This is a genomic window from Burkholderia cepacia (genome assembly GCF_029962485.1).
In the GTDB taxonomy this organism is placed as follows: Bacteria; Pseudomonadota; Gammaproteobacteria; order Burkholderiales; family Burkholderiaceae; genus Burkholderia.
On record NZ_CP073637.1, the window covers coordinates 3,236,946 to 3,350,240 of the forward strand.

Below are 113,295 nucleotides of genomic sequence, written 5' to 3' on the forward strand. Positions count from 1 at the left end.
CTTCCGCGCCGAAATCGGCGAGCACCATCGCGCACCACGGGCCTGCCAGCACCCGCGAGAAATCGAGCACCTTCACGCCGGCCAGCGGCAATGCGCGCGATTCGTTCGTCATCCTTGTCTCCTCCATTCGCGTCGTTCGTCTTTACTGTTTCGACAGCGCGATATAGCGCGCGAGATGATGATCTTCATCGCCGAGCTGGTGATCGATCATCACGAGGCGCTTCGCGTAGTGCGACAGCGGCAGCTCCCACGTCATCCCGATCCCGCCGTGCAGCTGGATGCTCTCCTCGGCGACGAGCGTGCCGATCCGGCCGATGCTGTATTTCGCGGCCGCCAGCGCGCGTTCGCGCACCGCGCGCGGCGCGTCGAGCTGCGCGGCCGCGTTGATCACGGCCGAGCGCGCCTGCTCGACTTCGAGCAGCAGGTCGGCCATCCGGTGCTGCAGCGCCTGGAAGCTGCCGATCGGCAGCCCGAACTGCTTGCGCGTGCGCAGGTACTCGAGCGTGTGCTCCTTCGCGACATCCATCGCGCCGAGCGCTTCCGCCGACAGCGCAAGCAGCCCGTAGCCGATCACGCGTTCGAGCAACCCGGCGCCCGCTTCGCCGTCGTGCGCGCCGAGCGCCGCGTCGGCCGACAGCGCGACATGCTCGAAGCGCACTTCGGCCGCGCGGCCGCCGTCGATCTTCCGGTAGTCGCGCAACGACACGCCCGATGCGTCGGCCGGCACGACGAACAGGCCGATGCCGGCCGCGTCGTCATCTGCGCCCGACACGCGCGCGCTGACGACGAAGAACGCCGCCTGCGCGGCCTGGTCGACGACACCCTTCGCGCCCGTCAGCACCCAGCCGTCGCCCGAGCGTTCGGCGCGCGTGCGCACGGTCGTCAGTTCGTAGTGCGAGCCCGGCTCGTCATGCGCGAACGCGGCGCTCGCGCTGCCGTCGATCAACGCCGCGAGCTTCTCTCGATGCGTGGCGCCGCCGGCGAGCGACAACGCGCGGCCCGCGAGCAGCGCGCCGAGAAACGGCTCGACGACGAGCCCGCGCCCGAGGCACTCGAACACCACGGCGATGTCGAAGCCCGCGCCGCCGAAACCGCCGTCGGCTTCCGCGAACAGCGCGCCGACCGTACCGAGTTCGGCAAAGCGCCGCCACATCGCGCGATCGAAGCCTTCGGCCGACTGCGCGATGCGATCGCGCACGGGGAACGCGTACTGTTCAGCGATGAAGCGGTTCAATGTGTCCGCCAGCATCCGGCGGTCTTCTGTGTGCTGGAAATCCATCGTCGCGCTCCTCGTTACAGCCCGAGCATCATCTTCGCGATGATGTTCTTCTGGATCTCGTTCGAGCCGCCGAAGATCGACAGCTTCCGGTTGTTGAAATACTGCTGCGCGGCGCTCGCGGCTTCGTCCGGGCCGACCGGCTCGCCGTCGTAATCGGCATCGAGCGCCTCATCGACGAACGGCTGCGCGTACGGCCCCATCGCACGCCGCATCAGCGCCGTGATCTCCTGGCGGATCTGCGTGCCGCGGATCTTCAGCATCGAGCTTTCCGCGCCCGGTGCGCCGCCGCCCGCGACCGCGGCCAGCACGCGCAGGTTCGTCGTGCGCATGTTCTCGAGTTCGATCTCGACACGCGCGACGCGCGCCGCAAAGAACGGATCGTCCGCGAGCGGCCGGCCGTTCTTCGTGACCTTCGCGGCAACCGCGCGCAGCCGGTCGAGCGCGGCCGTCGAGAAGCCGATCCCGGCGATGTTGGTGCGCTCGTACGTGAGCAGGTATTTCGCGTAGGTCCAGCCGCGGTTCTCTTCGCCGACGAGGTTCTCCGCCGGCACGCGCACGTCGGTGAAGAACACCTCGTTCACCTCGTGTTCGCCGTCGAGCGTGATGATCGGGCGGACTTCGACGCCTGGCGTGTTCATGTCGATCAGCAGGAAGCTGATGCCTTCCTGCTTGCGCACGTCGGTCGCGGTGCGCACGAGGCAGAAGATCATGTTTGCGTAGTGGCCGAGTGTGGTCCACGTCTTCTGGCCGTTCACGATGTAGTGCTCGCCCTGCGCGTCGAGCCCGCGCACCGCGCTCGTCTTCACCGCCGCGAGATCGGAACCGGCGCCCGGCTCCGAGTAGCCCTGACACCACCAGTCGGTGCCGTCGAGGATGCGCGGCAGCCAGCGGCGCTTCTGCGCTTCGTTGCCGTACTTGATCAGCACGGGGCCGAGCATGTTCACGCCGAACGGCACGATGCGCGGCGCACCCGCGAGCGCGCACTCGTTGTCGAACAGGAATTTCTGCGCGACGCTCCAGCCGGGGCCGCCGTATTCGCTCGGCCAGTGGCTCGCGAGCCAGCCGCGCGCGTTGAGGATCGCGTGCCATTCGCGCATGTCGTCGCGCGTGAGGTGCAGGCCGCCCTTCACCTTGCGCGCGATGCGCGCGGGCAATTCGGCTTGCAGGAAGCGCTGCACTTCCGTGCGGAAAGCTTCCTCTTCAGGAGTGAAATTGAGGTCCATCTTCGGTCCGTGGCGAATGCGGTTGGCGTTCAGTCGATGCGGTTCAGGCTCGCGAAATCCGCGCCGCGCGCGACGAGATCGACGAGCAGCGGCGACGGCTTCCAGAACAGCGGATCTTCCTTCGCGAACGTGCGGATATCGGCGAGCACGTTCGCGAGGCCGAGCGTGTCCGCGTAGTGCATCGGGCCGCCGCGATAGCGCGGGAAGCCGTAGCCGTAGAGGAACACCGCGTCGACGTCGAGCGGGCGCAGCGCGATCTTCTCGTGCACGACGTTCGCGCCTTCGTTGATCATCGCGGCGAGGTAGCGGCGCATGATTTCATCGTCGGTGAACGTGCGCGGCGTGATGCCCTTCTTCGCGCGCACTTCCGCGACGATCGCGTCGACTTCCGGGTCGGGCGTGCCGACGCGCGCACCGTCCGGATACAGGTAGTAGCCGCGCGCGGTCTTCTGCCCGAACCAGCCGCGCTCGCACAGCCGGTCGGAAATCTCGACGTAGCGTGCGCGCGGGTCGCGCGTCGCCGCGCGGCGCTTGCGGGTCGCCCAGCCGATGTCGCCGCCCGCGAGGTCGACGACCTGGAACGGTCCCATCGGGAAGCCGAATTCGCGCACCGCGCGATCGATCTGGTACGGCGACGCGCCGTCTTCCATCAGGTAATCGGCCGCCGTGCGATAGACGGCGAGGATCCGGTTGCCGATGAAACCGTCGCACACGCCGGCGCGCACCGGTGTCTTCTTCAACTGCTTCGCCAGCGCAAACGCGGTCGCGACGACGTCCGCGCTCACACGCGCAGGCACGACGATCTCGAGCAGCTTCATCACGTTGGCCGGCGAGAAGAAATGCAGGCCGATCACGTCGGCCGGCCGGTCGATGCTCGCGGCCAGTTCGTCGATGTCGAGATACGACGTGTTGGTCGCCAGCACCGCGCCCGGCTTGCACACGCGTGCGAGTTCGGCGAACACGGCCTTTTTCACGGCCATGTCCTCGAACACGGCTTCGATCACGACATCGGCCTGCGCGAGCGCGTCGTACGACGTGCTGCCCTTGAAACGCGCGAGCCGCGCCGCGTGCGCGGCCGGCGTCATCCGCCCTTTCGCGACGAGGCCGTCGTACACCTTCTCGACATGCGCGCGGCCGCGCGCGAGCGACGCTTCATCGCGTTCGATCATCGTCACCGGCAGCCCGGCGTCGAGCGCCGCGACCGCGATGCCCGCGCCCATCGTGCCGCCGCCGACCACGCCGATCCGCTCGACCGGCCGCGCGCTCGCGCGTCGCGCCTCGGGCGCCTTCGCCGCTTCACGCTCCGCGAAGAACGCATGCACGAGGCCCGCGCGCTGCGGGCTGTCGATGCATTGCAGGAAGAGGCTGCGTTCGAGCTTCATCCCCGCGTCGAACGACTGCGTGAGCGCGGCCTCGACCGCGTCGACGATCTTCGCCGGCGAGAACAGTCCGCGCGATTTCTTCGGCAGCTCCGCGCGCGCCGCGTCGATCGCGGCCTGCGCGGCCGCACCGTCGGCCAGCCCCTGCGCATCGCGCGTGCGGCGCACCGGTGCGCCGAGCGACACGAGTTCCTGCGCGTAGGCGAGGCCTTCGGCGAGCGTGTCGTCGCTGTGCGCGACGCGGTCGACGAGGCCGAGCGCGAGCGCTTCCTCGGCGCTTGCATGTCGGCCCGTCAGCATCAGGTCGAGCGCGGCCTTCGCACCGATCAGGCGCGGCGCGCGCTGCGTGCCGCCCGCGCCGGGCAGCAGGCCGAGCGTGACCTCGGGCAGCCCGAGCTTCGCGCCGGGCACCGCCAGCCGGTAATGCGCGGCGAGCGCGACTTCGAGGCCGCCGCCGAGCGTCGCGCCGTGCAGCGCGACCACGACCGGCTTCGTGCCCGATTCGATCCGCTCGCACACGTCGGGCAGCGACGGCGGCACCGGCGGCTTGCCGAATTCGCGGATGTCGGCGCCCGCGATGAAGTTGCGGCCGGCGCCGACGATCAGCACCGCACGGATCGCGTCGTCGGCCTGCGCGGCGTCAAGCGCGTCGGCGAGGCCGCGCCGCACGTCGGCGGACAGTGCATTGACGGGCGGATGGTCGATCGTGACGACGAGCACCTTGTCGCGGCGTTCGCGCGTGACCGGGCCGGCTTGGGGGATGGCGGGGGAATTCATGGCGTCTCCAGTCTGTGCACCAGGCATGACTCGATTCTCGATTGATCGAGATTCATTGACAATTCCCTCTCCGTTTTACAAGCTGTCAAGTCTGACTTGACACTGGATGCTTTCCGACCGTTAAACGGGACGGATCAGGAGCGAGAACATGGACCTGAACGCGCTGACGCTGCTCGTCGAGATCCTCGACGCCGGCAATCTCAGCAAGGCCGCGCAGCGGCTCAAGATGAGCCGCGCGAACGTCAGTTACCGGCTGAACCAGCTCGAACGCTCGATCGGCCAGCAGCTCGTGCGGCGCACGACGCGGCGCATCGATCCGACCGAGATCGGGCTGAAGCTCTACGAGCACGGCCGACGCATCCGCAACGAGCTGCTCGCCGCGCAGGAATCGGTGACGACGCTCGGCCAGGACCTGCAGGGCCGCGTGCGGCTGTCGGTGCCGAGCGGCTACGGGCAGATGGTGATGTCCGACTGGCTGCTCGCGTTCAAGCGGCTGCATCCGGGCATCGTGCTCGACGTCGTGTTCGAGAACCGCGTGGAAGACCTGATGCGCGACGAGATCGACATCGCGGTGCGCGTGATGCCGGAGCCGCCGCAGAACCTCGTCGCACGCGACATGGGCGCGGTGCGCTACGTCGCGTGTGCGTCGGCCGCATTCGCGGCCGCGCACGGGATGCCGTCGAGCCTCGGCGCGCTGGCCGCCGCGCCGGTCGTCACCGCGACGGTGATGGGCCGGCAACTGCGGATCGCCGCCTATCTCGGCGACGAGCGCCACGAGGTGCTGCTCGAACCCACCTTGATTTCGGAGAACTTCCTGTTCCTGCGCCAAGCGATCCTCGCGGGAATCGGTGTCGGCATCGTGCCCGACTACGTGGTGCAGGACGACATGCGGCGCGGCACCGTCGTCACGTCGCTCGACGCGTACCGGCTCAGCATCTTCGGCACGCACATGTACATGCTGTACATGCCGAACCGGCACCACACGCGCGCGACGTCGACGTTCATAGAGTTCATCCTCGAACAGGCCGGAAAGACCGGCCGGGGCGGGCCCGGCGGGATTCGTCAGGGTTTTCTGTCGGATGACAATCCGCCGGCGGCGCGGCGACAATAGCGCGCCGGGGCCGGCAGCCGCGTTGCGCCGGCGCCATCGCCTCATTCGAATTCACTGCTGCCGAGGGTTCAATGTTCGACCGGATTCGCCCGCCTTCGCGTCCCTGGACGCTGCTTGCCGCCGTCGCGCTCGTCGCCCTCAACGCCGGCTGCACGTCCCCGTCCACGCCGTCGGGTGCCGTCGTCCCGGTCGCGGCCGCCTCGGGCGCGGCCGTCCCGCTGCCCGGCGTTCACGCGCCCGAGCTGTCGTCCGGCTGGACCGACAAGCCGGGCTGGACCTCGCAGCGCTTCATGATCGCGGCCGCGAACCCGCTCGCGACGCAGGCCGGCTACGACATGCTGAAGGCGGGCGGCACCGCGATCGACGCGGCGATCGCCACGCAGATGGTGCTCGCGCTCGTCGAACCGCAATCGTCGGGGATCGGCGGCGGTGCGTTCATGCTGTACTTCGACGGCAAGGCGACGCAGGCGTACGACGGCCGCGAAACCGCGCCGGTCGCCGCGACCGACCGGCTGTTCTACGGGCCGACCGGCCAGCCGATGAGCTTCTACGAAGGCGTCGTCGGCGGGCGCTCGGTCGGCACGCCGGGTGTGCTGCGCATGCTCGACGCCGCGCACCGCGCGCACGGCAAGCTGCCATGGCGCCGGCTGTTCCAGCCGGCGATCCGGCTCGCCGAGCACGGCTTCACGATCAGCCCGCGGCTCGCGACGCTGATCGCGAACGACCCGTACCTGAAGAACGACCCGGCCGCGCGTGCGTACTTCTACAACGCGAACGGCACGCCGAAGACGGCCGGTACGGTGCTGAAGAACCCCGCGCTCGCGACCGTGCTGCGCCAGGTCGCCGACCGCGGCGCGAACGCGTTCTACAGCGGCGCGATCGCGCGCGACATCGTCACGAAGGTGCGCAAGCATCCGACCAATCCGGGCCTGCTGTCGCTGCAGGATCTCGCGCGCTACAAGGCGAAGGTGCGCACGCCGCTATGCGCCGGCTACCGGCGCTCGGTCGTGTGCGGAATGCCGCCGCCGTCGTCGGGCGGCCTCGCGATCGCGCAGATGCTCGGCATCCTCGAGGCGATGCCCGACTGGCAGCAGATCGGCGCGCAGAAGCCGGTGCGCAACGATGTCGGCTACGAGCCGACGCCGTTCGCCGCGCACCTGTTCAGCGAAGCCGGCCGCCTCGCCTATGCCGATCGTGCGCGTTATGTCGCCGATCCCGATTTCGTGCCGCTGCCGGGCGGCAACTGGGCGAGCCTCACCGACAAGACCTATCTCGCGCAGCGCGCGCGGCTGATCGGCGACAGCAGCATGGGCGTCGCGCAGGCCGGCTCGCCGCAGGGCGCGACGCTCGCGATGGCCGACGACCGCAGCCCCGAGCTGCCGTCGACGTCCGACATCGCGATCGTCGACCGTTACGGCCAGGCGCTGTCGATGACGACGAGCGTGGAGGATGCGTTCGGCTCGCGGCTGATGGTGCGCGGCTTCATGCTGAACAACCAGCTCACCGACTTCTCGTTCGTGTCGAACGACAACGGCCGGCCGGTCGCGAACCGCGTGCAGCCGGGCAAGCGGCCGCGCTCGGCGATGTCGCCGGAACTCGTGTTCGACAAGAAGACCGGACAGGTGACGATGGTCGTCGGCTCGGCCGGCGGCCCCGCGATCATCAATCACGTCGCGAAGACGCTGGTCGGCGTGCTCGACTGGGGCATGACGATGCAGCAGGCGATCGCGCTGCCGAACTTCGGGTCGATGAACGGACCGACGCAGCTGGAACGCGGCCGCGTGTCGGACGGGCTCGCCGACGGGCTGAAGGGCCGCGGGCACGACGTGCAGGTCGTCGAGATGAACTCCGGGCTGCAGGGGATCCAGCGGTTGAACGTACAGGGGCAGACCGTGTGGTTCGGCGGTGCGGATCCGCGACGGGAAGGGATTGCGATGGGGGATTGAGCGCGGCGGTCGACGGCGGCGCGTGGTGTGTGTGCGTGTCGCCCGCGTTGCCTGCGTGACGTCAGCCCCGCCCCTTCCACGGCACGATCCGCCGCTCGACCCACCGCATTGCGAGGTCGAACAGCCATGCGATCGCGCCGATGATCAGGATCCCCATCACGACGATGTCCGTACGCAGGAAGCTCGATGCGTTGAGCACCATCTGCCCGAGCCCGGCCGTCGCGGCGACCATCTCGGCCGCGACGAGCGTCGTCCAGCCGAAGCCGATCGCGATCCGCAGGCCCGTGAGGATCTCCGGCAGCGAGGCCGGCAACACCACGTGGCGCACGATCTGCGCGAAGCTGCCGCCGAGCGAATACGCGGCGTTGATCTGCTCGACCGTCGCCGCGCGCACACCGGCGCGGGCGGCCATCGCGATCGGCGCGAAGCACGCGAGGAAGATCACGACGAGCTTCGCCGTCTCGTCGATGCCGAACCAGATCACGACGAGCGGCAGGTACGCGAGCGGCGGCAGCGGCCGGTAGAACTCCAGCAGCGGATCGAGCACGCCGCGCGCGACGCGGCTCACGCCCATCAGGATGCCGGCCGGCACGCCGATCGCGGTTGCCAGCAGGAATGCGCCGAACACGCGCGCGGCACTCCACAACAGATGTTCGGATAGCGGCAGGCCGCCCTGGATCCGGCCGTGCCATGCATCGACGAACGCCGCCCACACGGCTCCCGGTGCGGGCAGGAACAGCGGCGGCAGCCATTGCCGGTGCGTCGCGACCCACCACAGCACGGCCAGCGCCGCGACCGTCGCCGCGCTCAGTCCCGCGGTCTTCCCTTCCCCCGGCAGCCGGTAGCGGCGCGACGACGGCGCACGACGCGCCGCCTGAGGCCGCGTGCGCTCACCCTGTTCGAAACCTGCAGCCGCGCGATCGGCCGTCCACGAATCCTGCGTGCTCATGCTGTCCTGCCTGTGCAAAGTACTGTTCCGGCCGCGCCCGACGGCCACGCCGTGCCGCGCGAGAGTTCGCTCATCACGCGGGCTCCGCAACCGCCTCGTCGCGATGCAGGTACGCGATCAGCCGCTCGCGCCACGCGATGAAGTCCGGTGACGATTTCACTGCACGCGCATCGCGCGATTCGACATAGCGACGCGCGAACGGCAACTCGAACGTTTCCGCGATGCAACCGGGGCCCGGCGTCATCACGACGAGGCGTGTCGCGAGGAACAGCGCCTCCTCGACGTCGTGCGTGATGAAGAACACCGTCTTGCCGGTGCGCGCCCACACATCGAGCACGAGCGCCTGCATCGTGCCGCGCGTCATCGCATCGAGCGCGCCCATCGGCTCATCCATCAGCAGCACGCGCGGATCGCTCGCGAGCGCGCGTGCGATGCCGACCCGCTGCTGCATCCCGCCCGACAGCTCGTACACGCGTGCATGCGCCTGGTTTTCCAGCCCGACGAGCGCGAGCATCTCGCGTGCCCGTGCTTCGCGCTCGGCCTTCGACACGCGCGCGAAACGCAGCCCGAGCGCGACGTTGTCGAGCACGTCGAGCCACGGCAGCAGCGCGTATTTCTGGAACACGACACCGCGATCGGCGCCGGGGCCCGTGACCGGCACGCCGTCGACGCGCACGTCGCCCGTCGTCGGCGCGACGAATCCGGCCATGCAGTTCAGGAGCGTCGTCTTTCCGCAGCCGGACGCGCCGAGCGCGACGACGAACTCACCGGCATCGATGCGCAGGTCGACGCGCGCGAGCGCCTGCGTCGTCGGCCGGCCGCCCTCGCCCGGATAGTCGACCGATACCTGCCGGACTTCCAGCGTGCTCATGCTCAGGACTCCGTGATGATCGCCGCGCTCAGCGCGCGGCCTTCTGCACGAACTGCGGATCGACGCCGGCCGAATAGTCGGCGAGTACCGTCTGGATCGTGCCCTGCGATTTGAGGAACGTGGCCGTGGCCGCGAGCGACTTCGCGGCGCCCGATTGCGCGCCGCCGCCGAGCCACGTCGGCGACGCCTGCTCGGCCGCCGTCGGGAATGCGTAGAGTGCGAGGCTGGCCGGCACGTCCTGCGCGTTCGCGCCCGACACCTTCGCGACCGCCGCGACCTGCGGCGAGCCGACCTTCCACGCGGCTGCATGCGCGCGGTAATCGGCATCGGCGGACGCCAGCACCTTCACGAAGCGCGTGACGAACTCGGGGTTCTCGCGCGCGAACTTGCGGCTCACGACGAAGCCGTCGAAGGTCGCCTTGCCACATTCCTTCGCAACCTGGCCCGAGGTCGTGAGCACGGTGCCCGACTGCTTGACCTTCGCGAGCACCGGATCCCAGATATAGGTCGCGTCGATGTCGCCGCGCGCCCACGCCGCCGCGACTTCGGGCGGACGCAGGTTCACGATCTTCACGTCGTTCGGATTGACGCCCGCGGCCTGCAGCGCGACGAGCGTATGGAAGTGCGACGTCGACACGAACGGCACGCCGATCTTCTTGCCCTTCAGCGATGCGAGGTTCGTGACGCCCGAGCCGTTGCGCGCGACGAGCGCCTCGGCGTCGTTGATGTTGTCGAGTACCCAGAACAGCGAGATGTCGAGCCCTTGCGAGAGACCCGCCGCGATCGGGCTCGACCCGGCTTCGCCGAGCTGCACGGAGCCCGACGCAAGCGCGCGGATCACGTCGGCGCCGCTGTCGAGTTTGCGGAACGTGACCTTGTAGCCGGTCGCCTTTTCGACTTCACCGCTCGCCTGCGCATAACGCCACGGCACGACCATGTCCTGGTACGCGATCACGACTTCGCGCGATTCGGCGTGCGCCGCGCCGAGCGCGGCAAAGGCGGTCAGCGCGACGACGGCGCGGCGGATGAAGCTGAAACGGGACATGCGGCTCTCCTTCGGAATGCGGGCAATGCTGCGGGAGAGCCGACTATAGGAGCTTTGCGCGCGGCGGGAGCGAACTTATCCTGCGAAGCTATCGATGCCGTTTCAGCTTTGCTTTCCACGTTCGACCTGATCGCGTGTCCGGTCGGGTGGCGATTGCCGTGCGGCAGCAGGGATGGCGGCCGCAGCAACAAAAAAGCCCGCATCGCTGCGGGCTTTTTCGACTGCGTGAGACAGCAGCGGGATCGCGACGCTCAGACCACGCCGGCCCCGTGCGCCTGCAGATCGGCGTGATAGCTCGAACGCACCATCGCGCCGACGGCCGCGTGCGTGAAGCCCATCTTGTACGCCTCTTCCTCGTACATCTTGAACGTATCCGGATGCACATACGCACGCACCGGCAGGTGGTGCTCGGACGGCTGCAGGTACTGGCCGATCGTCAGCATGTCGACATCGTGCGCGCGCAGGTCGCGCATCACCTGCAGGATTTCCTCTTCCGTCTCGCCGAGGCCAACCATCAGGCCCGACTTCGTCGCGACGTTCGGATGCAGCGCCTTGAAGTCCTTCAGCAGCTTCAGCGAGTGCGCGTAGTCCGAACCCGGGCGCGCTTCCTTGTACAGGCGCGGCACCGTTTCGAGGTTGTGGTTCATCACGTCCGGCGGTGCCGCGTTCAGGATCGAGATCGCGCGGTCGAGACGGCCGCGGAAATCCGGCGTCAGGATCTCGATGCGCGTGTCCGGCGACTGCGCGCGCGTTTCGCGGATGCACTCGACGAAGTGGGCGGCGCCGCCGTCGCGCAGGTCGTCGCGGTCGACGCTCGTGATCACCACGTACTTGAGCTTCAGCGCGGCGATCGTGCGCGCGAGGTTCTTCGGTTCATCCGCGTCGAGCGGATCGGGACGGCCGTGGCCGACGTCGCAAAACGGGCAGCGGCGCGTGCACTTGTCGCCCATGATCATGAACGTCGCGGTGCCCTTGCCGAAGCATTCGCCGATGTTCGGGCAGCTCGCTTCCTCGCACACCGTATGCAGGTTGTGCTCGCGCAGGATCGTCTTGATCTCGTTGAAGCGCGAGCTGCCGGTGGCCGCTTTCACGCGGATCCACTCGGGCTTCTTCAGCTTCTCGATCGGAATGACCTTGATCGGGATGCGCGCCGTCTTCGCCTGCGCCTTCTGCTTGGCGGTCGGATCGTACGCAGCGGTGGCGGCCGAATCGGCCGGTGCGGGAGAAGCGGTAACGTCAGTCATTCGATTGTTCCAGTGCCTGCGGCTTGTCGGCGGCCGCGGATGCGCCGTCGAGGTTGGCGATCAGACGGCGCACCAGCGTATGGGCGACGTCGTTCCAGTCGGCGGCAACCTCGAGGCTCGCCATGTCGACAGTTTCCAGTCCGGCATAGCCGCACGGGTTGATCGCAAGAAACGGGCGCAGATCCATCTTCACGTTCAGGCTCAGCCCGTGATAGCTGCAGCCGTTGCGGATCTTCAGGCCGAGGGCCGCGATTTTCGCACCCTCGTGCACGCCGGACGCCACGTAGATCCCGGGCGCGCCCGCCTTGCGGACCGAAGCGAGATTATACGCCGCGAGGGTTTCGATCACGGCCTCCTCGATCTTCGTCACGAGCGTGCGCACCATCAGCTTGCGCCGACGCAGGTCCAGCAGCAGGTAGACGACGATCTGGCCGGGGCCGTGGTAGGTGATTTGTCCGCCGCGGTCGACCTTCACGAGCGGCACGCCGCTGTCGGCCACCAGCAGGTGGGCCGGGTCGCCGGCCTGGCCGAGCGTGTAGACGGGCGGATGCTCGACCACCCAGATCTCGTCGCCGGTGTCGGCCGTGCGCGTGTCGGTGAACGCGCGCATCGCGTCGAAGCTCGTCTCGTAGGCCTCGAGGCCCCGCCAGCGCACGGTGACCGGCTGGGCCGGGGAGTCGGCGGGCGATGCGGAAACGGCGACAGGCGTGGACACGATGGAAACCGGCGAAACGGACATGGGCGGTAGTTTACCGAAAACCCATGGGTCTCGCCGGGCTTGGAAAGGGACGGATTGTCAGTATCCGTCGGACGAAATGAAGGTCAGACCGTACGCCAGCCATCGTGGATCAGCGCGGTTACGCGTTCGCGCAGGCGCGCCAGCCCGCCGAGCGCCACTTCCCTGGGCGGCCGCGACACCGAGAACGCGACGCGCGCGCCCTCCCGGCTTTCCGCGCTGAGCCACAGCCGCTCGCCGCGGCGCAGCTTCAGCGTTTCGCCATCGACCAGGAAGTAGTCGTCGACGTCGTTGCTGCGCGTGGCCCAGACCGGCCCGCATTGAACGATCAGCCGCGTGCTGCGTTGCACCTTCATCGGCACCGTTTCGCCCACCGGGATTTCGAACGTGATGCTTGAAGAAATTTCTTGCATGATCGCCTCCGCCAATAAATGCTTCGATGGCTACAATCGTAGTCACTTCAAGGCGTCTGACAAAACGACCAATTTTCACGTCGATGTGAGGAAAATTAGCAAATGGACCTCCGCCAGCTACCTGCGCTGAACGCGATTCGCGCGTTCGAAGCCGCCGCCCGTCACGAGAATTTCTCGCGCGCCGCCGACGAGCTGTACGTCACGCACGGCGCGGTCAGCCACCAGGTTCGCGCGCTCGAAGAGGAACTCGGCGTGCAGCTGTTCACGCGCAACGGCAAGCGGCTGTGCCTGACCGACGCCGGCATGCGCTACGCGCAGCAGATCCGCACCGCGCTGATGGTGATCGCCGACGCGACGCGCGACGTGCGCGCGAGCGACCGCGACCGGCGGCTCGTGGTGTCGATGCTGTCGTCGTTCGCCGCGCGCTTCATCACGCCGCGCATCGGCTCGTTCATCGAGCGGCACCCGGAAATCGACGTCGAGCTGCAGTCGACCAACTCACTCACCGATTTCGCACGCGACGACGTCGACCTCGCGATCCGCTTCGGCCACGGCAACTATCCGGGGCTGCATGTCGAGCCGATGTTCGACGAGGTGTTCTTTCCGGCGTGCTCGCCGACGCTGAACGGCGGCAAGCTGCCGCAAACGCCCGCCGATCTCGTGCACTACAACCTGCTGCGCTCGGATGACGAGCTGTGGCGGCCGTGGTTCGACGCGGCCGGGCTCAAGACGCTGACCGAGCCCAAACGGGGGATTCTGTACCAGGATTCGTCGAACCTGCTGCTGGCCGCGATCGACGGCCAGGGCATCGCGCTGGTGCGCCGCTCGCTCGCGGTACACGACCTGCTCGACGGGCGCATCGTGCGCCTGTTCGACATCGACGGGCCAAGCCCGTGGCACTATTTTTTCGTGTGTCCGCCGCCGCTCCTGAACACGCCGCGCGTGCAGGCGTTCAGAACCTGGCTGCTTCAGGAAGTCGCCGAATTCAAGCGACTGTGCGACGAGCTGGACGCGCGGCGCGCGGCGGGGAAGACCCCCGCCGAGTGCGCGCAGGAAGGAGGATGGAAAGCGCTTTCGCTCAGAGTACGACCTTGACCATCGGATGGCCGGTCAGTGCGCGATAGATGTTGTCGAGCTGTTCCTGGCTCGTCGCGCGCACGGTGATCGTGAGGCCCGTGTAATTGCCGCCGCTCGACGCGCGCTCCTCGATCTTCTCGACATCGATCTCGTTGTCGTGAACGGCCACGACCTTGAAGATCGTGTCCTTGAACTCCGGGTGCGCCTTGCCCATGATCTTGATCGGGAAATCGCACGGAAACTCCAGCAGCGACTCCTTCCGGGTATCGATCGCGCCGGTCACCTCGATGGTTTTGGTCGGTTCGCTCATCATTTTCTCCGGGTTAGGTCAAACTGTTCAAACTCGCGTGCCTTCGCACGCTGGTACGCGTCATACAACGCCGCGAACACGGGGCCCGGCTTGCCGCCCTGGACAGGCAGATCGTCGAGCGACGTGACGGGCAGCACTTCCTTCGTGGCCGACGTAATCATGATCTCGTCGGCCGCGCGCAACTCCACTTCGCTGATCTCGCGCGCGACGAACGGGATCTTGCATGCGTCGGCCAGCTCCTCGATCAGCGCGTAGCGGATCCCTTCGAGAATCTTGTTGCTGCGCGGCGGCGCGAGCAGCTCGCCGTTCTTCACGATCCACACGTTCGACGACGAACCTTCGGTCAGGTAGCCATCACGCAACTGCAGCGTCTCGAACGCATCGTGTTCCGCCGCATGCTGCGCCATCAGCACGTTGCCGAGCAGCGAGATCGACTTGATGTCGCAATGCAGCCAGCGGCGATCCTCGGCCGTCACGCAGCGCACGCCCTTCGCGCGCTCTTCTTCCGGCGGCAGGCGCAGCGGGCTCGTCATCGCGAACACCGTCGGCACCGCGTTCGCGGGGAACGCGTGGCCGCGCTTCGCGACGCCGCGCGTCACCTGCAGGTAGACGAGCGCGTTGCCGTCGCCGAGGCCTTCGGCATTGGCCTCGACCACGCGCTCGATCAGTGCGCGCCAGCCGGCCGCGTCGTGCGGATCGTCGATGCCGATCTTCTTCAGGCTGCGCGCGAGCCGTGCCAGATGCTGGTCGATCCGGAACGGCACGTGCGCGCCGTCATGCGCATAAACGGGGACGACTTCATACACGCCATCGCCGAAGATGAACCCGCGGTCGAGCACCGGGACACGGGCTTCCGACAGCGGCACCATTTCCTCCTGCGCCGAGACGCTGAGGTAGACGATCGGTTCGAATTCGGCTTGGCTCATAGTGATGACAGATGGGGATGAAGTCGTAAAAACAAAGGCCCGTCGTGCTTACTTCTTCTTGCTGAACATCAGCAGGATCGAGTCCCAGATACGCCCGAAGATACCCGCTTCCGGCACCGCCTGCAGCGCGACGACCGGGAATTCGGACAGCGTCTTGCCGTCGGCGACGATCTTCACGGTGCCGACCTGCTGGCCTTCCGCGAGCGGCGCGATCAGCGGCGCGTTCACGTCGACTTCGGTCTTGACCTTGTCGCCGAGGCCGCGCGGCACGGTCGCCCACTGGTCGCCCTTCACGCCGACCTGCACGGTGTTTTCCTTGCCCTTGTAGATGCGCGGCGTCGACATCGCCTGGCCGCCCTTGAACAGGCGCACCGAATCGAACGCGCTGTAGCCGTAGTTCAGCATCTTCATGCTGTCCTGCGTGCGCTCGCCTTCCTTCTGCTCGCCCATCATCACCGACACCAGGCGGCGCTGGCCATCCACACCCGGAATCGCGCGCTTCGCCGACGCGATCAGGCAGTAGCCGGCCGCCTGCGTATGGCCCGTCTTCAGGCCGTCGACCGTCGGATCCAGCCACAGCAGGCGGTTGCGGTTGCCCTGGCGGATGTTGTTGTACTTGAATTCCTTCTCCGAGAAGATGCTGTAGTACTGCGGAAAATCGCGGATCAGGTGTGCGGACAGCCTCGCGAGGTCGCCGGCCGTCGTGTAGTGGTTCGGGTCGGGCATGCCGTTCACGTCGGCGAAGTGCGTCCCCTTCATGCCGAGGCGCTGCGCCTCGTCGTTCATCAGCGTGACGAACTGCCCTTCGCTGCCGCCGACGAGTTCGGCCAGCGCGATCGCGGCATCGTTGCCCGACTGGATGATCATCCCGTACACGAGGTCATGCACGGACACCGGCTTGTTCGCCTCGATGAACATGCGCGATTCGTCGCGGCCGACGCGGCGCACGGCGTCGCTCGGCGTGACGATCTGCTCCATCGAGATCTTCTTCTTGTCGAGCGCCTCGAACACGAGGTACGCCGTCATCAGCTTCGTCAGCGACGCGGGCTCGACGCGTTCGTCGGCATTGCCCGATGCGAGCACCGTGTTGCTGGTCGCGTCGACGAGCACCCACGAGCGTGCGTTCACACCGGGCGGCGGCACCGCACCCGGCATGTAGGTTGCGGGCGCGCCGGTGAACTGCTCGGCGGCCGGCGCCGCATGCGCGGCCTTGGCCTTGGCGGCCGGCTTCGCCTCGGCGACGACGATCGTCGACGCGAGCGCGACGGGCAGCATCACGCCGAGCGCGACGTTGCGCGCGGCGGTGCCGAAGGCGATGGAGGAAGCGAGGGACTTGAGGCCTTGGGGAGACAGACGCATGATCGATTCAGGCTGATGGCAGAAAGTGCGGTGCGAAACGCGCAGGGTTGAACGGCAAGGCGGCGGGCGTTCCGGGCACCCGCCCGAGATCGTCGGGCGGCGCGAAACGCGCCGGTTGGACTCGTGCGGACGCGTTCGGTTCGCGGCCGTCGCGAGCGGGCGGACAGGCGGCGAAACGAGCGCCGCATGGGCCCAGCCGGGCCGCGGGCGACGCGGAATGCGGCCATTATACGTGGCCGCGCAGGGCGTTTTCGCGAACCTGGCGCCGGACGGCCGCACACCGGCTTCGGGAGCATAGCGCGCGCATGCGGCGGGCAGGCGCGCTCGAAGCCGCGCGAAAGGCGCGTGCAGGCGGTGTGCAAGTGGGGTTGCGCCGTCGTACGGCAGGCGCCGCGCCGCGTGGTGCGGCGCGATGTCGCGCGAGGGTTCGGGGAGGGTCGCGCATCCGGCCGGGTGCCGGTGCGCGGGACGGGCCGCCGGCGCTTACGCCGACGCCCGCATGCCGACGCCGGTCAGCGCCATGCGTCGACGATGATGCGCTTCAGCACGTGCAGCTTGCGATGGAGGAAATGCTCGGCGCCGGGGATCACGACGACCGGCAGCTCCTGCGGCCGCGCCCAGTCGTATACCGACGCGATCGGCACCGTGTCGTCGGTTTCGCCATGGATCACGAGCGTGTTCTCGGGCACGTCGGCCACCTGCCAGCGGCTCGCGGCCGTGCCGACGAACACCATCCGCTCGATCGACTCGCCCGCGTCGCGCAGCCGCTTCGCGACGTGCGACAGCACGAAGGTGCCGAACGAGAAGCCCGCGAGCACGAGCGGCAGGTCCGCGTAAGCGGCCTGAGCGCGCATGTGCGCGAGCACCGCAACGAGGTCGTCGGCTTCGCCGGTGCCGTTGTCGTGCACGCCTTCGGTTGCACCGACGCCGCGGAAGTTCGACCGGTAGACGACGTAGTTCAGTTGCACGAGCGTGCGCGCGAGCGTCTGCGCGACCTTGTTGTCCATCGTGCCGCCGAACAGCGGATGCGGATGCGCGACCAGCGCGATGCCCCGCGGGGCGGCGCCGCTTTCGCGCATGGCGTCCGGCAGGTCGACCGCGATTTCGATCTGCCCGACCGGGCCCGCGATCAGCGATTTCTGCGTATGTACGTTCATTCTGCCGGCCCGCTCAGATCTTCAGGCGGTCGACGACCTTGCCGTCGCGCAGGTGCGATTCGACGATCTCGTCGATGTCGGCCTGGTCGACGTACGTGTACCACGTGCCTTCCGGATACACGACCATCACGGGCCCTTCCTCGCAGCGGTCGAGGCAGCCGGCCTTGTTGATGCGAACCTTGCCGGGCCCCGCGAGGCCGAGTTCCTTCACGCGCTTTTTCGCGTATTCCTGCATGGTCTGCGCGTCGCATTGCGCGCAGCTCGGGCGTTCGGCGCCCGGTTCGCGCTGGTTCAGGCAGAAGAAGACGTGGTGCTGGTAGTAGGAATCCATGATGGTGGCGAGCGGCCCGGCGCGAGGCCGTGCGGAAAGAGGAGCGATTGCCGTCGCGCGGGGCGACGGGCGTGTCGTGTTCGGTGCCAGGCGGCGCTTATGTGCCAGCGGATTCGTGCTCGTGGCAACGCGCAAACCGCGGCGATGCCGGGTGGCATCGCGAGGATCTGCAACGCGGCCACGGGTGCGAAGGCGCCGCACATCAGTGCCGATTGGTGCCGAACACTGCATTCATCCCGAAGATTATAGCGACCGGCGCGCACGGCTGCCCGCGATACGGCCGCCGCCGTGTGGCCCGGACCGCCGCGTCAGCGGCGCAGCGCAGCCGGCAGCCACGCGTGCTCAACGCGTTGGCCGAGCCAGATCAGCGCCGCATAGGGCCAGATCCACGCGAGCCAGCGCGCGATGCTGTTGAAGTGCACGTAACGTCCCTGCCGCCAGCCCGACAGCGTGAAGTCGAAGAACGGATTGACCGGCAGCAGGTTCACGAGCGCCACGCCGGCCAGCAGCGCGAGCGCCGTGAGCGTCGCGCGCCACGTCTGTGGCACGCGCAGCGCAACGAGCGCCGCGGCGAAGCCGAGCTCGATGCCGAGCCGCGCGCCGGGCGTCGCCCACACGACGACGAGGCCGGTGGCCGACTGCATGAACGTCGCGGCCGCCTTCAGCACCAGCGTGGCGGCCACCAGCGCGATCAGCAGCCGGATGCGCGGCGCGCGCGGCCGCATCGCGAGCGACGCGATCGCCAGCGCGGCGAACAGCATCAGCCCGCCGAGCGTGGCCTCCCACGCGGAATCGGACAGCCAGCCGTCGACCCGCTCGGGCCATTCGCTCACGCGCCAGGCAGCCGGCAGCCACGCGAGCAGCGTGTCCTGCATCGACGCGTCGGCACGCTCCCACAACGCGGCCGGCCAGTCGCCGATGCCGAACAGGAACGGCGACGGAAACAGGATCGCGAACGGCCACAGCGCGGCCAGCAGCAGCGGCGTCGCGCCGTCGGCCTCGAACCACGCGAAACGCAGCCGGCGCAGCGCACCGCGGTCGAGCAGCGCCCCCGTGGCCGGCGCGACGAGCGCCGCGCCCAGCAGCGCGCCGAGCGCGTTGGCGCCAAGATCGAGATTCGACGCGACCCGCGTCGGCAGGTAGGTCTGCAGCGCTTCCATCGAGCCCGACAGCAACACGCCGAGCCCGCCCGCGATCAGCGTCGCGGCCACGCCGCGCCAGCGCGGGTGCAGCGCGAGCACGCCGAGCGCGCCGAACGGCAGATAGCCGAGCACGTTCGTGACCACGTCGAACGCGGTCACGTAGCGCTGCATCGGCGCGAACAGGTAATCGAACGGCCCGATGCCGAGCGACACCCAGCCTTCGAACGGATACAGCGACGCGTAGACGATGAGCGCCGCGTAAGCGGCGAAGGCCTGCCGCGCGAGCGGCGATGCGCGATGCGTGCCGGCCGCGTTCATCGCGGCTGCGCGGCGCGCGTCACGGGGTGCCCGCGTACGCCTGCATGCCGACCCACGCGGCGATCTGCGACACGAGCTCGTCGCTCGCGGTCGCGAGCGCGCGTGCGCCGCCGGCCGCGTCCGGCGTGCTCGACGGGGCGCGCGCGACGAACGTGCGCTGGCCGAGCACCTTGCCGTCGAGCGTCAGCGTCGCGCGCGCGGTGACGGCGCCGTGGCTCTGCGACTGCCCGTCGAACACCTGCTCGAATTCGTTCAGGTCGACCTTGAGGGTCGGCGCGCGCACGCCGTCGGACCCTTCGAGCACCGCGCCGCGCGACGACAGCGCGCCGCGCAGCCGCTGCGTGAGCAGTTGCGCGGGCGGCGCGGTCCAGCGGCTGTCGCGATAGACGGCCACATGCTGCGCGTCCGCGTACGCGAGGCGGTACGCGAACTTGTCCGAGTCGAGCGCGTCGGGCGCGGCGACATCGAGCACCTTCAGCGCGGGGCCCGAACCGGCCGTCACGACCGATGAGGCGGGCCCGAGGTCGTAGCGGACATTCGACAGCACCGCGCTGTTGCCGGCACAGCCGGCCGCCAGCGCAAGCGTCAGCACGGCAAGCGCGGCCGCGGCGGGACGCAGCGCGCGGTCAAGGATTCGTGGCATGGCGTGTTCCTGCATGATGTTTCCGGTTTCGATGGGCGTCATGACCCGGCCGTTTCCGGCCGGACGATCGATGGGTTTGCGCTTCACTTCCCGGCCGTCGCACCGGGCCAGACGAAGCCCGCTTCGCCGGGCCCCGGCGCCGCGCCGGGCGAACCGAACAACAGACTGCGCGGGTTGCGGCCGAGTTCACCGGCCACGTCCTTCAATTGTCGCGACGCGTCGCCGACGCTGCCGGCCAGCGTATTGAAACGCGGCAGCGTGTCGTACTGCACGCGCGCGTTGAGATCGTTCAGCGCGACGCCGACCTGCTCGGCGGCCGTGCCGGCCTTGTTCAGGTTCGACACGAGCGGCCCGTTCGGCTGCAGCAGCGTGTTCGCCGACGCCATCGCGCGGTTCACCTCGTGCATCGTTTCCGGCAGCGCGGTGACTGCCGGGCCGAGCTGCTTCGTCAGCGTTGTCGCGCCGTCGGCCGCGTGCTGCAGGCTCTCGGCCGTCGCACGCAACTGCTCGCGCATCTCGGGCGACATCAGCGCATTCGCGCTCTTGGCCGCCAGTTCGAGTTGCCGCAGCAGCACGTCGCCGCGCTCCTGGATCTGGTCGAACAGGCTCGGCCGCATCGGGATCTGCGCAATCGACTTCGTCGACGACGGCAGCGGCGCCAGGTCGCGCCCCGTATCCTCGAGCTGCACGAACGCGATCCCCGTCACGCCCTGGAAGCCGAGGCTGCCGTAGGTCGACTGCGTGATCGGCGCGTCGTGATCGACGAGGATCCGGATCCGGATCTGGCCCGGATGCGTGCGATCGAAGCCGATCGACTGCACCTTGCCGACATCGAGGCCGCGAAAGCGCACGGCCGCGTCCGGGAACAGCCCCGTCACGTTGGTGCGCGCGAGCAGGTCGTACGGCACGCGCACGGTGCGGTCAACGTTGAACCAGAACACGGTGCCCGCGATCGCGAGTGTCAGCGCGATCGTGAACAGGCCGGCCCAGAACGCATGTGATTTGTTTTCCATTCGCGGATTCCTTCGTTCCTACAGCTCGACGCTCGACAGCGCCGGTTCGAGGGCCGCCTTCGGCAGCTTCGCGCGCCGTTCGGGCGGCAGCGCCTGCAATGCGCGGCGCCCGCGCAGCCCCAGGAAATATTCGTGGATGAACGGGTGGTCGACGTTCGCGGCCTCCTCGACCGGCGCGGCGACCAGCACCTTGCGGTCGGCCAGCACCGCGACACGCGTCGACAGCGCGACCATCGTGTCGAGGTCGTGCGTCACCATCACGACAGTCAGCCCGAGCGTGCGGTGCAGCGTCGCGATCAGCTCGACGAATTCGTCCGACGCCTGCGGATCGAGGCCGGCCGTCGGCTCGTCGAGGAACAGCAGCTCGGGCTCGAGCGCGATCGCGCGCGCGATGCCGACCCGCTTCACCATCCCGCCCGACAGCGCGGCCGGCATCTTCGACGCGTGCTTGCACGGCAGGCCGACCATCTCGAGCTTCAGCATCACGATGTCGTGCAGCAGGTCCGGCGGCACGCGGCCAAGCTCGCGCAGCGGCTGCGCGACGTTGTCGAACACCGTCATCGACGAGAACAGCGCCCCTTGCTGGAACAGCATCCCCGAGCGCGTGCGCATCATCCGCGCGCTCGCGTCGTCGATCGTCGCGGTATCTTCGCCGAACACCTTGATCGTGCCCGACGTCGGCCGCTCGAGGCCGAGGATCTGCCGCACGAGCGTGGTCTTGCCGGAGCCCGAGCCGCCGACGATCGCCACGATCTCGCCGCGCCGCACGTCGAAGTCGAGCTTCTGGTGAATGATGTTGCGCCCGTAGCGCTTGGTCAGGTTGCGCACCTCGATCACGAGGTCGCCGGCATCGGCCTCCGCGGCCGGCTGCGTGCCGCCGGAACCGGCGCCGACGGCCGCCGCTTGCGCGGTCGTTTCGTTCGATGCGTTCATCCGAGCCCCACGTTCTGGAACAGGATCGCGAACACCGCGTCGGCGAGGATCACGACCGTGATCGACGACACGACCGACGTGGTCGTGCCTTCGCCGAGGCTCTGCGAGTTCGCCTTGATCCGGAAGCCGAAATGGCACGCGACCAGCGCGATCAGCATGCCGAACACGACGCCCTTGCCGACGCCGATGTACAGGTTCGCGATCGGCACGACGCCCGGCAGCGAGCGCACGAAATAGTTGACGTCGATCCCGAGCACGAGCTTCGCGGCAAGGGCGCCGCCCGTCAGCGCGATGATGTTGGTCCACATCACGAGCAGCGGCATTGCAACGCCGAGCGCGAGCACGCGCGGCAGGATCAGCCGCAGCCCGTGCGGGATGCCCATCACGCGCATCGCGTCGAGCTCCTCGGTCACGCGCATCACGCCGATCTGCGCGGTGATCGCCGAGCCCGAGCGGCCCGCGACGAGGATCGCCGACAGCACGGGGCCGAGCTCGCGGATCACCGACAACCCGAGGATGTTCACGATGTAGCGGTTCGCGCCGAACATCTGCAACTGCTGCGCGGACAGGTAGCTGAGCACGATGCCGATCAGGAACGCGACGAGCGCGGTGATCGGCAGCGCCTGCGCGCCGGCGCTGTAGATGTTCGCCGAGGTTTCCTTCCACGGCATCGTCTTCGGGCGGCGCAGCACCGACAGCGCATCGAGGATCACGAGACCGAACATCGCGATGCCGCCCTGCAGGTGCTCGCCGAACGCGAAGATCGCCTGGCCGAGCCGCGTGACGGGATCGAAGCGCACGACGCGCTCCGGCGCCTCGCGCTCGCTGTCGAGCCGTTCGATGCGCTCGAAGATCGTGCGCTGCGTGGCGCTCAGCTCGACGCCGGCCGGCAGCTTGCGGCCCCACACGCGCCACAGCGCCTGGCCGCCGACGTGGTCGAGCCGCTCGATGCCGGACAGATCCCAATCGCTCACGCGCCCGGTGGCGATGCTCGCGACGCGGCGCGCCACGGCGCCGCGATTGCGCGCAAGCGCGAGCGCGGTCCACTGGCCGTACAGGCGCACCGTCTGGCCCTGACCGCCGGCGTCGACCGACAGGCCGGGAGGAGTCTCGAAGTCCAAGGGCAGGTTGTTTGCAAAAGGATGACAGCGGCCATTGTAGCGAACCGCCCGAAGCCGCGACGTGAGGATTTTCGCCGGGGCGCGCAGCCGGGGCGCCCGGCACGGAGCACGCAGCCAGGACGCCGGGGCCGCGCCGACGGGACGTTGCCTGCTTCGCGACCTTTCATTCTTCCGTCACGTTTCCTTTCGATACTCTCACGCGCCGCACATCAGGCCGTCGGCGCCCCGCGCCGCCATTCGCTGCATCCCTCGCGATTCATAAAACAGAACACCGAACAGGACAACCGATGCGTTTCCCCCCGCTTTCCCGCCGGCACGTGCCGGCCGCCGCCGCGCTCGCCAGCCTCGCCTTCACCCTCGCCGGCTGTGGCGGCGACGACGTCACCGCCACGCCGCCGTCGCAGCCGCAGGCCCAGGCGCCCGTCGGCACGACGGCCACGCTCGCGCTGCTCGAGACGACCGATCTGCACACCAACGTGCTGTCGTATGACTATTTCAAGCTCGCCGCCGACAATTCGCTCGGTTTCGAGCGCGTGTCGACGCTGATCGCCCAGGCGCGCAAGCAGTACCCGAACACGCTGCTGCTCGACAACGGCGACACGATCCAGGGCACCGCGCTGTCGGACTACCAGGCGCTCGTGAAGCCGGTCGGCTGCGACCAGACGCTCGCGATCTACAAGGTGATGAACGCCGCGAAATTCGACGGCGGCGGGATCGGCAACCACGAATTCAACTACGGGCTGCCGTACCTGTCGCAGGTGACCGGCAACACGTTCGAGGTCGACGGCCTGCCGGCGCCGGCCCAGCAGAAGAAGTGCGCGGGCCCGAACTTCCCGCAGGTGCTCGCGAACGTGATCAGCGCGAAGACCAACGCGCCGCTGTTCACGCCGTACACGATCCTGACCCGTACGGTGACGGCCACGACGCCGGACGGCAAGACGGTCAGCGCGCCCGTGAAGATCGGCATCATCGGCTTCACGCCGCCCGCGATCATGAACTGGGACAAGCGCTGGCTCGACGGCAAGGTCTACACGACCGGCCTGAAGGAAGCGGCCGAGAAGTACATTCCGGAAATGCGCGCGAAGGGTGCCGATCTCGTCGTCGCGATCTCGCACGGCGGCCTCGACAATTCCGCGTACTCGCCGACGATGGAAAACGGCAGCTGGTGGCTGTCGAAGGTGACGGGCATCGACGCGATGCTGATCGGCCACTCGCACCAGGTGTTCCCGGACGCGAACAGCACCGTGTCGCAGTTCAACCTGCCGGGCGTCGACAAGGTCAAGGGCACCGTCAACGGCGTGCCGACCGTGATGGCCAACTACTGGGGCAAGCATCTCGGCGTGATCAAGCTCGGCCTGAAGTTCGACGGCAAGACCTGGAGCGTCGACAAGTCGCAGACGACCGTCGAGGCGCGCTCGACCCAGAACGCCGACAAGAGCTACGTCGCGGCCGACCCGTCGGTCTCCGCCGCGATCGCCGCCGAACACCAGGCGACGATCGACTACGTGAAGACGCCGATCGGCTCGACCGACTACCGGATGAACTCGTACTTCGCGGATGTCGGCGATCCGGGCGCGATCCAGATCGTCAACGAAGCGCAGGCCGACTACGTGAAGACCTACGTGCAGGCGAACCTGCCGCAGTACGCGTCGCTGCCGGTGCTGTCGGTCAGCGCGCCGTTCAAGAGCGGCTTCGGCGGCGGCACCGACTATACGGACGTCGCGCCGGGCGCGCTCGCGATCAACAACGCGGCCGACCTGTACCTGTATCCGAACACCGTGTACGCGGTGAAGGTGAGCGGCGCCGACGTCAAGAACTGGCTCGAGACGGCCGCGAAGCGCTTCAACCGGATCGACCCGACCAAGGCGACCGTGCAGCCGCTCGTCAGCACCTTCCCCGGCTACAACTTCGACATGTTCACGTCGGCCGATCTCGCGTATGAAATCGACGTCACGCAGCCGCTCGGCAGCCGCATCAAGAACCTGACGTACAAGGGCGCGCCGATCGATCCGAACGCGCAGTTCATCGTCGCGACCAACAACTACCGCGCGAGCGGCGGCGGCAACTTCCCGGGCCTCGACGGCAGCAAGACGATCTTCGCGTCGCCCGATGCGAACCGCGACGTGCTGATCTCGTTCATCAAGAAACGCGGCGCGATCACGCGCACGGCGGACGGCGCGCAGCGCAGCTGGCGCTTCACGAAGCTCGCGAGCTCGGTCGCGCACGTGCAGTTCGCGTCCGCGCAGAACCGTCTGGGCGACGCAGCAGCGGCCGGCCTCACCGGCATCACGCAGGTCGCGGCCGACGACGGCTCGGGCAAGAACCTCGCCACCTACGAGATCGACCTCACGCAATGAGACACGCGATGCAACCGATCCGGACGATGCGGCCGGCCGAACCCGGCCTCGCCGCCGCCGCGCGGCGCGTGCTGCGCGCGAAACTCCCGCCGGCCGCGCTGCTCGCGGCGGCGGCCGTGACCGTCGCGGCCGTGGTCGCTGCGACCGGCCTGCGCGGCACCGGCCCCGCGCCGAGCGCCGCGCAGCTCGACGAGTGGCAGGCGATGGTCACGCAGGCCACCGAGCCGCACGCGCTGGCGCAGTTGCGCACGCTCGCGCGCCGCGGCTCGGGCGCCGCGCAGGCGGCACTCGGCATCGCGCTCGTCGACGCGCGCGAACCGGGGCTGCGCGACGAAGGGCGCGGCTGGCTGGAAACAGCCGCGACGGCCGACAGCAAGGCCGACGCGCCGGCTGCACGGCGCGCGCAGCTCGCGCTCGGCAAGGCGATGCTGCTCGGCAGCGGCGACATCCCGAAGGATTACGGGCGCGCCCGCGCGCTGCTCGGCGAAGCGGCCGGACAGGGCGACCCGGCCGCGGCGTATTACCTCGGGCTGATCTATCGCAGCGGCTACGGCATCGCCGCCGATCCGGTGCAGGCCGCGCACTGGTTCGAGGTCGCGTCGCAAGCCGACATCCCGGCCGCGGACTTCATGCTCGCCAACGCCTACCGCGACGGCAGCGGCGTGCCGCGCGACGACGCGCGCGCACTGGCGCTGTATCGCCGGGCGGCCGAGCACGAGTTGCCGGAAGCCGTGCAGACGCTCGCGATGGCCTATCGCAACGGCGAGCTCGGGCTCAAGCCCGACGCGGACGAGTTCCACGCGCAGTGGATCGAGACCGCGCATGCGCTGAAGCACCCGGTCGTCGCGCCGTGACGGCAGGTCCGCCGGGACACGCTTGACCCGACGCCCCGCGCATCGATCGTCCGGAAACGGAATCGGTCGCGGGGCGCCAGTCGAAACGCCCGCCGCAATGCCTTAACATGCAGCCTCACAATAAAACCTGAGAGAACTGCATCATGTCCGATCGCCTGTCACGGCTTCGCGCCGCCCTCGGCCTGGCCGTCATTTCCGTCGCGGCCGCCCCGCTCGCGGCACTCGCCGCACCGCCCGCCCACTACGACATCTTCAACGCCGCGCTCTGCAAGCCGCCGTTCACGTCGGACCTGATGGATTCGATCTACAACACCGCGAAGGCGGCCGATCCGAAGCCGGACCAGTCGATGCTCGGCGCCGACGTCTATCGTCTGCCGGAACCGATCAGCCGCGACGGCTTCACGACCCAGCACGTCGTGTTCTTGAGTACCGGCATCGGCGTGCTCGTCGACGGCGAAGTCGCCGGCCGGCTCGCCGAGCGCTACCAGCTCACGCTCGAGAAGGGTCACCTGCTGGGCGCATCGTCCGTCGGCTATTCGCGCCGGCTGAGCGTCCGCGGCCCCGGTGGCGCGCTGATCCTCGTGTCGGCCCGTCAGGGCCCAGCGCTGAAGGGCAAGACGCTGCTCGCGTGCGAAATGACGACCGAGGAAGACATCAAGGCGCTGGAGCGGATGGAACAGCACTGAGCCGCGCGGCGGCGCGCGCCGCCCCGCTGGTTGCGCGCGGCGTCCGGCGCCTGCCAGCGCCCCCTGTCGCTACAATAGGCGCCATGAACGCCCCCACATCCTCCGACACGCCCGAATCCGGCGACGCGCACATCGCGCGCAACCGGCTCGAGGCCCATCTGGACGCCGCGCCGCGCGCGTGGCCGCTCGACATCGTCGCCGCCACCGGCTCAACCAACGCCGACGTCGCGACGCGGCTCAAGGCGCTGCCGCGCAACGCAAAGGCACTGCCCGCGCCGCTCGTGCGCGTCGCGTTCGAGCAGACGGCCGGCCGCGGCCGACAGGGCCGCCCATGGTTCGCGCAACCCGGCAATGCGTTGCTGTGCTCGGTCGGCTGCATCGTGCCGCGCCCCGTCGACGCGCTCGGCGGCCTCAGCATCGCGATCGGCGTCGCGCTCGCCGAAGGGCTGGCCGCGCTGCCGCTCGACGCCCGCTCGCGCGTCGCGCTCAAATGGCCGAACGACCTGCTGCTGACGGCCACCGACGACGGCGCGCCGCGCATCGTCGGCAAGCTCGCCGGGATCCTGATCGAAACCGTCTGGACCACCGCCGACGCCACCGCCGTCGTGATCGGCTTCGGCATCAACGTGCGCGGCGCGGAAGCCGTCGCGGCGCAGGTCGACGCGCTGCGTGCGCGCGAAGCGACGCTCGCGAGCGGGCTGCCGCCGGCCGCGCTGTCGATCGCGTGCGCGTCGGCCAACCTCACCGATACGCTCGCCGCATCGCTGAACGCACTCACGCCCGCGCTCGCGCAGTTCGGCACCGACGGCCTCGCGCCGTTCCTGCCGCGCTGGCACGCGCTGCACGCATACGCCGGCCGCGAAGTCGTGCTGCTCGAACAGGGCGTCGAACGCGCGCGCGGCATCGCGACGGGCATCGATGCGACCGGGCAGCTGCTGCTCGACACGCCGAACGGCGTGCAGACGATCGCGGCCGGCGACGTGTCGCTGCGCGAAGCGCAATGAGCGAGCCGCACCTGCTGATCGACGCCGGCAACAGCCGGATCAAGTGGGCGCTCGCCGACGCGCGGCGCACGCTCGTCGACACGGGCGCGTTCGGCCACACGCGCGACGGCGGCGCCGATCCCGACTGGTCGCATCTGCCGCAGCCGCGCGGCGCCTGGATCTCGAACGTCGCGGGCGCCGACGTCGCCGCGCGGATCGACGCGCTGCTCGATGCGCGCTGGCCGGGGCTGCCACGTACGACGATCCGCTCGCGGCCCACGCAATGCGGCGTGACGAACGGCTATACGACGCCCGAGCAGCTCGGCAGCGATCGCTGGGCCGGCCTGATCGGCGCACATGCGGCATTTCCGGGCGAGCATCTGCTGATCGCGACGTTCGGCACCGCGACGACGCTCGAGGCGCTGCGCGCGGACGGCCGCTTCACGGGCGGACTGATCGCGCCGGGCTGGGCGCTGATGATGCGCGCGCTCGGCACGCACACCGCGCAGTTGCCGACGCTGACCACCGACATCGCGAGCGGCCTGCTCGCGGGCGCGCAGGCCGAGCCGTTCCAGGTCGATACGCCGCGCTCGCTGTCGGCCGGCTGCCTGTATGCGCAGGCCGGGCTGATCGAACGCGCCTGGCGCGACCTTGCCGAAGCGTGGCAGGCTCCCGTGCGGCTCGTGCTGGCCGGCGGCGCGGCGGACGACGTCGCGCGCGCGCTGACGGTCCCGCATACGCGGCACGATGCACTGATCCTGTCCGGGCTCGCGTTGATCGCGGCCGAAGCCGCGCAGGATTGACGGAACAGGCGCCGGCATCGCGCCGGTACGTGGCGACGCGGGTCCGAACGGACATGCGGCACGCCGACGAAGCGGGATGCGCGGGGCGGCTGCAACAGCCCGCGCTATCGACCGGCGGAAGCCATGAAAAAGCCGGCCACGCGGCCGGCTCGACTGAATGACGTGAACGACGTCGATGACGACAAGGAGTTTCGACGATGCTGCGCTGGCTGATCGCTGTTCTCTTTCTCGCCAACATGCTCGCGTTCGTGGTGGCGCGCGGCGTGTTCGGGCCGCTGCCGTCGGCCGGCCCGCGCGAACCCGGCGTGTTGTCGCGGCAGGTCCGGCCCGATGCGCTGCGCGTGACGCCGCTCGCGCAGGCGACCGACCAACCCGTCGTCGGTGGCCCGATCGCGCCGCCAGCCGTCACGACCGCACCGCTCGCGGCATCCGCGCCCTGACGGCGCCGGGCCGCGCTCAGGACTGCTGCGCGCGCACCTTCTTCAACAACGCGGTGGTCGAGCGGTCATGCTCGAACGGAATCGCCAGCACACGGCCGCCCCAGCCACGCACGAGCGCCGATTCCGGCAGCGCATCCATGTCGTAGTCGCCGCCCTTCACGAGGATGTCCGGACGGACGGCCTCGATCAGCGACACCGGCGTCTGTTCCCCGAACGTCACGACCCAGTCGACGCTTTCCAGCGCCGCGAGCAGTGCCGCGCGGTCTTCTTCGCGGTTGATCGGCCGGTCGTCGCCCTTGCCGAGCATGCGCACCGACGCATCGCTGTTCACGCCGACGATCAGGCACGCGCCGAGCGCTTTCGCATCGGCGAGATACGTGACGTGGCCGCGGTGCAGGATGTCGAAGACGCCGTTGGTGAACACGACAGGCGACGGCAGCGACGCGCGCAGCGCGACGAGGGCATCACGGGTGATCAGCTTGCGTTCGAAGGTAGCGGACATGGTGGAGGTCGGACGGAATGGGCAACGGCGCACGCGACGGCGGCGCCAGATAAAAAGCCCGCCGGGCTGGCCAGGCGGGCTTCATGCAACGGACACGGCACTGCGGCGGCACCCGGCCGGCGTGATTCACGCCGGCGGCGGGGCCTGCCGGCCTCAGGCCGGCTGGGCGGCCGACGACGGGCCGCTTTCGGCCTGCAGGCGGCCGGTGACTTCCTTGCGGTAGCGGTTCAGTTCCTGCGCGGTCGCGAACGTGCGCTCGAACAGGATCGACAGGTTGTGCAGGATGCGCTCCACGACCTTCTTTTCCCACTCGCCGTCGAAACGGATCTGCTCGTCGAGCCAGCGCTCGAGCCATTCCGGATCGGGCAGGCGCGACTGCACGGTGTCGCGCGGGAACAGCGCCTGGTTCACGTGCAGGTTGGTCGGGTGCAGCGGCTTCTCGGTGCGGCGCGCCGACGCCATCAGCACGCCGATCTTCGCGAACGCGGCACGGGCGACGTCGCCGCAGTTGTTCAGCGCCTTCTTCATGTAGCGCAGGTACGCGCCGCCATGACGTGCCTCATCGCGCGAAATCGTTTCGTAGATCTGCTTGATGACGGGCTCGGTGTGCCAGTCGGCCGCGCAACGGTACCAGTGGTTCAGGCGGATTTCGCCGCAGAAGTGCAGCATCAGCGTCTCGAGCGGCGGCGCCGGGTCGAACTGGAAGCGCACCGCGTGCAGCTCCTCTTCGGTCGGCACCATTTCCGGCTTGAAGCGGCGCAGGTATTCCATCAGCACGAGCGAATGCTTCTGCTCTTCGAAGAACCACACGCTCATGAACGCGGAAAAGTCGCTGTCGTGCTGGTTGTCGCGCAGGAACATTTCCGTCGCGGGCAACGCCGACCATTCGGTGATCGCGTTCATCTTGATCGTCTTCGCCTGCTCGTCGGTGAGCAGCGAAGCGTCGAACTTGTCCCACGGAATGTCCTTCTCCATGTCCCAGCGGACGGCTTCGAGCGACCTGTAAAGTTCCGGATAAAGCATCGTGTTCATGATGGTCCCACCCCTGTTCTGCGCAATGCGACTTCTCTAAACGTGACTGTTGCCGCGCAAGCGCGCCACGCGCGCTTTTTGCAGCCAAGACTCTAATTTTACGCGGGAAACCGACCCGCCGGACGCTGATTCCTCGTCCGGCAGCCGGGCGGCCGCGACGCCGCCGTTGGACATGCCGCAGCCACGCTCCGTTCGGACGGAGCCGGCCACGCTTGCCTGAGTTGGGGACCGGCGCCGGCCGGCTCGTTGGCGCGCCCGTCCCCTGCCCCAGGCGGGTTCCCCGGAGGGTCCCGTGCGGATGCCGGATCGGCGGGCTGCTCGATATGGTGTATACGGCGGCGGCCATGATAGCACGCGTGAATGACGGTTCCGAGACGGCTGCCCGGTCGCGCGCCGCCATCCGCGGTGCGGCGATCGGTCGCGGGCAACCGTCGCGAAAACGCAACCTTACATTCTCCTGCGCGTGTCAGACCCGTATTTTGCCGGCGGCAAGACCGTCTTCCGGCGGCCTGCCGGCCGCCGGCGCGCTGCCGCCGTCCGCCTGCGCGATCCAGCCGGCCAGCGCGTCTCGTTGCGCGCGCCCGTCGACGTAGCCGAGTTCGATCAGCTCGCGCGTGAACGCCTCCTCGAACAGCAGGTAGCTCGCGAACGACGCGCCGGCCGGCTGGCTGCCGCCGATCGCGCCGAGCAGCCCGCGCATGGTCGCAGGCATCTGCTTCAGGTGCTTCGCGGCGATCAGCTCGATGCGCTCGGACGGCGCGATCGCGAGCACGTCGACGTGCCGCCAGCCGCTGTCGACCTCGACCTGGTGCGGCAGGTGCTCGATCATCCGGTTGATGTGCTCGATGCGTTCGATGTCCGAGCCGATCGAGTCGAGGAACACGCTCGCGAGCACCTGCTGGCCGATCTGCGCGAGCGTCGGGTAGCCGCGCACCAGCCCGGCGCCGTTCGCGGCCGGGATCTCGGGCCGCGGGTCGGCCGCGCCGACGACGACGATCCGGTCCGCGCCGAAGTGGATCGCCGGCGACAGCGGCGCGATCTGCCGGATCGACCCGTCGCCGAAGTATTCGATCTGCCCGTCGAGCACGAGCGGCACGGCCGGGAACACGAACGGGATGGCCGACGACGCGAGCAGGTGCGACGCCGACAGGTCGACGAGCCGCGCGGTGCGCTGCGCGCGCCGCCACGCCTGGATCGGCTGCGCCGCCTGGTAGAACGTCAGGTGCCGGCCGCTCGAATAGCTGAGCGCGGTGATCGAAAGCGCATGCAGCAGGCGCGCCTCGAGCATCTGCTCGATCCGGTGGAAGCTCAGCTCGCGCTGCAGCAAGTGGGCGAGCGGCGTGTTGTCGAGCAGCCCGCGCGGCGAGCGGCGGGCCGCCCAGCCGAAGGTCATCGCCGCGAGCCAGCGCGCGCCGGCGGCCGCGATGCCGAGCCAGTCGCTGCGATACACGTAATCGGCGCGCAACGGCTCCCAGAACTCGAGCAGGCGCCGCACGCCGTGAGAGAAATCGTCCGCGTGGCTCGCGAGCGACGTCGCGTTGATCGCGCCGGCCGACGAGCCGCATACGACCGCGAACGGCAGCGTGTGCCGCTGCGGATCGGCTTCGCGCGCGATCTCGGCCAGCGCCTTCAGCACGCCGACCTGGTAGGCGGCACGCGCACCGCCTCCCATCAGAACGAGCGCGAGCCGCATGATCGACCTGCTACCTGCGCCGCGTCACGTCGAGCGCTTCGGCGGACGCGTTTCGGGCGACGAAGCGGCGGCTGCGCGCGCCGCGGCCGAACCGGACGGCTTCGCGCGCTTCGCGGCGGGCTTGCGCGGCGCGGCGGCGGCCGGCGCCGGCTTCGCGGCCGGCTCCGGTGCGGCGGCCGCTTCCGGCTGCGCATCGCCCGGCGCCGCGGGCTGCATGCCCGGCTGCGCCATCGCGAGGCTCGCGAGCTGGTTGAACTGCGACTGCAGCAGGTTCCACCAGCCGGCCGGGTCGAACGCCTGCTGCGCGGCGTCGCCCGCGGGCGCATCGGCGGCATCCGGCGCCGGCGACGCGTCGCCGGACGGCGCGGCCTTCGCCGCCTGCGCGGCGGCAACGGCCGCTTCCTCGGCCGCCGACATCGAGCTTTGCGCGAACGCGCCGAACGCACGCAGCGTCGCGAGCGTCGCACGCTGCACCTCGAGCGCCTGGATCGCGGACTGCAGCATCCCGAGGTTGAGCTTCAGCCACTGCTCGACCGCGCGCAGATCGGTGATCCGCTTGTCGAGCTCCTCGACGTTCGTGAGCGGCGACATCATGTCGGACATGCTCGACAGCGACGGTGGCAGCCCTTGCGTGGCGCCCGGGAACGGCGTCATCCCGCCGAACGGCGACATCCGGACCATGTCCCACATGCGGTCCATCATGTCGGCGGGCTTGAAGCCGGCAAAGCCGGCGAAAGGGTTGGCGCCGGAGGCATCGGTCGTCATACGGGCATCCTGGTTGACTGGGGGAGCGAGGCGGCCGCCATGCGTCGCGCAGCCGCGCGTGGTTCGATCATAGCGCGCGTCAGAACGGCGCGTCGCCGGGGAACGCGGGCGGGCGCCGCTCGCGCAGCGAACGGATGCCTTCCTGCACGTCGGGCCCCGCGAAGCCCATGAATTCGAGCGCGAGCGACGTATCGAAGGTCGGCCCGGCCGAGCGCAGCCAGTTGTTCAGCGCGTACTTGGTCCAGCGGATCGCCGACTGCGAACCGTGCGCGAGCCGCTCGGCCACCTCGTACGCCTTCGGCAGCAGGTCGGCCGGCTCGACCGCAAGCGAGACCAGCCCGATCCGTTCGGCCTCCGCGCCGCTCACGGGCTCGCACAGCAGCAGGTAGTACTTCGCCTTCGCCATCCCGCACAGCAGCGGCCACACGATCGCGGCGTGGTCGCCGGCCGCGACGCCGAGCCGCGTATGGCCGTCGATGATGCGCGCATCCTTCGCGGCGATCGAGATGTCGGCGAGCAACCCGGCGACGAGCCCCGCGCCGACGGCCGGGCCATGCATCGCCGACACGATCGGCTTGCTGCAGTTGATCACGTTGTAAACGAGGTCGCGCGCCTCGCGCCACACGCGGGCGCGCACGTCGAAGTCGTTCGCCATGTCCTCGACGAGCGCGAGATCGCCGCCCGCCGAAAAGCCCTTGCCTTCGCCGCGGATCACCGCGACGCGCGTGTCGGGATCGCGATCGACGTCGCGCCAGATATCGGCGAGCTCACGATGCATGCGCGCGTTCGCGGTCGCGAGGCCGCTGCGGTTCGCGCCCTCGCCGCTCATCACGATGTCGAGCACGCCGTGGTCGCGGCGCGTCACCTTCAATGCTTCGTAACCGCCGTACGCGGCGAGATCGGCCATGTGCCGCTCCTTGTTCGAGGCTCTCGAGTCGAGTGTAGCCAAGCCCGCGCGGTCAAACATCAGGCGAAACCCGGCGCGCGGGCCGAAGCCGGGTTTCGCGGTACGTCGCGTGCGCCGCGCGGCTTACGCCGTGCCGTCGGGCGGGGCGACCGACTGCTCGATCGCGCCGAAGATCGACTTGCCGGCCGCGTCGAACATCTCGATGCGCACGGTGTCGCCGTAGCGCATGAATTCGGTCTGCGGCGCGCCGTGCTCGATCGTCTCGAGGCAGCGCTTCTCGGCGATGCAGCAGTAGCCGCGCTTCGCGTCCTTGTTCGACACCGTGCCCGAGCCGACGATCGAGCCGGCACGCAGGTTGCGCGTCTTCGCCGCGTGCGCGACCAGCTGGCCGAAGTGGAACACCATGTCGGTGCCCGCATCGGGCTGGCCGACTTTCTTGCCGTTCCAGTGGACGATCATCGGCCGGTGTACGCGGCCTTCGCGCCATTCGTCGCCGAGCTCGTCGGGCGTCACGGCGACCGGTGCGAATGCGGTGGCCGGCTTGCTCTGGAAGAAGCCGAAGCCCTTCGCGAGTTCGGCCGGAATCAGGTTGCGCAGCGACACGTCGTTCACGAGCGTGACGAGGCGTACGGCCTTCAGCGCGGCGTCGGGCGAGGTGCTCATCGGCACGTCGCCGGTGATCACCGCGACTTCCGCCTCGAAATCGATGCCCCATTCCTCCGACGGGCACACGACGTCGTCGCGCGGCCCGAGGAAATCGTCGCTGCCGCCCTGGTACATCAGCGGGTCGGTCCAGAACTCGGGCGGCATCTCCGCGCCGCGCGCACGGCGCACGAGCTCGACGTGGTTCACGTAGGCGGAGCCGTCGGCCCACTGGAACGCGCGCGGCAGCGGCGCCATGCAGTTGGCCGGATCGAACGCGAATGCATTGCGCGCGCGGCCGTGGTTCAGCGCGTCGTACAGTTCGCGCAGCTGCGGCGCGTAGAACGCCCAGTCGTCGAGGACGCGCTGCAGCGTCGGCGCGATCGCATCGGCGATCGCCGCGGTGTGCTGGTCGCGCGACACGACGATCAGCTGGCCGTCGCGCGTGCCGTCCTTCAGCGAAGCAAGTTTCATAGGGGGACTCTGGCGTTGTAGTGACGATGGAGGGAATCTATTTTACGATGGTGAATCCATGCGGCGCGCGACGATCGCGCCTGCCGTTTTCACCCCGATTCCTGCCGCATTCTCGCGCACCCGTTGCCCATGCCCGCCAACCCGCTTCCCGACGACGATCTCGCCGACTCCGACACCGACGACGCCACCTCCGGCGAGAACGGCGAGAAGGTCCGTTCCGGCATTCAGTCGATCGAGGTCGGCTTTCGCCTGCTCGACGTGCTGACGAGCGAGCCGCGCGCGATGATGCTGCGCGATCTCGCGCAGCGCGCGGGCATGAGTCCCGCGAAGGCGCACCGCTACCTCGTCAGCTTCTCGCGGCTCGGTGTCGTGTCGCAAGACCCCGTCTCCGGGCGCTACGAGCTCGGCGGCTTCGCCTTGCAGATGGGGCTCGCGCGGCTCGCACGCGTCGACGGCGTGAAGCTCGCGCGGATCGCGCTGACCGAATTCCGCGACCGCCTCGACCAGACGGTCGGCATCGCGGTGTGGGGCAACCAGGGGCCGACGATCGTGCACTGGATGGAGTCGAGCCACCCGGCGAAGGCGTCGCTGAAGCTCGGCGACGTGATGCCGCTGCTCGGCTCCGCAACCGGCCTGCTGTTCGCCGCGTACCTGCCGCGCAGCAAGACCGCCGCGATGCTCGAGCGCGAACTCGCCGACACGCGCCGCTCGCCGCACCACGGCGGCCCGCGCACGCTCGACGAGGTCGACGCGGTGCTTGCCGACGTGCGCAAGCACGAGGCCGCGCGCGTCGAAGGGATGCTGCTGCCGACGATCCACGCGTTCTGCATGCCCGTGTTCGACGCGGTCGGCGAACTCGCGCTCGCGATCGTCGCGCTCGGCCAGGAAGGCTCGTTCGACATCGCGTGGGGCGGAGAGATCGACACCGCGCTGCGCGCGTGCGCGCAAAAACTGTCTTACGAACTCGGCTATAGTCCCGACGCACGCGACGCCTGACGCACCGGATTCGCCCCACCGACTCGCCCCACGTCACGCGGCGCGAACGCGCGGCGCATCCGGCAGTCCGATTCCTGTGGCGCGCCGTGCGCCCGACGTCACGCGACCGCCCCGATCCTGTTCCGATGCCCATGCCGCCTGCCGACATCCGCCCGAGTCACGCCCTGCCCCGCCGCTGGCTGCGCGTGGCCGTCGCGCTCGTCGTCGTGCTGGTGCTGCACGCACTTGCCGCGTTCTGGCTGATGCGCAACCGCGATGCGTTCACGCCGCCGCCGGCCGAGATCCCCGTCCAGATCGAACTGCTGAAAGCGCAACCGATCGAGCGCCAGCCCGCGCCGCCTGCTCCCAAGCCGGTCGAGCATCCGGCCGCGCCTGCGCCGGCCGCCCCCAAGGCCGCCGCGCCAAAGCCCGAACCGAAGCCCGAGCCGGTCCTCACGTCGACGCAGACGGCCGAGCACGGCGAACCGCCGGCTGCCGCATCCGCCGCAAGCGGCGTATCGGGCGCATCCGGCGCATCGGGTGCGCACGCCGCGTCGGCCGCCGGCGCCAGCAGCGCCGCCACGCCCGGCCCCGCGACGAGCGGCGTGAAATTCGCCGCGCCGCCGTCCGGCGACCTGCAGTACGACACGTTCTACAACGGCATGCAGAACACGATCGGCACGATCCGCTGGCGCACGGACGGGCATACGTACGACCTGTCGGTGTCGATGCCCGTGCCGTTCGTCGGCCCGTTCACCTATCGCAGCGAAGGCCGCATCGACGCGTTCGGCGTCGCGCCCGACCGTTACGTCGAGAAGCGCGGCAAGCGGCCGGAAGACATCGCGATCTTCAACCGCGAGATCCGGCAGGTCGTGTTCACGCGCACGCCGAACAACGCGCCGCTGCCTGACGGCGTGCAGGACCGCTTCAGCATGCTGATGCAGCTGTCGGGGCTCGTGCGCGGCAATCCGTCCGCGTACAAGCCGGGCGTCACGCAGCAGTTCTTCGTGATCGACAACAACAGCGGCGAGACCTGGCCGATCGCGGTGATCGGCGACGAGCAGGTGCAGACGCAGGCCGGCATCATCGACGCACGGCACTTCATGCGCCTGCCGCGCCGCGACGGCGACACGCGCCGCATCGACATGTGGCTCGCGCCCTCGCTCGGCTGGCTGCCCGCGCGACTCATGCAGACCGAGCCGAGCGGCGCGCAGATCGAACTGGTGTGGCATGGCCGCCTGGCGGCGCCGAACGTGCCTGCCGACGTCGCGCCTGCAGGCGGCGCAACGAACGCGCCCGCCGGCGCACCGGCGGCCGATGCGTCGGCCGCACCGGCCGCGGAACCGGCACAACCCGCGCCGCCGGCCGCCGTGCAACCGCCCGCACAACCAACTGCACAACCGGCTGCACCGCCGGCATCTTCGACTGTCACACAGTGAACTCGCGCGTGAACGCGCACGATTCGGCAATTTCGACCGACTACAGATTTCCTTGAAATGGCCGATGACACTCTTTAACAACTATTTCCGTCCACCGGCAGACAATGAGAAACGTTTCATAGACATCGGCTTCTAACCGATACACCCCACGCAAACGGGAACGGGGTGTGCAGCGCAAGCCCCTTGAAACCGGCAAGGCTCGCCCCACCTAGGGGACAACAAGGCCAGATGCCACTGCGAAGAGGAGTGCCGCCATGCAAATGATCTACAACAGCCCCAACTACTGCGTCGTCGAATTTGCGCCGCAGGCCGGTCATCACCTGATGAATGCCGGCGGATACGAAATCGTCGACAAGAACGCGCAGCGCGAGATCTTCATCGACGGCGAACTTGCCGAACGATTCCGCGCACACGTGAAACAGCTGATCGAGGATGAGCCGTCGCTCGACGAAGTCGACGAATTCCTCGGACAATTCGACAGCCTGATGATGATGCCCGTCGTGCTGCACTGACGACCCGTTGCCCGGCGCCTCGTGCGGCCGGGCCTTTCGCCGCGCATCGACGCGGCGCCGCGAGCACTCCGATCACACCCCCGCCCGGTCCGCCGGCGGGGGTTTTCATTTGGCGGGCGGGCCGCCGCCGCGCAAGGCCGGGCGGCACCCAGGCGCACCGGCTACAATGGCGGTTTTCCCGTCTTCGCCGGTCTTTCGCCCATGTCTGCGACTCCTCTCGCCGCTTCCGCCCCGCTCGACGCGCCCTACACGCGCGGCGCCGCCCTGCCCGCGCTGCTGAAATCGCGCATCCTGATCCTCGACGGCGCGATGGGCACGATGATCCAGCGCTACAAGCTCGACGAAGCCGCGTATCGCGGCGAGCGCTTCAAGGATTTCCCGCGCGACATCAAGGGCAACAACGAACTGCTGTCGATCACGCAGCCGCAGATCATCCGCGAGATCCACGACCAGTACTTCGCGGCCGGCGCCGACATCGTCGAGACCAACACGTTCGGCGCGACGACCGTCGCGCAGGCCGACTACGGGATGGAAGATCTCGTCGTCGAGATGAACGTCGAATCGGCGAAGCTTGCGCGCGAATCGGCCGCGAAATACGCGACGCCGGACAAGCCGCGCTTCGTCGCGGGCGCGATCGGGCCGACGCCGAAGACGGCCAGCATCTCGCCGGACGTCAACGATCCGGGCGCGCGCAACGTCACGTTCGACGAGCTGCGCACGTCGTACTACCAGCAGGCGAAGGCGCTGCTCGACGGCGGCGTCGACCTGTTCCTCGTCGAGACGATCTTCGACACGCTGAACGCGAAGGCCGCGCTGTTCGCGCTCGACGAGCTGTTCGAGGACACCGGCGAGCGCCTGCCGATCATGATCTCGGGCACCGTCACCGACGCATCGGGCCGGATCCTGTCGGGCCAGACGGTCGAGGCGTTCTGGAATTCGCTGCGCCATGCGAAGCCGCTCACGTTCGGCCTGAACTGCGCACTCGGCGCGGCGCTGATGCGCCCGTACATCGCCGAGCTCGCGAAACTGTGCGACACCTACGTGTCGTGCTACCCGAACGCGGGCCTGCCGAACCCGATGAGCGACACGGGCTTCGACGAAACGCCGGACGTCACGTCGGGCCTGCTGAAGGAATTCGCGCAGGCCGGGCTCGTGAACCTCGCGGGCGGCTGCTGCGGCACGACCCCCGAACACATCGCCGAAATCGCGAAGGCGCTCGCCGACGTGAAGCCGCGCCGCTGGCCGAACCAGTACAGCGACAACGCCTGACCCGACCGCCCCACGTCCTTCATCAAAAGAATTCGCACCGCCATGACCGATCACATGATGCGCCTTGCCGGCCTCGAGCCGTTCAACGTCACGTCCGGGACGCTCTTCATCAACGTCGGTGAACGCACCAACGTCACCGGCTCGAAGGCGTTCGCACGGATGATCCTCAACGGCCAGTTCGACGAGGCGCTCGCCGTCGCGCGCCAGCAGGTCGAGAACGGCGCGCAGGTGATCGACATCAACATGGACGAGGCGATGCTCGATTCGAAGGCGGCGATGGTGCGCTTCCTGAACCTGATCGCATCGGAGCCGGACATCGCGCGTGTGCCGATCATGATCGACTCGTCGAAATGGGACGTGATCGAGGCCGGCCTCAAGTGCGTGCAGGGCAAGGCGATCGTGAACTCGATCTCGCTGAAGGAAGGCGAGGAAGCGTTCCGTCACCACGCGAACCTGATCCGCCGCTACGGCGCGGCCGCCGTCGTGATGGCATTCGACGAGACCGGCCAGGCCGATACCTACGAACGCAAGACCGAAATCTGCAAGCGCTCGTACGACTTCCTCGTGAACGAAGTCGGCTTCCCGCCGGAAGACATCATCTTCGACCCGAACATCTTCGCGGTCGCGACGGGCATCGAGGAGCACAACAACTACGCGGTCGACTTCATCGAGGCGACCCGCTGGATCAAGCAGAACCTGCCGTACGCGAAGGTGAGCGGCGGCGTGTCGAACGTGTCGTTCTCGTTCCGCGGCAACGACCCGGTGCGCGAGGCGATCCACACCGTGTTCCTGTATCACGCGATCCAGGCCGGGATGGACATGGGCATCGTGAACGCGGGCCAGCTCGGCGTGTACGCCGATCTCGACGCCGAGCTGCGCGAGCGCGTCGAGGACGTGATCCTGAATCGTCGCGACGATTCCACCGACCGCCTGCTCGAGATCGCCGACAAGTTCAAGGCGGGCGGCGCGAAGAAGGAAGAGAACCTCGAGTGGCGCAACCAGCCGGTCGAGAAGCGGCTCTCGCATGCGCTGGTGCACGGCATCACGACCTTCATCGTCGAGGACACCGAAGAAGTGCGCGCGAAGATCGACGCGGCCGGCGGCCGTCCGATCAACGTGATCGAAGGCCCGCTGATGGACGGGATGAACATCGTCGGCGACCTGTTCGGCCAGGGCAAGATGTTCCTGCCGCAGGTGGTGAAATCGGCGCGCGTGATGAAGCAGGCCGTCGCGCACCTGATTCCGTTCATCGAGGAAGAAAAGCGCCTGCTCGCGGAAGCGGGCGGCGACGTGCGCGCTAAGGGCAAGATCGTCATCGCGACCGTGAAGGGCGACGTGCACGACATCGGCAAGAACATCGTGTCGGTCGTGCTCCAGTGCAACAACTTCGAAGTCGTCAACATGGGCGTGATGGTCCCGTGCAACGAGATCCTCGCGAAAGCAAAGGTCGAGGGCGCGGACATCATCGGGCTGTCGGGCCTCATCACGCCGAGCCTCGAGGAAATGGCGTACGTCGCATCCGAAATGCAGCGCGACGACTACTTCCGCGTGAAGAAGATTCCGCTGCTGATCGGCGGCGCGACGACGTCGCGCGTGCACACGGCCGTGAAGATCGCGCCGCACTACGAAGGCCCGGTCGTCTACGTGCCCGACGCGTCGCGCTCGGTGTCGGTCGCGTCGAACCTGCTGTCCGACGAAGGCGCGGCGAAGTACCTCGACGAGCTGAAATCCGACTACGAACGCATCCGCGACCAGCACGCGAACCGCAAGGCGCAGCCGATGGTCACGCTCGAGCAGGCGCGCGCGAACAAGACGAAGGTCGACTGGGCAGGCTACCGGCCCGTGAAGCCGAAATTCATCGGCCGCCGCGTGTTCAAGAACTATGACCTGAACGAACTCGCGAACTACATCGACTGGGGCCCGTTCTTCCAGACCTGGGATCTCGCGGGCCCGTACCCGGCGATCCTGAACGACGAGATCGTCGGCGAATCGGCGCGACGCGTGTTCTCCGACGCGAAGTCGATGCTCGCGCGCCTGATCCAGGGCCGCTGGCTGACCGCGAACGGCGTGATCTCGCTGCTGCCGGCGAACACCGTCAACGACGACGACATCGAGATCTACAGCGACGAATCGCGCTCGGAAGTGCTGATGACGTGGCGCAACCTGCGCCAGCAGAGCGTGCGCCCGGTGGTCGACGGCGTGATGCGGCCGAACCGCTCGCTCGCCGACTTCATCGCGCCGAAGGAATCGGGCGTCGCCGACTACATCGGGATGTTCGCGGTGACGGCCGGCCTGGGTGTCGACGTGAAGGAAAAGCAGTTCGAAGCCGACCACGACGACTACAGCGCGATCATGCTGAAGGCGCTCGCCGACCGCTTCGCGGAAGCGTTCGCCGAAGCGATGCACGCGCGTGTGCGCCGCGAGCTGTGGGGCTACGCGAGCGGCGAGACGCTCGACAACGACGCGCTGATCGCGGAAAAATACGCGGGCGTCCGCCCGGCACCCGGCTACCCGGCCTGCCCCGACCACCTCGTAAAGCGCGACATGTTCGACGTGCTGCACGCGGACGAGATCGGCATGAGCGTGACCGACTCGCTGGCGATGCTGCCGGCCGCAAGCGTGTCGGGCTTCTACCTCGCGCATCCGGACAGCACGTACTTCTCGGTCGGCAAAATCGGACAGGATCAGCTCGAGGACTATGCGCAGCGCATGGCGCTGTCGCTCGACGACGCGCGCCGCGCGCTCGCGCCGCAGCTGTAACCGACAGAACCGCGGCGCCTGCGCCGCACCTCGCCACAACGCGCCCCGGTCATGGGGCGTGTTGCACAACACGACAATCAATCAGGATAACTAATCTCAATAATCGGCATCGTCACCGCAGAAGCGTCGGGCGCTCTAGCACGGACGCATCGATGCTCCGTCCCCAGCCCGAACCTCGCCCCGCCATGCAGACCTTCGAGATCCGGATCACCGAAACACCAATCGACGAGACCGTTCCAATCCCGCCGATGCGCTACCGTGGCGAACGCTGGGATCTGAGCCACTTGCGTCCGTTGACCTTCACCTGCAACCTGGAAACCGGATTCGACGTGACGGTTCTTGTCCTGTTCTCCTGCCACTGCTTCACGCGCAGCTTCAAGTGGGACCCGCGTACCCGCGACGCCATTCCGGCCGACGAGATCTACGACGACGGCCGCGAAGTGCGCGTGCTCTGCGCGGATCGGTATCGGGCATCGCGGCAACTGTTGCGTGACGTGATTACCGGGCTGGCGACGCGACGGATCGTCGTTGCGAACGAACGGCAACCCAATTTCGTGACGGTGGAGGCAGTGTCGTCGGACGGTATGCCACGCGTGTACGCGGTGTTCTTCGAGGTTTCGAAGGACCGGGCCAGAAAACGCCGGCTCATCCTGCGGGTGCAGTCTGCGTACATGCTGGATGGCGACCTGACGAGACGCCAGCGGGAAGCCCGGAAGGTGACATTGCGCACGCTGCTGCGCGCGAGCCTGGAAGGCCGCAAGATCCGGGCGTAGAAAAACCAACGGCTGCCTCTCGGCAGCCGTCGCATGCGGGATTCTCTTTCCGCCTCTCGACGGAGTACCCACTCCAGGTGGGGCCCGAGAACTCGGGCGGCGCTATGTTTTCGCACCCGCTTTCACATAGTCTTGCGTTGAATTATAAGGAAATTCTGCTCTTTCCGTCAATGCAGGCGAGCTGCGGACGGCTCGTTATCGGGCCCATGATCGTTCGCCGCCACCGTTTTGTAAGACAAAAGAAAAAGCCCGCTCGGAAGCGGGCTTTTTTCTGCCTTTCGATCCTTTCGGATAGCGGGCAAGGAAGCTCAGAAGCCCCAGTGCACGTCGGCCTCGCCGGCCTTCGCTTCGCGCAGCATCGTGAGGAACGGTGCGACGCGCTGTGCCAGGCTCGGCGGCACTTCGTGGTGCGCGTGGTCGGCTTCGTCCTCGTGGAAATGGCCGGCATGCTCGGCGCGTTCCTGCTTCGCCTGTGCAACGGCGCCTTCCAGCTTGGCGATCGCGTGGTCCAGCTCGTCGTGCGTAATCACACCGCGCTCGCCCAGCTGCTTGCCGACGAGACCCAGCACATACACGGCGAAATCCTTCAGCACGTCGAGATCCTGTGCCGCCTTGCTCTTGAACGTAATCATGACAATTCCCTTTTCATCTTGTTGTGCCTGCGCGGCGCGGTTGGGGAACGCCGGCAGACCGGCGTCCGGCCTCGCGGACGCGGGCCGCCTGAGCGGCATATTAGCACCTGTTAAAATTCTGCGATCCCTGAAACGCGCGCTTAAAAAGCGCGCCGGCGGGCCGGCGTTTCCGGCCGCCACCAACGAAGCCTTCTACCAGCATGCTGCCAGCACACAAACAGACCCTCGAAGCCCTGCTCGCGGATAGCGTCAAGCAGGTCGCACACGCGCTGAAAGGCGCCGACGCGGCGTCCGTCGCCCCGACCATCACGCTGGAGCGCCCGAAAGTCGCCGCGCACGGCGACGTCGCGTGCAACGTCGCGATGCAGCTCGCCAAGCCGCTCGGCACGAACCCGCGCCAGCTCGCCGAGCAGATCGTCGCGGCGCTCACCGCCCAGCCGGGCGCGCAAGGCCTCGTCGAAGCCGCCGAGATCGCCGGCCCCGGCTTCATCAACCTGCGCCTGTCGGCCGCCGCGAAGCAGGCGGTGATCGCCGCCGTGTTCGACCAGGGCCGCGCGTTCGGCACGTCGGATCGCGAGAAAGGCAAGCAGGTGCTGCTCGAATTCGTGTCGGCGAACCCGACCGGCCCGCTGCACGTCGGCCACGGCCGCCAGGCCGCGCTCGGCGACGTGCTCGCGAACGTGATCGCGAGCCAGGGCTACGCGGTGCATCGCGAGTTCTACTACAACGACGCGGGCGTGCAGATCGGCAACCTCGCGATCTCGACGCAGGCGCGCGCACGCGGCCTGAAGCCGGGCGACGCGGGCTGGCCGGAAGCCGCGTACAACGGCGAATACATCGCCGACATCGCGCGCGACTTCCTGGCCGGCGAAACGGTCGCCGCGTCGGACGGCGAGCCGGTCAAGGGCACGGGCGACGTCGAGGATCTCGACGCGATCCGCAAGTTCGCGGTTACCTACCTGCGTCGCGAGCAGGACATGGACCTGCAAGCGTTCGGCGTGAAGTTCGACCAGTACTATCTCGAGTCGTCGCTGTACAGCGAAGGCCGTGTCGAGAAGACGGTCGACGCGCTGGTCAAGGCCGGCATGACCTACGAGCAGGACGGCGCGCTGTGGCTGCGCACGACCGACGAAGGCGACGACAAGGATCGCGTGATGCGCAAGTCGGACGGCACGTACACGTACTTCGTGCCGGACGTCGCATACCACGTGACGAAGTGGGAGCGCGGCTTCACGAAGGTGATCAATATCCAGGGCTCGGACCACCACGGCACGATCGCGCGCGTGCGCGCCGGCCTGCAGGGGCTGCACATCGGGATTCCGAAGGGCTATCCCGACTACGTGCTGCACAAGATGGTCACCGTGATGCGCGACGGCCAGGAAGTGAAGATCTCGAAGCGCGCGGGCAGCTACGTGACGGTGCGCGACCTGATCGAATGGTCGGGCGGCGCGGCGGCGGGCCAGGAAGCGGCGCCCGACCTGATCGACGAGGCGACCATCACGCGTGGCCGTGACGCGGTGCGTTTCTTCCTGATCTCGCGCAAGGCCGATACCGAGTTCGTGTTCGACATCGACCTCGCGCTGAAACAGAACGACGAAAACCCGGTCTATTACGTCCAGTACGCGCATGCGCGGATCTGCTCGGTGCTCAACGAACTGAAGTCGCGCTACAACGTCGACGTCGCGCAGCTGCCGGGCGCCGATCTGTCGCAGCTGACGAGCGCGCAGGCGACGTCGCTGATGCAGAAGCTGGCCGAGTATCCGGACATGCTCACGCACGCAGCGAACGAGCTGGCGCCGCACGCGGTCGCGTTCTACCTGCGCGACCTCGCTGGCGAATTCCACTCGTTCTACAATGCGGAGCGCGTGCTGGTCGACGACGAAGCGCCGCGCAATGCGCGCGCCGCGCTCCTCGCCGCGACCCGGCAGGTGCTCGAGAACGGTCTGGCGGTGCTCGGCGTGTCCGCGCCCGCCAAGATGTAACGATGTAAGCGGCCCGATCCGGGCAGCGAATGGCCGCGGCAGCGCCCGCCACAGGCGCGCCCGCCGCGGCCCTTTCACGATTCTTTTTGCAGGTAACTCAAGCAATGGCACAACCACGCCGAACTTCGAAGCAATCGAAACAAGCCGGAGGGACATTTCTTGGAATCGTGCTGGGCCTGATTGTCGGCCTCGCGATCGCCGTGGTGGTGGCGCTCTACATCACGCGCTCGCCGTCGCCGTTCGTGTCGAAGGTCGCACCGCCGCCGGCCGACAACGGCGCGAGCCAGCCGCAGCAGTTCGACCCGAACCGCGCGCTGCAGGGCAAGACGCCCGGCCAGCCGGTGCCGCAGGCCGCGCAGCCCGCGCCGCCGAACACCGCGCCCGGCCAGGCCGCGAACCAGACCCAGGGCGGCCTGCTGCCCGAGCCGCAGATCGTCGAAGTGCCGCCGTCGGCCAACGGGTCGAGCGGCTCGAACAACACCGGCAGCTCGAGCAACACGACCGCGTCGAACAATACGTCGTCGGGCAACGGCGTCGCCGTCGCACCGAAGCCGGCCGACACCACGCCGCCGCCGAAGAAGACGCAACAGGCGCAGCAACAGCAGCAAGGCGGCGAGGACGATCTCGCACGCTTCGCCGCGCAGAAGCAGGCGCAGCAGGCTGCCGCGCAAAAGCAGCAGCAACAGCAGCTGGCCGCGAACACGCCGAAGCCGACGTCGTCGGCTGCCGCGGCAGCAGCGAAGCCGCCGACCGCGAACGACGCGAACACCGGCTACTTCCTGCAAGTGGGCGCTTACAAGACCGAAGGCGACGCCGAGCAGCAGCGCGCGCGCCTCGGCTTCCAGGGCTTCGAGTCGAAGGTATCGAAACGCGACGTCAGCGGCGTGACCTATTTCCGCGTGCGCGTCGGCCCGTTCTCGAAGTTCGAGGAGATGAACTCGGCCCGTCAGCGCCTGTCCGATGCAGGTGTCGACACGGCGGTGATCCGCTTCACGAAGCAGTAAGCCAACCGGCCGAGCCCACGCAGAACCCGTTACGTTCCGTAACCCGAGCAACTGATTCGACGTTCACAACATGAAAAAACTGCTTAGCACGCTCCTTCTGTCCCTGGGCCTGGCTGCCGGCCTGGCCCAGGCTTCGCCCGCCGCACCGGTCGCCGGCAAGGACTTCGAGGTGATGAAGTCGCCGCAGCCGGTGTCCGCGCCGGCCGGCAAGGTCGAGGTGATCGAGTTCTTCTGGTACGGCTGCCCGCACTGCTACGAATTCGAGCCGACGATCGAGGCCTGGGTGAAGAAGCAAGGCAACAACATCGACTTCAAGCGCGTGCCGGTCGCCTTCCGCGACGATTTCGTCCCGCACTCGAAGCTGTACTACGCCGTGTCCGCGCTCGGCATCTCCGAGAAGGTCACGCCGGCAATCTTCAACGCGATCCACAAGCAGAAGAACTACCTGCTGACGCCGCAGGCGCAGGCCGACTTCCTGGCCACGCAGGGCGTCGACAAGAAGCAGTTCATGGACGCGTACAACTCGTTCAGCGTGCAGGGCGAGGTGAACCAGTCGGCCAAGCTGCTGAAGGACTACGCGATCGACGGCGTGCCGACGGTCGTCGTCAACGGCAAGTACAAGACGGGCCCCGCTTACACGAACAGCATCCCGGGCACGGCCCAGGTGCTCGACTTCCTCGTGAAGCAGGTTCAGGACAAGAAGCTCTGATCCCCGTCCGCGCACCGGCATGACTACTCCGCTGAAGGTCTTCATCACCGGTGCGTCGAGCGGCCTCGGCCTCGCGATGGCCGAGGAATACGCCCGCCAGGGCGCCACGCTCGCCCTCGTCGCGCGACGCACCGATGCACTCGATGCGTTCGCGCGGCGATTCCCCAAGCTGTCCATCTCCGTCTATTCCGCCGACGTGCGCGACGCCGACGCGCTCTCGACGGCCGCCGCGTCGTTCATCGCGACGCACGGCTGCCCCGACGTCGTGATCGCGAACGCGGGCATCAGCCAGGGCGCCGTCACGGGCCAGGGTGATCTTGCGACGTTCCGCAACGTGATGGACATCAACTACTACGGGATGGTCGCGACGTTCGAGCCGTTCGTCGGCCCGATGACGGCCGCGCGCCACGGCACGCTGGTCGGCGTCGCGAGTGTCGCCGGCGTGCGCGGCCTGCCGGGCTCCGGCGCGTACAGCGCGTCGAAATCGGCCGCGATCAAGTATCTCGAAGCGCTGCGCGTCGAGCTGCGCCCGGCCGGCGTCGGCGTCGTGACGATCGCACCCGGCTACATCCGCACGCCGATGACCGCGCACAACCCGTACCGGATGCCGTTCCTGATGGACGCCGACCGCTTCGCCGCACGCGCGGCGCGCGCGATTGCGCGGCAGCACGCGTTCCGCGTGATTCCGTGGCAGATGGGTGTCGTCGCGAAGGTGCTGCACGTGCTGCCGCGCTGGCTGTACGATCGCCTGTTCGAGAAGGCGCCGCGCAAGCCGAAAGCCGGCGCGCACTGATCGGCCAACCGGCCCGCGCGAAGCATCGCGGGCCGCTTCCCTGCTTCTCCTCACCGACGCCTGACGGCTTCGACACTGCGATTCGCGGCACGGCCGCACCGCTCCCGCGCTCTCCCCGCCGCGCCGCTGTCCGGCGTCCCCAGCGCCGACGCGCCTGCGCTCACCGCCGCCCTCCCCCCGCTCGCCGCCCGAACACCCATTCCGTCGCGAACGCAGCCGTTTTTCGGTCAATTACCCGCGTTCCGTCGCCTTTTTTCACGCGCCGCGCGCTTTGACGGTATGCTATTCGCCAGCCGCGCCGGCCCCACCCGCTTCCGGGCCGCGCCCGCATCCTGTCACCCAGCAAAAAACACAAGCCACGTGGGAGATCCTATGCAGGTCAAGCTGTTCGCCGCGGCCACGCTCGCCGCCGCCCTCGCCGCCCCCGGCCTCGCCGCCGCCAAGCCGCTCACCGTCTGCACGGAATCGAGCCCGGACGGCTTCGACGTCGTGCAGTACAACTCGCTCGTCACGACCAACGCGTCGGCCGACGTGATCTTCAACACGCTCGTGTCCTACGACGAAGCCGCGAAGAAGGTCGTACCCGCGCTCGCCGACAAATGGGAAGCGAGCGCCGACGGCCTCACGTACACGTTCCACCTGCGCCCGAACGTCGCGTTCCAGACCACCGACTATTTCAAGCCGGGCCGCACGCTGAATGCGGACGACGTCGTGTTCACGTTCACGCGGATGCTCGACGATTCGAACCCGTGGCACAAGGTGGCCGGCGCGAGCGGCTTCCCGCACGCGCAGTCGATGGGCCTCGTGAAGCTCGTCAAATCGGTCACGAAGGTCGACGACAGCACGGTGAAGTTCGTGCTGAACGAGCCGAACGCGACGTTCGTGCCGATCCTGACGATGGGCTTCGCCTCGATCTACTCGGCCGAATACGCGGACCAGCTGCTGAAGGCCGGCAAGCAGGCCGACCTGAACGCGAAGCCGGTCGGCACGGGCCCGTTCATGCTGAAGAGCTATACGAAGGACGCGCTGATCCGCTACGACGTGAACCCGGCGTACTGGGGCGCGAAGCCGAAGGTCGACCGGCTGATCTACGCGATCACGCCCGACCCGTCGGTGCGCCTGCAGAAGGTGAAGGCCGGCGAATGCCAGATCGCGTTGTCGCCGAAGCCGCAGGATGTGCTCGCCGCGAAGGGCGAAAGTGCGCTGAAGGTCGTGCAGACGCCCGCGTTCATGACCGCGTTCGTCGCGCTGAACACGCAGAAGAAGCCGCTCGACAACGACAAGGTGCGCGAGGCGCTGAACCTCGCGTTCGACCGCGCGACCTACCTGAAGGTCGTGTTCGACAACACCGCGACGGCCGCGAACAACCCGTATCCGCCGAACACGTGGAGCTACGCGAAGGACGTCTCGCCGTATGCGTACGATCCCGCGAAGGCGAAGCAGCTGCTCGCGCAGGCCGGCTTCCCGAACGGCTTCTCGACGACGATCTGGACGCGCCCGACCGGCAGCGTGCTGAACCCGAACCCGAAGGTCGGCGCGGAACTGCTGCAGGCCGACCTCGCGAAGATCGGCGTGAAGGCGGAAGTGAAAGTGATCGAATGGGGCGAACTGATCAAGCAGGCGAAGCTCGGCCAGCATGACATGCTGTTCATGGGCTGGGCCGGCGACAACGGTGATCCGGACAACTACCTGTCGCCGCTGTTCAGCTGCAACGCGGTGAAGTCGGGCATCAACTTCGCGCGCTTCTGCGATGCGCAGCTCGACAAGCTGATCGCCGACGGCAAGTCGACCGCGGACCAGGCCAAGCGCGCGAAGCTGTACGAATCGGCGCAGAAGATCATCCACGACCAGGCGCTGTGGATCCCGCTCGGCTACCCGACCGCCGCGGCACTGACGCGCACGAACGTGAGCGGCTATCACGTGAGTCCGTTCGGACGCCAGAACTTCACGACGGTCGCCGTACAGTAACCGCGCGTGGCGCGCAAGCGACGGCGTTCGCGCCGCTCGCTTGCAGCCCGCGCGTTTCGCTTGCTACACTGCGCGCCTATTCCTCATACCGGACGCCAGCCAAAGTGAACAACTAAGCCTTCCCGAAATGTTTTCGCCGCCCGTGCCACGCACGCCGCGCGCGAAGGTCTTCACGCATTTTTGGAGGTGCTTATGGCTGCAGCCACGCCCACCGGCGCGCTCGTCGCGCTTCATCACGTTTCCTTCCGCTTCGACGACGGCGTCACGCTGTTCGATTTGCTCGACCTGTCCATCGATCGCACGCCGACCGGCATCGTCGGCCGCAACGGCATCGGCAAGAGCCTGCTCGCGCAACTGATCGCGGGTCGCCGCGCACCGGGCGCGGGGACGATCGAGCGGCACACGCCCGTCGTCTACGTCGCGCAGCAGCACGACGACGACAACGCGAAGGCAAACCCGCTAACCGTCTCGCAGATCGCCGCGCTCGATGCGCCGCTCGGCGCGCTCGCGCGTCTCGCGGAAGGCCGCGCGGAACCCCACGACTTCGACCTGATCGGCGATCGCTGGGATCTCGCCGAACGGCTGCGCACGGCCCTCGACGCGGCCGGCCTGCACGACGTCCGCCCCGACACGCCCGCACGCGCACTGAGCGGCGGCCAGCTCGCGCGCGTCGCGCTGATCGGCGCGTTGCTGTCCGGTGCCGGGCTGCTCGTGCTCGACGAACCGACCAACCATCTCGATGCGCCGGGCCGTGCATGGTTGCGCGCGGCGCTCGACGGCTGGCGCGGCGGCCTCGTCATCGTGAGCCACGATCGTGCGCTGCTCGCCGGTGTGCAGCGCGTCGTCGAGCTGACGCCGCAAGGCGTGCGCTCGTATGGCGGCAACTACGCGTTCTACCGCGCGCAGCGCGACGCGGATCAGGATGCCGCGCAAGCGGCGCTCGACAACGCGCGAGCCGAACGCGGACGCGTCAGGCGCAGGCTCGAACAGGAACACGACACGATCCAGCGCCACGCGGCCGCATCGCTGCGCGATGCAAAGACGGCCAACCTGTCGTCGATGGCAAAACAGAGCCGCAAGGGCGCGGCGCGCAACATCATGGGGCAGGTCCGGCGCCACCAGAACGAATTCAAGGTAACGCTCGACGAACGCGTGCAGCAGGCGGCCGCGCGCGTCGAAGCCGATGCGCCCGTGCTGGTGTCGCTGCCGGGCACCGAGGTCAGCGCGCGCCGCCAGCTGTTCACGCTCGAACGCGCGCAACTGCCATGGCGCATCGCCGGCGCGGCCGATGCGATCACGTGGTCGGCGAGCGGCCCCGTGCGCATCGCGCTGACGGGCCCCAACGGCTGCGGGAAATCGACGCTGCTGCGGATACTCGCGGGCGAGCTCGCGCCGCACTCAGGCGCCTGCACGACGCACGTGAGCACCGCGTATCTCGACCAGCGGCTCGCACTGCTCGATCCGGAGCGCTCGATCGTCGAGCAACTGGGGCTGCTCGATACGCCGCTCGCCGAAGGCGACCTGCGCAGCCGGCTCGCGCTGCTGCAGCTCGACGCGGCGCGCGCGACGCAGCCGACGCGACAACTGAGTGGTGGCGAACGGCTGAAGGCCGCGCTCGCATGCGCGTTGTGGCGCGGCACGCCCGCGCAACTGCTGCTGCTCGACGAGCCGACCAACCATCTCGATCTCGAATCGGTGCGTGCGATCGAAGCCGCCTTGGCCGGCTTCCCCGGTGCGATCGTGATCGCATCGCACGACACCGCGTTTCTCGCGGCGCTCGACCCGACGCACACGATGCAATGGCATCGCGACGGGTGGCGCTACGAACCCGTCGCATGAGGAGAACGAAGCGGTGTCAGCCGGCGGTGCGGAACCGCAGCACGCCGTCGTCGCCCTGCTCGCGCACGAGTTCGCCCGCGAGCCACAGGAGGTTCAGGTGCGCGAGCGCCTCGCCGAGCGCGAACGTCATCTGATGGATGTCGAGCTCGCGGCGGCGGAACATGATCGGCACGACGTCCGCTGCGCTCATCGGCTTCTCCGCGCACGCGACGCGCACTTCCGCGAGCCGCGCGTCATGGTGTTCGCGCAGTTGGGCAATGCGCGTGCGCACGCCGCGGAACGGCTTGCCGTGCGACGGCAGCACGAGCGTATCGGGCGCCATCGTCTCGTAGCGGCCGAGCGACTGCAGGTACAGCGCGAGCGGGTTTCCTTCGGGCTCAAGGTCGAACACGGACACGTTCGTCGAGATGCGCGGCAGCACCATGTCGCCGGAGATCAGCACACCGTCCGCTTCGCTGTGGAGCGCGCAATGTTCAGGCGAATGGCCGAAGCCCGTGACGACGCGCCACGTACGCGCGCCGATCGTCACCGCATCGCCTTCGCGCAGGCGCCGGTAGCGCGGCGGCACGGCCGGCACGAGATCCGAGTAGTAGTTGCGGCGGTTGCGCAGCTTGTCGAGCGCGGCCGGATCGGTGAGCCCGTGGCGCGCGAAGTGATCGGCGGCTGCGGCGCCGCCCGCGTTCGAGCCGTTGCCGGCCGCCATCAGGCAGCCGAACATGTATTCGCCGAGCGTCATCCACAGCCGCACGTTCCAGCGGCCCTGGTCGCCGCCTTCGCACAGCCAGTTCGCGAGGCCGAAGTGATCGGGGTGGCAGTGCGTGACGAGCACGCGCAGCACGGGCAGGCCGTCGAGATGCGTGTCGAAGATCTTTTCCCAGTGCGTGCGGATCGCGTCCGACGAGATCCCGCAATCGACGATCGTCCAGCCGGCCTGCCCGTCGATCTCGTCGCGCAGCAGCCAGAGGTTGATGTGGTCGAGCGAGAACGGCAGCGGCATGCGCAGCCAGCGCACGCCGGGCGCGACCTCGAACGTGTCGCCCGCGGCGGGCAGCGTATCGGCGAAGGGGTAGTCGAGTTGGTGTTCCAGTGCGTTCATCGGTGGGGCGTCTCGTCGTTATCGGTGCGGATGCACGCCGGCGGCAGGCACGGCGGGCGTTGCGTCGATTCTATCGCCGTCGCGCGAAACGCGTGCCCGGCGGCGGCCGGGCGGTCAAAAAAAGTTCGTGCCAGAATCGGTTCCGTACCCGTATCTTTACGCGAAGATGCACCGAACCGCACGCAACGGCGAACAACGCGCCGATTGACGGCCGCCGGCGCGTCACCCCGAAAGTCATTGAAACGCCGACTTGGGCGCTAAAATGGCGAGTGCTTACAGCCCCTCCCGAACGAGCCTGCACGCGATGAATCACTTCCCCAAACTGCTGTCGTCGCAGATCGGTTTCGACGTCGCGCAGACGATGCTCGAATACTTCGATCGCCATTACCGGATCTTCCGCGAGGCGGCGGTCGAGGCGAAGACGCTGTACGAGCATTCCGACTGGCACGGGCTGCAGCGGCTCGCGCGCGAGCGGATCACGTCGTACGACGATCGCGTGCAGGAATGCGTCGAGGTGCTGGAAGACGAATACGACGCGGAGAACATCGACGACGAAGTGTGGCAACAGATCAAGCTGCACTACATCGGCCTGCTCACGTCGCACCGCCAGCCCGAGTGCGCGGAGACCTTCTTCAATTCGGTGTGCTGCAAGATCCTGCATCGCTCGTACTTCAGCAACGATTTCATCTTCGTGCGCCCGGCGATCTCGACCGAGTATCTGGAGAACGACGAGCCGGCCGCGAAGCCGACCTACCGCGCGTACTATCCGGGCACCGACGGGCTCGCCGCCACGCTCGAGCGCATCGTCACGAACTTCCAGCTCGAGCCGGCGTTCGAGGATCTCCCGCGCGACATCGGCTGCGTGATGCAGGCGATCGACGACGAATTCGGCCGCTTCGACGAAGCGCCGAATTTCCAGATCCACGTGCTGTCGTCGCTGTTCTTCCGCAACAAGAGCGCGTACATCATCGGCCGCATCATCAATGCCGATCGCGTGCTGCCGTTCGCGGTGCCGATCCGCCACGTGCGGCCGGGCCTGCTCGCGCTCGACACGGTGCTGCTGCGCCGCGACCTGCTGCAGATCATCTTCAGCTTCTCGCACTCGTACTTCCTCGTCGACATGGGCGTGCCGTCGGCGTACGTCGACTTCCTGTGCACGATCATGCCGGGCAAGCCGAAGGCCGAGATCTACACGTCGGTCGGCCTGCAGAAGCAGGGCAAGAACCTGTTCTATCGCGACCTGCTGCACCACCTGTCGCATTCGAGCGACCGCTTCATCATCGCGCCCGGGATCAAGGGCCTCGTGATGCTCGTGTTCACGCTGCCGTCGTTCCCGTACGTATTCAAGATCATCAAGGATTACTTCCCGCCGCCGAAGGAAACGACGCGCGCGCAGATCATGGAGAAGTACCAGCTCGTGAAGCGCCACGACCGTCTCGGGCGGATGGCCGACACGCTCGAGTATTCGAGCGTCGCGCTGCCGCTCGCGCGGCTCGACCACGCGCTCGTGCGCGAGCTCGAGAAGGAAGTGCCGTCGCTGCTCGAGTACGAGGACGGCAACCTCGTGATCAAGCACCTGTACATCGAGCGCCGGATGACGCCGCTCAACCTGTACCTGCAGAACGGCAGCGACGCGGACGTCGAGCACGGCGTGAAGGAGTACGGCAACGCGGTGAAGGAGCTGATGAAGGCGAACATCTTCCCCGGCGACATGTTGTACAAGAACTTCGGCGTCACGCGCCACGGCCGCGTCGTGTTCTACGACTACGACGAGATCGAGTACCTGACCGACTGCAACGTGCGCCGCGTGCCGCCGCCGCGCAACGAGGAAGACGAGCTGTCCGGCGAACCGTGGTATACCGTCGGCCCGCACGACATCTTTCCGGAGACCTACGGACCGTTCCTGCTCGGCGACCCGCGCGTGCGCGGCGTGTTCATGAAGCATCACGCGGACTTTTTCGATCCCGCGCTGTGGCAGGCGAGCAAGGACAAGCTGCTGCAGGGCGAATTGCCCGATTTCTACCCGTACGACGCATCGCTGCGCTTCAGCGTGCGCTACCCCGCGCGCTTCGGCGCGACGGACCAGAACGACGGCGAAGGCGACGCGCAGCGCGCTGCCTGACGCCGGTGACACCGAATCAGATACAGACCCGATTTCCGCCAACGGAAGCCACACCGATGAACACCCAAGACAATCCGCTTTCACATCTGTTCGACAACAACGAAGCCTGGGTCAAGCGCAAGCTCGAGGACGATCCGCAGTTCTTCGCGCGCCTCGCCGACCAGCAGGCGCCGGAATACCTGTGGATCGGCTGCTCGGATTCGCGCGTGCCCGCGAACCAGATCATCGGCCTGCCGCCGGGTGAAGTATTCGTGCACCGCAACATCGCGAACGTCGTCGTGCACAGCGACCTGAACTGCCTGTCGGTGATCCAGTTCGCGGTCGACATCCTGCGCGTGAAGCACATCATGGTCGTCGGCCACTACGGCTGCTCGGGCGTGAACGCGGCGTTGCTCAACCGCCGTGTCGGCCTCGCGGACAACTGGCTGCATCACGTACAGGACGTGCGCGAGCGCCACGCGGCGCTGCTCGACGACTGGCCGGTCGGCGAAGCGCGTTATCGCCGCCTGATCGAGCTGAACGCGATCGAGCAGGTCGTCAACGTGTGCCGCACGACGATCGTCAACGACGCATGGGCCCGCGGCCAGTCGCTCACCGTGCACGGGCTCGTGTACGGCGTGCACGACGGCCGGATGCGCAACCTCGGGATGGCCGTGTCGAACTTCGAAGCGCTCGACGAGACCTACAAGCGCTGCGTGGCCGCCCTCACCGCCGGCGGCGAACATGCGCCGGACAACGACATGATCGCGGCGGACGCCGCGCGGCTCGAAGGCGTCGCGCAGGCGGTCGCCGCCACGCTGAAGCCCTGCGACGACGCGAAGTAACGCGAAAGCCGCCGGGCGGCCGTCGCCACGCGGCCGCGACACGCATCGAACGGATCTGACACCGGCACCGCCAGGGCGGCGCCACGGAAAGGAGCGACGGGCATGAAAACCGTATTGATCGTCGGCGCATCGCGCGGCCTCGGCCGCGAATTCGTCCGGCAATACCGGCGCGACGGCTGGAACGTCATCGCCACCGCGCGCGACGAAGCCTCGCTCGACGCGCTGCGCGCGCTCGGTGCGCAGGCGCATGCGCTCGACATCGCGCAGCCCGAGCAGATCGCGGCGCTCGGCTGGAAGCTCGATGGCGAACGGCTCGATGCGGCCGTGCTCGTGTCGGGCGTGTACGGGCCGCGCACCGAAGGCGTCGAGACGATCACCGCCGAGGATTTCGACGCGGTGATGCACACGAACGTACGCGGGCCGATGCAGCTGCTGCCGATCCTGCTGCCGCTCGTCGAGGACGCACGCGGCGTGCTGGCCGTCGTGTCGAGCCGGATGGGCAGCATCGCCGAGGCGACCGGCACGACCGGCTGGCTGTACCGCGCGAGCAAGGCCGCGCTGAACGACGCGCTGCGCATCGCGTCGCTGCAGACGCGCCATGCCGCGTGCATCTCGCTGCATCCCGGCTGGGTGCGCACCGACATGGGCGGCGCGCAGGCCGCGATCGACCCGGAAACCAGCGTGACCGGCATGCGCCGCGTGATCGCCGAGTCCGGCTCGGACGTGTCGCAGGCCAATGGCCGCTTCTTCCAGTACGACGGCATCGAGCTGAGCTGGTGAGCCGAACCGACAACCGATCGTCGTTAATTCCCGTTTCGCATGATTTTGAACCGACCTGACGCGTGCCCGTGCGGCGGCGCGTCCCCCTCACCCGCCGGCAAGGCGCCGACGCCGCGCTATGCGGCCTGCTGCGGCCGCTTCATCGACGGCGGCGAAACCGCGCCCACCGCGCTCGAGTTGATGCGTTCGCGGTACAGCGCGTACGTGCTCGGCGCGACCGACTACCTGCGCGCGACCTGGGCGGCGCGCACCTGCCCGCCCGATCTCGATACCGACCCCGAAGCACCCGACGCGCCGCGCTGGCTCGGCCTCGCGGTCAAACGCCATGCACCGCTCGACGAACGCCACGCGGAGGTCGAATTCGTGGCCCGCTACAAGGTCGGCGGACGCGCTTACCGGCTCCACGAGACGAGCCGTTTCGAGCGCGACGAGCACGGTTTCTGGCGCTATGTCGACGGCGAAGTAAGTGAACGCTGACAAATAGTTGCTGTGTCAGACGCCGGGTAATTCCCGCATTGCACAACCCGATTTTGTCGGGCTACGATGACCTCGAATTGGTCATGTTGCATGGCAGGGCTTACGAATGGCGTTCAGCAAGGTATTGGTGGGATGGATGGCGGCCTGTGCGCTGTCGGCCGCTCAGGCCGGTACGCTGCCGAACGCAAATACGGGTGCGGGCACCAGCGGGTCGCTCGCCCATGCCGAGCGCTTCGATTACGGCGACTCGAACCTGCCGCAGGTCGCGGCCGACCTCAACGAACAGATTCTCCGCATCCCGGCCGATGCTTCGGGCTCCATCACGCTCGAGGCGACGCTCTTCAAGCCGGACGGCCCCGGCCCGTTCCCGCTCGTCGTCTTCAATCACGGCAAGAACACCGGCGATCTCCATCTTCAGCCGCGCAGCCGGCCGCTCGCGTTCGCGCGCGAATTCGTGCGTCGCGGCTATGCGGTGATCGCGCCGAACCGCCAGGGCTTCGCCGGCTCGGGCGGCACGTACCAGCAGGAAGGCTGCAACGTCGGCAAGAACGGCCTCGCGCAGGCCGCCGACGTTGACGCGACGGTGCGCTACATGTCGCACCAGCCGTACGTCGATGCGTCGCGCATCGTCGTCGCCGGCACGTCGCACGGCGGCCTCGCATCGGTCGCGTACGGCACCGAAGCCGCACCGGGCGTGCGCGGCATCATCAATTTCTCCGGCGGGCTGCGCCAGGACCTGTGCGACGGTTGGCAACGCAACCTCGTCGATGCGTTCGACCAGTACGGCGCGCACACGGCCGTGCGCTCGCTGTGGCTGTACGGCGACAACGATTCGGTCTGGACGCCCGCACTCGTCGCACAAATGCACGACGCGTACGTGTCGCACGGCACGCAGGCGCAGTTCATCGATTTCGGCCGCTACAAGGATGACGCGCACCGGCTGATCGTCGATCGCGACGGCGTGCCCGTGTGGTGGCCGGCCGTCAGCGCGTTCCTCGCGCAACTGAACCTGCCGACCTCGGTGCACTATGCGGTCGCGAACCCGCACGAACCGAAGGCCACCGGCTACGCGTCGATCGATGCGGTCAGCGCGGTGCCGTATGTCGACGAAGCCGGCCGCGAAGGCTATCGCCGCTTCCTGAACCAGCATCCGAGCCGCGCGTTCGCGGTGTCGTCCGAAGGCGCCTGGTCGTGGGCGGAAGGCGGCGACGATCCGATGGCACTCGCACTCGACAACTGCGCGAAGCAAGGCGCGGGCGCGTGCCGGCTGTACGCGGTCAACGACCGTGTGGTGTGGAACACGACGCAGACGGCCGACAACGGCGACGCCAGCACGCGCGACACCCGCGACACCGATACGCACGCACTGGCTTCGCGCTGACGCGCGGCGGGGCCTCCGCCGCGCCACTTTCCGTCCGATCCGGTTTCTCCTTCCGCTTTTCTTCCGCTTGCGGCCACGCCGCGCGCCGTCTCGCCTGCCGTTCCGGCCGCCCGTTTTCGCCCCTGATTCCGTAGACCATTCGGCCGCTGCCGTGCGGGTGTGACGTCACCCCGCGCCACCGCGCCCGCCTTCGATCCCCGTTTTTTCCCGGTCTTGCCGGCGCGCGGCCCGCGATTTTTTTCTGTCAGGGGGGCTCACTCGAACGTCGTCAACTACGGTCATTTCCCCGCATCCGCCGCGTTCGGTTCCGAGCACCCCCGAACTGCACCGAACTCCCGCCCGGCAAGGCTTTGCGGGGTTTGTAACCGCTAGTGCAACGTCCCGCGGAACACGCTAATCTCAGCGCGTTTCGTGTCCCGCCGCGCGGCATCCCTTCGATGCCGCGCGGTCGTTTTACCCCCCGGAGTCGCCTTGAGTACGCCAGCCACCGACGACTGGGTCGCGCGCAGCCTGCGCGCGGTCTGGCATCCCTGCACCCAGATGAAGCATCACGAGCGCCTGCCGCTCGTCCCCGTCGCGCGCGGCGCGGGCGTGTGGCTGTACGACCGTGACGGCCGCCGCTACTTCGACGCGATCAGCTCGTGGTGGGTCAACTTGTTCGGCCATGCGAACCCGGACATCAACGCGGCGCTGAAGGACCAGCTCGACACGCTCGAGCACGCGATGCTCGCCGGCTGCACGCACGAGCCCGCGATCGAGCTCGCCGAGCGGCTGCACGCGCTCACCGCGCGCACGCTCGGCCATGCGTTCTTCGCATCGGACGGCGCGTCGGCCGTCGAGATCGCGCTGAAGATGAGCTTCCACGCGTGGCGCAACCGCGGCCGCGCGAGCAAGCAGGAATTCGTCTGCGTCGCGAACAGCTATCACGGCGAGACGATCGGCGCGCTCGGCGTGACCGACGTCGCGCTGTTCAAGGATGCGTACGACCCGCTGATCCGCCACGCGCACGTCGTCGCGTCGCCCGATGCGCGCGGCGCGCTGCCGGGCGAGACGGCCGCCGACGTCGCGGGCCGCGCGCTCGAGGACGTACGGCGCCTGTTCGTCGAACGCGGCAACCGGATCGCCGCGCTGATCGTCGAGCCGCTCGTGCAGTGCGCGGCCGGCATGGCGATGCACGATCCGTCGTACGTGCGCGGGCTGCGCGCGCTGTGCGACGAATTCGGCGTGCACCTGATCGCCGACGAGATCGCGGTCGGCTGCGGCCGCACGGGCACCTTCTTCGCGTGCGAGCAGGCCGGCGTCTGGCCCGATTTCATGTGCCTGTCGAAAGGCATCAGCGGCGGCTACCTGCCGCTGTCGCTCGTGCTCACGCGCGACGACGTGTACGCGGCGTTCTACGACGACGACACGACGCGTGGCTTCCTGCACTCGCATTCGTACACGGGCAACCCGCTCGCGTGCCGCGCGGCGGTCGCGACGCTGGACCTGTTCGCGCGCGACGACGTGCTCGCGAGCAACACGCGCAAATCGGCAACGATGCGCGCCGCGCTTGGCTCCCTCGACACGCATCCACAGGTGCGCCACCTGCGCGAACGCGGCACGCTGTTCGCATTCGACGTCGCACTCGACAGCGACGCGGCACGCGGCTTCTCGCGGCGCTTCTTCGAACGCGCGCTGGAGCGCGAGCTGCTGCTGCGCCCGATCGGCACGACCGTGTACCTGATGCCGCCGTACGTGATGAGCGACGACGACATCGCATGGCTCGCGCAGCGCACGCGCGACACGCTCGACGCCACGCTGGAGGAAATCGGCCGATGAGCCTGCTCGACACCCTGCAACGCGGCCTCGCCGATCTCGACGCCCAGGGGCTGCGCCGCGTGCGCCGCATCGCCGACACCGCGTGCGACGCACGCATGACCGTGAACGGCCGCGAGATCATCGGCTTCGCCAGCAACGACTACCTCGGCCTCGCCGCGCATCCGGCGCTCGTCGCCGCGTTCGCCGAAGGCGCGCAGCGCTACGGCTCCGGCAGCGGCGGCTCGCACCTGCTCGGCGGCCACTCGCGCGCGCACGCCACGCTCGAGGACGAACTCGCGGGCTTCGCGGGCGGCTTCTCCGATGCCCCGCGCGCGCTGTACTTCAGCACCGGCTACATGGCGAACCTCGCCGCGATGACGGCGCTCGCCGGCAAAGACGCGACGATCTTCTCCGACGCGCTGAACCACGCGTCGCTGATCGACGGCATGCGCCTGTCGCGCGCGAGCGTGCAGGTCTATCCGCACGCGGATACGGCCGCGCTCGCCGCGCTGCTCGACGCATCGGATGCCGAAACGAAACTGATCGTCAGCGACACCGTGTTCAGCATGGATGGCGATGTCGCGCCGCTCGCCGAGCTCGTCGCACTGGCCGAACGCCACGGTGCGTGGCTCGTCGTCGACGATGCGCACGGCTTCGGCGTGCTCGGCCCGCAGGGCCGCGGCGCGCTCGCGGCCGCCGCGCTGCGTTCGCCGAATCTCGTGTACGTCGGCACGCTCGGCAAGGCGGCCGGCGTCGCGGGCGCATTCGTGATCGCGCATGAAACCGTGATCGAATGGCTGATCCAGCGCGCGCGCAGCTACATCTTCACGACGGCCGCACCGCCGGCCGTCGCGCATGCGGTGTCAGCAAGCCTGAAGGTGATCGCCGGCGACGAAGGCGACGCGCGCCGCACGCATCTCGCCGCGCTGATCGAGCGCACGCGCGCGCTGCTGCGCAACACGCGCTGGCAGCCGGTCGATTCGCACACGGCCGTGCAGCCGCTCGTGATCGGCAGCAACGACGCAACGCTCACGGCGATGCGCGCGCTCGACGCGCACGGCCTGTGGGTGCCCGCGATCCGGCCGCCGACGGTGCCCGCCGGCACGTCGCGGCTGCGCGTGTCGCTGTCGGCCGCGCATTCGTTCGACGATCTCGCACGGCTCGAAGCCGCATTGATCGAAGCCAGCGAGGCCGCAGCATGAACGCCGCCCCGCTCTCCCTGTTCGTCACCGGCACCGACACCGAAATCGGCAAGACCTTCGTCTCGGCCGCGATGCTGCACGGCTTCGCGCGGCACGGCCTGCGCGCGGCCGCGTTGAAACCCGTCGCGGCCGGCGCGTACGAACGCGACGGCGTCTGGCGCAACGAGGATGCCGACCAGCTCGACGCGGCCGCGAACGTCGCGCTGCCGCCCGAGCTGCGCACACCGTTCCTGCTGAAGGCACCGGCCGCGCCGCATATCGTCGCCGCGCGGGAAGGCGTGACGCTCGACATCGACACGATCGTCGCGTGCCATCGTGAAGCGCTGACGCGCGCGGATATCGTCGTCGTCGAAGGCGCCGGCGGCTTGCGCGTACCGCTGAACGATACGCAGGACATGGCCGATCTCGCGGTCGCGCTCGGCCTGCCGGTCGTGCTCGTGGTCGGCGTGCGGCTCGGCTGCATCAACCATGCGCTGCTCACCGCCGACGCGATTCGCCAACGCGGCCTCACGCTCGCGGGCTGGGTCGCGAACCACGTCGACCCGGCCATGTCGTTCCCCGACGAGAACGTCGCGACGATGCGCGACTGGCTCGCGCGCGAGCACGGCGCGCCGCTGCTCGGCCGCATTCCGCACATGAGCCCGGCCACCCCCGAATCCGCAGCGGCGATGCTCGACATCGCCGCGCTCGTCGAAACGCTGCGCGCTGCGCAGCATTGACCCAACCGATCCCCCAATCCCGCCCAGGACAGGAAACCGAAATGACCCAAGCCCAGACCGCCGCCGTGCAACCCGACGCGATTCCCGTGGCTGCGCCGGCCTCGCAGCGCTGGCGCGTCGCCGACGTCGTCGCGCTGTTCGCACTGCCGTTCAACGACCTGCTGTTCCGCGCGCAGCAGGTGCATCGCGAGCACTTCGACGCGAACGCGGTGCAGCTGTCGACGCTGCTGTCGATCAAGACGGGCGGCTGCGAGGAGGATTGCGGCTACTGCTCGCAGTCGTCCCATCACGACACGGGCCTGAAGGCCGAGAAGCTGATGGACGTCGACGCGGTGCTCGACGCCGCGCGCGCGGCGAAGGCAAACGGCGCGAGCCGCTTCTGCATGGGCGCCGCGTGGCGCAACCCGAAGGAGCGTCACATGCCGGCACTGACCGAGATGGTGCGCGGCGTGAAGGAACTCGGCCTCGAAACCTGCATGACGCTCGGCATGCTCGAGGACGAACAGGCGCAGCAGCTCGCGACCGCTGGCCTCGACTACTACAACCACAACCTCGACACGTCGCCGGAGTTCTACGGCCAGGTGATCTCGACGCGTACGTACCAGGACCGCCTCGACACGCTCGACCGCGTGCGCGACGCCGGCATCAACGTGTGCTGCGGCGGCATCATCGGGATGGGCGAATCGCGCCGCGAACGCGCGGGCCTGATCTCGCAGCTCGCGAACCTGAACCCGTATCCGGATTCGGTACCGATCAACAACCTCGTCGCGATCGAAGGCACGCCGCTCGAAGGCACCGCGCCGCTCGACCCGTTCGAGTTCGTGCGCACGATCGCCGTTGCGCGCATCACGATGCCGAAGGCCGTCGTGCGCCTGTCGGCCGGCCGCGAGCAGCTCGACGACGGGCTGCAGGCGATGTGCTTCCTCGCCGGCGCGAACTCGATGTTCTACGGCGACCAGCTGCTGACGACCAGCAACCCGCAATCGCAGAAGGATCGCGCGCTGTTCGAACGCCTCGGCATCCGCGCGAGCGACGCGGACGCGATGTCGGCGAACGCGTAAGCGACATCAGCCGGCGGGCCGGGCCCGCCGACGCAAAAGCCGGGGCATGCCCCGTTTTTTTCACCCGATCGTCTGCACCGGGTTGCCCTTCGCGTCGCGGATCACCGTCTTCTCGACGCGCCAGCGCACGCCGTCGAGCCCGTCGATCGCATACTCGCCGGCGCGCGGCTTCAGCGTGCGCGCCAGCGCCTGCACCGTCGCGTCGGTCAGGCGCAGCGTCAGCGTGCCGTCTTCGTCGGTCACGCCGTTCGCGTCGCCGTGCACGAACCGCACCGCGCCGTCGTGACCGACCAGGCGGAACGGGCGGTCGAACGGCAGCCGCAACGGCAGCAACGCGACGAGTTCCTCGACCTGCCGCGCGCCGACGGTGATCTCGATCACGGGCGCGCGCAGCAGCCGCTTGCGCGTCTCCCATCCGAGCACGTCGGTGAACAGGTAGCCGCTCGCCGAGCCGTCGCGCTGCGTGCCGGCGTCGACCTGCGCGCGCACGTCCGCGCGCTCGAGCAGCGACGCGCGGCCGAGATCGGTCACCCAGAGCGGCATGTGCGGCGCCAGCGTGTCGAGCAGCGCGCGCGTGCGCCAGCGCTTCGCGGCACGCTCTTCGTCGAGCGTCAGCCCGACCACCTGCAGGAACGCGAGGCGGCCATGCGGCGTGTCGATCGCCGGCAGTTCCGGATCGAACGCGAACCCCATCGAGCAGAGCGCCGTGCCGGTATCGAGCGCGATCGGGCCGTTGGCCGTCATCCAGTGGCCGTCGTCGAATGCGTTGCCGCTCTGGAACACGTAGCGCGCGAGATTCTGCAGGAAGCTAAACACCCAGCGCGGCGGCTCTGCGTCGCCGGCCGCGCACGCGACGCGCATCGTCAGCTCGAACCCGAAGCCGCTGACGGCCGGATCGTCGGACTCCTTCGCATACAGCTCGCTCAACCCGTACGTGACGAAATGCCAGTGCGGGACGGGCTCCGCGCGCTTCCACACGCTGATCCCGTCCAGCGGATCGGGACCGCCGAGCCGCCACTTGACCAGCGTGCCGTAGTGCTTCGGCTCCTGGCCCGGATAGAGGCGGGCGAGCGCACCGTCGATCGCGTCCCAGCCGGGCGCGGCGTCATCGTCCGCGCCGCCCTGCTCGTCGTGTGTTGCGTCGGTCATGTGGCCCTCTCTCGCGAATCATGTTCTGTTGCGTAGCGCCGGCGCGTGCGGCGGCGGCCGCCGCCCCGGGCACGTCACACGTGCGCCGCCGCGCCGTCGAGCGCCGCGCGCACGCGCTCGACGCGCTGCTCGTCGACGGGCGCCAGTACCTCTCCGCGCGGCCGCACGCCCGAGCCGAAATGCACCGCGCGCACGCCGGTCGCCCGGACGAAATCGCCGACCGCGTCGATCGTGAGCCCCGAGCCTGCCAGCACCGTGCAGGTCGAGCCGGCCGCCTGCCGCACGAGCCGCGTGATCGTCGCGACCGCGTCGAGCACCGACGGATGGCCGCCCGACGTCAGCACCGACGTGACGGCCGGCACGCGCAGCAACGCGTCGAACGCGGCGTTGAGATCGCGCGCGACGTCGAACGCGCGGTGGAACGTGAGCGAACGGCCGTCGGCGGCGGCCGCGACGCGCGCCAGCGCGCCGAGATCGACGTCGCCGCGCGCGTCGAGCGCGCCGAACACGACACCGTTCGCACCGGCCGCAACCGCCGCGCGCACATCGCGCTCGATCACGCGCAGGTCGTCGGCGTCATAGACGAACGACCGGCTGTGCGGGCGCACGATCACGTTGACGGGAATCGGCACCGCGGCCACGACGGCCTCGATCAGGCCGACGCTCGGCGTCAGCCCGCCTTCGGTGATCGCGGTCACGAGCTCGAGGCGGTCGGCGCCCGCGCGGGCGGCGGCCTTCGCGTCGCCGACGGTCGTGGCGATCACTTCGAGGAGGACGGAAGAAGCGGCGTTTCGGTTCATGGGCGGCCCGCGAATCGTCAGGACAATTCGCGCATCCTAGCCGAGCCGCGCGACAGGCGCCAGCGTGCCGGCCGGCGCGTACGTCAGCCGCGCCGCCGCGCCTCCGGTGGCCGCATGCGATCCGTGCGGCGCTAGGCGGCGTCCGCTTCGTCGTCGACCCAGTCGATATCGCCGCACAGCACGCGCTGCGCATCGCCGACGCGCACGGCCACCGACAGCGTCACGCACGGCTGCGCCTCGTTGATCGACAGGTACGGCCGCGTGACCTGCACGCGCCCCGGCTCGGCGATCGCCGAACGGAAATACGGCCGGCGCAGCCAGTTCGCGCCCTGCGCGTCCGCGAGCGGCGAAAAGCGCGCCTCGGCGAGCGCGCGATCGGCGCGCAGCACGACGTTGCGGCCCGACTGGCGGCCGTGCGCGTCGAGCAGGAAGCAGCGCGCGGCCGCATCGAGCGCGAGGAAGTTCCAGCACACCTCGTCGAGCGGCTCGCCGGCCGCGAGACGCTCGGCCGCCCGCTCGAACGCGCGCAGGTACGGCGCGAGCCGCTGCGCGTCGCGCCGCTCGCGCGCTTCGGTCTGTTGGCGAAAGCGCTCGGTCAGCTCGCCGATGCAGCCCGTCGCGGTCGCGCTGTCGGGCAGCCCCGGCGCCGGGCGCCCGAAGTAGTAGCCCTGCACGAAATCGGCCTCGCACGACAGCGCGATCTGCGCCTCGTGCTCGGTCTCGATCCCTTCGACGAGCACGAGCTTGCCGGCCTCGTGCAGCAGCGTGACGAGCCCGTGCAGGATCGCGGTGAGCCCGGTGCGGTGCGCCGCGTGCGAGAGCATGATCCGGTCGAGCTTCACGATGTCCGGGTTCAACTGCCAGATCCGTTCGAGGTTCGAATGACCGGCGCCGAAATCGTCGAGCGCGATCAGGAAGCCGTGCGTGCGGAATTCGCGCACGGCCTCCGCAAGCCGCTCGACGTCTTCCGCGCGCTGTTCGAGCACTTCGAGCACGACGCGGCGCGGCGGCATGCCGATCCGCTTCAGGTTAGCGAGCAGCGCGGCGGCCTGGAACGGGTCGGTCAGCACGCCCGGATGGACGTTGAGGAACAGCCACTCGCGCTCGGCGCCGAGCAGTGCGAAGTTCTCGAGATGCAGCGCCTGCGCGAGCCGGTCGAGTTGCAGCAGTTCGCCCTGGCGCGCGGCTTCGCCGAACACGTCGAGCGGCGACACCGCGCGGTCGAGCGCATCGTGCGCGCGCAACAGCGCCTCGTAGCCGACCGCACGCTGATGCGACAGGCTGAATATCGGCTGGAATACGGTCGTCAGCGTCAGGTCGTGATGCTGCGTGGCCAGACGTTCGAAGCCGGAACTCATCTCCCGCTCGAACCGGTACGGCGACGCGGCGGACGGACGCTCCTGTTGAACGATCGTCATGCCTTCCTCCTGGTGATGCCTTCGCACGTACCGCCCGGCGCAGCGGACGGCGCGTGCAATGTCATGGTTGGACCCTCGGTTGCCCGGTCGATGCCGGGCGGCTGCCCACCTTCAAGCAAGCTCCGTGCAAGGTGCCGACAACCCGTACGCCATGTGGCTGCACCGGGCCATTGCACCACCGTGGCGCACGCCAGATGCACCATCTTCGTGCGCGCGCACCGGCCACTCGAGCGCAGCCGTCACGTCAGCACGCTACACTCCGTACGATCGTTTCATTCCCCGTATTCGCCGTATCGATGGAAATCGTCTTCACAGTCCTGATCCTGCTGCTGACCGTCGCGCTGTCCGGCGCCGTCACGCGCATCCTGCCTTTGCAATTGCCGCTGCCGCTGATGCAGATCGCGTTCGGCGCGATGCTCGCGTGGCCGAAGCTGAACCTGCACGTCACGTTCGACCCCGAAATCTTCATGCTGCTGTTCATTCCGCCGCTGCTGTTCGCGGACGGCTGGCGGATTCCGAAACGCGAGCTGTACCTGCAGCGCCGCGCGATCCTGATGCTCGCGTTCGGGCTCGTGTTCATGACGGTACTCGCAGTGGGCTACTTCGCGCATTGGCTGATTCCCGAGTTGCCGCTGCCGATCGCGTTCGCGCTCGCGGCCGTGCTGTCGCCGACCGACGCGGTCGCGCTGTCCGGCATCGCGGGCAAGGGCCGGATCCCGCCGCAACTGATGCACATCCTCGAAGGCGAGGCGCTGATGAACGACGCGTCGGGCCTCGTCGCGCTGAAGTTCGCGATCGCGGCCGCGCTGACGGGCGTGTTTTCGCTGCGCGCCGCGTCGGTCACGTTCGTGATCGTCGCCGCCGGCGGACTCGCGACGGGCGCGATCGTGTCGTGGGTGTTCAGTGCGCTGTCGACGCGCTTCCTGAACGCCGAGCAGGAAGGCGATCCGGCCCCCGGCATCGTGATGACGCTGCTCGTGCCGTTCGCGGCCTACCTGTTCGCCGAGCATCTCGACCTGTCGGGCGTGCTCGCGGCCGTATCGGCCGGGATGATGATGAATTACACGAGCTTCTCGCGCAAAAGCACCGTCGCGTCGCGCGTACGCGCCGAAAGCACGTGGGCGATGATCGAGTTCGTGTTCAACGGCATGGTGTTCATCATGCTCGGGCTGCAGTTGCCGCACATCATCGGCCGCGCGCTCGTCGACGCGCACCACACGAGCGACGCGCTGGTCGGCCGGATGATCTTCAACGTGTGCGCGATGATGCTCGCGCTGTATGCGATCCGCTTCACGTGGGTGTGGCTGCTGCGGTGGTTCGCGAGCCGCCGCGCCGCGCGCCAGGGCCTCGCGGGCACGATGGCCGGCGTGCGCACGATCGCGGTGATGACGGTCGGCGGCGTGCGCGGCGCGGTCACGCTCGCCGGCGTGCTGTCGATTCCCGTCGCGCTGTCCGACGGCGCGCCGCTGCCGGGGCGCGACACCGCGATCTTCGTCGCGTCGGCAGTGATCCTCGGCTCGCTGATCGTCGCGGTGATCGGGCTGCCGCTGCTGTTGCGCGGCGTGCGCTCGACGCGCAACCCGCTCGGCGACGAGGAGCGCGTCGCACGCTCGGCCGCCGCGCAGGCCGCGATCCGCGCGATCGACTCGTCGCACGACGCGATCTCGGCCGATCTCGACGAATCGGGCGCGGCGCGCTGCGCGGACATCTCCGCGCGCGTGATGGACCAGTATCGCCGCCGGCTCTCGGCGCTGGCCGAGGACGGCCCCACGCCGCGCGCGGAAGCGAAGCAGGCCGAAACGATGGAACTGCAGATGCGGATCGCGGCCGTGCGCGCGGAACGCTCCGCGCTGTATCGGCTGCGCGGCGACAGCAAGATTTCCGACGAGACGCTGACGAAGCTGCTCCGCGAGATCGACCTGTCGGAAACCGCGCTGTCGACGCGCAAGAAAGGCATTCTTTGACGCGCGGGTGGCTGCCGGCGCGCGGCAGCCGAGACGCGTAAAAAAAAACGGCGACGCACGAGCGTCGCCGTTTTCATATCCACTCGCGTTCGCGTTATTTCGCGACGACGACCGGAATCCCCTTCAGCATGCCCGCGCCCTTCATCTCGTCGAGCGCGTGCTGCACCGCCGCGCTGGTCGCCGCATCGATGCCGAGCGCCAGCGCGAGCTCACGCTCCGCGCGCTTCACGCCGGCCAGGTTGCGCACCTTCACGTGACCGAAGCCGCGCACGCGCGCGTGCAGGTCAGCCAGTTGCGCGACCTGCGCCGCATTGCCGGCCGTCATCGCGGCGAACGCACGCGCAAGCGTCGTCTCGTAATCGTCGGCGAGCGCGCGCTCCATCTTGCGCTCGACGGTGCGGCCGAACGGATCGAGCCACGTGCCACGCAGGCTGCGCACGCGCGCCAGCACGCCGAACACCGGCCACATCCACTGGCCGAACACACGCTTTTTCGGCGCGCTGCCGTCGCTGCCGGCTTTCGCGACCGTCGGCGGCGCGAGGTTGAACTTCACGCGGTACGCCTGCCCCGGCACGCCTTCGAACTGCGCTTCAAGCGACGTGCGGAATGCATCGTCCGTGTACAGCCGCGCAACTTCGTATTCGTCCTTGACCGCGAGCAGCCGGTAGAACGTCGTCGCGACCGCGCGCGTCAGCGCGTCGTCGCCTTTCGCGCGTGCGGCGTTCACGAGCGCACGGTAGCGCTCGACGTAACGCGCACCGCCGTACGCGTCGAGCCGCGCTTCGCGATCGGCGATCAGTTCCGCGAGCGTCTCCGGCGCGGCGTGCGTGACCACTGCGTGGCGTGCATTCCACAACGCGTCGAGGCCCGCCGCGTCGCCGGCCGCCATCCGGCCGATCGAGAACGCGAGCTTGTTCATCGGCACCGCGACGTTGTTCAGCTCGATCGCGCGCATCATCGCGGCGAGCGATACCGGCACGAGGCCGAGCTGCCATGCGTAGCCGAGCATCAGGATGTTCGCGCCGATCGAATCGCCCAGGAACTTCGCGGCGAGCGCCTGCGCGTCGCAGCTCGACAGGTAGCCGTCGCCGGCCGCGTGGTGCATCTTCTCGAGCAGCGCGTCCGCATGCAGGTTCGCGTCGGGGTTCTGCACGAACGACGCGTTCGGGATCCGGTGCGTATTGACGACGATCCGCGTGCGCTCGTGACGCACCGTCTGCAGCGCTTCCGCGCTCGCGCCGACGACCATGTCGCACGCGAGCAGCACGTCGGCCTGCTGCGTGTCGATGCGCACCTGGTTCAGCCACCGGTCGCTCGACGCGATCCGCACGAACGACAGCACCGAGCCGCCCTTCTGCGCGAAGCCCATGAAGTCGAGCACCGATGCGCTCTTGCCTTCGAGGTGCGCGGCCATGCTGATCAGCGCGCCGACCGTCACGACGCCCGTGCCGCCGACGCCCGTCACGAGCATGTCGAACGGCGCGGCGTCGAGATGCGTCGCCGGCACCGGCAGCCCGTCGACGCGCGCGGCGAGCGCCGCTTCGTCGAACGCCGCGCCGGCGGCCTTCTTCAGCGCCGCGCCTTCGACCGTCACGAAGCTCGGGCAGAAGCCGTTCACGCACGAATAGTCCTTGTTGCACGACGACTGGTCGATGCGGCGCTTGCGGCCGAGCGGCGTCTCGAGCGGCTCGACCGACAGGCAGTTCGATTGCACGCCGCAGTCGCCGCAGCCTTCGCACACCGCGTCGTTGATGAACAGGCGCTTGTCCGGGTCGGGGAATTCGCCTTTCTTGCGGCGGCGGCGCTTCTCGGCGGCGCAGGTCTGGTCGTAGATCAGCACGGTGACGCCCGGCGTCTCGCGCAACTCGCGCTGCACCGTGTCGAGCTCGCTGCGGTGATGGAACGTCGTGCCTTTCGGGAACAGCCCGTGATGGCCGTCGTACTTCTCCGGCTCGTCGGACACGACGACGAAGCGCGACACGCCTTCCGCCTCGACCTGCCGCGCGATCTGCGGCACCGAGATGCTGCCGTCGACCGGCTGGCCGCCCGTCATCGCCACCGCGTCGTTGTAGAGGATCTTGTACGTGATGTTCGCTTTCGCGGCCACGGCCTGGCGGATCGCGAGGATGCCCGAGTGGAAGTAGGTGCCGTCGCCGAGGTTCTGGAACACGTGCTTCGTGTTGGTGAACATCGCGTGCGCGGCCCAGTCGACGCCCTCGCCGCCCATCTGGATCAGCCCCGTCGTGTCGCGCTCCATCCACGACGCCATGAAGTGGCAGCCGATGCCGGCCTGCGCGATCGAGCCTTCCGGCACCTTCGTCGACGTGTTGTGCGGGCAGCCCGAGCAGAAGTACGGCGTGCGCTTCACCGCGTCGGCCTCGTTCGACAGGATCTGCGGCGCGACGAGATCGACGACGCGTTCGCGGCGGTCGAGCGCCGGCTTGTGGCGCGCGAGCCAGTCGGCGAACACCGGCAGGATGCGCGACGGGCGCAGTTCACCGAGTTCGGACAGCAGGCATGCGCCGGCGGCGTCATGCTTGCCGAGCACGCGCGGGCGCGCGCCTTCGGTGCGGTTGTACAGGTAGTCCTTGATCTGCTGCTCGATGACCGGGCCCTTCTCCTCGATCACGAGCACTTCGGCGAGCCCGTCGACGAAGGTCTCGATGCGCGTCATCTCGAGCGGATACGACAGGCCGACCTTGTAGATCCGCACGCCGGCCGCGTCGAGATCGGCCACCGTCAGGTCGAGACGGCGCAGCGCTTCCATCAGGTCGAGGTGCGCCTTGCCGCAGGTGACGATGCCGACGTTCGCGTGCGTGCTCGGCGCGATCCACTTGTCGATGCTGTTGGTGCGCGCGAAATGGCGCACCGCGTCGAGCTTCGCGGCGAGGCGCGCTTCGATCGTCAGGCTCGGCAGGTCGGGCCAGCGGTTGTGCAGGCCGCCCGACGGCGGCGTGTAGCCTTCAGGCGCCGGCCACTGCGTCTGCAGCGCGTCGAGGTCGACGGTCGAGCCCGACTCGACCGTTTCCGAGATCGCCTTGAAGCCGACCCATGCGCCCGAGTAGCGCGACAGCGCCCAGCCGTACAGGCCGAATTCGAGCATGTCGGCGATGTTCGCCGGGTTCACGACCGGCATGTGCCACGCGATCATCGCGAAGTCGCTCTGGTGCGGCATCGACGACGACACGCAGCCGTGATCGTCGCCCGCCACCACCAGCACGCCGCCATGCGGCGACGAACCGTACGCGTTGCCGTGCTTCAGCGCATCGCCGGCGCGATCGACGCCCGGGCCCTTGCCGTACCACATCGCATACACGCCCTCGACCGTGCGCTCGGGATCGGCCTCGACGCGCTGCGTGCCGAGTACGGCCGTGCCGCCGAGTTCCTCGTTGATCGCGGGCAGGAAGCGCACGCCGCCGGTGTCGAGCAGTTTCTTCGCCTTCCACAGCTGCTGGTCGACCATGCCGAGCGGCGAGCCGCGATAGCCGCTGACGAAGCCTGCGGTGTTGAGCCCCTGTTCGGCGTCGACCGCGCGCTGCATCAGCAGCAGGCGGACCAGCGCCTGCGTGCCGGTCAGGAAGATCCGGCCGCGCGTCGCGGTCAGGTTGTCGGTCAGTCGGTAGTCGGACAGGGCAGGCGTGCCATCGACGGGCAGGCGGGCGGTCATGGGGGATGTCTCCGGATTGTGCTGTTCTGGGCTGCGCGGCGGGGCGTCGGGCGACGCGTGACCGGCGGCAGCGAATGGCTCTATTTTTTCGTGCGCAGCCGAGAATGTTTTTTCTCTTCTTGCTCGGTCGGGGCGGTAGCGAGAAAAACTGCGCAGGTTTTTGCCCAGATTTGAGAGAGTTTTCGCGCGCGGTGGCGTGGGGCCGGTTGGCGGGTGTCGCGGCGGCCGGGTGGCTTGCCGGGGAAACCGGTGTGCGCTCGATGGCGCCGCCGCAGCCGCGCCGCGGGTGCTCAAGCCCCGTGTGGCAAGGGTTTCGGGCGCTTCGGGCGGTCACTCTCACCGTTGAATTGCACAGTCTTCCGATTGGTCAGCCGCGCCGGATGTCCACAACGCCGCGCCCCTCTGCCGACCGGGTTCGCGTGCTCACCGTTCGATTGCACAGCGTTTCGAGTGGCGTCGGGGCCGGGATGTCCACACCCGGAACCGGCATGCGGTTCGCCCGGGCGCCGATGCTCACCGTTGGAATTCACAGCGCGGCGAGTGGGTCCTGGCGGCGGATATCCACATCCTGGGCAGCTCACCTCGTCGATCTGCTGCGCGCCTCACCTCGCGAATACACAGGGTCGGGAGTGAGTTTGTCTCGCGGATATCTACGCCGGGATACGCGCGCTGCGTGGCTACCGCTTCGCACTCACCGTTGAAATACACAGTGCCACGAGTCGTTTCGGCGGCCGGATATCCACATCGGAGAGCATCGGCCGATCGAGCGCAGAAGCGCGTTTCAACGCGCACCGGCGAGCGGCAATGCCTACCGGCAGCGGGTTGTCACCCGATCGGCCACTGACGCTCATCGTTGAAATACACAGTGTCACGAGTCGTTTCGGCGGCCGGATATCCACATCGGAGAGCATCGGCCGATCGAGCGCAGAAGCGCGTTTCAACGCGCACCGGCGAGCGGCAATGCCTACTGGCAGCGGGTTGTCACCCGATCGGCCACCGACACTCACCGTGTAAATTCACAGTGCCGCGAGTCGTTTCGGCGGCCTGATATCCACATCGGAGAGCATCGGCCGATCGAACGCGGAAGCGCATTTCAAAGCACACCGGCGGGCGGCAATCCCTGCCGGCAGCGGGTTGTCACCCGATCGGCCACCGACACTCACCGTGAAAATACACAGTGCCGCGAGTCGTTTCGGCGGCCGGATATCCACATCGGAGAGCATCGTCCGATCGAACGCGGAAGCGCGTTTCAACGCGCACCGGCGAGCGGCAATGCCTGCCGCCAGCGGCTTGTCACCCGATCGGCGACCGACGCTCACCGTCGAAATACACAGTGCCGCGAGTCGTTTCGGCGGCCTGATATCCACACTGAAATGCGCACGGCGCTCCTGATCGGGCACGTGCCCCGGGCGACATCGTCGGCCGGACAGCCGCGTCCGGACGGGCCGCCAGCCAATCGGATGCTCATACTCACCATTGAATTCCACGGCGTGTCGAGTCGCTTGAGAGATCGCGAATGCGCGATGAAATTCGCACGTTTCGGACCACGTGCTCGCGCTCACCGTTAGAATGCACGACCCTTCGATCGGGATCCGGACCCGGATGCCGGCGTCGCGACGCACGCGTGGCCTGGCCACACATTCGTGCGTTCCGTTAGAATGCGCGGCGCCTCGAATCACTGCAAAGGCCTGCGAGCCTTGCTGGAACTGGCGCAGCGCGCGATCGGGCGTCGACGCTCACCATTGGATTTCACAGCATTTCGCTTCGTCTCGTGGCGAGTTGTCCACAACCCTCTTCACGTATTGCGCGACATCCGGCGATCCTCACCGGTGAAATCCACAGCGCGTCGAGTCGTTTCGGGGTGAGGATATCCACAACTGGTTGCGCGACGAGATCGCGATGTCCACATCGGCGAACGCGTCGGCGCACCGCAACCGGGGAAAGCCGGAAAGGCTTGTCCGGTCAGCCTCGGCGGCACCCTCACCATTCAAATGCACAGCGTTTCGAGTCGCCGTAGGGCAGGTTGTCCACATCCGTCCGACGATGCCCGCCGCGCCGACAGGTGCTCCCGAGCGGACGCTATTCCGCAATCGACCGGATGACCGTCGCAGGATTACCGCCGACCAGCGTATTCGGCGGAACGTCGCGCGTGACGACCGCAGCGGCCGCGACGACCGAATTCTCGCCGACCGTCACGCCGCCGATGATCGTCGCGCCCGCGCCGATCCACACATTCCGTTCGATCACGATCGGCTTCGCGACGACGCAGTCGCGCCGCCGCGAAGGCTCGACCGGATGACCGGACGTGATCAGGCTGACGTTCGGGCCGATCATCACGTCGTCGCCGATCTCGAGCCCGCCCAGATCGTAGAACGTGCAGTTCTGGTTGACGAACACGTTGCGCCCGAGCTTCATGCCGGTGCCGCCCGTGGCATGAAACGGTGGGATCAGCACGAAGCCGTCGTCCACCTGCGTGCCGATCAGCTCGCCAAACAATGCGCGCACTTCCGCTGCATCGTCGAACGTCAGACGGTTGAGCCGCGCGGTGATCGCCATCGCTCGCCTGACCTCGGCCACCATGGCCGCCGATTCGGGCGTTCTTCGCGGAATGATCGTGGTGCGATCGTCGTTTGCCATGCGTGACTTGCCTCCGGTGATTTCCGTGTTCGCGATGCGTCGGCGGTCGTGGTCGAATGCCTGCGAGGTCATGTGCAAGGATGCTGCAGGATCGGTGGCGCCCATGGGTAGTGATGCCGCTTTCAGCCAGGGTTTTGACCAAATTCCATAACTAGTTTCTATATAACTAGTCATGACTTAACCTCGTTGTGCCATCGGGCTTTGCCCGATTTTCTGCCCGACTCACGCTCGACATACAACGCCTCAACCGGTCTTGCTCAGCCGAACCGCCCCTGGCCGGGCGCCCCTGGCCGGGCGCCCCTGGCCGGGCGCCCCTGGCCGGGCGCCCCTGTCCGAACCTCCTGCGCTCGGGTACGCTTGAGCATCGACCGGACCGACACCTGCACCCAAACGCGGAGGCGCGATGAAGCTCTACTACTGGCCGAAGACCCGGGCATTCCGGGCGTTGTGGATGCTCGAGGAAATCGGCGTGGTGTACGAACTCGTGCCGATCGACCTGCGCTCGCACGAACAGGGCAGCGACGCATTCGTGCAGGTCAATCCGATGGCCAAGCTACCCGCGCTCGACGACGGCAGCGCGCCGTTCGCCGAATCGGGCGCCGTGCTGCTCTACCTCGCCGACTGCTGCCCGGGCGCCGGGCTCGGCATCGCGCCCGACGATCCGCTGCGCGGCCGTTTCCTCCAGTGGATGTTCTTCACGCCTACCTGCCTCGAACCGGCGATGGCCGAGAAATTCACCGGCGCGTCGGGCAATCCGGTCGCATTCGGCTGGGGCAACATCACGCGCGTGCAGCGCGCACTCGCGCAAGCGCTCGCCCACAACCCGTGGCTCGTCGGCGACCGTTTCACCGCAGCCGACCTGCTGCTCGCCAGCACGTTGAAGATCGCGTTCGACGCACATTTGCTGCCGCACGAAGGCGTGCTCGGCGACTACGTCGCACGCGCCGAGGATCGCGACGCGTTCCGTCGCGCCGTTGCGATCGAACAACGTGAAGCCGCGCGATTGCTGCACGCGTGACGCTTGAGGGGTGGGCCCCGCGATCACGCCGGTGCGCCCGGCCCCTGCGCCGACGCGCCCGCCTCGACCACCACGCCCGGCGAGCCGCGCTCGTCGGTGTCGACGTCGATCGGCACGACTTCGTGAAAATGCGTGTAGTCGATGTGCGTGATGCCGTCTTCGTCGTGCATCAGGTCGACATAGCGGTGACGCCAGCGGATCTCGCCATGCGCCCATGAGTGACGCGCCTGCATGACCTGCGCGGTCGTTTCGTCCGAGCCCTCGATCGTGATCAGCAACGATGCGTCGCGCGCGGCGAGCGATTCGGGCGTCTCGCCGAACAGCGCGCTCGATTCGTCGATCACGTGCATCAGGTTCCAGCCGAGCAGGAAGATCGGGTGCTCGCTGCGCACGAGCGCCAGGTCATGGATCTTGCGCAACGAGTAACCCTCGTGCGTGCCTTCGACGCGCATCAGCCGCAACTTCGCCTGCGCCTCGGCAATCACGTTCTGGCGCGCATTCGCGGCGCGCACCATCAGCGTCATCCGGCCGTTCAGCGGCCGTATGATCGCGTTGCGCGCGAACAGGATCTTCGCCTGCGGCCGCGAAAAGCGCGCGAACACGAGCCCCGTGGCCAATGCGATGCTCGACATCCCGACGAAGATCTCGAACGTCGCGACGAGGTGCGCATAAATGGTCTGCGGATGCATGTCGCCGTAGCCGACGGTCGCGAGCGTCTCGACGCTGAAGAAGAACGCGCCGCCGAAGCCGGCCGGCGACTGGTTCGCGATCGGCGTATTGCCGAGCATGTAGAGCGTCGCGAAGCCGCCGTTGAGCAGCAGGAACAGCACCGCGAGCGACAGGAAGAATACGGGCCAGCTCACCGTCAGCGCGCGATGGTAGAAATCGCGCCAGCCGAGCGGCGGCATCCCGTACGCGATCACCGGGCGGGTGCCCGACCAGATCTTGCGGCCACGGCCGCGGGGGGCTGGGGAGGACGAATCGACGTTCATCGCGCGGCGCCGGTTGCAGGAAGGCGATGAGCGTAGCACGCGCGGCGGCGGCCGGGAATGCGTGCCGGCGCGCAACGGCAATCGGCCGCGCGATGCCGAAAAAAAGCCGGCCGCGTATGCGGCCGGCTGCGTCGTCATCATGCGGACCCGCGCGCAATGCGCGCCGCGGTCACTTCCGATCGACGATCACCTGGTCGAACGTGCCGCCGTCGGCGAAATGGGTCTTCTGCGCGTTCGCCCAGCTGCCGAAAACCTGCTCGACGCTGAACGTCTTCAGCGCCTTGAACTCGGCCGCATGCTTTTTCAGGACGTTCGCATCGCGCGGGCGCAGGTGGTGTTGCGCGATGATCTCTTGCGCTTCCGGCGTGTACAGGTAGTCGAGATAGGCCTGCGCGATCTTGCGCGTGCCCTTCTTGTCGACGACCTTGTCGACGACGGCGACGGGCGGCTCCGCCAGGATGCTCGCCGACGGATACACGGCGTCGAACTGTGCGCCCGATGCGCCGGTGTCCATCAGCGCGACTTCGTTCTCGAACGTGACGAGCACGTCGCCGATGCCGCGCTGCGTGAACGTCGTCGTCGCACCGCGACCGCCCGAGTCGAGCACCGGTACGTTGCGGAAGATCGCCTTCTCGAAGTCGAGCGCCTGCTGGTCGGTCGCGCCCTTCTGCTTCTGGAAGCCCCACGCGGCGAGATACGCATAACGACCGTTACCCGACGTCTTCGGGTTCGCGATGATCACCTGGACACCCGGCTTCGCGAGATCGCTCCAGTCCTTGATCGCCTTCGGATTGCCCTTGCGCACGAGGAACACCATCGTGGTCGAGTACGGCGAGCTGTTGTCCGCGAAGCGTGTGCGCCAGTCCTTCGACAGCAGCTGGCCGCGCTCGGCGAGCAGGTCGATGTCGTTCGGCTGATTCATCGTGACGACGTCGGCCTGCAGGCCCTGCAGCACCGACAGCGCCTGCGCGCTCGACGCGCCGTGCGACTGTTTGATCGTGACGGTCTCGCCGGTCTTCTGCTTGTACGCAGCGGCGAAGCTCGTGTTGATGTCCTTGTACAGCTCGCGCGTCACGTCGTACGACACGTTCAGGATCGACGTATCCGCGTGCGCAGCCGTCGCCGCCACGACCAGCGCCGCCGCCGCGCCCGTGTGCAGCCAGCGGCCGATCCCCTTGATGCTTGCCATCGTGATATGCCCCGTTTCCAGTGGTGGTGAATGTGCGTGACGGCACGCGTACGCGCTGTCATCGAAACGTAAGCGGGCATTCTAGCGGCCGGGCGCGGCGCGCTTTCCAATCAGTCGTGGAAAGCAAATCTCGAATCCTGCTAAACCGCGGCGGACGCTCGCGCGCGCCGCCGATCCGGTGTTAAGATCGCCGCTCAGCCCACTCACGGTTCATCCATGTCCGCTACCCTGCGCTCGCTTCCGATCCTCGCCGCCGTCGCGGCAGGTACGCGCGCGGCCGGGCTGAAACAGAAAAAACGACTCCTCGACTGACGGGGACGTCGCGTCCCGTCAGGCGAATGCCGGACGGGATGCCCGCAGGTCGTTTCATTCTCCTTGCACGCATGCCTCGCTCCGGCTCTCCGCCGGCGGAACGGTTCCTTCCCACTCCGTTTCCACCATGAGGCTTTGCATGAACACACGTTTCGAAGGTATCTGGCTGCCGATCATTACGCCGTTCCAGCACGGCGAAGTCGACCATGCGGCGCTCGCGCGGCTTGCGCGTCACTATGCGGGCGCAGGGATCGCGGGCTTCGTCGCGGGCGCGACGACCGGTGAAGGCGTATTGCTCGATGCACGCGAACAGGATGCGGTGTTCGCGACGCTGCGCGACGCAGCGCCCGGGCTGCCGATCGTTGTCGGGCTGACCGCGAGCGCGACGCATTTCGCGGCCGCGCGTGCGCGCGAACTCGCGGCATCGCGGCCGGACGGGCTGCTCGTCACGCCGCCCGTGTACGTGCGACCCACGCAGGACGGTATCCGCCGCCATGTCGAGGCGATCGTCGAGGCGGCCGACCTGCCGGTGCTCGTCTACAACATCCCGTACCGCACGGGCGTGAACGTCGAACTGGACACGCTGCAGGCGCTCGCGCGCGACTCGCGCGTTGCCGGCATCAAGGAATGCGGCGGCACGCTCGACCGGATGAGCCGGCTCGTGCACGACACGCCGCTCGCGATCCTGTCCGGCGACGACAACCAGAACTTCGCGGCGATGTGCGCCGGTGCGCACGGCGCGATCGCAAGCAGCGCGCACGTGCTGCCCGAATGGCATGTGCGCATCCATGCGCTGCTGCGCGACGGACGGCTCGCCGACGCGCGGCGCCTGTCGGTCGTGCTGCAACCACTTGTGGCGGCGCTGTTCGCGGAGCCGAACCCGGCGCCGGTGAAGGCCGTGCTCGCCGAGCAAGGGTGGTGCGAGGACGGGTTGCGGCTACCGTTCGTGCCGGCGAGTGACGGGTTGCGGGAGCGGCTGGCAACGATCTGTGTGGCGCTCGAAGCAATCGAGCCGGACGTCGCAGTGGCGTAACCCGCGACACCCCATGACGAGCTGGCGACCGATGGATTTCGTGCCGACAAATTGCTTCAGACTGTCAGAACGAGAGAGAGGCCGTACCGTGCAAGAAGGGTATCGGCCGTCACGAGCTGAAGCGGCTCGAGCCGGGCCTGCGCGACCAGCAGTCGATCGAACGGATCGCGATGGTGGTGAGGCAAATCACGCACCGCAGCTCCATGCACGGCCCGAACCGGCAGCTCACGAATCCCGCTTGCTCCGATTGCCCGGATCAGCTTGCCCACGTCGATATCGAGCTTCCCCAGGCCGGCCTTGATGGCGGCCTCCCAGATACTCGCGCTGCTGACGAAACGCTCGTCGGCAGCCGAGATCAGCCTGCGCGCCCGTGTGCTGAGTCTGGGGTCATTGGTCACGATCCACAAGAAGATGTGCGTATCGAGCAACAGTCGCATCACCGCCCTTCGAATGCATCCAGCAGGTAATCGGGCAGCGGCGCATCGAAGTCGTCTGCGATTCGGACTTGTCCCTGCAGGACTCCGAATCGAATGGGTAGCGAAGCAGGCGCGCGCTGATCGGCGGATTCCCCGCCATTGCGGATCGACACATCCGCCCGTTGCGACGGATCGATGGCGCCGGCACCGGGAACGTTCGTTTTGTGCATGATGACCTCCGTATCAGGTGACCATCACTGTAGTCAGGTTCGCTCGATCGATCCATTCGGCCGATCGGCAGAGGGACGAATGGATCGCGGCCCGCGACGGCAACGGAAGGTGCCATCATGCCGCCAACGCCACCTCCCCCTCCGTCGCCTCCCGCACCGCCTGCGTCACGATCCGCGCGAGCCGGTCGACGGTCGGCGTCGCCGACGACGCGCGCCGCAGCAGGATCAGCGGCAGGCTCGGCAGCACCGGCAATCCGAGCGAAGCCGCATCGAGCACGCGCACCGACGCGGGCAGCCCGTAGTGCGAACGCACCGTCAGCCCGAGGCCGGCCGCCGCCGCGGCCCATAACCCGGCGAGACTCGGCGTCGTGAACGCGATGCGCCACGGCACGCCCGCGCGATCGAGCGCATCGGTCGCGGCGCCGAAGAACCGGCACGGCCGGTCGAACACGACGAGCGGCAGCGCCTCGCCCGCGGCACGGCCGCCCGCCGCGGCGTGCGCGGCGCCCGCCCCGCCTTGCGCGCCCTCGTCGCCCCCACCTGGCATGCCGAACTCGCCCGCCCCCGTTGCCCCGATCCACTGCATCGGCACCTGCGCGATCACATCGCTGTCGATACCCGGCCGCGACAGCAGCGCGGCCGACACCGGATCGCCCCATACCAGCGCGAGATCGAGCTGGTTCGCGTCGAGCCGGTCGAGCAGGTCGGCGTTGCGCGCCACGCGCGCCTCGATCCTCACCTTCGGATGCGCGCGCGCGAACCGCCCGAGCACGTCGGGCAGAATCGCCTCGCCGAAATCCTCCTGCAGCCCGACGCGTACCCAGCCGTCGAGATTCACGCCGCGCACGGCCGCAGCCGCCTCGTCGTTCAGTTCGATCATCCGCCGCGCATAGCGCAGCATCGCGTCGCCGGCATCGGTCAACGCGAGCCCGCGCCCGGCTTTCACGAACAATGGCGTACCGGCCTGCTCCTCGAGCTTGCGGATCTGCGCGCTCACCGCCGACGACGAGCGTGCGACGCGGTCGGCCGCCTTCGCAAAACTGCCGAGATCCACGCCCGCGACGAGGCTGCGCAGCGCCGCCACATCGAAGTTGGGCCGGGCCAGCGCGGCATCGGCCAGCGCGAGCGATTCGCCGTCGCCACGTGGAATGTCATGTCCGGGCATATCAATCATCCTGTTTTATCGAACGATTCATCAAGAACTTTCCGATTTTCAGGATGAATGTAGGCCGCCAGACTGTGGATGTCAATTTCCAACCGGGCCTGCCGTCATGGATACCTCGTGCATCGCTTCCCCCTCCTCACCCGAGCGCGACGTGCGCGGCCCTGCCCATCGCTGGCGCGTGCTGGCGGCCGGTGTCGCCGCGAACATGAGCTTTTCGGCCGCCGCGGCCGGCATTCCGACCACGGCTGTCTGGATGCGCTCGGCCTACCACCTCGATAACGGCGCGCTCGGCCTCGTGCTCGGCGCGCTCGGCTTCGGCGTCGCGCTGTCCGAGCTGCCGTGGGGGATGGCCGCCGACCGCTTCGGCGATCGCCGCGTGCTGCTGACCGGGCTCGTCGCGACGGCCGCGATGCTCGCGCTGATGGTGTGCACAATCGTCCCGAGCGCGCATGCGGTGCCGCCGCTTGCGCGTGTCGTCGCGGCGATGTGCTGCGTCGGCCTGCTCGGCGGCAGCGTGAACGGGTCGAGCGGACGCGCGGTGATGCGCTGGTTCGGCGAGCGCGAACGCGGGCTCGCGATGAGCATCCGCCAGACGGCCGTGCCGCTCGGCGGCGGCGTCGGCGCGGCGCTGCTGCCGTCGCTCGCGTCGCATCTCGGCTTCGCCGCGGTGTTCGGTGCGCTGATGCTGCTGTGCGCCGGTTCGGCCGCGCTCACGTGGCGCTGGCTGCACGAGCCGCCCGCCGAGCCGGCCGTGGCGCACCTCGCCACGCATCGCCCCGTCGCGCGGCAACCGGACGCGCCGCACACGCGCAACCCGCTCGCGAGCGGCACCGTGTGGCGCATCGTGCTCGGCATCGGCCTGCTGTGCGCGCCGCAGTTCGCGGTGCTCACGTTCGCGACGGTGTTCCTGCACGACTTCGGCCGGCTCGGCCTCGCCGGCATCAGCGCGGCGATGGTCGTGCTGCAGCTCGGCGCGATGGTGATGCGCGTGTGGAGCGGCCGTCATACCGACCGGCACGGCAACCGGCGCGCGTATCTACGCGGCTCGGTGCTCGTCGCGGCCGGGTCGTTCACGCTGCTCGCGGCCGCGACGGCCGGCGGCGCGCACGTGCCGCTCGCGGCGATCGTCGCGATTCTCGTGTTCGCCGGCATCTGCGTATCGGCGTGGCACGGCGTCGCGTACACGGAGCTGGCGACGCTCGCGGGCGCGAACCACGCAGGCACCGCGCTCGGGATGGCCAACACGATCGTCTACCTCGGGCTGTTCGCGACACCGCTCGCGATTCCGCCGCTGCTCGCCGTCAGTTCATGGGGCGTGGTGTGGCTCGCGGCCGCGCTGGTCGCCGGCGCGACCTATCCGCTGTTCGCCGCGAAATAGCAGCCGCTCGTCACACGCGGGCGGCGCGGCACACACCACGACGCCCGCGCATCCGTCAGGCCGCCTCGCGCGCCAGCGCGCGCCGCGCGGCCGGCCGCTCGGCCTCGCGCTGCGCGTGCGCTGTCCACGCCGCATGCTGCGTCATGTCGAGTCCGATCGCGACGCCCCAGCGATACAGCACGAACAGGAACGGATCGACGATCGAATGCGCACCCGGTTCAGCCCACGTGCGGCCATCGGCGAGCCCAGCTTCGATCGAAGCATTCGCGGCTTCGATCGTGCCGCGCCCGTGCGCGCTCACTGCGCCGTGCAGCGCCGGATCGCCGATGAAACGGCCCGGCCGCCACAACGCGCCGTAGCCGACGCCGTGCACCCAGCCGACCAGCCAGGCGAGCCATTCGTGGCATCGTGCCTCGCGCAGCGGATCGCCGAGCGGCAGCAATTGCGCATCCGGATAGCGGCGCGCGAGATACGTGAGGATCGCCGGCGTTTCGGTCAGCACGCGCGGCTCGCCCGGAATCGCGAGCGCGGGCACGCGCGCCTTCGCGTTGATCGCCAGATAGGGCGCCGCGAGGTTCTGCTGCTTCTGCACCGAGACGATCTCGACGTCGAACGGCGCGCCGGTTTCCTCCAGCGCGATGTGAGCGGCAAGCGAGCAGGCGCCCGGCGAAAGATAGAGACGATATGCGTTCATGGTGTGGGGCCCGACGGGGCTGTGGAAGACGGAACCGAGTGTAGGAACGCGTACCGATGCGCGGCAAACGATGAATTGTCGTGCTCGGACATTAGTGTTACTAATACCCGCATGCGACGCATCCACCTCCCTCCGCTGCAGACGCTGCGCGCGTTCGAGACCGCCGTGCGGCTGCAGAGCTTCACGCGCGCGGCCGACGCCCTCGCGCTCACGCAAGGCGCGGTCAGCCAGCACATCCGCGCGCTCGAGGCGCAGCTCGGTTACCCGCTCTTCACGCGCGAACGCAACGGCGCGACGCCGACGCATGCCGCGCACGCGCTCGCGCTCCAGGTGCGCCAGGGCCTGAGCGTGCTCGAACGCGCGTTCGAGCCGGCGCTCGCCGTACGCAGCCGCTCGCGTACCTGCGACGTGACGCTGAACGTCAGCGTGCTGCCGAGTGTCGCCGAGCGCTGGCTCGCGCCGCGCCTGCCACGCTTCGCGGTCGCGCATCCGCACATCGCGATCGCGCTGCACCCGGACGTGGCGCTCGCGCCGCTGCGCAAGCGCGACCGCATCGACGTCGCGCTGCGCTACGGGCCCGGCACGTGGCCAGGCGTCGTCGCCGAAAAGCTGATGAACGAAACGATCTTTCCGGTCGCGAGCCCCGTGTACCGCAATCGCGACGGCGTTGCGCCACGCGTGCCGGCCGATCTCGTGCGCGCGACGCTGCTGCGCCATCCCGCGCAGCCGTGGGAGCCATGGCTCCAGGCCGCGCGGCTCGACCTCACCGAATCCGCGCGCGCGCCGCGCTTCACCGATGCGAACGCGCTGATCGACGCGACGCTGAAAGGGCGCGGCGTCGCACTCGCGCGCCGCTCGCTGATCGAACCCGAGCTCGCGGACGGCACGCTCGTGCGCGTATCGACGGTGCGCGTGACCGACGTGTATGCGCACTACGTCGTCTGGCGCCCCGGCCATCCGCACGAAACGGCGATCCGCACCTGGCTCGACTGGCTGCGCAGCGAGGTGCGGCGCAGGACGCCGCGGCGCTGACGCCACGCAATCGGCCGCATGCGTCCATCATGAACGGTCAGGCCGCCGTGGACGCGCTTACGCGTCGCATCGCGTGCCCGGGTAAAAGTGCCCGGCTCGCATCGTCGGCCGGGAAATATTGCGCACCCGCCACCTCGCGCAAGCGAATGGTCAGGATATCGAAAGCATTCCGCGATCACGCACCGGACGCAAACGATTCACCGAAACGTCGCATCGGATCGGCATACTCGAAAACGTTTCCCGATCAGCCTGCCAGGAGAGAAGTCATGCGTCGCGTTTCCGTCGTCGCCGTTCTTTGTGCCGCCGTTTTCGTCGCCGCCTGCAGCGACGACGCGCCGCACGACGTCCACACGACCGACGCGTCGCAACCGGCCGGCGCATCGGCCGGCTCCGCCAGTGCGTTCAACAACGATGCCTCCGCGAATACCGCCGCGTCCGATGCCGCACCGCTCGCGCCGCCCGTCGTGCACTACCCGCCCGATGACGACGACGACGCGAAGCCTGCGACGAACGCGGCCGCGTCGAGTGCCGCGGCGTCGTCGCCGGGCTGATCCCGCCGCTTCCGTCCCCCGACCGCAGAACCGAGGTGAAATAACATGACGTCATCGAGCCGCCGCCGTTTCCTGCATACCGTCGCACAATCCGCGGGCGCCGCCGTTGCGCTCAACGCCTTTCCCGAATCGATCCGCCGCGCGCTCGCGATTCCCGCCGCGCGCGGCACCGGCACGATCCGCGATGTCGAGCACATCGTCGTGTTCATGCAGGAAAACCGTTCCTTCGATCATTACTTCGGACACCTGCGTGGCGTGCGCGGCTACAACGACCGCTTCCCGATCCCGCTGCCGAACGGCAAGCCGGTGTGGTACCAGCCGTCGAAGGCCGATCCGGGCAAGCCCGTGCTGCCGTTCCGGCTGAACACGCTGACGACGAGCGCGCAGTGTGTCGGCGATCTCGACCACTCGTGGTACAAGACGCACGCGGCGATCGACGGCGGCCGCTACGACCAGTGGCCCGCGAACAAGACCGACATGACGATGGGCTATCACGTGCGCGAGGACATCCCGTTCCACTACGCGCTCGCCGATGCGTTCACCGTGTGCGACAACTACTTCTGCTCGCTGCCGGGGCCGACGCACCCGAACCGCTCGTACCTGATGACGGGCACGGTCGACCCGACCGGCAAGTTCGGCGGCCCGCTGCTCGACAACAGCGACTACGTCGACGGCGACGGGCCGCCCGCGTACCAGCTGCTGTCGTGGACGACCTTCCCCGAACGCCTCGAAGCGCGCGGCGTATCGTGGCAGATCTATCAGCAAGGGACGACGGGCAACGATCCGTACAACGGCAACTACGGCACGAACGTGCTGCAGAACTTCGCGAACTTCATCAACGCGAAGCCCGGTTCGTCGCTGTACCAGCGCGCGCAGACCGTGCGCACGCTCGACAACCTGAAGGACGACGTGATCAACGACCGGTTGCCGCAGGTATCGTGGCTGTGCCCGCCGGCCGCGTTCTCCGAGCATCCGAAATACACGCCCGCGTACGGCGCGAACTACACGTCGCAGATCCTCGATGCACTCACGTCGAACCCGGACGTGTGGCGCAAGACCGTGCTGTTCATCATGTACGACGAAAACGACGGCTTCTTCGACCACATCGTGCCGCCGCAGCCGCCGACGTCGGCCGCGCAGGGCGCGTCGACCGTGACGACCGACGGCGAGCTGCATACGGTCGTGAACCCGGGGCGCGGCGGCAGCTACACGGCCGACGGCCTGCCGTACGGCCTCGGGCCGCGCGTGCCGATGACGGTCGTGTCGCCGTGGACCAAGGGCGGCTACGTGTGCTCGCAGGTGTTCGACCACACGTCGGTGATCCGCTTCATCGGCGAACGCTTCGGTATCGACGAACCGAACATCACGCCGTGGCGCCGCACCGTATGCGGCGACCTCACCGCCGCATTCGACTTCCGTTCGTCGGATGCGTCGTTCCCGCCGCTGCCCGACACGAGCCAGTACCGCTCGATCGCGGACCAGCAATGCACGTCGCAGCCCGCGCCGACCGTCCCCGCGACGCCGTCGCCGGTTGACCCGCAGGAGCCCGGCGTGCGGCCCGCGCGCGCCCTGCCGTACGAGCTGCACGTGAACGCGAGCCTCTACGCCGGGACGAAGCTGCGCATCGAATTCGCGAACCGCGGCAACCAGGGCGCGCACTTCCACGTGTATGCGACGAACCGCACCGACGGCCCGTGGCGCTATACGGTCGGCGCGCGCCGCGTGCTGCATGCGGACTTCGACCTGACGGTGACGAACGGTGCGTATGCGTTCTCGGTGTACGGGCCGAACGGCTTCGTGCGCGTGTTCTCCGGCAACGTGTCGGCCACGGCCGCGCCTCACCGCAACCCGGCGCAGCCGGAGGTCAAGGCCGGCTACGACATCGCGAACGGGAACCTGTACCTGAAGCTGCACAACCACGGTGGCGCCCACGTCACACTGACGCTGGCCGACAACGCGTACGGCGCGCCGTCGCGGCAGGTGACGCTGCACGGCGGCGACGAGCATGTCGAGCAGTGGGCGCTCGCGTCGAGCCACCAATGGTATGACGTGACGGTCAGCGACGGCGCGAACGGCACGTTCTCGCGCCGCTTCGCGGGCCACGTCGAGAACGGCCGGCCGAGCTATTCGGATCCGGCCGCCGTCAAGCCCGTCGCCGCGTCGTAAGCGCGACGGCCCGCGCCGTCAGACCGCGTGCGCGAGCGCGCGGTCGACGAGCGCGGTTTCGAAACCGTCGTCCGCGTCGCGAAAGCGCAGCGGCGCCGCGCAATGCACCAGCGTGTCGATGAAGTATTTCGCGCGCGGCCACGGCCCGAAGCCGGCCGCCGTGTTGATGTGCCCGGCATCGCCAAGGTTCACGAACGCGCTGCCGAGGCGCTGCGCGAGCGTGCGCGCATCGGCGAGCGGCATCCACGGATCGGTCTCGCTGCCGATCACGATCGACGGCACCGCGAGCCGGCGCGCGTCGAACGGCCCGGCGAACGTGAATTTTTTCGGGCTGGCGGGCGCGACGAACAGCACGCCCGCGACATCGCCCGTATGCGGCCCCTGCGCGAGCGCATGCGCGGCCGCGAGGCAGCCGAAGCTGTGCGCGGCGAGCACGAACGGCCCGCGCTCGCGATCGAGCAGTGTGCGCACCGAATGCGCCCAGCCCGCGAGGTCGGGCGCGTCCCAGTCGTCCTGCTCGACGCGCAACGAACGCGGAAACTGCCGCTCGAGCCAGGTCTGCCAGTGAGCGCCTTCGCTGCCGTGCAGGCCCGGAACGGTGACGAGCCGCGGCGGCCACGCCGATTTGCTGCATGCGCTCATGATTGCCCTCGCTTGCTTGAAGACGAGGTTCGATTGTGGCGCGGCGCTCCCGGCGGCCGAACCAATATTTTGTGCTTTGCTTTTGCGCGGGGCGGCCATCCGGGGGGCGGCCGTCCGCGGGCCGGCCATCCGGGGGCGACCGTCCGGACGGCGACCCGCGGCCGGCCGGACCGCGCGACGGCGCAACATGCCGCGAAACCGTAGAATGTGGGCTTCCCGTCAGCTTCACACCGAGCCGGGCCGGGCGCCGATGCGCCGGGCCCGGTCGTCAGGAGACGCCCGATGTCCGCTACGCCCGCCGGCGCGCTGCGCCCGGCCCCGCTCGCCTTGCCCGTGACGCGCCCCGCTGGCGCGCCCGCCATCGCGCCATGAAGATCCTGTTCTACTCCCCGCATCAGGAAGCCGGCGCATGGCGCGACGAGATCGCGCACGCGCTGCCGGAAGCCGAACTGCGCGCGTGGCAGCCGGGCGACACGGCCGCCGCCGACTACGCGCTCGTGTGGCGCGCGCCGCGCGAATTCTTCGCCCCGCGCGACGGCCTGCGCGCGATCTTCAACCTCGGTGCGGGCGTCGACGCGCTGCTTGCGCTCGATCGTGCGCATCCGGGCACGCTGCCCGCGCACGTGCCGCTGGTGCGGCTGGAAGATTCGGGCATGGCGCAGCAGATGGTCGAATACGTGACGCACGCGGTGCTGCGCTACCTGCGCCGCTTCGACGAATACGACGCGCTGCAGCGCGCGCGCCGCTGGCAGCCGCTCGAACCGCATCCGCGCGCGAGCTTTACCGTCGCCGTGCTCGGCCTCGGCGTGCTCGGCACGCAGGTCGCGCGCGCACTCGCCGCGCTCAGCCTGCCCGTGCGCGGCTACAGCCGCAGCGCGAAGCAGCTCGACGGCGTCACGACCTTCGCCGGCGACGGCGCATTCGACGCGTGCATCGACGGCGCGAAGGTGCTCGTCAATCTGCTGCCGAGCACGCCCGACACCGACAGCATCCTGTCCGCGCGCGCGTTCGCACGGCTTGCGCCCGGCGCGTATGTCGTCAACGTCGCGCGCGGCGCGCATCTCGTCGAGGCCGACCTGCTCGACGCGCTCGCGAGCGGCCGGATCGCCGCGGCCACGCTCGACGTGTTCCAGCACGAACCGCTGCCGGAAGACCATCCGTTCTGGCACGCGCCGCGTATCACCATCACGCCGCACAGCTCGGCCGAAACGCTGCGCGCGGAGGCCGTCGAACAGATCGCCGGCAAGATCCGTGCGTTCGAGCGCGGCGAGCGCGTCGGCGGCATCGTCGACTACGCGCGCGGCTACTGAATTCCGCCCTACCGAAAAACCAGGAGACAACCATGACATTCCCCACCGCCGTCAAGATCGTCGAAGTCGGCCCGCGCGACGGGCTGCAGAACGAGAAGACCTTCGTGCCCACCGACGTGAAGATCGCGCTCGTCGACCGGCTGTCGCGCGCCGGCTTCCGCAATATCGAGGCCGCGTCGTTCGTGTCGCCGAAATGGGTGCCGCAGATGGCCGACGGCGCCGACGTGATGGCCGGCATCGAGCGTCGCGCGGGCACCGTGTACTCGGTCCTCACGCCGAACCTGAAGGGCTTCGAGAACGCGGTCGCCGCACGCGCGGACGAAGTCGTGATCTTCGGCGCGGCGAGCGAGGCGTTCTCGCAGCGGAACATCAATTGCAGCATCGCCGAGAGCATCGCGCGCTTCGAGCCCGTTGCGAAGGCCGCGAAGGACGCGGGCCTGCGGCTGCGCGGCAGCGTGTCGTGCACGCTCGGCTGCCCGTACCAGGGTGAAGTGCCGGTCGCATCGGTCGTCGACGTCGTCGAACGCTTCGCGGCGCTCGGCTGCGACGAGATCGACATCGCCGACACGATCGGCGTCGGCACGCCGAAGCGCACGCGCGAAGTGCTCGCGGCCGTCACGCGCGTGTTCCCGCGCGAACGCCTGTCGGGCCACTTCCACGACACCTACGGCCAGGCGCTCGCGAACATCTACGCGGCGCTGTTCGAAGGGATCGAGATCTTCCACGCGTCGGTCGCGGGCCTCGGCGGCTGCCCGTACGCGAAGGGCGCGACAGGCAACGTCGCGACCGAGGACGTGCTGTACCTGATGCACGGCCTCGGCATCGACACCGGCATCGATCTCGCACAGGTCGTCGCCGCCGGCGACTTCATCTCGAACGCGATCGGCCGCGCGAACGTCTCGCGCGCCGGTCGCGCACTCATCGCCAAGGCACAAAGCGCGGCCGACGACGCGACCTGCGTGTAACCGCGGCACTCCACGGATTCCTCGACATGACGACACCTGCTTCATTCGATTCCCTCCCCGATTCCGCGCGACGCGTCGCGCTGCTGCTGCGCGAGCGCGGCCATGCGAACGGCATCGTGATGCTCGCCGAAACCGGCAAGACGTCGGCCGAGGCCGCAGCCGGGCTCGGCTGCTCGGTCGCGCAGATCGCGAAGTCGATCCTGTTTCGCCGGCAGTCGGACGGCGCGCCCGTGCTGGTGGTCGCGAGCGGCGTCAATCGCGTCGACGAGAAGAAGGTGGCCGCACAGGTCGGTGCGGTCGGCCGCGCGGACGCGAAATTCGTACGCGACAACACGGGCTACGCGATCGGCGGTGTCTGCCCGATCGGCCATCTCGTCGAACCCGTCACGCTGATCGACGCCGACCTGCTCACGCTCGACAGCCTGTGGGCCGCGGCCGGCCATCCGCACGCGGTGTTCAACCTGTCGCCGCATGAACTCGTGTCGCTGACGGGCGCGCCGGTCGCGGATGTCGCGTTGCGGGATCCGGCATGAGCGACGTGCCGCTGCCGGTCGGCACGGTCGCGTCGCCGTGCACCGACGTATGCCGGATCGATCCGCGCACCGACTGGTGCGCGGGCTGCCTGCGCACGCGCGACGAGATCAAGGGATGGCGGGCGTCGGACGACGACGCGAGGCGCGTGCTGCTCGCGCGGCTCGATGCGCGGCGGCGCCTGCTCGCCGGAAGCGAAGCATAAAAAAAAGCCGTTCAGCCTCACGGGCGAACGGCGTCGAGATCGGAATCCTGTGAACGTGATCAACGTCACAGCCCGCATCATACGAGCGACGCGCACCGCTCGCATCGGGTGTTTCCCTACAACTTCTTACAGCGTCTTTCACGCCTGCGCGCGAGCCGCTTTCGCGCGCAATCATCGTGCCTCGATTTCGCGTTCGGCGAGCCGCGGCGGCATCGCGCAGCGGCGCCGAAGCGTACGACCGTTTCAGTTGCCGACCGCCGCGCGACGCGCGGGCACGATGCGCCAGCCGAGGTTCACGCCGGCCGCCGCGAGCAGGATCAGCAGCGCGCCGAACACCTGCGTCCACGCGAGCGTCTGCCCGAACGCGACGTGATCGACGACGATCGCGACGACCGGATAGACGAACGACAGCGCGCCCGTCATCGCGGTCGGCAGCTTCTGGATCGCGCCGTACAGCAGCACATACATCAGGCCCGTGTTGACGACGCCGAGCACGATCAGGTCGAGCCATTGCGCGGCCGTCGCGGGCAGCGTGCCGAAGTGCGCGAACGGCGCGAGCAGCACGACGCCGAGGCCGGCCTGCAGCAGCGCGAGCAGATGCGGCGGCGTGCCCTTCAGGTGCTTCGTGACGATCGACGAGATCGCATACAGGAATGCCGCGCCGAGCGACAGCGCAACACCCTCGAGATACTCGCCGGGTACGGCGAGCACGGACGGCTCGACGCGCACCACGAACACGAGCCCGGCGAACGCGAGCGCGAGCCACGCGACCGTCGACGCGGTGATCCGTTCGCGGAACACGATGGCGCCGAGCGCGACGAGCATGAACGGCTGCGTGTTGTAGACGGCGGTCGCCATCGAGATCGACGCACGCGAATAGGCGGCGAACAGCAGCAGCCAGTTCGCGACGATCGCGACGCTGCCGAGCGTCGCGAGCGCGAGCATCCGCGGCGAGAACAGCGAGCGGCGCAGGAAGCCGAACGCCGCGCAGACGATCGCGAGCGTCGCGGCGCCGAACAGGCAGCGGAAGAACACGACATTCGTCAGCGGCTGCTGCGACGACATCACGAGCCAGCCGATCGTGCCGGACATCAGCATCGCGACGATCATCTCGGCGGCGCCGCGGCGAATTTCATTCGAGGCCATCATGAACTCCGTTGAAGAGAGTGGATGACTTCGATTCTAGAAACTTGCTTTCGCCACAACCACGGCTAAACTGAAGTGAATCAGCCGATTGACCTTCGAAAGCAAAGCGATCATGCCGAAACGCCTTTCCCCGCCCGCCATCGCGTCGCTCGACGCGACCGACCGCGCGATCCTCGCGGCGCTCGCCGACGACGCGCGCATCGCAACCAGCGAACTCGCGCGGCAGATCGGGCTGTCGGCGCCCGCAACCGCCGACCGCGTGCGGCGACTCGAAGCGCAGGGCGTGATCGCCGCGTTCACCGTCGAGCTCGACCCGCGCGCGCTCGGCTACACGCTGCAGGCGATCGTCCGCGTGAAGCCGCTGCCGGGCCAGTTGCACCTGGTCGAGGAGTTGCTGCGGCGCATTCCCGAGTTCGTCGAATGCGACAAGGTCACCGGCGAAGACTGCTTCATCTGCCGGCTCTACCTGCGCACGATCGAGCACCTCGACGACATCCTGTCGAAGGTGACGGAGCGCGCGGAGACGAGCACCGCGATCGTGAAATCGACGCCGGTGCCGCGCCGCCTGCCGCCGCTCGTCGAAGACGACCACGCGCATCGATGAGCAGCGGGCGGCGCGCGCCGCCCGTCCGTCCGCCCGCTTATGCAGCCGGGTCGCGCGCCTCGAAGAACGCGAGCAGTTCGTCGATCAGCGCGACCGGCGCCTCTTCCGGAATGTAGTGCCCGCAGTCGAGCGCGCGGCCGCTGACGTCGCGGGCAACGCGACGCCATTCGTCGAGCGGATCGAAACAGCGGCCGACGATCCCGTGCTCGCCCCACAGCACGCGCAGCGGGCACGCGACCTTGTTGCCGCGCTCGAGATCCGCACGATCGTGCTCGAGGTCGATCGTCGCCGACGCGCGGTAGTCCTCGCACATCGCATGCACGGCGCCCGGCTGCGCGAGCGCGGCGCGATACGCGTCGAGCGCTTCGGGCGCGAACGGCGCGAGCCCGGCCGACCGGTTGCCCATCACGCGCTCGATGTACGCATCGGTATGCGCGCCGACCAGCGTCTCTGGCAGCGGCGCCGGCTGGATCAGGAAGAACCAGTGGAAATACGCGGTCGCGAATGCGCGGTCGGTTTTCTCGTACATCGCGAGCGTCGGCGCGATATCGAGCAGCATCATCCGCTCGACGGCGTCCGCGTGATCGAGCGCGAGCCGGTGCGCGACCCGCGCGCCGCGATCGTGCGCGCATACGTGGAAGTGCTCGAAGCTGAAATGCCGCATCACGGCGACCTGGTCGGCCGCCATCGCCCGTTTCGAGTACGGCGTGTGCTGCGCGTCGCTCGGCGGCTTGCCCGACGCGCCGTAGCCGCGCAGGTCGGTGGCGATCACCGTGAAATGATTCGCGAGCGTCGCGGCAACGCGATGCCAGATCATGTGGGTTTGCGGATGTCCGTGCAGCAACAGCAGCGGCGGACCCGCGCCTCCTTTGACACCGAAGATGTCGGTGTCCTGCACCGTCACGCGAAACGGTGCAAACGCCTCAAACGACATGGTTTGTTTCTCGTTGGTTTGTTATGGCGGCTATTTTAGGAGCGCTCGTGCATCTACACAGCGTGGCAACAGCCAGAAACCCTAGAAAGAGAACACTCACTCGATTGCCGCCACACCGCGCATTTTGTTAAGCTCGCGTAGAATCGCACGACCGTTCGTATTAATATGAACGTCCTCGAACGCGTCCGGTTCGCAGCTACACTCGAATCACCGTTCGAATGCAAAGCATGGTGTCGGCATCCGCGCGATGCGCGCGGGCGCCGGCGCCCCCTGGAGACTGGAGACATCACATGGCATTGCCCGCTGTCCTGCAGAACCTGACGCTGCCCGTCATCGCGTCGCCGATGTTCATCGTCAGCTATCCCGAACTCGTGCTCGCGCAATGCAAGGCGGGCATCGTCGGTTCGTTCCCCGCGCTCAATGCGCGTCCGGCCGAACTGCTCGACGAGTGGCTCACGCAGATCCAGTCGGAGCTGGCCGACCACAAGGCGAAACACCCCGACGCGGTGATCGGCCCGATCGCGGTCAACCAGATCGTCCACCAGTCGAACGCGCGGCTCGAACACGACGTGCGCGTATGCGTCGAGCACAAGGTGCCGATCTTCATCACGAGCCTGCGCGCGCCGGCGCGCGAGATCGTCGACGCGGTGCACAGCTACGGCGGCATCGTGCTGCACGACGTGATCAACCTGCGCCATGCGCAGAAGGCGCTCGAAGCCGGCGTCGACGGGCTGATCCTCGTCGCGGCCGGCGCCGGCGGCCATGCAGGCACGACCTCGCCGTTCGCGCTGGTCGGCGAGGTCCGCAAGATCTTCGACGGCCCGATCGTGCTGTCCGGCTCGATCGCGAACGGCGGCTCGATCCTCGCCGCGCAGGCGATGGGCGCCGACTTCGCCTACATGGGCACGCGCTTCATCGCGACGCAGGAAGCGCACGCGATCGACGACTACAAGCACGCGATCGTGAACGCGAAATCGTCAGACATCATCTACACGAACCTCTTCACCGGCGTGCACGGCAACTACATCCGCGAGAGCATCGAGAAGGCTGGCCTCGATCCGGACGCGCTGCCGGAATCGGACAAGACGAAGATGAATTTCGGCAGCGACAAGACGAAGGCGTGGAAGGACATCTGGGGTGCCGGCCAGGGCGTTGGCCTGATGGACGACCTGCCGAGCGTGGGTGCGCTCGTCGAGCGACTGAAGCGCGAGTACGACGACGCGAAGGCGCGGCTCGGCATTCCGCGCTGAAGGAAGCGGCGGCCCTCGCGGCCGCCATCGACACGCCAACTGTCGGACCAAACAAAAAGCGCGAACCGCAGCGGTTCGCGCTTTTTTATTGCCCCGCCGCAGCGGGAAGCATCGCTCAGACCGCGCGCTTCATCCGCGTGATCGGCAGCACGCGCAGGCGCGATTCGATCGACGGGCACAGCGACTGCCCTTCGAAACGCGCCGCCAGGAAGTCGACGAACGAACGCACCTTCGCCGACACGTGGCGACGGCTCGCGTACACCGCATAGATCGGCGCTTCGTGCGGCGGCACGGAATCGAGCAGCACCGGCACGAGCCGGCCCGATTCGATGTCGTCGCCAACCACCTCGGTGCCGAGCAGCGCGATGCCCGCGCCGGCGAGCACGGCTGCGCGCAGCCCTTCGAGATGATTCACGATCAGGTTGCCGTTCAGGTTCACGCGCGACGCAGCGGCCGCGTCGATCACCAGCGAATCGAGCATCGTCGAATTCGAATCGCGCCGCAGGTAGTTGTGGTGCGCGAGATCGGCGATCGTCTGCGGCGTGCCGTGCTTCTCGAGATACTCGGGCGACGCGACCAGCAGGATGTGCGCGGTCGCGATCTGCCGCGCGACCAGCGACGACGATTTCAATCCGTTCGGCGCCGCGCGTACCGCGACGTCGTAGCCTTCCTCGATCAGGTCGACCACGCGATCGGACAGCGTCATGTCGACGGTCACGTCCGGGAACCGGCCCGCGTAATCGGTGACGGCCTGCATCACGTGCCGCAACCCGAACGCGGATAGCGACGTCACGCGCAGCCTGCCTTGCGGCACCACGCTCGCGGCGCCGACAGCCTGCCCGGCTTCGTCGAGTTCCGACAGCGCCTGCACAAGGCGCTCATAGTATTCGCGTCCCGCCTCGGTAGGCGCAACGCGTCGTGTCGTGCGATGCAGCAGCCGCGCGCCGAGCTGTTGCTCGAGATGCATCACGTGCTTGCTCGCCATCGCAGCCGACATCTGCATGCGCTCGGCCGCGCCGACGAAGCTGCCCACTTCGACGACGTAGCGAAACACATTCATGCTGACGAGGGTATCCATCGAACTAGCTCGTAATGACGGGGAATGGTCCAATTACGAGATAGGGTAACAAAGGCGAGGAAACAGAAAGGTCAAGAAAGGCAAAACGGCGCCGCGAGTGGCGGCGCCGTTTCTGGCGGGAATACATGCAGCCGGAACGCGCGATTTACGCGCGCGGCCGGCGCACCGTTCGCGCGTGCGCGTCAGAACTTCGCGCGAATGCCTGCGCCGAACGTGTTGCCGGACGACAGGCCGCTGATGTGGTCGTTCATGTACGCGGCGTAGACGTCCGTGCGCTTGGACAGCGGATAGTCGTAGCCGACGGCCCAGGTCTGGCGCGTCTGGTCGAGGCCGCCCGCGTCGCGCGAGTATGCGTACGACGCCATCGCGTTGCCCACGCCGAGCGGCACCGACACGCCGCCCTGCGCGGTGTTCACGTGCCAGCTGCCCGCGACCTGGTCATTCTTCGTATACATGTACTGGCCGAACAGCTTCACGAGCTTCAGGTCGTAGGTCGCGCCGACCAGCGCGATGCCCTGGCTCTTCATGCCGGTGACGAGCGCGCTCAGATCCTGCGGGCCGTTGTTGAAGTTCACGTACTGGTACACGGCGGTCGCCGCGAACGGGCCGTTCGCGTAGTTGAACTGCGCGCTCCACTTCTTCGAACGGTTGTCGCCGGCCTGGTTGCCGAGCGCGTACATCGCGCCGAAGTTCAGGCCACCGAACGAAGGCGACGTGTACGACAGTGCGTTGTTCCAGCCCGAATCACCCACCGCGCCCTGGTCGCTCGGATAGGTCGGGAACGTGCCGAGGCCGAGGAACACGTGGTACACCATCGGCGAGAAGGTGTACGAGTCGTAGAACGGGTTGAACAGGATCGTCGACAGGAACAGGTGCGTCGTCAGGCGGCCCGCCGTCACCGTGCCGTACGGGGAGCTGATGCCCACGTACGCGTTGCGCGCGAAGAACGTGTCGCCCTGGAAGCGGCCGAACTGGCCGTTCTGCGCGCGGAAGAAGCTCTCCATCGTGAAGATCGCCTTGTAGCCGCCGCCGAGATCCTCGGCGCCGTGCAGGCCCCAGTACGACGTCGACATGCCGCCGCCCGACACGTTCCACGCGCGATTGCCGCCCGGGAACTTGGTTGCGCCGACCCATTCGTCGACCTGACCGTAGAGCGACACGCTCGACTGTGCGTGGACGGGCGCAGTGGCCGCCACGCAGGCGGCCGCGGCGATCAGCTTGACGGACGTGCGCGACGCACGGCGAGCAAATGCTTTCATGGGATCTCCAGATTTTGTCGAATAGTCGATAAGTGGCGCGAGCGTTGTTTTTTGGAGCCGAGTGCTTGCGTCGTATGGGGCGCAGCCATCTTTACGGATCATTCGTCCGGTCAAAATTGCGCACACTTATTGCTGGTATAGCGGCAGCATTAACTTCGCGGATTTGATACATGGCCGGATGCACGGCAGCGGCCCGGCGCGAACGCGGTCGCGCGGCGGGGCGGCCGCGTGGCATACGCGTGCCGGGCGCGAAAGATAGCGCAATGTGGCGGGAAAATCAGCGGAAATCTGCGCGCGACTGTGGCGAATTCGCATCAGCCGGCGGGGGCTAGGGCCTGTTCCCGCTAATAACGGGAACCGGCCCTATAGCGCCGGGGCGCTCAGTTTCGGTAGAACGGGGAGAAATACGGCGAGTGCGCAGGCTCTTCCTGCGAGCGGGGCGGCGGCATCGGACGGCCGCCGCGCTCCTCGTTGTAGCGCGCGACGTCGGCGCGGATCGAACCGGCACGCAGCGGCACGTTGCCACCGCCCGGAGGCCGCGGCATCTGGCGCGCGTCGGCACTGATCGGGCGATACGGGCTTTGCGCGGCGTAATGGCCGTACGACGGCGTCGGCCGCAGCCCCCAGCGGGAACCGTAGCTGCTCACGCCGCCGGGACGCACGCCTGCAGGGGGTGGAACGCGGCGCCAGACCGGCCCGCCGCCATTGGGCTGACCGTATGCACGCATGTCGCCGCCACCGAAGCCGTGGCCGCCGAACCCATGACCGCCGCCGTGGGGTGGCTGGGCGAGCGCGAGCGGCATCAGCAACGCGCCGAGCACGCCTGCCAACCATCGTCCGATCTTCCGTTTCACCCGTTCCGTCATCGTTCCGTGCCTGTCCACGCCCGCCGCCGGCTCCTTTCGGTCGGCCCAAGGCTTTCAGCAGTAATTTATGAGCGGCCCGAAACCGTGTCGAGCCAAAAAGTGTTATGTCGCGGGCATCGGTGTAACACCATGTTACTGCTAGGTTTTTTCACTTCAGGGTGCGATCGCGACAGAACATTTTTCTGCCGTTTTGCGCATCGTCGGGCCGGTGCGGCGGCCGCTGCCGCATGCAATCGATTCATTAATCGATTCCCACAATGAATTTGTGTAGTGAATCGTCAACCGGGACAATGACGCCATCCGCGCGCGCGACGCGCGCCTTTGTCGTTTCCGAATCGAGTTCCCGATGGCCCGTCCCCGTTTTCTTCCCGACAACTTCACGCTCGCGCTCGTCGGCACCGTCGTGCTCGCGAGCCTCCTGCCCTGCCGCGGCCCGGCCGCCCACGCGTTCAACTGGGCGACCAACATCGCCGTCGGCCTGCTGTTCTTCCTGCACGGCGCGAAGCTGTCGCGCGAAGCCGTCGTCGCGGGTGCGACCCACTGGCGGCTGCACGCGGTCGTGCTGCTCAGCACGTTCGCGCTGTTCCCGCTGCTCGGCCTTGCACTGAAACCCGTGCTGCAGCCGCTCGTCACGCCCACGCTGTACGCGGGCGTGCTGTTCCTGTGCACACTGCCGTCGACGGTCCAGTCGTCGATCGCGTTCACGTCGATCGCGAAGGGCAACGTGCCGGCCGCCGTGTGCGCGGCCTCCGCGTCGAGCCTGCTCGGGATCTTCGTCACGCCAGCGCTCGTCGGGCTGATGATCACATCGCAGTCGGCCGGCGCGGCGTCGCCGTGGAGCACGGTCGGCAGCATCGTCATGCAATTGCTCGTGCCGTTCATCGCCGGCCAGTTGCTGCGGCCCGTGATCGGCGGCTGGATCGACCGCAATCGCGGCGTGCTGCGCTTCGTCGACCAGGGCTCGATCCTGCTGGTCGTCTACGTCGCATTCAGCGAAGCCGTCAACGAGGGCCTGTGGCACCAGATTCCGCCGCGCGCGCTCGGCGGCCTGCTCGTCGTCAACCTCGTGCTGCTCGCGATCGCGCTGCTGCTGACCGCATTCGTCAGCAAGCGGCTCGGCTTCAACCGCGCCGACCAGATCACGATCATCTTCTGCGGATCGAAGAAGAGCCTCGCGGCCGGCGTCCCGATGGCGAAGGTGATCTTCTCGGCGAACGCGGTCGGCGCGGTCGTGCTGCCGCTGATGCTGTTCCACCAGATCCAGCTGATGGCGTGCGCGGCGCTCGCGCAGCGCTGGGGTGCGCGCGACATGAGCGGCGAGCACGACGAGGGCGACGCGACGTCCGCGCCCGGCGCGCTGAGCGCGGGCAAGCGCTGACGATCAGAGCGGCGGGACGGCCATCGGGTGGCGCCGTCCCGGCGTTCCGCCCTCCGCCCTCCGCCCTCCGCCTCCCGCCTCCCGCCTCCCGCCTCCCGCCTCCCGCCTCCCGCCTCCCGCCTCCCACCTCCCACCTTCCGCCTTCCGCCTTCCGCCTTCCGCCTTCCGCCTTCCGCCTTCCGCCTTCCGCCTTCCGCCTTCCGCCTTCCACCTTCCACCTTCCCGTCATACCGTCGTACCACTCGTCCAACCGCGCACCGACAAGCCCCCCGGGCGCGATGCACCATCAGCGCCCATCGCGTCACGAAATCTTCATTCAATTCCCCGCGAGCGGTGCCGTTAAGCCGGGCGTCCCGTCGATTCGGCTGCCCTCGCCCATGCCCGCGCCCCACCCCGACTCCGCTGCCGCCCGCACCACGCGCCTGATCGCGGATCGCGCGCTCGCGGCCGTCTTCCAGCCGATCGTCGACCTCGGGTCGGGGACGGTCGTCGGTTACGAAGGGCTGATCCGGGGCCCGCGCGGCACCGACCTCGAGCCGCCCGCCGCGCTGTTCGCGCAGGCCGCGCGCGAAGGCGAGACCATCGCACTCGAGCAGGCTGCCGCGCTCACCTGCCTCGATGCGTTCGCGGCGCTCGGCTGCGACGGCAAGCTGTTCCTCAATTTCAGCGCCGGAACGATCCTCAAGCTCGCCAGCGAACGCGAGCGCGCACGCCAGTTCCTCGGCCGCGCGCGGGTCGGCGCCGAGCGCATCGTGATCGAGCTCACCGAGCAGAACACGATTCCCGATGTCGCGCACATCGGCCCGGCAGTCGCCTCGCTGCGCGACGCCGGCATCCAGTTCGCGCTCGACGACTACGGCACCGCGAACGCGAGCATGAACCTGTGGCTGCGCCTGCATCCGGACGTCGTCAAGATCGACCGCTTCTTCATCCACGACATCGCGCGCGACCCGCTCAAATTCGAGGCCGTGAAGGCGATGCAGCACTTCGCGCAGGCCAGCGGCGCGCAACTGATCGCGGAAGGCATCGAGAACGAATGCGACCTGATCGTCGTGCGCGACATGGGCATCTGCTGCGTGCAGGGCTTCCTGCTCGGCCGGCCGAACGCGCAGCCGTCGCGGGTCGTCGCGCCGGCCGCGCGCGATGCGATCCGCGCGCCGCACATCGCGGTATTTCCCGGCGCGACGCGCTCGGTGCGGCCGGCCGGCACGATCGCCGGGAAGATGCTGGTTCCCGCGCCGGCCCTGTCGCGCGACGCGACCAGCAACGACGTGCTCGACCTGTTCAACCGGATGCCCGACCTGCACGCGGTCGCGCTCGTCGAACGCGGCCGGCCCGTCGCGCTCGTGAATCGCCGCGGCTTCATGGACCGCTTCGCGCTGCCGTATCACCGTGAGGTGTTCGGGAAGAAACCGTGCCTGCAGTTCGCGAACGACGCGCCGCTGATGATCGACAACGCGACGACGTTCGAGCAGCTCGCGACGCTGCTCGCGAGCCACGACCAGCGTTATCTCGCGGATGGCTTCGTGATCACCGAACACGGCCGCTACGTCGGGCTCGGCACCGGAGAAAGCCTGGTGCGCGCGGTGACCGAGATGCGCATCGAGGCCGCGCGCTACGCGAATCCGCTGACGTTCCTGCCCGGCAACATTCCGATCACCGCGCACATCGACCGGCTGCTGCAGCGCGACGCGGGCTTTCATGCGTGCTACGTCGACCTGAACCAGTTCAAGCCGTTCAACGACCAGTACGGCTACTGGCAGGGCGACGAGGTGCTGAAGTTCGCCGCGACGGTGCTGGCCGGCGTGTGCGATCCGCAGCGCGACTTTCTCGGCCACGTCGGCGGCGACGATTTCCTCGTGCTGTTCCAGCGCGACGACTGGCGCGAACGCGCCGCCGACGCGATCGCGCGCTTCAACGACGGCGCGCAGCTCTTCTACACGCAGGCCGACCGGCAGGCGGGCGGGCTGCACGGCGAGGACCGCCACGGCAACCCGGCGTTCTTCGGCTTCGTGACGATGGCGATCGGCGCGGTCGGCGTGCCGGCCGGCGCGCACGGCGCCCAACGCTACGGCAGCGACGAGATCGCATCGGTCGCGGCGCTCGCGAAACGGCGCGCGAAACAGCAGCCGGACGGGCTGGCGGTCGTCGATCTCGACGCCGGCCGCGCCGCGCTGCGCCATCGCGGCGAACCGCCCGCCGCGGCCGTGGGCTGAACGGCACACGGCCGGCGTTCGCGGGGACACGCTGCGCGCCGCGCAATGGCGGCCGAGGCTCACCGGCCGGACAGCGGGATCGTTGTGCACCGGCTTCCGGCCTGCCCGCGCAGGCCGCCACGCACACCGCCCGGACACGCGAAGCACACTCGCGTTCCGCCCACCTCCCGCCCGCGGCGCGCCGCCCGGCACCCGCACACTCACCTTGCCTTTTTCGTGTTTTGTTTAGTATTTTTAGTAACGGCGTTTTCGCAGATTAGCGCTTAAAAACCCGTTATTCGCGGGTATTCCCCGGCTATCCGGCCCGAATTCCGCAATGCGTTTTACTATACAATCGCTTCCACCCTAAACAAACCGGACCCCGAACCAACGATGGGTACGACCATTCGCGATGTGGCGCGGGCGGCCGAGGTCTCGATCGGCACCGTCTCCCGTGCACTGAAGAACCAGCCGGGCCTGTCCGAAGCCACGCGTGCGCGCATCGTCGAGATCGCGCAGCAGCTCGGCTACGATCCCGCCCAGTTGCGGCCGCGCATCCGCCGGCTCACCTTCCTGCTGCACCGCCAGCACAACCGCTTTCCCGCCAGCCCGTTCTTCTCGCACGTGCTGCACGGCGTCGAGGACGCGTGCCGCGAGCGCGGCATCGTGCCGACGCTGCTGACGGTCGGCCCGAACGACGACGTGCTGCGCCAGATGCGCCCGCACGCGCCCGACGCGATCGCGGTCGCCGGCTTCATCGAGCCCGAGACGATCGAGGCGCTGGCTGCGACCGGCCGGCCGCTCGTGCTGATCGACCTGTGGGCGCCCGGGCTGCGTTCGGTCAACATCGACAACGCGACGGGTGCCGCGCTCGCGATGCGCCACCTGCTCGCCACCGGCCGCACGCGGATCGCGTTCATCGGCGGCTCGCCCGCGCACTACAGCATCGCGCAGCGCGCGATCGGCTACCGGCGCGCGTTCTTCGAAGCCGGGCGACTGTTCGATCCCGCCTACGAGGTGACGATCGACGCGGGGCTCGACCCCGACACGGGCGCCTCGCGTGCGATGGAGCAACTGCTCGACGCGCCGGGCCCGCGCCCCGAAGCCGTGTTCGCGTACAACGACGCGGCCGCGCTCGCCGCGCAGCGCGTGTGCACCGCGCGCGGCCTGCGGATTCCGGACGACATCGCGATCGTCGGCTTCGACAACATCCCGGCCGCCGCGCACGCGAGCCCGCCGCTCACGACGCTCGCGGTCGACAAGGAAGCGCTCGGCCGCCGCGGCGTCGAGTTGCTGCTCGCCGACTCGCCCGAGCGCACCGAGATCTCCCTGCCCGTCGAGCTGATCGTGCGGGCCAGCAGCCAGCCCGCCGCCTCCCCGGCACTCGATACCGCAATGGCCAACGAATCATGAACATGCCCCCGGTCCAACCCTGCACGGCCGCGCCGGCCGCCCACACGCAAGCCGCACCGTTCGTCGCGAGCTTCCGCGATCCGTCGTTCCTGCTGTCGCACATCGAGGACACGCTGCGCTTCTACGCGACCAACGCGTTCGATCCGACCGGCGGCTTCTACCATTACTTCCGCGACGACGGCAGCATCTACAACCGCACATCGCGCCACCTCGTCAGCAGCTGCCGGTTCGTCTTCAACTACGCGATGGCATACCGGCATTTCGGCGATCCGCGCCACCTGGAATACGCGCGCCACGGGCTGCGCTTCCTGCGCGACGCGCACTGGGATGCCGAACTGCAGGGCTACGACTGGGAACTCGACTGGCGCGACGGCGCGAAGCGCGAGACGCTTGACGGCACGCGCCACTGCTACGGGCTCGCGTTCGTGCTGCTCGCGGCCTCGCACGCGACGATGGCCGGCATCGACGAGGCGCGCCCGCTGATCGCGGCGACCTACGAGCTGGCCGAGCACCGCTTCTGGGATGCGGCCGCGGGCCTGTATGCGGACGACGCGACGCCGAACTGGATCGTGTCGTCGTACCGCGGCCAGAACGCGAACATGCACATGACCGAGGCGCTGCTCGCCGCCTACGAGGCGACCGGCCATCTCACGTACCTCGATCGCGCGGAAAAGCTCGCGTCCCACGTCACGCAGCGCCAGGCCGCGCTGTCGGGCGGGCTCGTGTGGGAGCACTACCATGCGGACTGGTCGGTCGACTGGGACTACAACAAGGAAGACAGCTCGAACATCTTTCGCCCGTGGGGCTTCCAGCCCGGGCACCAGACCGAATGGGCGAAGCTGCTGCTGATCCTCGAGCGGCACCGCCCGCTCGACTGGCTCGTGCCGCGCGCGGCCGAGCTGTTCGACGCGGCGCTCACGCATGCATGGGACGCCGATCACGGCGGCCTGTACTACGGCTTCGGCCCCGACTTCACGATCTGCGACCACAACAAGTACTTCTGGGTGCAGGCGGAAACCTTCGCGGCGGCCGCGATGCTCGGCGCGCGCACCGGCAGCGAACGCTTCTGGGACTGGTACGACGAGATCTGGCGCTACAGCTGGACGCATTTCGTCGATCACCGCTACGGCGCGTGGTACCGGATCCTCACCTGCGACAACCGCAAGTACAGCGACGAGAAGAGCCCGGCCGGCAAGACCGACTATCACACGATGGGCGCGTGCTACGACGTGCTCGCGACCCTCGCGCACACCGCACGCAGCGAGCCGACGCAATGAGCGGCGGCACGTTTCCGGCTTTCGTGTCGGCGGGCGACATCCTGACCGACATGGTGCGCGCGGGCGATGCGCAATGGACCTCGGTGCCGGGCGGCGCCGGCTGGAACGTCGCGCGCGCGGTCGCGCGGCTCGGCGTGCCGAGCGCGCTCGCGGGTTCGATCGGCGAAGACTGCTTCTCCGACGAACTGTGGCGCACGAGCGAAGCAGCCGGGCTCGACCTGCGTTTCCTGCAGCGCGTCGCACGGCCGCCGCTGCTCGCGATCGTCCACGAGACGCGCCCGCCCGCGTACTTCTTCATCGGCGAAGCGAGCGCCGATCTCGCGTTCGATCCCGCGCGGCTGCCGGCCGGCTGGACCGGCCACGTGAAATGGGCGCATTTTGGCTGCATCAGCCTCGTGCGCGAGCCGCTCGCAGGCACGTTGGCCGCGCTCGCGGCCGATCTGCACGCACGCGGCGTGAAGATCAGCTTCGATCCGAACGTGCGGAACCTGATGACGGCCGCGTACCGGCCGACGCTGGAGAAAATGGCGGCGCTCGCCGACCTGATCAAGGTGTCCGACGAAGACCTGCGGCACCTGTTCGGCGGCGACGGCCCCGACGCGATCGCGGCGGTGCGTGCGCTGAACCCGCGCGCGGCCGTTCTCGTCACGCGCGGCGCGCAGGCCGCGACGCTCTACGCGGACGGCGACGTGCACGAGGCCAGCCCGCCGCGCGTCGAGGTGGCCGACACCGTCGGCGCGGGCGATGCATCGATCGGCGGCATGCTGTTCAGCCTGATGGCCGCGCCGCAGCGCACGTGGCGCGAGCATCTCGTGTTCGCGCTGGCGGCCGGCGCCGCCGCGTGCCGGCATACGGGCGCGCATGCGCCGACGCTCGACGAGGTCGTCGCACTGATCGAACGCTGAGGGAAAGACGGTGACCGGACACTGTTCGGTCACCGATAAGCGACGCTGTACATGTTGCGCCGCAGTGCTACGATGAAGTGTCCTTTTGCGGGAGAGCACGATGGACACGAACACGTTCACGAAAGGCATCTACACGGCCAAGGCGCATACCCAGCATGCGGGCAACGGGCAGTTCCAGGGTTACGTGATCCTCGCGCGCGACGACGGGGACGACACCGAGAACACACGTTACGACGTCCACTCGACGAGCCCCAGCGAGGAAGAGGCGTTCGACGAGGCGAAGGCGCTCGCGCACCGGATCCTCGGCGAGATCGAGCTGTAACGCGCCCCCCCCTTTTCGGCGCGGCTCAGAGCAGCCGCACCACCATCGATAGCAGCATCGTCAGCACCAGCGTCGACATGAACGGGAACGGGTAGCGCCGCCCGCCGAGCGTCAGCGTGACGTCGCCCGGCATCCGCCCGATGCCGAGCTTGCCGAGCCACGGCCAGCAGCGCGTCAGGATCATCACCGCGATGAACGTCGTCAACAGCCAGCGCAGCATGCGGGGCTCCCGTCAGAGTGCGTGCGAGCGGTCGCCGCGCGCGAACGCGTCGAGCGTGCCGTCGATACCGCGCGAGAACGCGATCACCTTGAACAGTTCGCCCATTTCGGCTTCCGAGATCAGCTTCTGCACCGCGTTCGCGGCCGGCAGGAACGCGTGGATGTCGGACGGATCGATCGCGGCCAGCGCGTCGGTAATGCCCGCGTTCAGCAGGAAGCGCGCCTGCGACGTGTAGCCGAGCAGGTCGGCGCCGGTCGCGACAGCCGCGTCGTAGATGCCGGTGAATTCGACGTGTGCGGTGATGTCCTGCAGCCCCGGGTACAGGAACGGGTCGTCGTGTGCATGGTGGCGGTAGTGGCACATCAGCGTGCCGCGGTCGCGCTGCGGATGGTAGTACTCGTGCGCCGGAAAGCCGTAGTCGACCAGCAGCACCGCGCCGCGCCCGAGCATCGTGCAGACGGTGCGCGTGAACGCCAGCGCGGCCTCGTGCGTCTCGGTCACGTAACCGTCGTGCGCGTCGTCGAAACCCGCGAGCACCGGCGGCAGGCCGGCCGGCGCGGCGGGTCGGTCGTCGAACACGAACGCCTGGCGCGCGTCGAGCGCGACACCGCGCTCTTGCCATGCGCCGCCCGCCTTCGCGAACAGCCGCACGGGCATCGCATCGAGCACCTCGTTGCCGACCACGACGCCGTCGAACCGTTCGGGCAGCGCGTCGAGCCAGCGCACCTTCGCGGCGAGCGCCGGCGCGGCGGCCTCGATCGTGTCGCGCTGCCGTTCGCGCAGCTCGCCGGACAGGTCGACGATCAGGTATTCGTCGAGTTCGACGCCCTGCGCGTCGAGCGCGGCGAGCAGCCCGGCCGCGAGCTTGCCCGTGCCGGCGCCGAATTCCATCACGCGGCGCGTATCGCTCGCCGCGAGCGCTTCCGCGACCGGTTGCGCGAGCGTCTGCGCGAACAACGGCGACAGCTCGGGCGCGGTGACGAAGTCGCTGCCGTCGTCGGCGCGGCGCCCGAACTTGCGTGCGCCGCCGCTGTAATAGCCGAGGCCCGGCGCATACAGCGCGCGCTCCATAAAGCGGTCGAACGGCAGCCAGCCGCCGGCCGCCGCGATCTCGTCGCGCAGTTGCGCGGCAAGGGTTTCGGACTGCGCGAGCGCGTCAGGGCCGGGAGCAGGTAAACTAGCGGGTTCGTGAGCTTTCGGGTTCATCCCGGCATTGTAAATGACCGTTTCAGCCGATACGTCGACCCCGCGCGTGGTGCTCGTCACGGGCGCCCTGGGCAGCGCGGCCGACGCCGCGTCGATCGGCCGTGCGCTCGCGACCGGTTTCGCGCGCCGCGGCTGGGACGTCGCGCTGCAGCGCAGCCAAGGCGCGCCGCGCGCGGCCGCCGATGCGCTCGTCGCCGAAGTCGCGGCGCTCGGCCGCCGCGCGGCCGTGCTCGACGCCGATCTGGCCCTGGAAGCCGATGCGACCGCGCTCGTCGCCGCGTGCGGCGAAGCGCTCGGCCGGCCCGCGTGCGCGGTGTTCGTCAGCGCCAGCGCGGGCGACGACGACGCGCAGACGGTGGACGCCGCGTCGCTCGCCGGCGCGCTCGCGCGCAACGTGACGGCGCCGCTCGCGCTGGCCCGCGCGCTCGCCGATGCAACACCCGACGCCGCGCGCGAGCGTGAAGCGCTGCGCGCGTGCGCGATCCACGTGCTGGATCAGGCCCTGTTTCACCCGGCACCGGCGCAGCTGTCTCACGCGCTGATGCAGGCCGCGCTGAACCGCGCGACGTCCGCGCTGGCGGTGGCGCTTGCGCCCAAGGTGCGGGTCGCGGCGCTCGTGCGCGGCCACGCGCCGCACGCGGACGACATCGCGGCGGCCGCCTGCTATCTCGCAAGCGCGCCCGGCGTCACGGGCGCGACGCTGACCGTCGACGGCGGCGAGCACCTCGTGCCGCCCGCCGCCGGCCCGAATGAATGAACTGCGCGGATCGCGCGGCCTGACTGCCGCCGCCCGCGCCGCTTTGCGTGCGCGCACGCCAATTTGACTGGGACGACCATGTTTTCCGCTCTCCTGCACCCCCGCCTCGCGGATTGCCGCAGGCTCTACCTGCGCGACTACGAGGTGCACATCAACATCGGGGCCTTCGAACACGAGAAGCGCGGCGAGCAGCGCGTCGTCATCAACGTCGACCTGTTCGTGCCGCTCGCGCTGTCCACCCCCGTCGACGACCGGCTGCATGAAGTCGTCGACTACGACCTGATGAAGCAGAGCGTCGCGCAGTGCGTGGCGCGCGGCCACATCCATCTGCAGGAAACGCTGTGCGACGCGATCGCCGCGCACCTGCTGGCGCACGCTGCCGTGCGCGCGGTACGCGTCTGTACCGAGAAACCGGACGCCTATCCGGACTGCGACGCCGTCGGCGTCGAAGTCTTTCGCATCAAGGACGAGGAGCGCGCATGAACGCCCCCCACATGAATGACACGGCGGCCGATGCCGCCACCCTCGACGACGCCGCCCCGGCCGGCCGCCAGGCGCTGACGCGCCGCGAGCAGAAGGAAGCGTACGAGAACAACAAGCTGTACAAGCGGATCGTGCGCCAGGTCGGCCAGGCGATCGGCGACTACAACATGATCGAGCAGGGCGACAAGGTGATGGTGTGCCTGTCGGGCGGCAAGGACAGCTACGCGATGCTCGACGTGCTGCTGCGCCTGCGCGAGCGCGCGCCGATCGATTTCGACATCGTCGCGGTGAACCTCGACCAGAAGCAGCCGGGCTTCCCCGAGCACGTGCTGCCCGAGTACCTGAAGCAGGTCGGCGTGCCGTTCCACATCGAGAACCAGGATACCTACAGCATCGTCAAGCGGCTCGTGCCCGAAGGCAAGACGACCTGCTCGCTGTGCTCGCGGCTGCGCCGCGGGATCCTGTACCGCGTGGCCGGCGAGCTCGGCGCGACCAAGATCGCGCTCGGCCACCACCGCGACGACATCGTGCAGACACTGCTGCTCAACATGTTCTACGGCGGCAAGCTGAAGGGGATGCCGCCGAAGCTGCAGTCGGACGACGGCAAGAACATCGTGATCCGCCCGCTCGCGTACGTAAAGGAAACCGACCTCGAGAAATACGCGGAGCTGCGCGAATTCCCGATCATCCCGTGCAACCTGTGCGGCAGCCAGCCGAACCTGAAGCGCGCGGAAATGAAGGCGCTGATCCGCGACTGGGACAAGCGCTTCCCGGGCCGCGTCGAGAACATGTTCAACGCGCTCGCGAAGGTCGTGCCGTCGCACCTGATGGACACCACGCTGTACCCGTTCCAGTCGCTGCGCGCGACGGGCGAAGCTGATCCGCAAGGCGACATCGCGTTCGACGAAGAACCGTGCGCATCGGGCGACGCCGCCGCCGTGTCGGGCACCGCCAAGCCGATTTCGATCGTCCAGTTCGACGACCTGTAAACGGGGCCCGAACCCCTGCCGGAACGGCGCGCCAGCCGCCCGTTCCGGCGTTGCTGCCGCGCCGCAGCAGGCCCGGAACGACGGGGGCCGCATGCTAAAATGGTCGGCTTCGAACTCCTCAAACTAGCTGGCGCCATGAATATCGTGATTTTGGCGGCAGGCACTGGCAAGCGCATGCGTTCCGCGCTGCCGAAAGTGCTTCACCCCCTGGCCGGCAGGCCGCTCCTCTCCCACGTCATCGACACCGCGCGCACGCTGCAGCCGTCCCGGCTGGTCGTCGTCGTCGGTCACGGCGCCGAGCAGGTCGAGGCCGCTGTCGCCGCGCCCGACGTCCAGTTCGCGGTGCAGGCCGAGCAGCTCGGCACTGGCCACGCGGTGCGCCAGGCGCTGCCGCTCCTCGATCCCGCGCAACCGACGCTCGTGCTGTACGGCGACGTGCCGCTCACCCGCGCGTCGACGCTGCAGCGTCTCGTCGATGCCGCGCGCGAGGGCCGCTACGGGATTCTGACCGTCACGCTCGACGATCCGACCGGCTACGGCCGCATCGTGCGCGATGCATCGGGCTTCGTCACGCGCATCGTCGAGCAGAAGGACGCATCGCCGGACGAGCTGAAGATCGCCGAGATCAACACCGGCATCATCGTCACGCCGACGGCCCAGCTGTCGATGTGGCTCGGCGCGCTGAAGAACGAGAACGCGCAGGGCGAGTACTACCTGACCGACGTCGTCGAACTCGCGATCGAGGCCGGTTTCGAGGTCGTCACCGCGCAGCCCGACGAGGAATGGGAAACGCTCGGCGTGAACAGCAAGGCGCAGCTCGCGGAACTCGAGCGCATCCACCAGCGCAATATCGCCGATGCGCTGCTCGTCGACGGCGTCACGCTCGCCGATCCGGCGCGCCTCGACGTGCGCGGCACGCTGCGCTGCGGCCGCGACGTGTCGATCGACGTGAACTGCGTGTTCGAAGGCAACGTGACGCTCGCCGACAACGTGACGGTCGGCGCGAACTGCGTGATCCGCAACGCGTCGGTCGGCGCGGGCACGCGCATCGACGCGTTCACGCACATCGACGGCGCCACGCTCGGCGCGCACACCGTGATCGGCCCGTACGCGCGACTGCGCCCCGGCGCGCAGCTCGCGGACGAAGCGCACGTCGGCAACTTCGTCGAGGTGAAGAACGCGGTGATCGGCCACGGCTCGAAGGCGAACCACCTCACGTACATCGGCGACGCCGACATCGGCGCGCGCGTGAACATCGGCGCGGGCACGATCACCTGCAACTACGACGGCGCGAACAAGTTCCGTACCGTGATCGAGGACGACGTGTTCGTCGGCTCCGACACGCAGCTCGTCGCGCCCGTGCGCGTCGGCCGCGGCGTGACGATCGCCGCAGGCACGACGATCTGGAAGGACGTGGCCGACGGCGTGCTCGCGTTGAACGAGAAGACCCAGACCGCGAAGAGCGGCTACGTTCGCCCGGTCAAGAAGAAGAGCTGAACCTTTTGCGGGCGCCCCGGCGGCGCCCGCGTCGACTTACAGGATTGACCATTCATGTGCGGCATTGTCGGCGCAGTTGCGCAGCGTAATATCGTTCCGGTGCTGATCGAAGGATTGCGGCGCCTCGAATACCGTGGCTACGACTCGTGCGGCGTCGCCGTGCTCGAGCCGGGCGCACCGAAGCGCGCGCGCAGCGTCGCGCGCGTCGCCGATCTCGACGCGCAGGTGCAGGAATCGCACCTCGAAGGCACGACGGGCATCGCGCACACGCGCTGGGCCACGCACGGCGCGCCCGTCACGCACAACGCGCACCCGATCTTCTCGTCGAACGCGCTTGCGCTCGTCCATAACGGCATCATCGAGAACTTCGAGACGCTGCGCGAAGCGCTGCGCGCGAAGGGCTACGAATTCGTGTCGCAGACCGACACCGAGGTGATTGCCCACCTCGTGCACAGCCTGTATCGCGGCAACCTGTTCGACGCCGTGCGCGAAGCCGTGCAGCAGTTGCATGGCGCGTATGCGATCGCCGTGATCCACAAGGACCAGCCGCATACCGTCGTCGGCGCGCGCCAGGGTTCGCCGCTCGTCGTCGGCCATGGCGACGGCGAGAACTTCCTCGCGTCCGATGCGCTCGCGCTCGCGGGCAGCACCGACCATTTCACGTTCCTCGAGGAAGGCGACATGTGCGAGCTGTCGCTCGACGGTGTGAAGATCGTCGATCGACATGGCGCCACCGTGCAGCGCGAGATCCGCGTGGTCAGCGCATACGGCGGCGCGGTCGAGCTCGGCCCGTATCGCCACTTCATGCAGAAGGAAATCTTCGAACAGCCGCGCGCGATCAGCGATACCGTGCCGCAGACGGAAGCCTTCGACGCGACGCTGTTCGGCGACGCCGCGCCCGCCGCGTTCGCGGAGATCGACAGCCTGCTGATCCTCGCGTGCGGCACGAGCTACTACTCGGGGCTCACCGCGAAGTACTGGCTCGAATCGATCGCGAAGATCCCGACCCAGGTCGAGATCGCGAGCGAGTACCGCTACCGCGAATCGGTGCCGAACCCGCGCCAGCTCGTGCTCGTGATCTCGCAGTCGGGCGAGACGGCCGATACGCTCGCGGCGCTCAAGCATGCGCAGTCGCTCGGCCACGCGCATACGCTCGCGGTCTGCAACGTCGCGACGAGCGCGATGGTGCGCCTGACCGAAATGCAGTTCCTGACGCATGCGGGCACCGAGATCGGCGTCGCGTCGACGAAGGCGTTCACGACCCAGCTCGTCGCGCTGTTCGTGCTGGCCGCGACGCTCGGCAAGCTGCGCGGGCACGTCGACGCCGTGCAGGAAGCCGAATTCCTGAAGCAGCTGCGCCACCTGCCGGCCGCGTTGAACAGCGTGCTTGCGCTCGAGCCGCAGATCATCGCGTGGTCGGAAGAATTCGCGCGCAAGGAAAACGCGCTGTTCCTCGGCCGCGGGCTGCACTACCCGATCGCGCTGGAAGGCGCGCTGAAGCTGAAGGAAATCTCGTACATCCACGCCGAGGCCTATCCGGCCGGCGAACTGAAGCATGGGCCGCTCGCGCTCGTCACGGAAGCGATGCCGGTCGTCACGGTCGCGCCGAACGACACGCTGCTCGAGAAGCTGAAGTCGAACATGCAGGAAGTGCGTGCGCGCGGCGGCGAGCTGTATGTGTTCGCCGATGCCGATACGCAGATCGTCAACGACGACGGCCTCCACGTGATCCGGATGCCGGAGCACTACGGTCAACTGTCGCCGATCCTCCACGTCGTACCGCTGCAGCTGCTCGCGTATCACACCGCATGCGCGCGCGGCACCGACGTCGACAAGCCGCGGAACCTCGCGAAATCGGTGACGGTGGAATAAGGCTGGCCGCCGATCGGCGCGGCCGGCCAGGCGCGGCCGGCCAGGCGCGCCGCTGAGACAGACGGAGAGACAATGGTAAGACTGATTGGATGCGGTTTGCTGGCGCTGACGTTCGCGTCGACGGGCTGGGCCGCCGAGCATTACGTCGAGGTCTGGAACCCGCCCGAGGCGCGACATCCGGCGGCACGTACGCCGGATGCCCGTATGCCGGATGCCCGTGCACCGGCCGCGCGCACGGGCGCCGATGCGCGCACCGGCAAGAGCGCGGAGAAGCACGCGAGCGTCACGCCGAAAACCGCCGCGAAGCCGCACAAGCGCCGTGTCGCGCAAGCCGTGAAAGCCGGTTCGCATCACCCGGCCGCAACCGCGACTGAAACGCCAGCCGCACCGCGCCCCGTCGCGCAGCCTGCGCCGGGCCGCCTCACGGTGATGCACCCTGCCGGCGCCGACGAGACGCACGCGCTAAACTTCTCCAACATCCCGCGTCAATACACGCCGGACGGCAACGTGCTGCAGGTCGGCACGCACGGCCGCTCCGCGGAGGTGACTCGATAATGGAAGCGCAGACCTACCACGGCTACCAGATCTGGGGCCATGCGATCCTGCAGCAGGACGAGATCATGCA

At 68.5% G+C, this 113,295-nt stretch carries 104 protein-coding genes (2 of these 104 running past the window's edge); 56 read left to right on the forward strand and 48 right to left on the reverse strand.

What is annotated here, in order from left to right:
• The 4 genes in view from KEC55_RS15080 to KEC55_RS15095 are tightly spaced (at most 30 nt apart) and all read right to left on the reverse strand, a layout consistent with a single transcriptional unit that may run on beyond the window.
• A protein-coding gene (locus KEC55_RS15080) for a CaiB/BaiF CoA transferase family protein (RefSeq protein ID WP_282506044.1) crosses the window boundary here: on the reverse strand, positions 1-112 show its start. It extends 1,094 nt beyond the left edge of the window; 112 of the gene's 1,206 nt are visible here — the first part of the coding sequence; its start codon is at positions 110-112; the stop codon falls past the left edge of the window.
• 30 nt (positions 113-142) lie between these two features.
• The gene (locus KEC55_RS15085; RefSeq protein ID WP_282506045.1) at positions 143-1,279 is read right to left on the reverse strand and encodes an acyl-CoA dehydrogenase family protein; all 1,137 of its coding nucleotides are present in this window, start codon (positions 1,277-1,279) and stop codon (positions 143-145) included.
• Positions 1,280-1,293: 14 nt separating this feature from the next.
• The gene (locus tag KEC55_RS15090; RefSeq protein ID WP_282506046.1) at positions 1,294-2,502 is read right to left on the reverse strand and encodes an acyl-CoA dehydrogenase family protein; all 1,209 of its coding nucleotides are present in this window, start codon (positions 2,500-2,502) and stop codon (positions 1,294-1,296) included.
• Positions 2,503-2,531: 29 nt separating this feature from the next.
• Positions 2,532-4,658, reverse strand: a complete 2,127-nt coding sequence (locus tag KEC55_RS15095) for a 3-hydroxyacyl-CoA dehydrogenase NAD-binding domain-containing protein (RefSeq protein WP_282506047.1) — start codon at positions 4,656-4,658, stop codon at positions 2,532-2,534.
• A gap of 148 nt (positions 4,659-4,806) precedes the next feature.
• Here KEC55_RS15095 and KEC55_RS15100 point away from each other — a divergent pair, with 148 nt between their 5' ends.
• Positions 4,807-5,769: a LysR family transcriptional regulator gene (locus tag KEC55_RS15100; RefSeq protein ID WP_282506048.1), complete on the forward strand. Its 963-nt coding sequence runs from the start codon at positions 4,807-4,809 to the stop codon at positions 5,767-5,769.
• 71 nt (positions 5,770-5,840) lie between these two features.
• Positions 5,841-7,715 (forward strand): gamma-glutamyltransferase, encoded by a 1,875-nt coding sequence (gene ggt / locus KEC55_RS15105; protein ID WP_282506049.1) that lies wholly within the window; start codon positions 5,841-5,843, stop codon positions 7,713-7,715.
• 61 nt (positions 7,716-7,776) lie between these two features.
• Here ggt and KEC55_RS15110 read toward each other — a convergent pair whose 3' ends face one another.
• From KEC55_RS15110 to KEC55_RS15135, 6 genes are all read right to left on the reverse strand, one after another.
• Positions 7,777-8,664 carry an ABC transporter permease subunit gene (locus KEC55_RS15110; RefSeq protein ID WP_282506050.1) on the reverse strand — a complete coding sequence of 296 codons (888 nt, stop codon included), beginning with the start codon at positions 8,662-8,664 and terminating at the stop codon, positions 7,777-7,779.
• A gap of 73 nt (positions 8,665-8,737) precedes the next feature.
• Positions 8,738-9,535: a taurine ABC transporter ATP-binding protein gene (locus tag KEC55_RS15115; RefSeq protein ID WP_282506051.1), complete on the reverse strand. Its 798-nt coding sequence runs from the start codon at positions 9,533-9,535 to the stop codon at positions 8,738-8,740.
• Between the two features lie 28 nt (positions 9,536-9,563).
• Complete coding sequence (gene tauA, locus KEC55_RS15120) at positions 9,564-10,580, reverse strand: taurine ABC transporter substrate-binding protein (protein ID WP_282506052.1); 1,017 nt, start codon at positions 10,578-10,580, stop codon at positions 9,564-9,566.
• 251 nt (positions 10,581-10,831) lie between these two features.
• Positions 10,832-11,824, reverse strand: coding sequence for a lipoyl synthase (gene lipA / locus KEC55_RS15125; protein ID WP_282506053.1), 993 nt, complete (start codon positions 11,822-11,824; stop codon positions 10,832-10,834).
• A complete protein-coding gene (gene lipB / locus KEC55_RS15130; protein ID WP_176049576.1) occupies positions 11,817-12,563 on the reverse strand; it encodes a lipoyl(octanoyl) transferase LipB in 747 nt (248 codons plus the stop codon). Before lipB ends, lipA begins: the two co-directional genes overlap by 8 nt.
• Before the next feature lie 83 nt (positions 12,564-12,646).
• Positions 12,647-12,973, reverse strand: a complete 327-nt coding sequence (locus KEC55_RS15135; RefSeq protein ID WP_282506054.1) for a DUF2917 domain-containing protein — start codon at positions 12,971-12,973, stop codon at positions 12,647-12,649.
• A gap of 102 nt (positions 12,974-13,075) precedes the next feature.
• On the opposite strand from KEC55_RS15135, the gene KEC55_RS15140 reads away from it, so the two are divergent.
• Positions 13,076-14,068: a transcriptional regulator GcvA gene (locus tag KEC55_RS15140; RefSeq protein ID WP_282506055.1), complete on the forward strand. Its 993-nt coding sequence runs from the start codon at positions 13,076-13,078 to the stop codon at positions 14,066-14,068.
• On the opposite strand, the gene KEC55_RS15145 is transcribed toward KEC55_RS15140, so the two are convergent.
• The 10 genes from KEC55_RS15145 to KEC55_RS15190 all read right to left on the reverse strand — a co-directional run bounded on the left by KEC55_RS15145 (position 14,052) and on the right by KEC55_RS15190 (position 23,303).
• A complete protein-coding gene (locus KEC55_RS15145; RefSeq protein ID WP_011353335.1) occupies positions 14,052-14,360 on the reverse strand; it encodes an HP0495 family protein in 309 nt (102 codons plus the stop codon). The two genes, KEC55_RS15140 and KEC55_RS15145, sit on opposite strands and share 17 nt — an antisense overlap.
• Positions 14,360-15,286 carry a D-amino acid aminotransferase gene (locus KEC55_RS15150; RefSeq protein WP_282506056.1) on the reverse strand — a complete coding sequence of 309 codons (927 nt, stop codon included), beginning with the start codon at positions 15,284-15,286 and terminating at the stop codon, positions 14,360-14,362. The genes KEC55_RS15145 and KEC55_RS15150 overlap by 1 nt, the downstream gene beginning before the upstream one ends.
• Before the next feature lie 48 nt (positions 15,287-15,334).
• A complete protein-coding gene (locus KEC55_RS15155) occupies positions 15,335-16,645 on the reverse strand; it encodes a D-alanyl-D-alanine carboxypeptidase family protein (protein WP_282506057.1) in 1,311 nt (436 codons plus the stop codon).
• 512 nt (positions 16,646-17,157) lie between these two features.
• Positions 17,158-17,802 carry an alpha/beta hydrolase gene (locus KEC55_RS15160; protein WP_282506058.1) on the reverse strand — a complete coding sequence of 215 codons (645 nt, stop codon included), beginning with the start codon at positions 17,800-17,802 and terminating at the stop codon, positions 17,158-17,160.
• A 13-nt stretch (positions 17,803-17,815) separates the two neighbouring features.
• Positions 17,816-18,133 (reverse strand): (2Fe-2S) ferredoxin domain-containing protein, encoded by a 318-nt coding sequence (locus KEC55_RS15165; protein WP_011694422.1) that lies wholly within the window; start codon positions 18,131-18,133, stop codon positions 17,816-17,818.
• 308 nt (positions 18,134-18,441) lie between these two features.
• On the reverse strand, positions 18,442-19,593 hold the full coding sequence (locus KEC55_RS15170; RefSeq protein WP_282506059.1) for a VanZ family protein: 1,152 nt from the start codon (positions 19,591-19,593) through the stop codon (positions 18,442-18,444).
• Between the two features lie 19 nt (positions 19,594-19,612).
• Complete coding sequence (locus KEC55_RS15175; protein WP_425127632.1) at positions 19,613-20,251, reverse strand: ABC-type transport auxiliary lipoprotein family protein; 639 nt, start codon at positions 20,249-20,251, stop codon at positions 19,613-19,615.
• Between the two features lie 68 nt (positions 20,252-20,319).
• Positions 20,320-21,249, reverse strand: a complete 930-nt coding sequence (locus tag KEC55_RS15180) for an MlaD family protein (protein WP_282506060.1) — start codon at positions 21,247-21,249, stop codon at positions 20,320-20,322.
• Positions 21,250-21,267: 18 nt separating this feature from the next.
• Positions 21,268-22,182, reverse strand: coding sequence for an ABC transporter ATP-binding protein (locus KEC55_RS15185; protein ID WP_282506061.1), 915 nt, complete (start codon positions 22,180-22,182; stop codon positions 21,268-21,270).
• Positions 22,179-23,303, reverse strand: coding sequence for an MlaE family ABC transporter permease (locus KEC55_RS15190; RefSeq protein ID WP_176049566.1), 1,125 nt, complete (start codon positions 23,301-23,303; stop codon positions 22,179-22,181). The genes KEC55_RS15185 and KEC55_RS15190 overlap by 4 nt, the downstream gene beginning before the upstream one ends.
• A gap of 287 nt (positions 23,304-23,590) precedes the next feature.
• Here KEC55_RS15190 and KEC55_RS15195 point away from each other — a divergent pair, with 287 nt between their 5' ends.
• From KEC55_RS15195 to KEC55_RS15220, 6 genes are all read left to right on the forward strand, one after another.
• Complete coding sequence (locus tag KEC55_RS15195; protein WP_282506062.1) at positions 23,591-25,660, forward strand: bifunctional 2',3'-cyclic-nucleotide 2'-phosphodiesterase/3'-nucleotidase; 2,070 nt, start codon at positions 23,591-23,593, stop codon at positions 25,658-25,660.
• Positions 25,661-25,668: 8 nt separating this feature from the next.
• The gene (locus KEC55_RS15200; RefSeq protein ID WP_282506063.1) at positions 25,669-26,514 is read left to right on the forward strand and encodes a tetratricopeptide repeat protein; all 846 of its coding nucleotides are present in this window, start codon (positions 25,669-25,671) and stop codon (positions 26,512-26,514) included.
• Positions 26,515-26,657: 143 nt separating this feature from the next.
• Positions 26,658-27,200 (forward strand): hypothetical protein, encoded by a 543-nt coding sequence (locus tag KEC55_RS15205; protein WP_282506064.1) that lies wholly within the window; start codon positions 26,658-26,660, stop codon positions 27,198-27,200.
• 83 nt (positions 27,201-27,283) lie between these two features.
• Positions 27,284-28,204 (forward strand): biotin--[acetyl-CoA-carboxylase] ligase, encoded by a 921-nt coding sequence (locus KEC55_RS15210; RefSeq protein WP_282506065.1) that lies wholly within the window; start codon positions 27,284-27,286, stop codon positions 28,202-28,204.
• On the forward strand, positions 28,201-28,986 hold the full coding sequence (locus KEC55_RS15215) for a type III pantothenate kinase (protein WP_282506066.1): 786 nt from the start codon (positions 28,201-28,203) through the stop codon (positions 28,984-28,986). Before KEC55_RS15210 ends, KEC55_RS15215 begins: the two co-directional genes overlap by 4 nt.
• Positions 28,987-29,183: 197 nt before the next feature.
• Complete coding sequence (locus KEC55_RS15220; RefSeq protein WP_027789017.1) at positions 29,184-29,426, forward strand: hypothetical protein; 243 nt, start codon at positions 29,184-29,186, stop codon at positions 29,424-29,426.
• 16 nt (positions 29,427-29,442) lie between these two features.
• Here the strand turns inward: KEC55_RS15220 and rfaE2 are convergent, their stop codons facing one another.
• From rfaE2 to KEC55_RS15250, 6 genes are all read right to left on the reverse strand, one after another.
• Positions 29,443-29,928, reverse strand: a complete 486-nt coding sequence (rfaE2, locus tag KEC55_RS15225; protein WP_282506067.1) for a D-glycero-beta-D-manno-heptose 1-phosphate adenylyltransferase — start codon at positions 29,926-29,928, stop codon at positions 29,443-29,445.
• A gap of 153 nt (positions 29,929-30,081) precedes the next feature.
• Positions 30,082-30,960 carry a diiron oxygenase gene (locus tag KEC55_RS15230; RefSeq protein WP_011353352.1) on the reverse strand — a complete coding sequence of 293 codons (879 nt, stop codon included), beginning with the start codon at positions 30,958-30,960 and terminating at the stop codon, positions 30,082-30,084.
• Positions 30,961-31,426: 466 nt separating this feature from the next.
• Positions 31,427-32,653: a patatin-like phospholipase family protein gene (locus KEC55_RS15235; protein WP_282506068.1), complete on the reverse strand. Its 1,227-nt coding sequence runs from the start codon at positions 32,651-32,653 to the stop codon at positions 31,427-31,429.
• A 24-nt stretch (positions 32,654-32,677) separates the two neighbouring features.
• Positions 32,678-33,418, reverse strand: a complete 741-nt coding sequence (locus KEC55_RS15240; protein ID WP_282506069.1) for a PhaM family polyhydroxyalkanoate granule multifunctional regulatory protein — start codon at positions 33,416-33,418, stop codon at positions 32,678-32,680.
• Positions 33,419-33,497: 79 nt separating this feature from the next.
• A complete protein-coding gene (locus KEC55_RS15245; RefSeq protein WP_176049556.1) occupies positions 33,498-34,325 on the reverse strand; it encodes an enoyl-CoA hydratase/isomerase family protein in 828 nt (275 codons plus the stop codon).
• Positions 34,326-34,448: 123 nt separating this feature from the next.
• The gene (locus tag KEC55_RS15250; RefSeq protein WP_282506070.1) at positions 34,449-35,441 is read right to left on the reverse strand and encodes a fumarylacetoacetate hydrolase family protein; all 993 of its coding nucleotides are present in this window, start codon (positions 35,439-35,441) and stop codon (positions 34,449-34,451) included.
• A 129-nt stretch (positions 35,442-35,570) separates the two neighbouring features.
• Here KEC55_RS15250 and KEC55_RS15255 point away from each other — a divergent pair, with 129 nt between their 5' ends.
• The 6 genes from KEC55_RS15255 to KEC55_RS15280 all read left to right on the forward strand — a co-directional run bounded on the left by KEC55_RS15255 (position 35,571) and on the right by KEC55_RS15280 (position 43,169).
• Positions 35,571-36,437, forward strand: a complete 867-nt coding sequence (locus tag KEC55_RS15255) for an IclR family transcriptional regulator (RefSeq protein WP_282506071.1) — start codon at positions 35,571-35,573, stop codon at positions 36,435-36,437.
• A gap of 125 nt (positions 36,438-36,562) precedes the next feature.
• Entirely contained in the window at positions 36,563-37,855 is a 1,293-nt protein-coding gene (locus KEC55_RS15260; RefSeq protein WP_282506072.1) for a DUF3108 domain-containing protein, read from the forward strand.
• Positions 37,856-38,109: 254 nt separating this feature from the next.
• On the forward strand, positions 38,110-38,367 hold the full coding sequence (locus tag KEC55_RS15265; RefSeq protein ID WP_006477667.1) for a BTH_I0359 family protein: 258 nt from the start codon (positions 38,110-38,112) through the stop codon (positions 38,365-38,367).
• A 201-nt stretch (positions 38,368-38,568) separates the two neighbouring features.
• Positions 38,569-39,636 (forward strand): homocysteine S-methyltransferase family protein, encoded by a 1,068-nt coding sequence (locus KEC55_RS15270; protein WP_176049552.1) that lies wholly within the window; start codon positions 38,569-38,571, stop codon positions 39,634-39,636.
• Positions 39,637-39,678: 42 nt separating this feature from the next.
• Positions 39,679-42,396: a methionine synthase gene (gene metH / locus KEC55_RS15275; protein WP_282506073.1), complete on the forward strand. Its 2,718-nt coding sequence runs from the start codon at positions 39,679-39,681 to the stop codon at positions 42,394-42,396.
• 152 nt (positions 42,397-42,548) lie between these two features.
• The gene (locus KEC55_RS15280) at positions 42,549-43,169 is read left to right on the forward strand and encodes a hypothetical protein (protein WP_282506074.1); all 621 of its coding nucleotides are present in this window, start codon (positions 42,549-42,551) and stop codon (positions 43,167-43,169) included.
• Positions 43,170-43,477: 308 nt separating this feature from the next.
• Here KEC55_RS15280 and KEC55_RS15285 read toward each other — a convergent pair whose 3' ends face one another.
• Positions 43,478-43,801, reverse strand: a complete 324-nt coding sequence (locus tag KEC55_RS15285) for a DUF1840 domain-containing protein (protein ID WP_011353361.1) — start codon at positions 43,799-43,801, stop codon at positions 43,478-43,480.
• A gap of 200 nt (positions 43,802-44,001) precedes the next feature.
• Between KEC55_RS15285 and argS the strand changes: the two genes are divergently transcribed.
• From argS to KEC55_RS15315, 6 genes are all read left to right on the forward strand, one after another.
• Positions 44,002-45,783 (forward strand): arginine--tRNA ligase, encoded by a 1,782-nt coding sequence (gene argS / locus KEC55_RS15290; protein WP_282506075.1) that lies wholly within the window; start codon positions 44,002-44,004, stop codon positions 45,781-45,783.
• 104 nt (positions 45,784-45,887) lie between these two features.
• A complete protein-coding gene (locus KEC55_RS15295; protein WP_282506076.1) occupies positions 45,888-46,787 on the forward strand; it encodes an SPOR domain-containing protein in 900 nt (299 codons plus the stop codon).
• 70 nt (positions 46,788-46,857) lie between these two features.
• A complete protein-coding gene (locus KEC55_RS15300; protein WP_176049547.1) occupies positions 46,858-47,496 on the forward strand; it encodes a thiol:disulfide interchange protein DsbA/DsbL in 639 nt (212 codons plus the stop codon).
• Positions 47,497-47,515: 19 nt separating this feature from the next.
• Positions 47,516-48,289 carry an SDR family oxidoreductase gene (locus tag KEC55_RS15305; RefSeq protein WP_282506077.1) on the forward strand — a complete coding sequence of 258 codons (774 nt, stop codon included), beginning with the start codon at positions 47,516-47,518 and terminating at the stop codon, positions 48,287-48,289.
• Between the two features lie 372 nt (positions 48,290-48,661).
• Positions 48,662-50,257, forward strand: a complete 1,596-nt coding sequence (locus KEC55_RS15310) for an ABC transporter substrate-binding protein (RefSeq protein WP_282506078.1) — start codon at positions 48,662-48,664, stop codon at positions 50,255-50,257.
• Between the two features lie 192 nt (positions 50,258-50,449).
• Positions 50,450-52,096 carry an ABC-F family ATP-binding cassette domain-containing protein gene (locus KEC55_RS15315; protein ID WP_282506079.1) on the forward strand — a complete coding sequence of 549 codons (1,647 nt, stop codon included), beginning with the start codon at positions 50,450-50,452 and terminating at the stop codon, positions 52,094-52,096.
• A 16-nt stretch (positions 52,097-52,112) separates the two neighbouring features.
• Here KEC55_RS15315 and KEC55_RS15320 read toward each other — a convergent pair whose 3' ends face one another.
• On the reverse strand, positions 52,113-53,192 hold the full coding sequence (locus KEC55_RS15320) for an MBL fold metallo-hydrolase (protein WP_282506080.1): 1,080 nt from the start codon (positions 53,190-53,192) through the stop codon (positions 52,113-52,115).
• A 304-nt stretch (positions 53,193-53,496) separates the two neighbouring features.
• Here KEC55_RS15320 and aceK point away from each other — a divergent pair, with 304 nt between their 5' ends.
• The 9 genes from aceK (at position 53,497) to bioB (ending at position 63,555) form a co-directional block, all read left to right on the forward strand.
• On the forward strand, positions 53,497-55,314 hold the full coding sequence (gene aceK, locus KEC55_RS15325) for a bifunctional isocitrate dehydrogenase kinase/phosphatase (protein WP_282506081.1): 1,818 nt from the start codon (positions 53,497-53,499) through the stop codon (positions 55,312-55,314).
• A gap of 56 nt (positions 55,315-55,370) precedes the next feature.
• Positions 55,371-56,138, forward strand: coding sequence for a carbonate dehydratase (gene can / locus KEC55_RS15330; RefSeq protein ID WP_176049541.1), 768 nt, complete (start codon positions 55,371-55,373; stop codon positions 56,136-56,138).
• A 102-nt stretch (positions 56,139-56,240) separates the two neighbouring features.
• A complete protein-coding gene (locus KEC55_RS15335; RefSeq protein ID WP_175847367.1) occupies positions 56,241-56,918 on the forward strand; it encodes an SDR family oxidoreductase in 678 nt (225 codons plus the stop codon).
• Between the two features lie 39 nt (positions 56,919-56,957).
• Positions 56,958-57,395, forward strand: a complete 438-nt coding sequence (locus tag KEC55_RS15340) for a YchJ family protein (RefSeq protein WP_282506082.1) — start codon at positions 56,958-56,960, stop codon at positions 57,393-57,395.
• 106 nt (positions 57,396-57,501) lie between these two features.
• Positions 57,502-58,776: a dienelactone hydrolase family protein gene (locus tag KEC55_RS15345; protein WP_282506083.1), complete on the forward strand. Its 1,275-nt coding sequence runs from the start codon at positions 57,502-57,504 to the stop codon at positions 58,774-58,776.
• Between the two features lie 471 nt (positions 58,777-59,247).
• Positions 59,248-60,594 carry an adenosylmethionine--8-amino-7-oxononanoate transaminase gene (bioA, locus tag KEC55_RS15350; RefSeq protein ID WP_282506084.1) on the forward strand — a complete coding sequence of 449 codons (1,347 nt, stop codon included), beginning with the start codon at positions 59,248-59,250 and terminating at the stop codon, positions 60,592-60,594.
• Positions 60,591-61,775 carry an 8-amino-7-oxononanoate synthase gene (gene bioF, locus KEC55_RS15355; protein WP_282506085.1) on the forward strand — a complete coding sequence of 395 codons (1,185 nt, stop codon included), beginning with the start codon at positions 60,591-60,593 and terminating at the stop codon, positions 61,773-61,775. Before bioA ends, bioF begins: the two co-directional genes overlap by 4 nt.
• Positions 61,772-62,494, forward strand: coding sequence for a dethiobiotin synthase (bioD, locus tag KEC55_RS15360; protein WP_282506086.1), 723 nt, complete (start codon positions 61,772-61,774; stop codon positions 62,492-62,494). Before bioF ends, bioD begins: the two co-directional genes overlap by 4 nt.
• A 41-nt stretch (positions 62,495-62,535) precedes the next feature.
• The gene (gene bioB / locus KEC55_RS15365) at positions 62,536-63,555 is read left to right on the forward strand and encodes a biotin synthase BioB (RefSeq protein WP_176049535.1); all 1,020 of its coding nucleotides are present in this window, start codon (positions 62,536-62,538) and stop codon (positions 63,553-63,555) included.
• 60 nt (positions 63,556-63,615) lie between these two features.
• Here bioB and KEC55_RS15370 read toward each other — a convergent pair whose 3' ends face one another.
• From KEC55_RS15370 to KEC55_RS15380, 3 genes are all read right to left on the reverse strand, one after another.
• Entirely contained in the window at positions 63,616-64,704 is a 1,089-nt protein-coding gene (locus KEC55_RS15370; protein ID WP_282506087.1) for a suppressor of fused domain protein, read from the reverse strand.
• Positions 64,705-64,778: 74 nt separating this feature from the next.
• The gene (locus KEC55_RS15375) at positions 64,779-65,504 is read right to left on the reverse strand and encodes a copper homeostasis protein CutC (RefSeq protein ID WP_176049527.1); all 726 of its coding nucleotides are present in this window, start codon (positions 65,502-65,504) and stop codon (positions 64,779-64,781) included.
• Between the two features lie 131 nt (positions 65,505-65,635).
• Positions 65,636-66,922, reverse strand: coding sequence for a sensor domain-containing phosphodiesterase (locus KEC55_RS15380; protein WP_282506088.1), 1,287 nt, complete (start codon positions 66,920-66,922; stop codon positions 65,636-65,638).
• Between the two features lie 296 nt (positions 66,923-67,218).
• Between KEC55_RS15380 and KEC55_RS15385 the strand changes: the two genes are divergently transcribed.
• A complete protein-coding gene (locus tag KEC55_RS15385) occupies positions 67,219-68,886 on the forward strand; it encodes a Na+/H+ antiporter (protein WP_176049525.1) in 1,668 nt (555 codons plus the stop codon).
• Positions 68,887-68,980: 94 nt separating this feature from the next.
• Here the strand turns inward: KEC55_RS15385 and KEC55_RS15390 are convergent, their stop codons facing one another.
• The 3 genes from KEC55_RS15390 to KEC55_RS15400 form a co-directional block, all read right to left on the reverse strand.
• Positions 68,981-72,553: an indolepyruvate ferredoxin oxidoreductase family protein gene (locus tag KEC55_RS15390; protein ID WP_282506089.1), complete on the reverse strand. Its 3,573-nt coding sequence runs from the start codon at positions 72,551-72,553 to the stop codon at positions 68,981-68,983.
• 1,016 nt (positions 72,554-73,569) lie between these two features.
• Entirely contained in the window at positions 73,570-74,040 is a 471-nt protein-coding gene (locus tag KEC55_RS15395; protein ID WP_282506090.1) for a hypothetical protein, read from the reverse strand.
• 592 nt (positions 74,041-74,632) lie between these two features.
• Positions 74,633-75,190, reverse strand: a complete 558-nt coding sequence (locus KEC55_RS15400) for a DapH/DapD/GlmU-related protein (protein ID WP_282507540.1) — start codon at positions 75,188-75,190, stop codon at positions 74,633-74,635.
• A gap of 403 nt (positions 75,191-75,593) precedes the next feature.
• Between KEC55_RS15400 and KEC55_RS15405 the strand changes: the two genes are divergently transcribed.
• A complete protein-coding gene (locus tag KEC55_RS15405; protein WP_175843797.1) occupies positions 75,594-76,208 on the forward strand; it encodes a glutathione S-transferase family protein in 615 nt (204 codons plus the stop codon).
• A 23-nt stretch (positions 76,209-76,231) separates the two neighbouring features.
• Here the strand turns inward: KEC55_RS15405 and KEC55_RS15410 are convergent, their stop codons facing one another.
• Both KEC55_RS15410 and KEC55_RS15415 read right to left on the reverse strand, forming a co-directional pair.
• A complete protein-coding gene (locus tag KEC55_RS15410; protein WP_282506091.1) occupies positions 76,232-77,200 on the reverse strand; it encodes an ion channel in 969 nt (322 codons plus the stop codon).
• Between the two features lie 169 nt (positions 77,201-77,369).
• Positions 77,370-78,389 (reverse strand): sulfate ABC transporter substrate-binding protein, encoded by a 1,020-nt coding sequence (locus KEC55_RS15415; protein ID WP_282506092.1) that lies wholly within the window; start codon positions 78,387-78,389, stop codon positions 77,370-77,372.
• Between the two features lie 451 nt (positions 78,390-78,840).
• Between KEC55_RS15415 and dapA the strand changes: the two genes are divergently transcribed.
• The gene (gene dapA / locus KEC55_RS15420) at positions 78,841-79,734 is read left to right on the forward strand and encodes a 4-hydroxy-tetrahydrodipicolinate synthase (RefSeq protein ID WP_282506093.1); all 894 of its coding nucleotides are present in this window, start codon (positions 78,841-78,843) and stop codon (positions 79,732-79,734) included.
• A 56-nt stretch (positions 79,735-79,790) separates the two neighbouring features.
• Here dapA and KEC55_RS15425 read toward each other — a convergent pair whose 3' ends face one another.
• The 3 genes from KEC55_RS15425 to KEC55_RS15435 all read right to left on the reverse strand — a co-directional run bounded on the left by KEC55_RS15425 (position 79,791) and on the right by KEC55_RS15435 (position 81,545).
• Positions 79,791-80,171, reverse strand: coding sequence for a type II toxin-antitoxin system VapC family toxin (locus KEC55_RS15425; RefSeq protein WP_282506094.1), 381 nt, complete (start codon positions 80,169-80,171; stop codon positions 79,791-79,793).
• On the reverse strand, positions 80,171-80,380 hold the full coding sequence (locus tag KEC55_RS15430) for a hypothetical protein (protein ID WP_282506095.1): 210 nt from the start codon (positions 80,378-80,380) through the stop codon (positions 80,171-80,173). Before KEC55_RS15430 ends, KEC55_RS15425 begins: the two co-directional genes overlap by 1 nt.
• 115 nt (positions 80,381-80,495) lie before the next feature.
• Positions 80,496-81,545: a LysR substrate-binding domain-containing protein gene (locus KEC55_RS15435; RefSeq protein WP_282506096.1), complete on the reverse strand. Its 1,050-nt coding sequence runs from the start codon at positions 81,543-81,545 to the stop codon at positions 80,496-80,498.
• A gap of 106 nt (positions 81,546-81,651) precedes the next feature.
• Between KEC55_RS15435 and KEC55_RS15440 the strand changes: the two genes are divergently transcribed.
• Complete coding sequence (locus tag KEC55_RS15440; RefSeq protein ID WP_282506097.1) at positions 81,652-82,923, forward strand: MFS transporter; 1,272 nt, start codon at positions 81,652-81,654, stop codon at positions 82,921-82,923.
• Between the two features lie 55 nt (positions 82,924-82,978).
• Here KEC55_RS15440 and KEC55_RS15445 read toward each other — a convergent pair whose 3' ends face one another.
• On the reverse strand, positions 82,979-83,617 hold the full coding sequence (locus KEC55_RS15445) for a glutathione S-transferase family protein (protein ID WP_282506098.1): 639 nt from the start codon (positions 83,615-83,617) through the stop codon (positions 82,979-82,981).
• 111 nt (positions 83,618-83,728) lie between these two features.
• Here KEC55_RS15445 and KEC55_RS15450 point away from each other — a divergent pair, with 111 nt between their 5' ends.
• From KEC55_RS15450 to KEC55_RS15460, 3 genes are all read left to right on the forward strand, one after another.
• Positions 83,729-84,649 (forward strand): LysR substrate-binding domain-containing protein, encoded by a 921-nt coding sequence (locus tag KEC55_RS15450; protein WP_282506099.1) that lies wholly within the window; start codon positions 83,729-83,731, stop codon positions 84,647-84,649.
• A gap of 266 nt (positions 84,650-84,915) precedes the next feature.
• Positions 84,916-85,200, forward strand: coding sequence for a hypothetical protein (locus KEC55_RS15455; RefSeq protein WP_282506100.1), 285 nt, complete (start codon positions 84,916-84,918; stop codon positions 85,198-85,200).
• Positions 85,201-85,245: 45 nt separating this feature from the next.
• Complete coding sequence (locus tag KEC55_RS15460) at positions 85,246-87,366, forward strand: phosphocholine-specific phospholipase C (protein WP_282506101.1); 2,121 nt, start codon at positions 85,246-85,248, stop codon at positions 87,364-87,366.
• A gap of 18 nt (positions 87,367-87,384) precedes the next feature.
• Here the strand turns inward: KEC55_RS15460 and KEC55_RS15465 are convergent, their stop codons facing one another.
• Positions 87,385-88,008: an RBBP9/YdeN family alpha/beta hydrolase gene (locus tag KEC55_RS15465; protein ID WP_282506102.1), complete on the reverse strand. Its 624-nt coding sequence runs from the start codon at positions 88,006-88,008 to the stop codon at positions 87,385-87,387.
• Between the two features lie 368 nt (positions 88,009-88,376).
• Here KEC55_RS15465 and KEC55_RS15470 point away from each other — a divergent pair, with 368 nt between their 5' ends.
• Genes KEC55_RS15470 through KEC55_RS15485 form a run of 4 tightly spaced genes read left to right on the forward strand, consistent with a single transcriptional unit; the run spans position 88,377 to position 91,019 of the window.
• Positions 88,377-89,318, forward strand: a complete 942-nt coding sequence (locus KEC55_RS15470) for a 2-hydroxyacid dehydrogenase (protein WP_282506103.1) — start codon at positions 88,377-88,379, stop codon at positions 89,316-89,318.
• 32 nt (positions 89,319-89,350) lie between these two features.
• Entirely contained in the window at positions 89,351-90,283 is a 933-nt protein-coding gene (locus tag KEC55_RS15475) for a hydroxymethylglutaryl-CoA lyase (RefSeq protein ID WP_282506104.1), read from the forward strand.
• A gap of 26 nt (positions 90,284-90,309) precedes the next feature.
• Positions 90,310-90,816, forward strand: coding sequence for a YbaK/EbsC family protein (locus KEC55_RS15480; RefSeq protein WP_282506105.1), 507 nt, complete (start codon positions 90,310-90,312; stop codon positions 90,814-90,816).
• Complete coding sequence (locus KEC55_RS15485; RefSeq protein ID WP_282506106.1) at positions 90,813-91,019, forward strand: DUF1289 domain-containing protein; 207 nt, start codon at positions 90,813-90,815, stop codon at positions 91,017-91,019. Before KEC55_RS15480 ends, KEC55_RS15485 begins: the two co-directional genes overlap by 4 nt.
• 243 nt (positions 91,020-91,262) lie before the next feature.
• On the opposite strand, the gene KEC55_RS15490 is transcribed toward KEC55_RS15485, so the two are convergent.
• Positions 91,263-92,165: a DMT family transporter gene (locus tag KEC55_RS15490; protein WP_176049506.1), complete on the reverse strand. Its 903-nt coding sequence runs from the start codon at positions 92,163-92,165 to the stop codon at positions 91,263-91,265.
• Positions 92,166-92,277: 112 nt separating this feature from the next.
• Between KEC55_RS15490 and KEC55_RS15495 the strand changes: the two genes are divergently transcribed.
• Positions 92,278-92,769, forward strand: a complete 492-nt coding sequence (locus tag KEC55_RS15495; protein ID WP_176049505.1) for an Lrp/AsnC family transcriptional regulator — start codon at positions 92,278-92,280, stop codon at positions 92,767-92,769.
• A gap of 37 nt (positions 92,770-92,806) precedes the next feature.
• Here KEC55_RS15495 and KEC55_RS15500 read toward each other — a convergent pair whose 3' ends face one another.
• Positions 92,807-93,703 carry an alpha/beta fold hydrolase gene (locus KEC55_RS15500; RefSeq protein WP_282506107.1) on the reverse strand — a complete coding sequence of 299 codons (897 nt, stop codon included), beginning with the start codon at positions 93,701-93,703 and terminating at the stop codon, positions 92,807-92,809.
• A 290-nt stretch (positions 93,704-93,993) separates the two neighbouring features.
• Between KEC55_RS15500 and KEC55_RS15505 the strand changes: the two genes are divergently transcribed.
• Positions 93,994-94,953 (forward strand): NAD(P)H-dependent flavin oxidoreductase, encoded by a 960-nt coding sequence (locus KEC55_RS15505; protein WP_176049503.1) that lies wholly within the window; start codon positions 93,994-93,996, stop codon positions 94,951-94,953.
• A 115-nt stretch (positions 94,954-95,068) separates the two neighbouring features.
• Here KEC55_RS15505 and KEC55_RS15510 read toward each other — a convergent pair whose 3' ends face one another.
• The 3 genes from KEC55_RS15510 to KEC55_RS15520 all read right to left on the reverse strand — a co-directional run bounded on the left by KEC55_RS15510 (position 95,069) and on the right by KEC55_RS15520 (position 98,156).
• A complete protein-coding gene (locus tag KEC55_RS15510) occupies positions 95,069-96,031 on the reverse strand; it encodes a LysR family transcriptional regulator (protein ID WP_176049502.1) in 963 nt (320 codons plus the stop codon).
• Positions 96,032-96,213: 182 nt separating this feature from the next.
• Complete coding sequence (locus tag KEC55_RS15515) at positions 96,214-97,290, reverse strand: porin (protein WP_282506108.1); 1,077 nt, start codon at positions 97,288-97,290, stop codon at positions 96,214-96,216.
• Between the two features lie 380 nt (positions 97,291-97,670).
• Positions 97,671-98,156, reverse strand: a complete 486-nt coding sequence (locus KEC55_RS15520; protein ID WP_282506109.1) for a peptide-binding protein — start codon at positions 98,154-98,156, stop codon at positions 97,671-97,673.
• 346 nt (positions 98,157-98,502) lie between these two features.
• Here KEC55_RS15520 and KEC55_RS15525 point away from each other — a divergent pair, with 346 nt between their 5' ends.
• From KEC55_RS15525 to KEC55_RS15550, 6 genes are all read left to right on the forward strand, one after another.
• Entirely contained in the window at positions 98,503-99,534 is a 1,032-nt protein-coding gene (locus KEC55_RS15525) for a bile acid:sodium symporter family protein (RefSeq protein ID WP_282506110.1), read from the forward strand.
• Between the two features lie 377 nt (positions 99,535-99,911).
• Complete coding sequence (locus tag KEC55_RS15530; RefSeq protein ID WP_282506111.1) at positions 99,912-101,750, forward strand: phosphodiesterase; 1,839 nt, start codon at positions 99,912-99,914, stop codon at positions 101,748-101,750.
• Between the two features lie 372 nt (positions 101,751-102,122).
• On the forward strand, positions 102,123-103,142 hold the full coding sequence (locus KEC55_RS15535) for a LacI family DNA-binding transcriptional regulator (RefSeq protein WP_282506112.1): 1,020 nt from the start codon (positions 102,123-102,125) through the stop codon (positions 103,140-103,142).
• Positions 103,139-104,419 carry an AGE family epimerase/isomerase gene (locus KEC55_RS15540; protein WP_282506113.1) on the forward strand — a complete coding sequence of 427 codons (1,281 nt, stop codon included), beginning with the start codon at positions 103,139-103,141 and terminating at the stop codon, positions 104,417-104,419. The genes KEC55_RS15535 and KEC55_RS15540 overlap by 4 nt, the downstream gene beginning before the upstream one ends.
• On the forward strand, positions 104,416-105,324 hold the full coding sequence (locus KEC55_RS15545; protein ID WP_282506114.1) for a carbohydrate kinase family protein: 909 nt from the start codon (positions 104,416-104,418) through the stop codon (positions 105,322-105,324). Before KEC55_RS15540 ends, KEC55_RS15545 begins: the two co-directional genes overlap by 4 nt.
• 100 nt (positions 105,325-105,424) lie before the next feature.
• The gene (locus KEC55_RS15550) at positions 105,425-105,646 is read left to right on the forward strand and encodes a hypothetical protein (protein ID WP_011353424.1); all 222 of its coding nucleotides are present in this window, start codon (positions 105,425-105,427) and stop codon (positions 105,644-105,646) included.
• Positions 105,647-105,671: 25 nt separating this feature from the next.
• Here the strand turns inward: KEC55_RS15550 and KEC55_RS15555 are convergent, their stop codons facing one another.
• Together KEC55_RS15555 and KEC55_RS15560 are read right to left on the reverse strand one after the other, a co-directional pair.
• A complete protein-coding gene (locus KEC55_RS15555) occupies positions 105,672-105,866 on the reverse strand; it encodes a DUF2905 domain-containing protein (protein ID WP_282506115.1) in 195 nt (64 codons plus the stop codon).
• A gap of 12 nt (positions 105,867-105,878) precedes the next feature.
• Positions 105,879-107,072: a class I SAM-dependent methyltransferase gene (locus KEC55_RS15560; protein ID WP_282506116.1), complete on the reverse strand. Its 1,194-nt coding sequence runs from the start codon at positions 107,070-107,072 to the stop codon at positions 105,879-105,881.
• 13 nt (positions 107,073-107,085) lie between these two features.
• Here KEC55_RS15560 and KEC55_RS15565 point away from each other — a divergent pair, with 13 nt between their 5' ends.
• The 7 genes from KEC55_RS15565 to KEC55_RS15595 all read left to right on the forward strand — a co-directional run.
• Positions 107,086-107,829, forward strand: coding sequence for an SDR family oxidoreductase (locus KEC55_RS15565; protein ID WP_282506117.1), 744 nt, complete (start codon positions 107,086-107,088; stop codon positions 107,827-107,829).
• Between the two features lie 78 nt (positions 107,830-107,907).
• Positions 107,908-108,312 (forward strand): dihydroneopterin aldolase, encoded by a 405-nt coding sequence (locus KEC55_RS15570; protein WP_176049492.1) that lies wholly within the window; start codon positions 107,908-107,910, stop codon positions 108,310-108,312.
• Entirely contained in the window at positions 108,309-109,301 is a 993-nt protein-coding gene (gene ttcA, locus KEC55_RS15575; protein ID WP_282506118.1) for a tRNA 2-thiocytidine(32) synthetase TtcA, read from the forward strand. The genes KEC55_RS15570 and ttcA overlap by 4 nt, the downstream gene beginning before the upstream one ends.
• Positions 109,302-109,436: 135 nt before the next feature.
• Entirely contained in the window at positions 109,437-110,798 is a 1,362-nt protein-coding gene (gene glmU / locus KEC55_RS15580) for a bifunctional UDP-N-acetylglucosamine diphosphorylase/glucosamine-1-phosphate N-acetyltransferase GlmU (RefSeq protein ID WP_282506119.1), read from the forward strand.
• Positions 110,799-110,852: 54 nt separating this feature from the next.
• Positions 110,853-112,670: a glutamine--fructose-6-phosphate transaminase (isomerizing) gene (gene glmS, locus KEC55_RS15585; protein WP_282506120.1), complete on the forward strand. Its 1,818-nt coding sequence runs from the start codon at positions 110,853-110,855 to the stop codon at positions 112,668-112,670.
• A gap of 72 nt (positions 112,671-112,742) precedes the next feature.
• Positions 112,743-113,225: a hypothetical protein gene (locus KEC55_RS15590; protein WP_282506121.1), complete on the forward strand. Its 483-nt coding sequence runs from the start codon at positions 112,743-112,745 to the stop codon at positions 113,223-113,225.
• Positions 113,225-113,295: the 5' portion of a hypothetical protein gene (locus tag KEC55_RS15595; RefSeq protein ID WP_176049487.1), read on the forward strand. The gene runs 148 nt beyond the window's last position; 71 of the gene's 219 nt are visible here — the first part of the coding sequence; it begins with the start codon at positions 113,225-113,227; the stop codon falls past the right edge of the window. The genes KEC55_RS15590 and KEC55_RS15595 overlap by 1 nt, the downstream gene beginning before the upstream one ends.

Bases quoted from the DNA above. Each gene is read 5' to 3' on its own strand.
- KEC55_RS15085 (WP_282506045.1), bottom strand. From the start codon at position 1,279: ATGGATTTCCAGCACACAGAAGACCGCCGGATGCTGGCGGACACATTG.
- KEC55_RS15090 (WP_282506046.1), bottom strand. From the start codon at position 2,502: ATGGACCTCAATTTCACTCCTGAAGAGGAAGCTTTCCGCACGGAAGTG.
- KEC55_RS15095 (WP_282506047.1), bottom strand. From the start codon at position 4,658: ATGAATTCCCCCGCCATCCCCCAAGCCGGCCCGGTCACGCGCGAACGC.
- KEC55_RS15100 (WP_282506048.1), top strand. From the start codon at position 4,807: ATGGACCTGAACGCGCTGACGCTGCTCGTCGAGATCCTCGACGCCGGC.
- ggt (WP_282506049.1), top strand. From the start codon at position 5,841: ATGTTCGACCGGATTCGCCCGCCTTCGCGTCCCTGGACGCTGCTTGCC.
- KEC55_RS15110 (WP_282506050.1), bottom strand. From the start codon at position 8,664: ATGAGCACGCAGGATTCGTGGACGGCCGATCGCGCGGCTGCAGGTTTC.
- KEC55_RS15115 (WP_282506051.1), bottom strand. From the start codon at position 9,535: ATGAGCACGCTGGAAGTCCGGCAGGTATCGGTCGACTATCCGGGCGAG.
- tauA (WP_282506052.1), bottom strand. From the start codon at position 10,580: ATGTCCCGTTTCAGCTTCATCCGCCGCGCCGTCGTCGCGCTGACCGCC.
- lipA (WP_282506053.1), bottom strand. From the start codon at position 11,824: ATGACTGACGTTACCGCTTCTCCCGCACCGGCCGATTCGGCCGCCACC.
- lipB (WP_176049576.1), bottom strand. From the start codon at position 12,563: ATGTCCGTTTCGCCGGTTTCCATCGTGTCCACGCCTGTCGCCGTTTCC.
- KEC55_RS15135 (WP_282506054.1), bottom strand. From the start codon at position 12,973: ATGCAAGAAATTTCTTCAAGCATCACGTTCGAAATCCCGGTGGGCGAA.
- KEC55_RS15140 (WP_282506055.1), top strand. From the start codon at position 13,076: ATGGACCTCCGCCAGCTACCTGCGCTGAACGCGATTCGCGCGTTCGAA.
- KEC55_RS15145 (WP_011353335.1), bottom strand. From the start codon at position 14,360: ATGAGCGAACCGACCAAAACCATCGAGGTGACCGGCGCGATCGATACC.
- KEC55_RS15150 (WP_282506056.1), bottom strand. From the start codon at position 15,286: ATGAGCCAAGCCGAATTCGAACCGATCGTCTACCTCAGCGTCTCGGCG.
- KEC55_RS15155 (WP_282506057.1), bottom strand. From the start codon at position 16,645: ATGCGTCTGTCTCCCCAAGGCCTCAAGTCCCTCGCTTCCTCCATCGCC.
- KEC55_RS15160 (WP_282506058.1), bottom strand. From the start codon at position 17,802: ATGAACGTACATACGCAGAAATCGCTGATCGCGGGCCCGGTCGGGCAG.
- KEC55_RS15165 (WP_011694422.1), bottom strand. From the start codon at position 18,133: ATGGATTCCTACTACCAGCACCACGTCTTCTTCTGCCTGAACCAGCGC.
- KEC55_RS15170 (WP_282506059.1), bottom strand. From the start codon at position 19,593: ATGAACGCGGCCGGCACGCATCGCGCATCGCCGCTCGCGCGGCAGGCC.
- KEC55_RS15175 (WP_425127632.1), bottom strand. From the start codon at position 20,251: ATGCAGGAACACGCCATGCCACGAATCCTTGACCGCGCGCTGCGTCCC.
- KEC55_RS15180 (WP_282506060.1), bottom strand. From the start codon at position 21,249: ATGGAAAACAAATCACATGCGTTCTGGGCCGGCCTGTTCACGATCGCG.
- KEC55_RS15185 (WP_282506061.1), bottom strand. From the start codon at position 22,182: ATGAACGCATCGAACGAAACGACCGCGCAAGCGGCGGCCGTCGGCGCC.
- KEC55_RS15195 (WP_282506062.1), top strand. From the start codon at position 23,591: ATGCGTTTCCCCCCGCTTTCCCGCCGGCACGTGCCGGCCGCCGCCGCG.
- KEC55_RS15200 (WP_282506063.1), top strand. From the start codon at position 25,669: ATGCAACCGATCCGGACGATGCGGCCGGCCGAACCCGGCCTCGCCGCC.
- KEC55_RS15205 (WP_282506064.1), top strand. From the start codon at position 26,658: ATGTCCGATCGCCTGTCACGGCTTCGCGCCGCCCTCGGCCTGGCCGTC.
- KEC55_RS15210 (WP_282506065.1), top strand. From the start codon at position 27,284: ATGAACGCCCCCACATCCTCCGACACGCCCGAATCCGGCGACGCGCAC.
- KEC55_RS15215 (WP_282506066.1), top strand. From the start codon at position 28,201: ATGAGCGAGCCGCACCTGCTGATCGACGCCGGCAACAGCCGGATCAAG.
- KEC55_RS15220 (WP_027789017.1), top strand. From the start codon at position 29,184: ATGCTGCGCTGGCTGATCGCTGTTCTCTTTCTCGCCAACATGCTCGCG.
- rfaE2 (WP_282506067.1), bottom strand. From the start codon at position 29,928: ATGTCCGCTACCTTCGAACGCAAGCTGATCACCCGTGATGCCCTCGTC.
- KEC55_RS15230 (WP_011353352.1), bottom strand. From the start codon at position 30,960: ATGAACACGATGCTTTATCCGGAACTTTACAGGTCGCTCGAAGCCGTC.
- KEC55_RS15235 (WP_282506068.1), bottom strand. From the start codon at position 32,653: ATGCGGCTCGCGCTCGTTCTGATGGGAGGCGGTGCGCGTGCCGCCTAC.
- KEC55_RS15240 (WP_282506069.1), bottom strand. From the start codon at position 33,418: ATGACGACCGATGCCTCCGGCGCCAACCCTTTCGCCGGCTTTGCCGGC.
- KEC55_RS15245 (WP_176049556.1), bottom strand. From the start codon at position 34,325: ATGGCCGATCTCGCCGCGTACGGCGGTTACGAAGCATTGAAGGTGACG.
- KEC55_RS15250 (WP_282506070.1), bottom strand. From the start codon at position 35,441: ATGAAACTTGCTTCGCTGAAGGACGGCACGCGCGACGGCCAGCTGATC.
- KEC55_RS15255 (WP_282506071.1), top strand. From the start codon at position 35,571: ATGCCCGCCAACCCGCTTCCCGACGACGATCTCGCCGACTCCGACACC.
- KEC55_RS15260 (WP_282506072.1), top strand. From the start codon at position 36,563: ATGCCCATGCCGCCTGCCGACATCCGCCCGAGTCACGCCCTGCCCCGC.
- KEC55_RS15265 (WP_006477667.1), top strand. From the start codon at position 38,110: ATGCAAATGATCTACAACAGCCCCAACTACTGCGTCGTCGAATTTGCG.
- KEC55_RS15270 (WP_176049552.1), top strand. From the start codon at position 38,569: ATGTCTGCGACTCCTCTCGCCGCTTCCGCCCCGCTCGACGCGCCCTAC.
- metH (WP_282506073.1), top strand. From the start codon at position 39,679: ATGACCGATCACATGATGCGCCTTGCCGGCCTCGAGCCGTTCAACGTC.
- KEC55_RS15280 (WP_282506074.1), top strand. From the start codon at position 42,549: ATGCTCCGTCCCCAGCCCGAACCTCGCCCCGCCATGCAGACCTTCGAG.
- KEC55_RS15285 (WP_011353361.1), bottom strand. From the start codon at position 43,801: ATGATTACGTTCAAGAGCAAGGCGGCACAGGATCTCGACGTGCTGAAG.
- argS (WP_282506075.1), top strand. From the start codon at position 44,002: ATGCTGCCAGCACACAAACAGACCCTCGAAGCCCTGCTCGCGGATAGC.
- KEC55_RS15295 (WP_282506076.1), top strand. From the start codon at position 45,888: ATGGCACAACCACGCCGAACTTCGAAGCAATCGAAACAAGCCGGAGGG.
- KEC55_RS15300 (WP_176049547.1), top strand. From the start codon at position 46,858: ATGAAAAAACTGCTTAGCACGCTCCTTCTGTCCCTGGGCCTGGCTGCC.
- KEC55_RS15305 (WP_282506077.1), top strand. From the start codon at position 47,516: ATGACTACTCCGCTGAAGGTCTTCATCACCGGTGCGTCGAGCGGCCTC.
- KEC55_RS15310 (WP_282506078.1), top strand. From the start codon at position 48,662: ATGCAGGTCAAGCTGTTCGCCGCGGCCACGCTCGCCGCCGCCCTCGCC.
- KEC55_RS15315 (WP_282506079.1), top strand. From the start codon at position 50,450: ATGGCTGCAGCCACGCCCACCGGCGCGCTCGTCGCGCTTCATCACGTT.
- KEC55_RS15320 (WP_282506080.1), bottom strand. From the start codon at position 53,192: ATGAACGCACTGGAACACCAACTCGACTACCCCTTCGCCGATACGCTG.
- aceK (WP_282506081.1), top strand. From the start codon at position 53,497: ATGAATCACTTCCCCAAACTGCTGTCGTCGCAGATCGGTTTCGACGTC.
- can (WP_176049541.1), top strand. From the start codon at position 55,371: ATGAACACCCAAGACAATCCGCTTTCACATCTGTTCGACAACAACGAA.
- KEC55_RS15335 (WP_175847367.1), top strand. From the start codon at position 56,241: ATGAAAACCGTATTGATCGTCGGCGCATCGCGCGGCCTCGGCCGCGAA.
- KEC55_RS15340 (WP_282506082.1), top strand. From the start codon at position 56,958: ATGATTTTGAACCGACCTGACGCGTGCCCGTGCGGCGGCGCGTCCCCC.
- KEC55_RS15345 (WP_282506083.1), top strand. From the start codon at position 57,502: ATGGCGTTCAGCAAGGTATTGGTGGGATGGATGGCGGCCTGTGCGCTG.
- bioF (WP_282506085.1), top strand. From the start codon at position 60,591: ATGAGCCTGCTCGACACCCTGCAACGCGGCCTCGCCGATCTCGACGCC.
- bioD (WP_282506086.1), top strand. From the start codon at position 61,772: ATGAACGCCGCCCCGCTCTCCCTGTTCGTCACCGGCACCGACACCGAA.
- bioB (WP_176049535.1), top strand. From the start codon at position 62,536: ATGACCCAAGCCCAGACCGCCGCCGTGCAACCCGACGCGATTCCCGTG.
- KEC55_RS15370 (WP_282506087.1), bottom strand. From the start codon at position 64,704: ATGACCGACGCAACACACGACGAGCAGGGCGGCGCGGACGATGACGCC.
- KEC55_RS15375 (WP_176049527.1), bottom strand. From the start codon at position 65,504: ATGAACCGAAACGCCGCTTCTTCCGTCCTCCTCGAAGTGATCGCCACG.
- KEC55_RS15380 (WP_282506088.1), bottom strand. From the start codon at position 66,922: ATGACGATCGTTCAACAGGAGCGTCCGTCCGCCGCGTCGCCGTACCGG.
- KEC55_RS15385 (WP_176049525.1), top strand. From the start codon at position 67,219: ATGGAAATCGTCTTCACAGTCCTGATCCTGCTGCTGACCGTCGCGCTG.
- KEC55_RS15390 (WP_282506089.1), bottom strand. From the start codon at position 72,553: ATGACCGCCCGCCTGCCCGTCGATGGCACGCCTGCCCTGTCCGACTAC.
- KEC55_RS15400 (WP_282507540.1), bottom strand. From the start codon at position 75,190: ATGGCAAACGACGATCGCACCACGATCATTCCGCGAAGAACGCCCGAA.
- KEC55_RS15405 (WP_175843797.1), top strand. From the start codon at position 75,594: ATGAAGCTCTACTACTGGCCGAAGACCCGGGCATTCCGGGCGTTGTGG.
- KEC55_RS15410 (WP_282506091.1), bottom strand. From the start codon at position 77,200: ATGAACGTCGATTCGTCCTCCCCAGCCCCCCGCGGCCGTGGCCGCAAG.
- KEC55_RS15415 (WP_282506092.1), bottom strand. From the start codon at position 78,389: ATGGCAAGCATCAAGGGGATCGGCCGCTGGCTGCACACGGGCGCGGCG.
- dapA (WP_282506093.1), top strand. From the start codon at position 78,841: ATGAACACACGTTTCGAAGGTATCTGGCTGCCGATCATTACGCCGTTC.
- KEC55_RS15425 (WP_282506094.1), bottom strand. From the start codon at position 80,171: ATGCGACTGTTGCTCGATACGCACATCTTCTTGTGGATCGTGACCAAT.
- KEC55_RS15430 (WP_282506095.1), bottom strand. From the start codon at position 80,380: ATGCACAAAACGAACGTTCCCGGTGCCGGCGCCATCGATCCGTCGCAA.
- KEC55_RS15435 (WP_282506096.1), bottom strand. From the start codon at position 81,545: ATGCCCGGACATGACATTCCACGTGGCGACGGCGAATCGCTCGCGCTG.
- KEC55_RS15440 (WP_282506097.1), top strand. From the start codon at position 81,652: ATGGATACCTCGTGCATCGCTTCCCCCTCCTCACCCGAGCGCGACGTG.
- KEC55_RS15445 (WP_282506098.1), bottom strand. From the start codon at position 83,617: ATGAACGCATATCGTCTCTATCTTTCGCCGGGCGCCTGCTCGCTTGCC.
- KEC55_RS15450 (WP_282506099.1), top strand. From the start codon at position 83,729: ATGCGACGCATCCACCTCCCTCCGCTGCAGACGCTGCGCGCGTTCGAG.
- KEC55_RS15455 (WP_282506100.1), top strand. From the start codon at position 84,916: ATGCGTCGCGTTTCCGTCGTCGCCGTTCTTTGTGCCGCCGTTTTCGTC.
- KEC55_RS15460 (WP_282506101.1), top strand. From the start codon at position 85,246: ATGACGTCATCGAGCCGCCGCCGTTTCCTGCATACCGTCGCACAATCC.
- KEC55_RS15465 (WP_282506102.1), bottom strand. From the start codon at position 88,008: ATGAGCGCATGCAGCAAATCGGCGTGGCCGCCGCGGCTCGTCACCGTT.
- KEC55_RS15470 (WP_282506103.1), top strand. From the start codon at position 88,377: ATGAAGATCCTGTTCTACTCCCCGCATCAGGAAGCCGGCGCATGGCGC.
- KEC55_RS15475 (WP_282506104.1), top strand. From the start codon at position 89,351: ATGACATTCCCCACCGCCGTCAAGATCGTCGAAGTCGGCCCGCGCGAC.
- KEC55_RS15480 (WP_282506105.1), top strand. From the start codon at position 90,310: ATGACGACACCTGCTTCATTCGATTCCCTCCCCGATTCCGCGCGACGC.
- KEC55_RS15485 (WP_282506106.1), top strand. From the start codon at position 90,813: ATGAGCGACGTGCCGCTGCCGGTCGGCACGGTCGCGTCGCCGTGCACC.
- KEC55_RS15490 (WP_176049506.1), bottom strand. From the start codon at position 92,165: ATGGCCTCGAATGAAATTCGCCGCGGCGCCGCCGAGATGATCGTCGCG.
- KEC55_RS15495 (WP_176049505.1), top strand. From the start codon at position 92,278: ATGCCGAAACGCCTTTCCCCGCCCGCCATCGCGTCGCTCGACGCGACC.
- KEC55_RS15500 (WP_282506107.1), bottom strand. From the start codon at position 93,703: ATGTCGTTTGAGGCGTTTGCACCGTTTCGCGTGACGGTGCAGGACACC.
- KEC55_RS15505 (WP_176049503.1), top strand. From the start codon at position 93,994: ATGGCATTGCCCGCTGTCCTGCAGAACCTGACGCTGCCCGTCATCGCG.
- KEC55_RS15510 (WP_176049502.1), bottom strand. From the start codon at position 96,031: ATGGATACCCTCGTCAGCATGAATGTGTTTCGCTACGTCGTCGAAGTG.
- KEC55_RS15515 (WP_282506108.1), bottom strand. From the start codon at position 97,290: ATGAAAGCATTTGCTCGCCGTGCGTCGCGCACGTCCGTCAAGCTGATC.
- KEC55_RS15520 (WP_282506109.1), bottom strand. From the start codon at position 98,156: ATGACGGAACGGGTGAAACGGAAGATCGGACGATGGTTGGCAGGCGTG.
- KEC55_RS15525 (WP_282506110.1), top strand. From the start codon at position 98,503: ATGGCCCGTCCCCGTTTTCTTCCCGACAACTTCACGCTCGCGCTCGTC.
- KEC55_RS15530 (WP_282506111.1), top strand. From the start codon at position 99,912: ATGCCCGCGCCCCACCCCGACTCCGCTGCCGCCCGCACCACGCGCCTG.
- KEC55_RS15535 (WP_282506112.1), top strand. From the start codon at position 102,123: ATGGGTACGACCATTCGCGATGTGGCGCGGGCGGCCGAGGTCTCGATC.
- KEC55_RS15540 (WP_282506113.1), top strand. From the start codon at position 103,139: ATGAACATGCCCCCGGTCCAACCCTGCACGGCCGCGCCGGCCGCCCAC.
- KEC55_RS15545 (WP_282506114.1), top strand. From the start codon at position 104,416: ATGAGCGGCGGCACGTTTCCGGCTTTCGTGTCGGCGGGCGACATCCTG.
- KEC55_RS15550 (WP_011353424.1), top strand. From the start codon at position 105,425: ATGGACACGAACACGTTCACGAAAGGCATCTACACGGCCAAGGCGCAT.
- KEC55_RS15555 (WP_282506115.1), bottom strand. From the start codon at position 105,866: ATGCTGCGCTGGCTGTTGACGACGTTCATCGCGGTGATGATCCTGACG.
- KEC55_RS15560 (WP_282506116.1), bottom strand. From the start codon at position 107,072: ATGAACCCGAAAGCTCACGAACCCGCTAGTTTACCTGCTCCCGGCCCT.
- KEC55_RS15565 (WP_282506117.1), top strand. From the start codon at position 107,086: ATGACCGTTTCAGCCGATACGTCGACCCCGCGCGTGGTGCTCGTCACG.
- KEC55_RS15570 (WP_176049492.1), top strand. From the start codon at position 107,908: ATGTTTTCCGCTCTCCTGCACCCCCGCCTCGCGGATTGCCGCAGGCTC.
- ttcA (WP_282506118.1), top strand. From the start codon at position 108,309: ATGAACGCCCCCCACATGAATGACACGGCGGCCGATGCCGCCACCCTC.
- glmU (WP_282506119.1), top strand. From the start codon at position 109,437: ATGAATATCGTGATTTTGGCGGCAGGCACTGGCAAGCGCATGCGTTCC.
- glmS (WP_282506120.1), top strand. From the start codon at position 110,853: ATGTGCGGCATTGTCGGCGCAGTTGCGCAGCGTAATATCGTTCCGGTG.
- KEC55_RS15590 (WP_282506121.1), top strand. From the start codon at position 112,743: ATGGTAAGACTGATTGGATGCGGTTTGCTGGCGCTGACGTTCGCGTCG.